This window comes from Marinobacterium sp. NO-S09, assembly GCF_059179545.1.
Map to the genome: position 1 here is coordinate 3,570,523 of NZ_CP168954.1, position 115,343 is coordinate 3,685,865.

The window sequence follows — 115,343 nt, forward strand, 5'->3', positions numbered from 1 at the left end:
AGCACCAGCAGCGCAATACCGGCACCCAGCAGACCCTGTTGCGCCAACACTTCGGCGATATCGGACATGCCGGTTGCGGCGGAGCCAACAGCACCGAAGATGAACATCAGGCTGTTACCGAAGGTGAAGCCGATAATGGTGGCCCAGATGCCGACTTTGCGGGTACGGGCATAGCGCACGAAATCGGGTGTCAGGGTGGCGCCGCTGATGAATGACCCCACCGCCAGCGAGATGCCCATGGCGAAGGTTAGCGTTTCGGTCGGCGTCAGTGACAACAGGGTATCCATACCGCCTTCGGTATCCGAGATCGCGGTGTATACGGACATGCAGCCCAGCACCAGTATGGCCGGTACGGCGATGGCACTGAGCCATTCAATCGCCTTGAAGCCGATCACCACGGTGTAGGTCATCAGAATACCGCCACCTATGATCAGCGGCAGGTTGGGCACATCGAGGAATTTGTTAATCGGGTAGGCGAACATGGCCACGCCCACACCAAACCAGCCGATCTGAGTGATCGCCAGCATGGTCGAAGGCAGTTTGGAGCCGAGGCGGCCGAAGGCGTAACGGGCCAGGATGTGTGTCGACAGGTTGGTTTTGGCTGCCGCGTAACCCAAAAGCGCACCGTACACGCCCAGAATCAGGTTACCGCCCAAGATGATGATGAACAGGTCTGGCCACAGCTTGAAGCCCTGACCCAGAGTGCCACCCGTCCACATGCTGGCGGCGAAGAAGGTAAAGCCGAGCATCACCGCCGACATGGAGAACAGGCCGCGACGTGCGTTTTCAGGGACCGGCGCCAGCGCATAGTCGTCATGGGCGGCGGCGAAGTCTTGTCCGTGTTGTTGTTCAGACATTGTCTTATTCCTTTCTTATTGGAAGGCGAGGTGACTCAAAAGAGGCCTTTCGAGAAGCTGACAGGCTCCTCCCCCGCTCCCAGAGACACGAAGTATTCCTGCTCGGGTGTGCGAGCAATCACTTCGCCACGGCGCACCACATACAAGCGGCTGGGCTTGAGCTGAAGTGCTTCAATAGGGCTTTTCGCCTGCAGAATAACGAAGTCGGCATTGCAGCCCGGCGCCAGTCCATAGCCTTCCAGGCCCAGAATTCTGGCCGGGTTTTCGGTGACGGCTGCGAAAGCCTGGCGCATCTGCTCAAGCCCGGTCATCTGCCCCACATGCAGGCCCATGGAAGCCACTTCCAACATGTCGTGACTGCCCAGGCTGTACCAGGGATCCATCACGCAGTCATGGCCAAAAGCCACATTGATACCGGCTTTCATCAACTCTGGCACGCGGGTCATGCCGCGGCGTTTGGGGTAGGTATCGTGGCGCCCCTGCAGGGTGATATTGATCAGCGGGTTGGCGATCACATGCACATCGGCCTCCCGGATCAGCGGAATCAGCTTGCTGACGTAGTAGTTATCCATGGAGTGCATGGAGGTGAGGTGCGAGCCGGTGACACGGCCCTGCATTCCCAAACGCTGAGTCTCATAGGCAAGAGATTCGATATGGCGGGAATGAGGATCGTCGCTCTCGTCGCAGTGCATATCCACCCTCAGGCCGCGTTGCTCTGCCAGCTCGCAGAGTGCGCGTGTCGCTTCTGCACCTTCGCCCATGGTGCGTTCGAAATGGGGAATACCCCCCACCAGATCGACCCCCATATCCAATGCACGAACCAGGTTTTCATGAGCACGTGAATAACGCAGATATCCATCCTGCGGGAAAGCGACCAACTGAAGATCCAGGTAGGGCTTCATCTCCTCGCGAACTTCCAGCAGTGCCTGCACCGCCAGCAGACTGTCGTCACTGATATCCACATGGCTGCGAATCGCCAGCACCCCGCGCGAGATCGACAGACGGCACATCTCCAGCGCCCGCTGCTTGATCGAGTCAACGGTCAGGCTCGGTTTCAACTCCCCCCAAACCTGAATCCCTTCCAGCAAGGTGCCGCTCTCATTGAGGCGCGGCTGGCCCAGGCTGAGCGCAGCATCCATATGAAAGTGGCTATCTACAAAGGGTGGCGAGGCCAGGTAACCACGGCCATCAATTTCCGTATGGGCCTCGGCCTGAATGGCAGGGTCGACCTGCACAATTTTTCCATTTTGAACCGCAATATCCATTCCGCTGCGCCCATCGGGCAGCACGACATTGCGTACCAGCATATCGAGCATGATTGGCTCCTGATTGTCGAACTCATCGGTCAGGCAGCCGAAAACCGTTTAGCCGCAAGCATTCAGCACAGTCATACCGTGCGAAGGAAAAGGCCAGGGCTTTCAGATGCCATATTTAACGAACGGAGAAACCAGGCGGCAGGATGGGAACAAAGGCGAAGACTTTGGTTTGCTTAAGGTTATACAGATAGATGGAAGGTAGAACGGGCGGGGTATTCGTGCGGCAGAAAGGATGACTGAACCAGGCCGTGAGCGCCGCAACAAGCAATAGGCCGCGTTTCAATTGGCGCAACAGGGACAATATCAACAAGGGCCGCCCGACGGGGGCAGCTGGCAGCGTTATAACTGTTGAACGGCTGGTATAGCGTCGAATCATCAGCGTCTGCTCGGTTTTAATGGACGGCATATCGGCAGTTTGTTTAATGAACACCTGTACACCGAGGAGTGCAGCTTTGCCAACACGGACGTTATTTTAACGGCAAAGAGCCTTGGACATCAAAAAACTACCATTAGGTAAAAATTTAGTCGTGATATACCTGTTGGTCAAACCCTAAAAAGGGGTAGATCTCATATAACCCAAAAGGGTTAATAGATTTATTAAGTGAGCAAAGGGTGTGAAAGGGAAAAAGGCACCCTCTGCCCCACCAGAGCCCTATACTGAAAGAGCTCTGCAAATAGATCGCTTAAATCAGAAGTGCCATTTCAGCAGCAATGAAGGGCTGCGCTCATCCACCTTCGTACCAAACTTGTTGGTCCAGTGCGCATATTCAATACCCACATAGAAAGGTGATGTGGTGCCGATCAATTTACCCGCATTCCATTTCAGCTGAGAGGTGAAATTGATCTCTTCATTATTGGTATCCGAAGACGCAGACCAATCCACAAAACCGTCATACAGGAACTCGGCATTGCCCAGTTTGAAGGGCGCACCCCAGGTCAGTGTAACCATGGTATCGTCGTCCCAGTTCTCGTTCTTTACGCGATACAGGTTAGCGTTGGCGTACTGAAAGCCCGGTATATCAAGGGCCACACCGATACCGGCCATGACGTTATCGAAGCCGTCGCCGCCTTCCCAGGTACCGGCGATCAGCACATCCTTCACCGGTCCGAATGACAAGTCCTTGCCGGTCAGGTGACGCAGGCTCAGGCGCGGCGAGAATTCAAAGTAAAGCGAATCGGTATCGTTTTCGCCCATTTCGCGGTCGATAAAGAAGAAGGTATCACCCCAGTCATGACCACTGGCGTGCTCAAAGGTAAAATACTGGCGATCTTCATCGCCCAACTCATAATCAGTACCATTAAGGTAACTGATACTGAAATCGCTCCACTGCTGTTGGGCATGTACGCCCGTAGAAGCGAGGGTAATACCCAGAACACAGGCGAGATTGGTTGTTTTTAATTTCATTTATGGCCTCGGATTAAAACGTCATATTGTTGTATTACATCTCCATTAAAATAATTGTTTACCATTCGGTCAATTAAACCTTGTAGCCATAATGCGACCCTATAAAACCATCAGGTATGTATTTAATTAACCATGAGATTTCGTGCAACATTTCAGTGCATAAAAATGCATCTTCAATCAATATTGCGCATAAAAAAGCCCGCCATAAAGGCGGGCAATGATCTTCCAGGCATTCTACAGAGAACGAAAAACGTGTTACTTCATGGATTCAGGCATATAAGGGCGTTCTTTGGGATTCAAGAGCATCCAGACGCAAACTCATTTCAGCGGACAGGTATTTCTCCGGCAGGTTCTGGTACTGAGGATAAATGGCCAAACGTTCCTGCAACCGATAGCCGCACGCCGAAGTCTTGAACTCCAGCGACTGTATTTTCGGCCAGGCGCGTTCCGGGTTGATATGGTCAATGGTCAGAGGTGATACACCTCCCCAGTCATTGATGCCGGAGAAGATGTAGTCCTTATAGTGCTCTTGCAGATTCGGCGGCGCCTGCAGGCTGATGGTCGGGTCCAGAATCAGCCGGGCAACGGCCAGGGTCAGCAGCATGTCTTCCAGCTCCGGCTCGGGGGCATCCGCCATGGCGGTGCCGGGCTTGGCGCGGAAGTTCTGCACAATCACTTCCTGAATATGGCCATAGCGCTGGTGCATTTCATTAATGGCAATCAGACTGTCGACCCGCTCCTGCCAGGTTTCGCCGATGCCGATCAGAATGCCGGTGGTAAAAGGCACATTGTATTTGCCTGCCAGTTCAAGGGTGCGCAATCGTTGCACCGGCACCTTGTCCGGACAGGCGTAGTGGGCCTGGCCCTTTTCCATCAGGCGGCGGCTGACATTTTCCAACATCATGCCCATGCTGGCCGATACCGGGCGCAGTTTGAGCACATCCTCTTCCGATAGAGTACCCGCATTCACATGCGGCAGCATGGACGTGTTATCGATCACCAGCTGGCACATGGCGCGGAGATAATCGACCATGGTGTCGTAGCCCAGCTCCGCAAGGCGGGCACGGGCCTCGGGGTATTTCTTTTCAGGTTTTTCCCCCAGGCTGAACAGGACTTCCTTGCACCCCAGACGTTCACCCTCTTTCACCACCGCCATCACCTCTTCCGGCGACATGATATGGGCATCCGGTGAACCCGGCGGTTTTACGAAGGTGCAGTAGCCGCAGGTATCGCGACACATATTGGTGAGCGGAACAAACACTTTGCGGGAATAGGTGACCACGTCTCCCCAGTGGAGATCGCGTAATGCCGAAGCCTGATGGCGCAATGCCAGTATTTCATCACTATCGGCGGTGGCTAATTGATAAGCCTGCTCAGCGGACATCATAATTTAATCTCCCGGGAATCCTGACCGGGGCCTAATTCCACACCATGATGAGATGGCAATCACGGCCTGAAACGCAGTATTGAACTGCTGGATTCCTGTTTATTGTTGTTATGACTGAAGTGCCTGAATGGGTGTCACTTCAGCGAGCTGAATATCAATATAGATTTGTTTTACCACATGGTCAAATTAATATTTTCAGTCTGCATCTATATAAATCAAACAGTTACACCATTGATCAATTGAGTCCGCTTTTTTAATTCCAGTTTTTGCAGAATATCGGACACATGCCGCTTTACGGTGGACTCCTGAATGCCCATCTCGGCGGCTATTTCCTTGTTCATCAGTCCAGCCTTGAGATAGCTGAGAACGACCTTCTGCCTGGCGGTCAGGGATTCGAGACGGTTGTGGAGGGTTTCCCGTTGTGCCGGCACAGAGGGATACACGGTTGCCGTACCTGAACAGGCTGAACTCAGTGACAGGCTGTCCAGCAGGCTCTCGGCATAGGCTTCCTGCTCCAGCACATCAAGAATGCGCTGCTCAATCAGGCCCATGGGTTCCTGACAACTGATCGCCGCCTTGATATCGAAGCATTTTATTTTTGCATCCAGCGCCGGGCTCAACTCATCGCAGATCAGGATGATGCTGGTTCTGGTTTTATACAGGTAGGCGGTCAGGTTGGGGCTTTGGCCGACGGCCAGCAAATTGGCGTGCACAATGATCAGGTCAAAACCGTTGTGACTCTGTGCACTGCTGGCAAAGTCGTCATCGTCCGCTGCCTCAATGAATATCAGCGCATTGTCACGACTGCCCAGCACACGCTTAAGCCCTTCTCGGGCCAGGGCGTTCGGATCAGCCAGCATTATTTTCTTGAAACGCATCTGATCTCTCCTGCGGTCATGAGGAGCCAGCTCCCCTCGGGCGTGGGGGAGCTGGAACTGGCGGCATCACCAGAGGGAGCCACAGGGCGTGGCTCAGGACGGTGAGCGCCGTGAACTTAACTCGGGAAGGAGAAACTCACACCCTCACGCACACCACTGGACGGCCAGCGCTGGGTGATGGTTTTGCGCTTGGTGTAGAAGCGCACGGCGTCCGGGCCATAGGCGTGCAGGTCACCGAACAGGGAACGTTTCCAGCCACCAAAGCTGTGGTAGGACACCGGCACTGGCAGGGGTACGTTGATGCCGACCATGCCGACCTGGATGTGATCGGAGAAATATCGTGCTGCTTCGCCATCACGGGTGAAGATACAGGTACCGTTGCCATATTCATGGTCGTTGATCAGCTGCATCGCCTCTTCCATGGAATCAACGCGCATCACCTGCAGTACCGGGCCAAAAATTTCTTCCTGATAGCTCTGCATCTGTGGTTTGACGTTATCGATCAGAGTCGCACCCACGAAGAAGCCGTCTTCAAAACCAGCCACCTGAGGATTGCGACCATCGACGACGACAGTGGCGCCATCGGCTTCGGCACTGCTGATATAGCCGTTCACCTTGTCCTGATGGGCACGGGTAATGACCGGGCCAAAGTCGTTTTCACTGTTGCTGAAGGCACCGACTTTCAACGGGGCCATCGCCTCGGTCAGCTTGCCTACCAGCGCTTCAGCGGCTTCATCACCCACGGCAACCGCCACGGACAGCGCCATGCAACGCTCACCGGAAGAACCGAAGGCCGCCCCCAGCAGCTGGTTCACGGCGTTATCCATATCCGCATCCGGCATCACGATGGCGTGGTTCTTGGCACCACCCAGCGCCTGGCAGCGCTTGCCGTTGGCATTGGCGACGCCATAGATGTATTCGGCAATCGGTGTAGAGCCCACAAAGCTGACCGCTTTCACTCGCTCATCGGTCAACAAGGTATCCACTGCCTGCTTGTCGCCGTTGACCACGTTCAGCACACCCGCCGGCAGACCGGCTTCGTGCAGCAGCTCGGCAATGAACATGGCAGAGGTGGGGTCACGCTCGGACGGCTTGAGTACAAAGGTGTTACCGCAGGCGATCGCCATCGGGTACATCCACAGCGGCACCATGGCCGGGAAGTTGAACGGAGTAATACCGGCCACAACGCCCAGCGGCTGGAACTCGCTCCAGGAGTCGATACCCGGACCCACATTGCGGCTGTGCTCGCCTTTCAGCAGTTCCGGCGCGCCACAGGCGTATTCCACATTTTCGATACCGCGGGTCAGTTCGCCCAGCGCATCGTGATGAATCTTGCCGTGCTCTTCACCAATGAGTTCACAGATGCGATCGGCATTGTCATGCAGCAGCTGCTTGAAGCGGTACATGACCTGGGCACGCTTGGCCGGGGGCGTGTTACGCCAGGTCGGGAATGCTGCCTGAGCTGAGGCAATGGCTTCTTCCACGGTGGCGACGCTGGCCAGCGCGACCTGTTTTTCGGCAGCACCGGTGGACGGGTTGAACACATCCTGAGTGCGCTCAGCGTCGGTGCGCATGGCACCGTTAATCAGATGACCGATCGTTTTCATACTTACCTCTAATTCTTATTAAGCAATGCAAATGGGAAATCTGTGTGCGGTCAGTCCAGTTCCAGGATCGACTCGCCAATGGCATTCACGACATTGTCGATCTCTTCACGCTCGACAATGAACGGCAGACCGAGCTGGATGGTGTCGCCGCCGTAACGAACGTAGAACCCTTTCTCCCAGCACTTCATGGCGATCTGATACGGGCGTAGCGCAGGCTCACCCGGAGCGGATTCAATGGTGAGGCCACCGGCCAGGCCATAGTTGCGGATGTCGCTGATGTAGCGCGTACCCTTCAGACCGTGGAAGGCCTCTTCGAAGATTGTGCTCATCTCGCGAACACGCGGGATCAGCTTGTCGTTTTCCAGTACATCCAGCGATGCCAGCGATGCGGCACAGGCCACCGGGTGACCGGAATAGGTGTAGCCGTGCGGAATTTCCATCATGTACTCGGGGCCACCGTTGTCCATGAAGGTCTGGTAGATCTCGTTCTTCACAATCACCGCGCCCATGGGCACTGCACCGTTGGTGAGCTGCTTGGCCACGTTGATCATGTCCGGCACCACGCCGAATTCTTCCGCGCCGGTCCAGGAACCCATGCGGCCAAAGCCGGTGATCACTTCATCAAAGATCAACAGAATGTTGTGCTGGGTACAGATCTCTCGCAGGCGCTTGAGATACCCCTTGGGCGGCGGAATCACACCGGCGGAACCGGCCATGGGCTCAACGATGACGGCAGCGATATTGGACGCATCGTGCAGGGCAATCAGTTCCAGCAGTTCGTCGGCCTTCTCCACGCCATTTTCCGGCATGCCCTGGCTGAACGCATTCTCTTTCAGCAGTGTGTGTGGCAAATGATCCGCATCCACACCCTGACCATAGAGTGCACGGTTGGCACCGATGCCGCCCAGGCTGAAGCCACCAAAGTTGACCCCGTGATAGCCCTTGCTGCGGCCGATCAATTTGGTTTTGGTAGGCATCCCCTTCTTGCGCCAATAGGCACGGGCGATCTTCAGAGAAGTATCAGCACTCTCGGAGCCGGACCCGGTAAAGAACACATGGTCCAGGCCATCCGGCGTCACCGAGGTAATGCGGTTGGCCAGTTCGAAGGCTTTGGGATGGCCATACTGGAACGCCGGGGCGTAATCCAGCTGACGCAGTTGCTGCGCCACCGCCTCGGCAATTTCGGGACGGCAATGACCGGCGCCACAGGTCCAGAGACCGGACAGACCATCAAACACCTTGCGGCCAGTACTGTCGGTCAGGTAGCTGCCCTGAGCTTCGACAAACATCCGCGGGTCGTCCTTGAACTGGCGATTGGCGGTGTAGGGCATCCAGTAAGCTTCCAGCTGGTCCCGGCTGAGACCAGCTGATTTACGCGCATCCAGATCAAACATATTCATTCCCTCATCAGGCTATGCAGAAAAGGCTTGTAGCACTCTTCACATCCAGACAAGCCTTCTGGACACCCATAATCCAGCCCTCACAAGGGTGAATAAATTCCAAAGATCTTACTTTCAGTCAACCAAATACTTACCAAAAGGTAAAAACAAGTTTATGGTTTACCCCACACATGGCCCCGATCAACTTGAGAGGTGTATATGTCAAAAACAAAAATAATGGGAAACATTGCGGGTGCCGATATCCGCATGTTGCGGATCTTTAAAGCGGTGGTGACCTGTGGCGGGTTTTCTGCGGCGGAGTCGGAATTGAATATCAGCCGGGCGGCGATCAGTATCGCCATATCGGATCTGGAACAGCGCTTATCCCTCAAACTCTGCAGCCGGGGCCGCAGCGGTTTTTCACTGACCGAAGAAGGTGAGCAGGTGTATATGGCGACCTTGCAGTTGCTGTCGTCACATCAGGAGTTTCAACGTCAGATCAACAGTATTCACGCCGAGCTCAAGGGCGATCTGGATATCGGTATTACCGACTGCCTGGTCACCCTGCCGAGAATGTTTATCACCGATTCACTGAAGGTTTTGAAATCACGCGGGCCGGAGATCAATATCAACATCGAGATGATACCGGCCATCGATGTCATCAAGGCAGTCCTCGATGGCCGAATACAAACCGGCGTTGCACCGGTCCTCACCAAGAACCCCAACCTCAACTACATCCATCTCTACGACGAACAATCCAATCTCTACTGCAGCCATGAACACCCCTTCTTCGACTACCCGGACCAGGATCTGACACCCGAGCAGGTGCACCGCTGCGACATGGTATTCCCCTCCTACCAGCAGTCCCCCGAGGTGCGCAGCCACTTTCAGCCGTTCAACAAAAGCGCTCAGGCATCGGACCGTGAGGGAATCGCTTTTCTGATTCTGACCGGCTGTTACATCGGCTACTTGCCCACCCACTTCGCGCAGAAATGGGTCGACCAGGGGATGATGCGCGCACTGCTTCCGAAGGAATTTAATTTTGTCACGCCCTACGCCGCCGTCACCCGCAAGGATCTGGCGCCAAACCTGATACTGACCAACTTTCTCGATGCCCTGCAGTCACAAATGGCGCCCACATGAACACTTGCCAACGCATGCGGGAAAACCCCTAAAAAATCAAAGTAAATCTTTTTATTTCAATTATTTAAATAAAGATAAGGGGCTGAATTCAGGCTATAAAATATTTTTTACCAATTGGGAAAGAAAACTTGCCAACATAAAAATCAGGGTTTATGTTGACCGCACGGTAAAACTTTCATAAACCATTAACGGCACTCTTCACGACACGAAAGGCTCCACCCGGAACCTTGTAAAAATAAGAATAAGAGGACGTAAAATGAAGAACGAAAACCCCGAGGTTTCATCTGCAGTCAGAGTAGGTGAATTCTACGAACTCAATACCGGTAGTGATGTTGCCAGCAGTAATCACTACAACGATGATATTGCCCCCACCAGTGTAAAAGAGCGCACCTGGAGTGTCTGGAACGTCGCCGCCCTTTGGGTCGGTATGGCGATCTGTGTGCCAACTTATACTCTGGGGGGCGTGCTCACGGCCTATTTTGGTTTATCCGTAACCGAAGCCCTGCTTGCCATCCTCGTTGCCAATATCATCGTCCTGATTCCCCTTACCCTGAACGCCTTTCCCGGCACCAAATTCGGTATCCCCTTCCCGGTTTTATTGCGTTCATCGTTCGGCATGCTCGGCTCGAATATTCCCTGCATGATCCGTGCGCTGGTGGCCTGTGGCTGGTTCGGCATTCAAACCATGTTTGGTGGCCTGGCAATTCACATCCTCCTGTCCAATCTGGTACCAGGCTGGGAATCACTGGGCGGAACCGGTGAAGTGATCGGCTTTTTTGCCTTCCTGGTATTGAACCTCTACATCGTGATCAAGGGCGCCGAGTCCATCAAGATCATGGAAACCCTTGCAGCGCCGCTGCTGCTGGCGGTGGGTATCGGTCTGATGATGTGGGCCAGCCCGAAGATCTCCTACGAAGCACTGCTGGCTGCCCCGGCCAGCCGCCCTGAAGGTGCTTCCTTCTGGGGATATTTCTTTGCCGGTGTCACCGCCATGGTGGGCTTCTGGGCCACACTGTCGTTGAACATTCCCGACTTCAGCCGGTATGTGCGTTCACAGAAGGACCAGATTGCCGGCCAGATCATCGGCCTGCCGCTGACCATGTTCTTCTTTGCGGCCCTGGGTGTGGTACTGACTGCGGCCTCCACCACACTGGTGGGTGAAACCATCTCTGATCCGGTCTCCCTGATCGGCAAGATCGACAGCCCCTTCTGGGTCGTGATCGCGATGATCCTGATTATTATCGCCACACTCTCCACCAACACCGCTGCCAACATCGTCTCCCCCACCAACGATTTCCAGAACCTGGCACCGAAAAAAATCAATCAGACCCGCGGCGTACTGCTGACCGGCCTGATCGGCATTCTGCTGATGGGGTGGGAGTTGCTGAAGAAACTGGGTGTGATTGAGTCCGATGTCAGTGTTGAGGCCATGTACAGCGGCTGGCTGCTGGGCTACTCGTCTCTGCTTGGCCCTATCGCGGGGATCATGATCGTGGATTACTTCCTGATCAAGCGCCAGCGACTGAGCCTGCCGGACCTCTACCTGACCGAGGGCGCCTATCGCGGCTTTAACATGAATGGCCTGATCGCCTTCGCGCTGCCCGTCGCTTTCACCCTGTATTCGCTGCTGACCGGCCAGCTGAACTGGTTCTATCAGTACGGCTGGTTCACCGGTTCCATCAGCGGTGGCCTGATCTACTGGTTGATCGCCCGCAGCAGTACCGTACCGGTCACTCAGCTGGTACCGCAGAACGATTGATCCCGGTGGCCCCGCGCCATGCGGGGCTGCCCTTTGATGTTCGCAAAATTCGTTCACGCAGAGTCCGCTCTGCACCCAATGACTTGATTGAGGAGTCGTGCCTATGTCTATTGTTATCCGTAACGGCACTATCGTGAATGCTGACCAGACGTTCAGTGCTGATGTCTATTGTGAAGAAGGCAAGATCCTGGCCATCGGCAACGATCTTGATGTGCCCTCCAGCGCGAAGGAGATTGATGCATCAGGCCAGTATGTCATGCCCGGCGGCATCGACCCTCACACCCACATGCAGCTGCCCTTCATGGGCACTGTTGCCAGCGATGATTTCTTTACCGGTACGGCCGCAGGCCTGGCCGGTGGTAACACTTCCATTATCGACTTTGTGATTCCGGCCCCCCAGGAACCGCTGATGGACGCCTATCACAAGTGGCGCGACTGGGCTGGCAAGGCCGCCGCAGATTACAGCTTCCATGTGGCCATCACCTGGTGGGACGAATCCGTCCATGCCGACATGGAAACCCTGGTGAAACACCACGGTGTGAATAGTTTCAAACACTTCATGGCCTACAAGAACGCCATCATGGCCGATGATGAAACCCTGGTAAAAAGCTTCCGCCGCTGCATGGAGCTGGGTGCCATTCCCACCGTGCATGCCGAGAATGGTGAGCTGGTATTCCAGCTGCAGCAGGAGATGCTGAACAAGGGCATTACCGGCCCGGAAGCACATCCGCTGTCACGTCCTCCTGTGGTGGAAGGCGAAGCGGCCAACCGCGCCATCCAGATTGCCCAGGTGATGGATGTACCGATCTACCTGGTGCATGTTTCCTGCAAGGAATCTCTGGATGCCATCACCCGCGCCCGTAATGAAGGTCAGCGCGTGTATGGCGAATGTCTGGCCGGTCACCTGGTGATCGACGAAAGCGTCTACCGTAACGAAGACTTCGAGTTTGCCGCTGCGCACGTGATGAGCCCACCGTTCCGTTCCAAAGAACACCAGTCGGCGCTGTGGAAAGGCCTTCAGGGTGGCAACCTGCACACCACCGCCACCGACCACTGCGCCTTCTGCGCCGAGCAGAAAGCGGCCGGCAAGGATGACTTCACCAAGATTCCCAACGGCACCGCCGGGGTGGAAGACCGCATGGCCGTCATGTGGGACTCGGGGGTCAACACCGGCAAGCTGACCATGAACGAGTTTGTTGCCGTCACCTCCACCAACACGGCCAAGATCTTCAATATCTACCCGCAGAAAGGATCGGTTTCCATCGGTGCCGATGCGGATCTGGTGGTCTGGGATCCGGAAGGCACACGCACTATTTCCGCCAAGACCCACCACCAGAACGTGGACTTCAACATTTTTGAAGGCCGCACGGTGAAAGGCATTCCGTCCCACACCATCAGCCGCGGCAAGGTTGTCTGGGCCGACGGACAGCTCAATGTTGAACCCGGTGCCGGTCGCTACATCAACCGCCCGGCGTTCAACCCGGTGTTCGATGCACTGAACAAACAGGCTGAACTGAATGCCCCCAAACCGGTGAAACGCAATTAAAATCCCTCTCCAGCGTTTAATTCACAAAGGGGCCTGAGGCCCCTTTCTTGTTTGAGGCCCCTTTTCATGTACATGATCGGTGTATTCATTGTTTTTCTGGCCGGTGCCATGCTGCCCTTGCAGGCCGGTATCAATTCCCACCTTGCCCGTTTCAGCGGCAGTGCACTCTGGGCCTCGGCCATCTCGTTTGTCATCGGCTGCCTGGTACTGATCGCCTTAAACCTGTCCATGCGCACCGCGCTTCCCAATGTCATGCAACTCAAGGAAGCGCCGCTCTGGGCTTGGGTGGGCGGTTTTCTGGGAGCCTTCTTCGTCACTTCCATGGCCGTATTCGCGCCCAAACTTGGCGCCTCCACCCTGATTGCCCTGGTCATTGCCGGGCAGCTGATTACTGCCGTGGTGCTGGATCACTTTGGTCTGGCCGGGTATGAAGCTTCGGAAACCAGCCTGACACGCATCGCCGGGCTTGGCCTGGTGGCCGTGGGCGCATTTCTGACGCACCGGTTTTAAGCTCTCGATTTAAGGGAAAGGCGCTGCCTGCCGCCTTTCCCGTGCACCAGCAGAGTACATCCTGCCCCAACAATGCTCACACTTTAGCCAACACCTCTGTCATATTTTTCCACTCTACCCGCTCAAGTACTCTGACTTGCCATAAAAATCAGCAAGTTACGGATATTTAAAATTATTTTTCCAAAAGGTAAAAATATGGCATATCCCCTGCAATAGAAGGTGTATCTGTTTTCTACTGCATCAGAGGATGGCATATGGAACACCAACAAAAAGAAGCATCATCCATGGTAAAGGTGGGCGAGTTTTATGAACTCAACGCCGGTACCGACCTCGAGAACAGCCTGCACTACAACGACGACATTGCTCCCACTCAGGTGAAGGAACGCACCTGGAGCCTGTGGAATGTGGCCGCCCTTTGGGTGGGAATGGCGATCTGTGTGCCGTCTTACACGCTGGGCGGTGTTTTGACCGCATACTTCGGTTTATCCGTACCTGAAGCCCTGTTCGCCATTTTGCTGGCCAACATTATTGTGCTGGTACCGCTCACATTGAACGCCTTCCCAGGTACCAAATTCGGTATCCCCTTTCCCGTGGTACTGCGCTCCTCGTTTGGCATGCTGGGGTCCAATATCCCCTGCCTGATTCGTGCCCTGGTCGCGTGCGGCTGGTTTGGTATCCAGACCCTGTTTGGCGGCCTGGCCATTCATGTGGTGCTTTCCAACCTGATCCCCGGATGGGAGTCACTGGGCGGAACCGGTGAGGTGATCGGATTCTTTGCCTTTCTGGTACTGAACCTGTACATCGTCATCAAGGGTGCCGAATCGATCAAACTGATGGAAACGCTGGCCGCACCGCTGCTGCTGGCAGTGGGTATCGGCCTGATGATGTGGGCCAGCCCCCAGGTGTCGTATGAAGCGCTGCTTTCAACACCTGCCAACCGCCCGGAAGACGCATCCTTCTGGGGCTATTTCTTTGCCGGTGTCACCGCCATGGTCGGTTTCTGGGCTACGCTGTCACTGAATATTCCCGACTTCAGTCGCTATGTGCGCTCACAGAAAGACCAGATCATCGGCCAGACCCTGGGCCTGCCGCTGACCATGTTCTTCTTCGCCGCGCTGGGCGTCGTAATGACCGCCGCCTCCCCGGCACTGGTGGGCGAAACCATTTCCGACCCAGTGACCCTGATCAGCAAGATCGACAGCCCGGTCTGGGTGGTGATCGCCATGATCGTGATTATCATCGCAACCCTCTCCACCAACACCGCAGCCAACATTGTGTCGCCGACCAATGATTTCCAGAATATCGCACCGAAGAAGATCAACCAGACCCGTGGCGTCCTGCTGACCGGTCTGATCGGTATTCTGCTGATGAGCTGGGAATTGCTGAAGAAACTGGGCTGGATCGAATCGGATGTAAGCGTGGAGGCGATGTACAGCGGCTGGCTGCTGGGCTATTCATCCCTGCTCGGCCCCATTGCCGGCATCATGATTGTGGATTACTTCGTGGTACGCCGTCAGAACTACGAGCTGGCCGAGTTGTATAAAACCCACGGTGCCTACAGCGGCTTTAACCGCCACGGCCTGACCGCCTTCTTTGTACCTGTGGCGCTGACCCTGTTCACGCTGATCACCGGCGAGCTGGGCTGGTTCTATCAGTATGGCTGGTTTACCGGCTCCTTCCTCGGTGGCCTGGTGTACTGGCTGAGCACCCGCACCGTGCCGTTCTCGGTGGCGATCAATCAGCAGGCGGTAGAGACCAAGTAACCCATAATTCCTTCAGAAATGCTCGCCGCTAATCACTTAGCGGCGAGCATTTTCCTTTCTGCCATCAAGCTGCTTCATGCAACGCAGCCGTCAGATCCATAATCGCCTGTTTGCCATCACCGAACAGCATCACGGCGTTATCCCGTGCAAACAGAGGGTTGGGCAATCCGGCAAAGCCGGGGCTGAGACTACGTTTGACCACCACCACATTGCGCGCCTGGTCCACATTCAGAATCGGCATACCGTAGATGGGGCTGCCCTTGTCTTCACGGGCCATGGGGTTGGTAACATCGTTGGCGCCTATCACAATGGCCACATCGGTTTTGCTGAAGTTGGGGTTGGACTGCTCCATGGTTTTCATGGCGTCGTACTCCACTTCCGCCTCGGCCAGCAGCACGTTCATATGCCCCGGCATACGCCCGGCAACCGGATGAATGGCAAACTCGACGGTGGTACCTCGGCTTTGTAGCGTATCGGCCAACTCCCGCACCGCATGCTGCGCCTGGGCCATGGCCATACCGAATCCGGGCACGATCACCACACGCTCGGCACCGTCCAGCAACATGCTGACTTCGTCCGGTGAGGATGAAGTGACCTTGCCCTCATACACTTCGTCGGCATCCACGCTGTTGCCATCGGCTTCAGCCATTTTGCCGAACAGCACATTGGCCAGCGACCGGTTCATGGCAACGCACATGATCTGGGTAAGGATGATGCCCGACGCCCCCACCAGCGCACCGGAGACGATCAGTACAGTGTTACCCATGATGAAGCCTGCGGCGGCGGCCGCAATACCGGAATAGGAGTTCAGCAGTGCAATCACCACCGGCATATCCGCCCCGCCAATTGGCATCACCAGAGTCACTCCAAGAACCAATGCAACGGCTACCAGCACCGCAAAGCCACCCGCTCCTGCCTGACCGGTCACCAGCATCCAGGCCGTTGCCAGTGCCACCAGCAACAACCCCAGGTTGATGAACTTCATGCCGCTGAAGCCAATGGGCTGACCGGGCAGAATTTCCTGCAGCTTGGCAAAAGCCACGGCGCTGCCGGAGAAAGTTACCGTGCCGATCAATACCGCCAGCATGGCCGCGCCATTCGCCAGCATCAGCGTTGGCCCCGAAAGGTCGCCGCCCAGCGCCAGCACACTGAAGTAGCTGGCCGCCGCTACACCCAGAGATGCGCCACCGCCCAAGCCATTCAGAATCGCGACCATCTGCGGCATGGCCGTCATCTGCACCCGTTTGGCCATCACCGCGCCGATCAGCGCCCCCAGCGCCAGTCCCGCCGCGACCAGGGTGTAGTTAATCACCTGACGGTCCAGCAGGGTGACGACGATAGCCACCAGCATGCCCAGTGCCGCCAGACGGTTGCCTCTCAACGCCGTTTTGGGGCGAGTCAGACCCTTGATGCCCAGCACAAACAGCAGTGCGGCCAACAGATAGAACAGGTTAATCACCATCGCATTCATCTTCAGCCCCTCCGCTTGAACATGCCCAGCATGCGCTGAGTCACCATAAAGCCACCCACCACATTGATGGTGGCGAAGACAATGGCGATAAAGCCCAGCGCCTGCACCAGCACACCGGACTCACTGCCTGAGCCTGCGGCCAGAATGGCGCCCACAATGGTGATTCCCGAGATGGCGTTACTGCCCGACATCAGCGGGGTGTGAAGTGTGGGCGGTACCTTGGTGATCAGCTCCACACCAAGAAACACCGCCAGCGCGAACAGCGACAGCAGGATAATGAACGTTTCCATCAGGCCACCTCCTCCATCGCCGGCTCTTCACACAGCGGCGCCAGTCCGGCCAGGTTGCGAATGCGCTCATGAATAATTTCACCGCCCTGGGTGACCACCGCCTGCTGGATGATTTCGTCATCAAAATCCAGCGTGTAACCACCGTCGTCATCCAGAATCAGGTTAAGGAAGTTTTCCAGATTGTTGCCAAACATCTGACTGGCATGGTGGGCCAGACTGGAGGCGATATTGTCCGGTCCGATGATGGTGATGCCGTTCTCGGTGACCACCTCACCGTGCCGGGTCAGCTCACAGTTACCGCCGCGTTCGGAAGCCAGGTCCACAATGATGGCGCCGGGCTTCATCGCCTGCACCATTTCGGCGGTAATCAACACCGGGGAGCGTGCACCCGGCACCGCGGCCGTGGTGATGACGATATCCTGCTCGGCCAGTACCTGGGTCATCTGCTCCCGCTGGCGACGCAGGAAGTCGTCGCTTTGTTCCTGCGCATACCCCCCCTGCCCTTCGGTGGCTTCAGCCTCCAGATCCAGCTCGACAGGTTTGGCGCCCACCGACAGGATCTGCTCCCGTGCAGCCGGGCGCACATCGTAGGCTTCCACCACCGCGCCCAGACGTTTGGCGGTAGCCGCCGCCTGTAGACCGGCAACACCCGCGCCCATGATGAAGACCCGTGCCGGGCTGAGGTTGCCGGCGGCGGTCATCATCATCGGATAGATACGTTGGGAAGACGTGGCGGCCATCAGCACCGCCTTGTAGCCGGCCAGAGTCGCCATTGAGGAGAGCACATCCATGCTCTGGGCGCGGCTGATACGCGGGATCAACTCCATCGCCACAGCATTGACGCCCTTATCGGCCAGGGCAAAGAACTTGCCGGCATCGGTTAGCGGGTCCAGCATACCGATCAGCAACTGACCGGCGCGCAGTTCAGAGGCACAGCCCGAAACGCCCTGACCGCCGAGGTTTACGCTCAGCACAATGTCGGCCTCTGCATAAATCGCGGCGGCATTTGATACCACCTCGGCACCGGCATCACGATAGGCCTGATCATCAAAACCGGCCACACGCCCGGCCCCTGATTCAATCAGGAATCTGAGGCCTTTGCCGCTCAAGCGCTGGATATTGTCCGGTATCAGCGCAACACGAGACTCATTAAGTGCTACTTCCTTGGGAATACCAATCTTCATGATAACTCTCCACGAGCCGCCCCTTTTTTCAGACAACAGAACGCCGTGCACGTGAGATACGCGCAAAAACAGGCCTGTCGGAAGAAGTTCGTCGGAAGCGGGCTCGGTTTTTCTTAGATTTATAATTAGAGCCGTTGGGTGGAAACCATAAACAGACCCGGGATGCGTGGGCCCGCCTATGGTTTCCGGGGTGAAATCAGCCGTTCGCCTGGTTCAGCACCGCCTGGAAGAGGACATTGCAGCCGGCATGCAGGTCAGCTGGATCCGCATTCTCTTCTTCGTTGTGACTGATACCGTTCTCACAGGGCACAAATACCATGCCTGTGGGCGCGACGCGGGAGATGTAGCAGGCATCGTGACCGGCACCGCTGACGATATCACGATGGCTGTAGCCGGCATCTTTTGCCGCCTGACGTACAGACTCGACGCAGCCCTTGTCGAACGGCACGGGCGGGGAGTACCAGATCTCTTCAAACTTCATTTCCAGATGCAGTTCATCGGCGATGCGGGCGCTGATTTCGCGCAGCTGCTGATCCATCTTGGAAAGGATTTCATCATTGGGGTGGCGGAAATCGACGGTGAAGAAGACCTCACCCGGAATGACGTTACGGGAGTTGGGGAACACCTGCAGCAGACCAACGGTGGCACAGGCATTGGGCTGATTGGTCAGGCCGATCTGATTCACTTCATCAATGATCTGGGCCGCGCCTACCAGGGCGTCCTTACGGCGCAGCATCGGCGTCGGACCGGCGTGCGCTTCCTGACCGGTCAGCGTAACTTCATACCAGCGCTGCCCCTGAGCATCGGTTACCACGCCAATGGTGGTGTCCTCTTCCTCAAGAATAGGGCCCTGCTCGATATGAGCTTCAAAGAAGGCTTTGACCGGGCTGCCCACTTCGTGCTCACCGGCATAACCGATGCGATCCAGCTCTTCACCCATGGTTTTACCGTCCAGATCGGCGCGGCTGAGGCCATATTCCAGATCGAACACACCGGCAAATACGCCGGATGCCACCATCGCCGGAGCAAAGCGCGAGCCTTCTTCGTTGGTCCAGATGGACGCTTCAACCGGATGCTCGGTTTCGATGTTGTTGTCATTCAGGGTACGGATCACTTCCAGACCGGCCAGTACACCGTAAACACCATCAAACTTGCCACCGGTGGGCTGGGTATCGATATGGCTGCCCATGACAACCGGCGGCAGGTCATTGTTGCGACCGGGACGACGGGCGAAAACATTACCCATCTTGTCGATGCGAATGCGGCATCCAGCCTCTTCACACCACTTGATAAACAGGTCGCGGGCTTGCTTATCCAGGTCGGTCAGAGCCAGACGGCAGCAGCCACCTTTTTCGGTGCCGCCGATCTCGCCCATCTCCATCAAACTGTCCCAGAGTCGCTGCTGGTTGGTTTTAATATCTTTCATCGCCTACTAGCTCCTGCTTTGAATCTTTCGCTACAGCGTTTAAAACCAGCACTGCCTTTTAATGACAGGCAGTGCTGCAAGCGGTCTTACTTCTTATTGAAGTGAGGAATGATGTGCTTGCCGTATTTCTCGACAATGCTTTCCTCGTCGCCGCTATCCAGATAGATGTTGAACTGTGTGGTACCGGCTTCTTCCAGATGGCGGAGCTTGGCAATGTGCTCGTCGATGCCACCCAGTACACAGAAGTCTTCCACGATGTCTTCCGTGATGAAGTCCAGATAGGGGTTATCGCTCTGGCCATGCTTGGAATAGTCGTAGCCCTTACGGTTTTCGATGTAGGAGGTCAGACTTTCCGGCACCAGACCACTGTGTGCACCGTATTTCTCGACGATATCCGCCACGTGGTTACCCACCATGGCCGGGAACCAGCGGGTCGCTTCGATGCAGCGCTCGCGGGTACCGAAGTACGCCGGAGCAGACGCGATCACCTGGTAGTTGCTCATGTCGCGGCCCGCTTCCTTACCGGCGGCCAGTGCCTGATCGGTGAACCACTTCACCAGTGCCGGAGAGGCGATCTGCAGGATGACGCCGTCACCGTATTCACCGGCGGTCGCCAGCGCTTTGGGGCCGTAGGCGCCGATGTAGACCGGCAGCTCATAGCCTTCCGCCCAGGGGAATTTAACCGGGGCCGGGCACTCGCCGTACTGCACTTCATCACCGCGCACCATGCCTTTTACGGCCTGAGTGAACTCGGCCACACGCGCCAGGTTGGCCGGTTTTTTGCCCAATACACGAACACCACTGTCACCACGGCCAAGGCCTACGTGGAAACGGCCACCGCTCTGCAGCGCCAGGCTGCCGAACAGGCTTGCCGCCTGGGACCAGTCACGTGCATTCGGGTGGGTTACACAGGGACCGAAGCTGATCTTGGAAGTGTGTTCCATGCACATGGCGATGGCCGGATAGCACTCACGCCAAAGCACATGCGAATCGTAGAACCAGCAGTGGGTAAAACCGGCTTCTTCAGCCTGTTTGGCCAGGTTACGCGCGCGTTCAGGGCTGATGAAGCCTTTGAAAGTAATACCGAAGTCCATAATTATTCTCCTAATTGTTCAGTATTGCGTCTTTGACGTCAGTTAGTGGTCCGGTGCCCAGATCTTGATACCGGCATGGGTAAAGGGCACTTTCTTGGAAATGTTCAGACGGATCAGAATCGGTGTGATCGCTTCAATGCAGCGTGCGTTGACGACAGGGCCTGCGTTGTAGGCTTTCACATCCAGCATGGCGATCAGGTCGATCACCTTCTCTTTGGCTTCCAGGCTGTTGCCGCACACCAGAATGTCGCAGTTGATGGCGTGGCCCAGGTTGTTCAGCGTGGCAGCGGAGACGTTATGCAGCGCGCCGACCACCGGAATGTCATCACCCAGCAGGGCCTGAGCCGCTTCGGTGGCTGAGCCTTCAGCCGGCATGGCAACGGCTTTTGGATCGCCGTCGGCCAAAGGCACCACGATATCGACCAGAATCTTGCCCGCCAGCGGCTCGCGAATGGCTTCCAGCGTGGCGTTATGGGCCGAGAAGGGCACCGCCAGAATGACGATCTCATCGGCAGCGGCAGTCGCTTCAACGTTACCGGCCCCGGTGATCTGGCCTTCTACCGAACCCTGTTTGGCGTTCAGTTCGTCCGCGATCTCGGCGGCGCGAGCGCCATCACGCGAACCCAGTACGACATCAATGCCCGCGGCCGCAAAACGCAGTGCCAGCCCTTTACCCTGAGGACCGGTGCCCCCCAAAATTGCTATCTTCATCGAAATAGATCCTCTTGTTGTGGTCGGACAAGATCGCGCGCCGAGCTTTCGCTCTTCTGCCAATCAATGCCTTTGAAAATCAGAACCGGCTTCTTGCCCTCTTTGCTCATCAGCAGCCCGGAAGCCGCCGCTATCTCGTCGGCCAGCGCGGGCACCGTGACCGAGAGCACTCGGCCGTAGGCATCCCGTTCGCCTGCCATATCAATCTTGCTGGGGACGTTGGCCAGGCCGACTGCCACATTGACCAGCCCCATGCGCCAGGGGCGCCCGAAGGTATCGGTGATGATCACACCCAGCTGCTTGCCACTGCCCTGCTCCAGCGCCTGACAGATATTGCGGGCACTCTGATCCGGGTCTTTCGGCAGCAGGATCACCTTGCCGGCCGCATCCACATTGGATTCATCCACCGCCGCGTTGGCACAGATAAAGCCCAAACGGTGCTCGGCGATGATGGTGCCCTCGGTCTGCTCCGGGCGTTTGGAGGTGCGCACCAGTCGGTTGGATTCGGACAGCACCACCTCAACCTTGCGCGGATCCTTGGCCAGCTCATCCGCCAGTCGCAACGCTTCCGGCGAAGGCTCAACGCTGTCCAAATCGACAATCTGCCCTTCAGCCTTGGAAACCACCTTGTGGGCAATCACCAGAATGTCGCCGTCATCCAGCGACTGACGGTTGCTATCCAGAGCCGCCAGAATGATCTCCGGCAGGTTATCGCCCGGCTGGATATCGGGGATGCCATCAACGGTTTGCATCACCACATCGGTACTGCTTCGGCTAGTGTTTTGCGTATCCATGACCTTCCCCTACGCCGTTTTCGGCACACTGCCGGCAGCCACCCGAAACAGGTCACTGGGCAGGTCGATATCGAATGACAATTTCTCCAGGTACAGCCGCTTCGCCTGCAGTCCCAACTGCAGCGCCGATAACAGGTGTGCGCGACAGGACTGGGGGCCATAGCTGAACGGCATGGCATCGGGCGGAGTGGTCAACAGCGCATTGGTGCCGCCGTCATAGGAGGGGCACACCACCACCGAGCCGCGCTGACGAGGCTGGTCCAGCAGCGTGGCCAGCTCACCCTGATCCAGGGTTTCGATGTCACCGGGCACCACCAGCTGGGATTCAACACCGCGCGAACGGTTGTAGCGGGCAGCGGCTTCAACTGCCGCGTTCAAACCGGCGTCGGCCTGTTGCAGTACTTCTGCCCCTTCCGCTTCTGCCAGCTGCCGGATCTCTTCGGATGCGGTCACTACCAGCAGGTTGTGCTCGGGAAAGCGGCTGCGAAAGAAGCAGAGATTGCGTTCAAACAGGGCCAGCGCCAGCGCCTTGCGCTCACCTTGAGTCAGCACTTCAGACAGACGGCCCTTGGCCTGGTCTGGACACTTCATGGGAATGACGATTGAGAGCTTCATGCGTGTCTCCTAGCCTGCCTGCTGCAACTCGGGCGTCTGCCGAGCGGTGCATGATTGATAGGCGTGCACGATGCTTTCAGCCAGGCGCACCTTGTTGGCCCGGTTGAACATCAGGGTATCCGTGACCAGAACGTGCTCAATCCGCTGCTCAACCGCACCCAAATAAGCCCGATCCTGCTGATCGATCACCAGCGCATCGACCACTCCGGTGTAGAAATCGGCAACGCCCTGAACATCAGCCCGGTAACCGGCGGCCAGCATCATCTTGTCCGCAGGCCCTTTCACCGTCTGGCCCGCCACCAGCGGAGACACCGCCACCTTGAAGGCCGATGACAGCTCCAGCGCTTCACGGATGCCGGGCACCGACAGGATGGGGTTGATGCTGACAATGGGGTTACTCGGCGCAATGACGATCATGTCGGCCTGAGCGATGGCGTGAAGTGCTTCCGGTGTTGCCTCCGCCTGATCGATGCCGACCACACGGCACTCCAGCACGTCCGGCTGGCAGCCCCATTTAACGAAGAAGTCCTGAAACGCCACCCAGCCGTTTTCGGTTTTCACCTGGTTCTGAATCACATCATCGGTGGGCAAAATGATCGGCACATCCAGGCCAAACGACTCCGCTATGCGGCTCGCAATTTCGGTGGGGCGCACGCCCTGATGGCGCAGCTGGGTACGCAGAATGTGAGTAGCGAAATCCTTGTCCCCCAGATACATCCAGGTATCGGCGCCCAGCGCTTTAAGCTGGTCCAGTACCCGATTGCTTTCATCCACCAGACCCCAGCCCTTGTTGCGGTCGATATTGTCGGTGAGGGTGTAGGTGAGGGTATCGATATCCGGTGAGACCCAAAGCCCGTGGAAGTCTTGATCATCGGCTACGTTGCCGATCAGGCTCAGATTGTCGGCAAAGCGGCTGTGGGCAAAGCCTTCCGCCATTTTTGCGCCGCCGACACCACCACAGAGCATGACGATATTGGGGGAGGAATGGGTATTCATCAGATCACTCCCCGGCTGGTCGCGATCAACTGAACACCCTGCGACGCCGCCAGCATCTCTGAACTGGAAACCTCAGGGGTGTACTCATAGCTTTGCAAAACGCTGTACAGGGTGTTGCGTCGCACGGGGTCACGCCCTGCTTCGCCGATCATGCGCACCATATCCTCGGGCACGATCTCCTGGCCGTTCTTGCCACCGGCGGCACGAGAGATGCTTTCATTCATAAGCGTACCGCCCAGGTCATTGGCCCCGGACTTCAGCATCTGCTGAGCATATTCAGGCCCCAGCTTGACCCAGGACGCCTGGATATTGTCCACCCAGCCGTTGAGCATCAGGCGTGATACCGCGTGCATGCGGATATTTTCTTCCGGTGTCGGCCCCGGTCGCACATCACCGTTTTTGACGTAAAGCGGTGATTCATAATGCACAAAACCCAGAGGCACAAACTCGGTAAAACCACCGGTCTGCTTTTGAATCTCGCGGATTTTGCCAATATGTGCGGCCCAGTGTTCGGGGCTATCAATATGGCCGTACATGATGGTGGCGGTGGTGGGCAAACCCAGTTGGTGCGCAGTGGTAATAATCTCAACCCACTGCTCGGTGGTGAGTTTATCCCGGGTAAGCTGTTGGCGGATTTCAACATCCAGAATTTCAGCCGCCGTGCCGGGCATGGATCCCAAACCATGGTCAATCAGGTCCTGAATAAACTCGGCCACGCTGACTTTGCTTTTTAATGCGCCAAACCAGATTTCGAACGGCGAAAAGGCATGAATATGCATCGCCGGAACCTGTTTCTTAATGGCCTTGAGAATATCGCGGTAGAAACTGCCATCAATATCGGGGTGCAGGCCGCCCTGAATACACACTTCGGTGGCACCACGGTCCCAGGCTTCCTGAGCGCGTCCGGCAATCTCATCCAGGCTCAGCAGCTCAGCGCCCCGCTCCTCTTTGCGCTTGGCAAAGCCGCAGAACTTGCAGCCCATGTAGCAAACGTTGGTGTAGTTGATATTGCGGGTGATAACGAAGCTGGCCTCGTTGCCAACAGCCTGCTTGCGCACGTAGTCAGCCGTGGCCACCAGGGCATCCAGCTCGGCGCCTTCCGCCTGAAACAGCTTCACGGCATCCGCTTCGGAGAGTTCGATTCCGGCCAGAACCGAGGTCAGGATATGGCGCACCGATGAACTGATCCCAGCGAACATTCTGAGCAGTTTGTGGTGTTCAGTTTTATCGGTTCTCAGACTTAAAACACTGGGAGCATTCATGATTCTTTCCTTAACGCATTTAGATGAAACCTAAGAAAAGACGTAGCCATTCTGATTAACAGAACATAAACGCCTGGGCCGGTCCTAAAACTGCTGCACAGGAATAAACATGAATAAGGCGAATAGAAAGGAAGTCAGCGACGCTTAATTCTGGCGCAGGGGTACATTGCCCATGCATATCAAAATCAGGCGCATCTTGTGATGAAGCGGAATACTCCAATCCTTCATCACACCCTATCTCCGTCTTTATTCTTATTTTCGGCTTCAGGTTTTCGCTACAAACTTTTTACCAAACGGTAAAGTTATACTAGATCAAATTTTGCCACGTGGTCAAGAAATTAAACACAAAAAAAATCCGTGCTTTCAAAAGAATGTAACTTAATGATTTTTAAGTGATTTACTCAAAATTCAGCTGACTGATGCAGGCTTACGCAGAGAAAAAAATCGGACCGATACACCAAAGAGATGGCACCGAAGAGAGAGATATCGAAGATCAGATAAACGTGTTCCGTCGAACGACAGGCAAAAAAAAACCGGTGTCGCCCAGGGAGCTGGCACCGGTTCTCTGCAGTCGGGCGGGCTTACTTCATGCCCAGGCCCTTGATGATTACATGAGTAAGGAAGTCGATTGCGTTCTGGAAGTCTTCATCATCCAGCGAATCCTTACCCAAGGACAGGCTCACCTGTGCCGAGAAGTCAGCATAGGTCTGAGTGGCTGACCAGATCAGGAAGAACAGGTGATAGGGATCAACCGCATCGATACGCCCCTCTTCTATCCAGCTGCGTACCAGTTTCACGTCTTCTTCCAGTACCGGCAGCAGATGGTTCTGCAGGTACTCTTTAAGGTAAGGCGCGCCATTGATGATCTCGATGGCAAACACCTTGGACGCATCAGGATTGGTGCGCGACATCTCCACTTTGCCCTGAATATAGTTGCGCACCATGTCGGCCGGTTCCTTGCCCTGCTGTTCCAGCAGCTGCATTTTGTCGACCCACAGGCTCAGGATATTGGACAGTACGCGCTTATAAAGCACTTCTTTCGAAGGAAAGTAATACAGCAGGTTCTGCTTCGACATGCCGGCTTTATCGGCAATGGCTTCAATCGACGTGCCGTTGTAGCCATTCATGGCAAACAGCCCTTCGGCGGCACTCAGTACAGTAGCTTCATGCGCTTCCCGAATACGGGAGCGACGGCGGGGTTTCTGTTCAACAGTTTCTTCCGCTGAAATCGGCATTCTTTACATCCAAATAGATAGGTGACTCTGGGTGTATCTTACCAGATGGTAACTATTGAGTTGTCATATCCGGCGAAACGCCCGTGAACATACCCAAACTCTAGTCCAATTGCATGACAACTACATCACGCCTTACGTAGGGGCATGCGTAACGGAGCACTCTTTACCAAGGACTGTTTGAACTGGAAACATAACCAATTTGGGATTTTACTTAGGTCGGGTGGCCAGCGTAGCAATCGCTGGCTATAGTGTTGTGGATGGAAGACAGGGAGCGCCGTGCGGGCAAGTTGCACAGCATGGTGACAGTCGGCACTTAAGGAAGGACAACCAGGGATGATGACACCTCTTCACAATCACGCTTTACCTCTGATGATCTCACTACTGCCATTTCTGGCTGTACCCGCTGAGTGTGTTCTTCAGATGCAAAAGTACCCTTCAGGCTGATTTGAAGAAAATATTATATTATTTATCAAAAATAATATGCTCAATCGCCAGAATTAAAAGGTATACCCGCTAAAAATTGTTATGAGGTAGTAGGCCTCATAAATGAACTGTTATGCAATTGATTGAAAGGTGCCTTTTGCAGAGGTCACATCGATATGAGTAAAGACACTTCATTACATGATATTGAAGTTCAAAACATAGGAGAGCCTATAAGGATTACTGATGTCGAACCTCTTGGCGGCGTTTCCGCAGAACCCGGTAAGGACGGGCAGAAGATAAAGATTTGGACTAAATTGGCTTTAACCTCCGATGAGCAGCTTTTTCACCGAATTGCGGACAGTTTTGTTAATGCCATTACTCATTTGGCTAGGCAAGCAGGTACTTCAGTTAATCTACGCCGCGCAGATACAGTTCTGTTGGTGCTTAAACCAAAAGGGCTCGCGGAGCTTTGGGTAGATACCGCAGCGATTAGCATGCAGTGCGCTGTAAAGCGATCTATAAAAGCGGGTACGGTGATATTCGAACGTGATATTGCTGATATTACTGGAATGTCATTTCCATGTGTGGATATCGGGAAAGAAGACCAGCTTGTATGTTTATTTAGGCAAGATTGGCGCTTTGCCTTGGCCTTTGATATGAACCCCGATGGAGAGATTGACCTCAAAGGGTTTGAAAGAACACTTGGCAGTTTATATCGCCAGATGAAATATCGGCATCTTTACGATGGCCTCGGAGATTCAACTGTTTTCGATCGCTTAATTAAAGCAGGGTGGTTCCCGTTTGTAGAAATAATTAATTCAGATTTTAAAGATATTTTGCTTAATTGCGAGGCGGACTTTGATCTAACCGAGGTTGAAGAGAAAGTTCTTTCTAAGTTTGATCCTTCTCGAACTGAAAAAATTCTTGAACGCTGGATGGCTAAATCACATTTCAGCGACAAAGAAGGGTTGTTGAAATCCGCAATAAATGCATTTAACAACAAAGACCCCTTTTCCGTGATTAAGATTTTACTCACTGAAATAGAGGGGGTGTTAAATGGGGCGCATCGGGCAGCTTATGAGGGACAGGGAGCTAAACTCAATAAGCTGTTGGCTTTTGCAGAATTATCTGCTGAACGCAAAGCAGGGGCAAGCAATACACTTTTGTTTCCTAAAGAGTTTGGGCGCTACTTGAAAGAATATACGTTCGGCAATTTTGATCCTAGTAGTGATTCAGGGAGCGCAGGCTCACGCCATGCGGTCGGTCATGGTGCCGCTTCTCAGGAAAGCTACACAATGACTCGGGCTTTACAAGCAATACTCACTTTAGACCAGCTCGCTTTTTATACGTGATAGCTTTAGTAGTAATCAATAGTGGTTTTGAGGCAATAGTATGCATAACCAGTGGGTCAAGCTGACCGGTACTACGCTGCGCTCCGCACCGGCAGCTTACCCAAGGCGTTATGTGACTTTAGAACAGGGCTTCCACAAGCCAGATATGAACTCAATATATGTCTAGCTTTTAGCAGAAAGGAAAATCGGTTAGGAATATGGATGAATTATCAGCATTAGCAAAAGATATGCTTCAACGAGAAGAAGTTCTGTTGCTCTCGACCTCTGAAGTAATAGGTTCTTTCGATGTCTCTGATTCTGAGTCAAGCACCATTAGAGAAATAAAGGTTTTCATAAATAACTACAGTTATAATCGTTGTCATGAAATGACTTACTGGATTTCAGAGCAACTTCCAGACCTTAAAGTTGCGGTATTTCATGGTAGTGAAAGCAGAAGACCTGCTCATTCGGCTATTGCACTCCCTTCAGGCCTTCTGTTTGATGCGCAAGGATTCCGTGCGGTACAAACAGTATTTGATGAATACAATCAGCTCACTCAAGAACATAGACATGAAACTATCGATCCAGCTAGTTTTTTGACTCGTGGGCAACTTTTTGACGTTATGATTGATGTGACAGAATCTTTCAGTACTCGAGCGGATGTGGAGGCGAGCTTTATTCGTCGAAAAGGAGACATTTTCACGAAAATAAACTCGCTCTTTGAATTGATAGACTCGCATTTAGGAAAGGTATAAAAAATTTAGAATCATTGGCCAAGTCTTTAAAATTAAATAACAAGTCCAGGCACGGCGACGCCTTTTCCATTGCGCCTTCGGCTCCATTCCAAGGGCACGCATGGTGCAAGCGTTAGAACACAAGCAAACTGTAATATATCGGGATAATTATGGGCAGAAAACCTAGATGGACAAGCGACGTAGGTGATAAGGGCGTAAAAAATTACAAGTTATCTTCTTGGAAATATTTTTCTGATTTCGTTAACCAAGAAATGCTCGAATATACTGGTTACGTTTATCGTGGGCATGGTTGTAGTAAGTGGAAGTTAGAGCCGACTATAGACCGTATGATCTCTGATCCAAATTCGTATAAGCGAGAGGCTCACTTAAATCAATTTATGTTCGCGACGAGAGGTCGTAGAGGACCGTCACCTAGCTCTATGGAAAATGAAAATGATTGGTGGGCTCTAGGTCAACATCATGGTTTAGCTACGCCATTATTAGATTGGACAGAGTCTCCATTCGTAGCATTGTATTTTGCTGCGTTGGGGGCGTTAAAAGAAAAGTCCAAAACAATGTCTGTATTTGCTCTTTCATTAAGCTCAGTTGAAGACAGAAACAACATAATCGTAGAATCCGACGAAGTTGAATTAGTGAACAATCAAAAGCCAACTGTTAAGGTAGTTAGGCCATTAAGTGATGAAAATGCTCGTCTAGTTAGCCAGCGAGGGCTTTTTACAAGAGGCCCCAACAATATAGACATGGAAAATTGGATGAAAAAATTTGCAACTTCTGATTCAAAATACTATATGGAACTTATAAGAGTTGACATTCCTTCTGTGCAACTAACTTCTTGTATGCAGTATTTAAATAGGATGAATATCAACCACTCAACTTTGTTTCCTGATTTAAGTGGAGCATCAGAATACTGTAATGCACATTTAGAAATAGTGAACTACTGAGATAGTAGTTCTAACAAGTGACTGTGGTGTCCAGCATAAATAATCAGGCTGTTTTATGACGCCAAAGCTCTTCGTTTTTGAGCATGGTATTTAGCACTACAATGAGCTTGCGCATGCAGGCGATGATCGCCACTTTGGGCAGCTTACCCTCAGACTTCAGGTGTTCATAAAAGCGCTTGAAGACGGGGTTACATTGGATGGATGACAGCATCGCCATGAACATGACCGTGCGGATACGGTGACGGCCTCCGCGAATACGCCGTTTGCCATTCCAGGTGCCGCTTTCTCGGTTCATGGGTGCGACACCGACGAGTGCGGCGATCTCTTTACGGTTGAGCTTACCGAGCTCCGGAAGCTCGCTGAGCAAGGTGTACGCGAGGACTTTACCGACACCAGGCACGCTGGTCAGGATCTCGGTTTTGGTACGCCAATGCTTGACCTGCATAACGGCTTCATCGATCTGTTTGGTGATAGTCTTTATCTGAGTTTCAAGTGAGCGTAGCAATGTTTTGATAGAGCGGTGCAGGGCTTTGGGCAAGATCTGGAGGCGGTTTTTCTCCATGGTCTGCATTTCAAGCAGCTGGCTACGCCGAATGAGTAAGTCCTTGATCAGGCGGGATTGTTTGTCGGGTATAGGTTTAATATCAGGCTGTATGGTTGCGGCAAAACGGGCGATGACACTGGCATCAATCTTATCCGTTTTAGCCAGTACGCCGATGGCCTGGGCGTAGCGCCTGATGCTGACAGGATTGACCACGACAATGGGCAGGTTTGCCTGGTCACAAGCAAACACGAATGCATGTTCATGGCGGCCCGTGGCTTCCGTGACAATGCGTGTGACATTTTGGGATTTAAGGATCTGAACGATCTTACGGATAGACGTTTCTTCGTTCGGGATTTGGAAATGGAGGTCCAGCGGATGCAGGACGATATCGAGTGTGGATTTACCGACGTCAACGCCGACGTTGATTTCAATTTGGCTTTCTGTGTGTATGGTCATAAGCTAACTCTGCCTTGCTATGCGGGCTCGGGGCCCCGATGACTGTTCGAGTTATCGCTAACGAGTCATGCAGCGCTACCCACTTGTTATCGGTCTCTCGCAAGAGGAGCCGTCGCTCAATCGAGCTGCTGCATGAAGGCCCTCAATGGCCGTTGAGGGTGGGTCCCAATTTACCCGGAAAACACACGGAATTATCCATACAAGGTGCTCAAGGTCGTTCGTTTCACTCACTGGGACCTTCGCAGCTACGCTGATTCGGCCCCTTAGCACGGCGTTAAGGTATCATATGAACCAAAGTACGTTTAACAAAGCAACAATAGGGATTGCGCTTCTTTCACTTACAATAAGTGCTATGGCATTTTATTTTTCTTGGTCTCAGCACAATGCGGACTATGAAAAAACCGCACTCATTCGGCCAGGTATGCTGCCTTTGAACAATATCAAAGAGGGTAAGGCAGAATTCAATCTAGAGGTTCTAAACACGAGTAAAACCAACTTGCAATATTATATGCGAGTAGACACAAACATGGGGTTTTTAGAAGGAAAAAATGGAAAGCCTCAGCACCTTCCATTTTCTTATGAATCACAAACAGTTAGCTTGAGCAAGTCCGAAGCAGGAAGCAATATGTACAAGCACGCAATAACTCTAAATGCTCAGCATGGTGCGGTTAATACATCCTCTCTTGCCTACATATCTCCTGCAGAGTATTACTTATACATTCGAGTTGTTGATGCTAGTAATGGGAGAACATTGCACAGCAGCAAGTGTTTTTATAGTTTCCATGTGGAAGCAAAAATGTTCGTACTTGATCAACCAGTAATAGATACTTCGGGCGAATCAGAGCTACGCCAAAAGGAGTGCCGAGCTTAATGCTAACAAATCAATTAACTACGCGCCTACGTGTGAATACTAAACACGTTGTTCACGCAGCTTCGGTATTCGAGACACCGGCGGTAGATTTCCGATACTGCCATGAGGGCGCTGTTTATTGTAGTGATTGATCCAATCTGTCAGCGCCCAAATCCTTGATATGTCATTTGCGTAGGGCACCGCATATGCCCACTCCCTGATCATTGTCTGTATAAAACGCTCCGCCTTGCCGTTCGTTCTGGGCGTGTATGGGCGCGTGTACACATGCTTGATCCCTTCCCGTTGTAAAACTGCATTGAACCGACGTGAGCGATAGGCTGGACCGTTATCGGTCATCAGACGTTTTACCTCCACACCTATTCCGCGGTAGGCCGCCAGAGCGTTTTCCAAAAAGCGCGTTGTGGTGCCTTGCTGCTCATCTGGTAGCACCCGAGCAAACGCCCAGCGGCTGTGATCATCAATGCAGATATGGACGCATTCATAACCCGCACCTCGCGTGTTCTGGCGACGGTTGTTTGTTACACGGTGGCCGGGCCTGTCGAAGCGAGGCAGCTTCTTGATATCCATGTGCAGCATGTCACCCGGCGCGGGGTGCTCGTAGCGCTGCACAGGTTGCACCGGCTCCAGGTGTGAGGCGCGATTGAGCTTCAGTCGACGCAGTACAGCTGTCACGGTGGAATAAGCCAGACTTAGTGCCTGTGCGATCTGCTTGGCTATCCACTTGAGCGTCAGGCGCATCTTCTGAATCAACTCAATCCACTGTTTCGGCATCTGCCTCGGTGAGGCATGGGGACGGCTGGATGCTGACTCAAGACCAGCCTCACCAGCCTCTCGATAACGAGCAAGCCACTTGTAGACGGTGTGCGTGCTGATACCAAAAGTGCTGGCAATGTCTCGCACCGGCTGCTGTTTACGGAGGGCTCGATCAACGATCAGGGCTCGAATATGAGGCGTAGTTCGGGCATTCTTGTGAGGGTTGTTCATGTCGGTTGTTCTGTGCTGTTTGTTTGGCGATAACCAGCATCTCGAACTTAACCGGCGTGAACAACCTCCTTAGCACCCACACCTACGGCGCCGGACAGCTTACACTACGCTTTGCTTCGTTCCGGCTGCCGGTTATTGAGGCGTTAGCAACCCAAAGGAAGAGTAATGAACGAGCAGGATAGCGATACGGTCCCAGCAGATACCTCTAATTCAGGAGGTCGTTTTTCTGTAGGAAACTGGGTAGGAATATTATCAGGTATTTCTAGCTTGATAGTGGCTCTTTATGGAGTCTTTTTTTGGTTTGATCAAAAGATATCACAGTTGTAGAAGAAGAAATTGTTCCGTATCAACAGCTTTTAAATGGTATGGCGCTGTCAAATGACGAAGAGTACAGCGCTGCCATAAAGGTTCTCAGGCCAGCATATAAGAAATTTAAGGAGGACAATGTTGAGGCAGAAAAACTAGTAGCCCTTATTGATTCCTATTTGATGTCAATTGTGAATGCTGGCGAGCCGCTAGAATTCTCACAAGACTTTGAGATGATTTTGCCAGTAATCGAAAGCGATCTACCTCGATTTGGTTGGCGTATGCATCAAGTAGGCTGGTTCTATTTTCGTACAGGCGAAATTGATCTTGCAATGAAATATTTCATTAAAGCTAAAAATGGATTTGAAGGACCCGGTGATTACCAAGTTACAGCTGATACATTTTGGGCTCTTTCGTTAGTATATATGGCAAAAGGTGATAGTAAAAAGGCTGTTGAAAATTTGAGACTAGCTGAAGAGCGAAACTACAGATACTACAATCCAGAAATTTTTGCAGCTGATCAACTTGCTTATAAAAATGACCCTTGGTTTAGTAGATTAGGGCGGCAATATAAACCTTTTTGGCCCACTATTGAGCTCGTAATCACCACGTACTCAGGTGCTAACAAAGCGTTATGTGCTTTTTAGTAAGACTAATAAAATGGAGGTGTCAGTGATACCTAAATCAGCAAAAATTAGAGTCGCACGTCCCACAGATAATTTAACAAAAATAACGGAAATGTACTTAAACGGTCTAGGGTTTAAGTTACTGGGCTCTTTTAAAGATCATAATGGCTTTGATGGTTCTATCATTGGTCATGAGGCTCATAATTATCACCTTGAATTCACCCATCATATAGGTATGGCTGTGGGGCAAGCTCCTACTCAAGATAACCTGCTTATTTTCTATTTACCTGAACATGATGTTTGGTCTCAATGTTGCCAAAAAATGGAGAAAGCGGGGTTTATTATCGTACCTTCCTATAACAACTATTGGGATGTTGTAGGTAAAACGTTCGAGGATATTGATGGGTATCGTGTGGTTCTTCAAAATAGAGAGTGGGTGTCGTAAGTACGCACACAGGAAACAACTTAAAGGGACAAGGACCCGCTCAAAGGATCAAACATGAATAACCCGGGAAAACTGTTCTTCTTCTGTGGAAAGATGGGGGCAGGCAAGTCGACAAAATCCAGAGAGGTGGCTGCCGAGCACAATGCTGTCTTGCTATCAGAAGACGAATGGCTAGCGGAACACTTTCCTTACCAAATTCAGTCATTTGATGACTACATTAAGTACTCGAATCGCATAAAACCCTTTGTCAGAAAGCACGTTCAAAGTCTTCTGTGTGTCGGGGTCAATGTGGTGATGGACTTCCCTGCAAACATGGTGAAGCAAAGGTTGTGGTTTGCATCTCTTTGCAGCGAGATAAGCTGTGAACACGCGCTTTTGTACCTCGATGTAAGCAACGATCAGTGCCTGTCTCAAATCGCCAAGCGCCGTGTTGAGCAGCCTGAAAGGGCACACTTTGATACTGAATCGGTGTTTCATCATGTTACCCGGTACTTTGAAGCACCCAGTGCTGCTGAAGGATTGAATGTAGTGCGTGTGGAAGGAAGTTCATAATAAGCACCGGCACAAAGTAGGTCGACTCCTGACCTTCAAGACCCAATGAGTATGCTGTTGGCCCAATCCTTGCTCATTCACTGATCAATCCAAAACGAAAGGGAGTCCGTGATGGCCATTCAATTCGGTAATGCCCAGAGTTACCTCGGTATTTTCAGAAAAACCACAGCTGCGGTGGAAGCCAGCGACGTAAAGACAGCGGCAAATGCCCTCCCCTCCAGCCAGGCCGGTACGGAAAATGCTGACCGCTCCACCCGTATTTCTGCACTGGGGCAAAGTGTCTCGGCGGCGGATGATGTCTACCCTATGGATACAGGCAAGGGTGAGGAAAACCTGAGCCTAAGTACCTATTTCAGTGGCGGCTATTCCTCGCCTACTCTGTCGCTGGACAGACTTCTGATGCCGAGCGAAAAGAACGTACGGGCACTGCAGGATCATATCTCCAAGGTATTTCCCGACTTCCTCGCCGAGCACTATATTCCCGAGGCGCCGGACAGTATCCGCTATGATTCCAGCGGCAATATGGTACTACCGGCAGATTATCCCTATGCCGATCAGTTGAAAGCTGCGCTGGAGGAGAATCCGGCCATGGCACGTGAGTTGAGTACCGCCAATGCCCTGTCTTCACATCTGGCTGCGCTGAAGGAGCTGGAGCCTTTCCATGAAGAGTATGCCCAGGCACAGAACCAGACCGAAATAGACGCTGTTATCGACAAATACAGCCACCTGTTGAATGACAACCGCAGCTACCCGGAAATCGCGCTAATGTTCTCGGATGATGGCACGCTGCGAATCAGTGCCGATGGCACAGCTCTGGTATGAGCACAAGGCGGGCGTTCTGTACAACCCGTGAAGACGTCTATACTCACCCTATCACCTGAATCAGGCACGGGAGCGGCACTATGTCCGATGTGTCCATAAGCGCCAAGGCGGCGTATTTTGCCAAGGTGCGGCATCACAACTATCTGGCCAGCCTGCGTCTTGAGGGCTTCCCGCTTGGCGAGGAGCTGGCGGCCTGCGAAGATCTATCACGCTCACGTGTGATCGCCCGCTATGCACAAAAGGCACCTGACACGGCTGAGACTCATGCAGGTGACCCTTACTGCTACCCGGATTCACACCTGCTGATCAACCGTCTCAATATCGACAACGCCGACACACTGGAGGCCGCCGAGCAGGCGCTGACAAGCCTGGCTGCAGACCGCATCGAGTTCTGTCCGCCGCCCTATGATCTGGCCTTCATGTGCCAGTTGCACCGGCAGCTGTTCGCCGACCTGTTCACCTGGGCGGGAAAACTGCGCACGACCGATATTGCCAAGGGCAACACCCTGTTTTGTACCGTGCCGCGCATCCATCCGGAGGGAGACCGTTTTTGCTCGGCACTGGCCGATAAACACTGGCTGACAGAACACTCGCGGGATCAGTTGATTGAGGCTCTGGCTGAAGCCTGTGGCGATCTGAACATGGTGCACCCGTTTCGGGAGGGGAATGGCCGCACGCTGAGGCTCTGGTGCGACTTTGTCATCATTAACGCCGGCTTTGAGGTGGACTGGGAGCCGGTGGACCGCGAGGTATGGATGCAGGCCAGTATCGATGCCGCGCTGTGCGAGTTTGAGACCATGCAGGCGGTGTTCAACACCTGCATAGGCTCCCGTTTATCGTCCAACTGACCTTCATTCCAAGGCCTGTTACTACGACTCAGTTGCTTCCGGCCAGTTTCTGTCGATAGTACTCCGCCATTTTGGCATTACCCTGACGCTCGTAAATCGACACCAGCGTCGACAGCAGGCTGGTATCCGCCGGATAGCGCTCCAGCCCCTTCTCCAGCACTTCAATGGCTTGAGGTGCCTGACCGTTGGAGTTCAGGGCCACCGCGTATACGTACAGATAACGTGCTGATGATCCCTCGGCTTCGGCCGCCATCCTCAAGTACTTCAGTGCCTCCGGCATGTTCTTTTCACGCACATAGGACAGACCCATGGCATGGTGAATCACTGCCGGCTGGGGCGCTTTGGCCAGGCCTTCCTGCAGTACTTCTCGCACGGCAGATTCATCCCCTTGCTGGCGGTTCAACTCGGAGAGGTTAATAAATGCCGGAGTAAAATAGGGCGACATTTCGATGGCACGGCGGTAATAACGCTCGGCTGCATCACGCATACCCTGCTGCTGATAGAAGTTGGCCAGGTTGGTCAGGGACTCAGGGCGGTCCGCATTGAACTGGTTGGAGTGTACAAACACATCCAGCCCTTCTTCATACTTCTCTTTAACGCGTGCCGGCAAACGCTCCATCGACAATCCCACCATGGATTGGGCTGCCAGCCCACGTGTCACGCGACTGTCGTCATACAACAGCGGCACCGTAAACACCTGACGGTACTGCGCCGGGATCTCCTCTGCGGCGGATGCCAGCGCCAGACCCATCAGTGGCTCATCACTTTGCGCCACCATTTGCAGCAACTGTGCCGACTCCTGTGACAGGTACTGCGGCATCAGTGTGACGGCAGTAGCACGTACAATTTCAGGCTGGGTTTTATCCATAATCAAGCGCGACAGCAGCGGCTCTCCCTGAGGAATGCCACTCTGCCCGGCCGCCAATGCCCAGGCGTAGTGATCGTTTTCCGGCTTGCCAAAATGTTGTTCCAGCTTATCCGCGGCCCAGTTCGCATCCTGATCGTCGTGACAGGCGGTGCAGATGTTGGGCACGCTAAGGCTGGCAGAAAGGTCCGGCCTGGGCACACGGAAACTGTGATCATTACGCGCATCCACGCCCATGAAATTTTTCTCGGGCATGTGACAGCTGACACAACTGGCGCCTTCAGACTCCGGCTCATGCATGTGATGCGATTTCTGTGCAAACTTGGCCGGAGAATGGCACTGCGCACACACTTGATCGCCGTCCGCTTTCAGCTCCAGGCTGTGCGGGTTATGACAATCGGAGCAGGTCACACCGGCCTGATACATTTTGCTCTGTAGGAAAGAGCCGTAGACATACACCTCGCCATCAACCTGGCCATCTACATGGTACAGCGGCTCTCTGAGCAAACTCAGGTGGAAGTTGTCGCCAAAGGGCTGCCCCGGTTTGGCATTGGGGTGTGCAGTGGATCGGCGTGAGTGACAGGCGGCACAGGTTTCCAGCTCTTTTTGTGTGGTGCGCGGCTCGCTCCGCTTGGCGATGCCCGTTTCCAGGTTCATGCTCCAGGCAACGCCTTTGCGCTCATCAAAGGCCAGACTAAACCCCTTGTGTTCGCCCCAGTGGTAGGAAGCTGCTGTGCCTTTTGCTTCGGCCTCAGCCCAGCGGACATGTTCTGAAGCAGGACCATGGCAGGCTTCGCAGCTGACATCGATTTCACTCCAGGTGGTGTCGTAGCTGTCGGTATTGGAGTTGTAGTTTTTCTGCAGATTGGTGGAGTGACAATCGGCGCACATGAAGTTCCAGTTGTGGTTCAGACCGGTCCAGTGCAGCTCGTCGTCATGGCGAATCGGCTCATCCGGATAGAGGTGATACCAGCGTTGGCCCCCTTCTTCCTTGCTGCGCGTATCCCACACAATATTGAGTGCCTGCAAGCGGCCACCGGGAAATTTGATCAGGTACTGCTGCAGCGGATAGACGCCAAAGGCATAAGCAATGGGATACTCCGTCAGCTGGCCATCAGGCCCATCGGTTTTGACAAAGAACCTGTCATCCATGCGGTAAAACTCGGACTCAACACCGAAATAGTCAAAGCGGGCATTGTTGAAATCGCCCAATACGGTTTCAGGCGTGGCGTCCTGCATGGCCAGGTCATGATGTGACCCTTGCCAATCCCGGTATTCACTCTGGTGGCATTGCACGCACTCTTGGCCGCCGACATATTTGGCCTGATCAGGTTCATTCTCTTGTGCATATCCCGATGCGGTAAACAGGAATAGCAGGGTCGACAGAAGTATTTTTATTATTGCTCTAGTGTTCATCAACGGTCTTATCAGTGCGCCACACTGGGCATAGTGTTTTTATAATGTGAAACGGGCCTGACCCCGAAAGGCCAAGCCCGTTTATATACCCTCAATATAAATTATCGACTCATCGCTTGCGAGCTGATCCGTTTGCTTAGGTTTTCACCCGAATCAACAAAAAGCTGCCAAACGGGTGTTACGCCCCTGCCTTGATAGCGCGTTTTGCCGTTATCAGTTTCATCAGCTTGTTGCCGAACAGGGAAAGTGCCAGCAAGCAAAGAATCAAAATGGTGACAGGACGGTCCAGCACATAGCTCAGCTCACCACCACTGATCTGGTAAGTATGCAGCAATGAACTTTCAGCCATGCTGCCCAGCAGGATGCCGATCACCGCAGCCGGTACTGAATAGTTGTAGCGACGGAACAGCCAGCCAATGACGGCAAAGACCAGCACTGTCATCGGCCCTGCGATATTGCCGGTCAGACCAAAGGAGCCGAAGACTGCCAGCGCCAGTACCGACGGAATCAGGTAACGCATGGGCACCTTCACCACGTTGGCCAGCATGGGCAGGAACATCAGCGCCAGCGCCATCAGCAGAATCACCTGACCGAAATTGGCGAAGATAATGGCGTATACCACATCGGTTTCTTCACGAATAAACTGGGGGCCACCGGTGATGTTATGCATGGCAAAGGCTGCCAGCATGACTGCTGTAGCACCGCCACCGGGAATACCCAGCGCCAGCAGAGTGGCCATGGAACCAGCCTCTGATGTGCTGTTGGCCGATTCAGATGCCACTACACCCTTGGGGTTACCCTCACCGAAACTTTCAGGGTTGGCGTCACGGCGTTTGGTTTCAATGTAAGACAGCAGGTTGGAAACAGACGACCCAACCCCCGGTACGGCACCCACAAAGACACCAATAACACTGCCTCGCAGCAGAACAGTCGGGTAGCGGAACGCCTGGAAGAAGCCTTTCACGATCAGGCGTATGTTCACTTTACGGGCAGCTTCGTTTTCCACCAGATACGGCGTGTTCACCAGGCGCAGCAACTCGGAGGCGGCAAACATGCCCATCATGGCCGGAATGACCGGCACACCGTCGAGCAGGTATTCATTGCCCAGAGTGCCACGCAGCATGCCGGCTTCACTGAAGCCGATGGTGCCCACCAGCAAACCGACCATACCGGCGATCAGGCCCTTGACCATATGGGTGCCGCTGAGGCTGGCAATCAGTGTCATGCCCCAGAGAATCACGGCAAACATCTCGGCCGGGCCAAGTTTCAATACCAGCCCGGAAATCGGCTGGATCAGCGCAAAAAGGATCAGGTATCCCAGCAACACACCAAAGCTTGAGGAGCCTAACGCCAGCCCCAACGCCTGGTTGTGTTCACCCTTGCGCGCCATGGGGTAGCCATCAAAGGCGGTCGCAATCGCCGAAGAGGTACCGGGAATGTTCATCAGGATAGCGGGTACACCACTACCGAAAGAGCCGCCGGTAAAGATGGCGGTCAGAAACAGCATCGCCTGCATGAAGTCCATATACAGGGTCATGGGCAGGAAGATCGCCATGGCCATGGAGATCTGCAAGCCGGGTACGGCACCGAAAATCAGGCCGATCAGGATACCGGGTACCACCACCAGCCAGGGGGTGGCACTGGAGAAGAGCAGACTGAGAGCATCAGCCGCTGCGGCAAAATCGATCATCATCTGTCTCCTGAATCAGTAATCGGTTGGCAACAGGGCCATCGGCATGGGGTACGGCAACATGTTGGCGAAGAACAGCGCCACCAGAAAACCGAAACAGAGGCTGTAGCCCAGCACCCACACCCAACGGCGTTCGCCCTGCAGCAACAGGAAACCGGCCACAAAGAGCACCGTGCCCAGATCAAACCCCAGCCATTCCAGGGCCAGCACGTAGGCAGCAAAAAGCCCCATCACCGGCAAGATGCTGGCAACAGGTTCGCGATTCCGATGATCGTCGGTTACGCCCTTTTTCAGCTGCGTGAACAGATCCAGCAAGCAGAGCAGCAGGACGATAGCCGCGATAGGGACAATCAGGATCAGGTTTTCGGCACTGGCCGAGGCTTTCCAGGCATCCAGCAGATACCAAATGGTAAAACCCGCCAACCCCGCCAGAACACCAAGGTCGGCGAGCATTTTTCTGTGCAGTGTCATAGTGAAGGTCTCGTTTCAGCAGAGCATCTACTCTGAGAGGTCAACTCGAAGCTCAGATCCGTCTGAAGCGTGATCAGAGCAACTGAAGCCCCGCGTTTCCTAGTGCGCGCAGAGACACGGGGCGCCCGGCCAGTCCGGGCTACTTCAGTTGTAGAGGTTCAACCAAGCTTGAGGGCTCAAGCTCAGTCGTTCAGCAAGTGGGCGTACTTCTTGAAGGTCTCGTAGTTCTGCTTCATCAGCGCGTCAGCCTTTTCCGGGCCAACCCAAACACCACCAATATCGCTCTTGTTGAGGAAGCTCTGAACTTCCTTGCTGGCCAGAGTGTTCTGGATAGCCGTGCTAAGCTTCTGGTAGCGCTCCGGGTGCTTCTGTTTGAACTCGGTGCTGACCGCAAAGCCACGCATGGAGCCCGGCAGTACAGCCACTTCGGTGTTCATCGGCTTGAGCGCTTCATTGATGGTCGGCGCATCCCACTTGTTGCTGCGCTCTTCACTGACGATGGCCAACGGACGCAGGAACTCGCGAATACCTTCACTGCCCTGGGCACTGATGGAGATCAGGTCAACCTGACCACCGGCCACGGCAGAACGGGCCTTGCCACCGCTGTTGTAGGTCACCAGCGCCAGGTTCTCCTGCGGAATGTTGTTCACATCCAGCAGCAGGCGCAGCATCAGGTGGCCAGCAGAGCCCTGTACTACAGAAGCACGAACCTTGTTCGGTTCATTGCGGATGGTTTCGAGCACTTCCTGCAGGCTCTGGTAGGGTGACTCCTTGTTCACCGCAATCAGATCCATGTCGAACCACTGGAAGTTCAGGTAGCTGAAGTCTTCAATGGTATAGCTGGCGTTGCCTTTCAGGATGGTATTGCTGAGGTACGGCGCAAAGGTCGATGCGAACACGGTGTAACCATCACCCGGACGGTTCAGCACATAGTTGGCCGCAATCTGGGTACCGGCGCCCTTCTTGTTGATGACCTTGATCGGCTCACCCAGCTCGTCCGCCAGGAAGCTGGACATGGCACGAGTCATACGATCAGCGCTGCCACCCACACCAAAACCGACTACGAAGTTGACCGGCTTATTGGGGTAATCGCTGGCATAGGCAGTGGTGGAAGTCATCACGGCGGTGGAAGCCGTTGCAATCGTCGCGGAAGCGAGTAGCGTATTGGCCGCCAGCAGTTTGCGCAGCTTTTTCATCAGCATGAGGAGATCCTCTTCTTATAGTTTTAGATTAGCGTTAGTGCATTATTCGAACAGGCAATCTAACGCCCCAAACTGTCATGAAGCTTGCACACGCCAACTTGGTTAATGCAGGAGACCCGAATGCGGATTCTAATCATCGAAGACAACCCGACGCTGGCCGGTGGCCTTAAGCAGGTGCTGGTTCAAGCCGGTTTTGCCGTCGATACACTGGCCGATGGTGCTCAGGGCCAGGCACTGCTGCGCCAACAACTCTATGACCTTCTACTGCTGGACCTGGGCCTGCCCGGTGTAGACGGTCGCAGTATTCTCAAGCAATTGCGCCAGCAGGGCCAGGACCTGCCAGTACTGATCATCTCGGCACGCGACCAGCTGGACCAGCGCATCGAAGGACTGGACCTGGGCGCCGATGACTACCTGTGCAAACCCTTCGAGCTGGAAGAAGTACTGGCACGGGTACGCGCCCTGCTCCGACGCAGTCAGCAACAGGCCAACAACCTGATCCGCCATGGCACCCTTGAGCTGGATACCCGCGCCCAGGCCCTGAGCCTGGATGGCGTGCCCGTGGACCTGCACCGCCGCGAGCTGGCGGTGCTGGAATATCTGCTCGCCAACACCGGCCGGGTGGTCAGCAAGGAGCAGATCGCCGAACGTATCAGCTCCTTCGATGATGATGTCAGCTCAACCGCAATCGAGACCTATGTTTCGCGCCTGCGCAAGAAGCTGAAAGGCGCGCTGACGCTGAAGACCATTCGCGGACTGGGTTACCTGCTGGAGGCGGACGGGTCGGATGCTGGCCGTTAATTTCAATTCGATCCGCGTCCGGCTGATATTGGGCCTGGCGCTGCCGATGATTGCGATTGGCCTGGGCGCCCTGCTGCTGACCTCCTCTCTGTTATCGGTACAGGCCAACAAGGTGTTTGATCGCATGCTGCTGGGCGCGGCACACAGCATCGAGCAACGGCTGGAGATCCGTGACGGTCAGGCGATGCTGGATATGCCCTACTTCACCCTTGATACCATGGAGTCGGCCTCCTCCGAGAAGATTTTCTACCGGGTTGAGCGGGTAGATGGCGAACTGTTGGCCGGGTTCAATGGCTTGCCAATGCCTGACACCCGCGATAAAAGCCCGCAGTATTACAACACCCTGTTTGCCGGCAATGACCTGCGTGCCGTGTTCATTCAGATCCCCGGCACCAGCCCCAGCTCAAGCGTGTATATTCTGGTGGCGGAGAGCCTGCACGGGCGTGACCAGTTCACCTTCGATATCCTCAATGTGCTCACCATCATGGCGCTGCTGACCATGATACTCACCATGATTACCGCCATGCTGGCCGTGCGCCGAGGCCTGTTACCGCTGAAACACCTGAGTGAATCAATCAAACACAGCGCCGAGCAGGAACTGAAGCCGCTGCACAGCCAGGTACCGCCGGAGGTCCAGCCACTGGTCGACAGCATCAACTACCTGATTCAACGGGTACGTGACAACATCGAGCATATTCAATACTTCAACGCCGATGTATCGCATCAACTGCGCACCCCGCTAGCCGAGATCAAGACCCTGTCGGAACTGGCCCAGAAAGAGTTGGTGTCCGGTGCCGCCGCCCCAGACTCACGCGCCCCGTCTCAGCTGGCACGGTTTGAGCAGATCGAACAGATCACTGATTTTCTCAGCCGCACCACTCAGCAACTGCTTTCCTATGCAAAAACGCGGCAGAGCCTGATGGATCAGCAGATGCTGCAACCGCTGGAGCTGGGTGCATTCTGCCGCGAGCTGGTCATGCAGCAGGCCCCGCGTATCTATCAGCGCGGTGGCGAGATCGAGTTTATCTGTGACCAGGATTCACCGGTTTGGGTACTGGCTGACAAGCTGATGCTGACCGGAGCCCTGACCAATCTGATCGACAATGCCCTGATCTATGGCCTTAAAGACGGCATGCCGAGTCTGATTACCGTGATTGTCAGACGCGACAGTCAGGAGGGTTGGCTCTGCGTGCAGGATGAAGGGCCGGGCATTGAAGACAGTCAACTGGCCTCGGTGACCGACCGCTTCGTACGGCTGGACCAGCAAACACCGGGCACCGGGCTTGGGCTGGCGATTGTGCGTCAGGTCTGTGATATCCATCAGGCGCGGTTACAGCTTCGCAACCGGGAAGCCGGCGGGCTGGAAGTGTGTATTCGCCTGCCACTGGAAACCGATACTGCAGATGAGACACCCGCAGAGTAACAACTGTTATTCCACCTTCGCCACAGCCTTGGCAGGCGCATGCTGCGCAAAGAACTGCAGCATATCCTCAAACACGGGGCGTCGATCACGCAGCATCCAGGTCAGGCTGGCCAGTATGCCAACGTGATCAAGCTCCGGATAAATTTGTGTGTTCACCTGCCCCGAACGCGCCCTGATTCGCTCGCTGAGCAAGTCGATGTTGCGCCGCCACACCAGTGTATCTTTCCCTCCCCAAAGCAACAGCATGGGCGGCTCGTCACCGTCAATATGGGTAGTGGTCTGCATCTGTGGATAACGCTCGGGCGGGCCGAAGATGTCGATCAAATCATCCTCATCCGGAACAAAATCATAGGGACCGGCCAGACCGGCAAAGGCGCGAACAATCCCGATTGATTTGCCTTGCGCCTGGAGGTAACGCTCATCAGCAGCCAGCAGGGAAGCAATGTGGGCACCGGAAGAGTGGCCCGCTATAAAGAGCTGCTCGGGGTCACCGCCAAAACGATGAATATGCTCATGCACCCAGGCAACCGCCCGTGCACCATCGTGTACAAACGCGGGAAAGCGAACCTGTGGATACTTGCGATAGTCGGCAATTACGGTGACATAACCCCGGTCCGCAAATGCCTTGCCCACGAAGGGATACATGGACTTGTCGCCATCGGTCCAGCGGCCGCCATGGAAAAACACCAGCACCGGGGCCGCAGAACCAACGCCGGTCGGTCGGTAAATATCCAGCCGGTGCAGCTGTTCAGGCCCATAAGCCTGATCCTTCACCACATCAGGGCCAGCGACCCTGGCCGGCAGGTTGGCCAGCCCCAACCCCAACTGGGTACACCCGGTAAGCAGAATAGCCCCCAGAGAAAAGAAAACCGCTTTCATGTTCATCCCTGCACTACAGAATTGATATATGCCTCTACTCTATATACAGACATTTGGTTTTGTCGCGGCTTAGTTAAAAGTGTAGTGGCCAACCGACATCAGACCCTATATCGTCATCGCTATGGTGGACGAGACAGGGCGAGAAATGCCACCTGTAAAGCTGAAACCCCATCCATTAGAGAGTGCAGCACTGAATGTTTGGCAAGAAAGATGATTGGCAGAGCAAATACAAGGCACTGGTGCGTGAAACCGAGCAGTACGAAACACAGGCCACCACCGCCGTTGCCCAATTACGCAGCCTCGCCATGCAGCTGGATCTGGCCACTCACGGCCAGTCACCGGAACTGGATGCTCTTCTCAACAAACTGAAGGCCGAGCTTGATGCAGGCCGCCTTGAGCCCGTTCAGGGCCTGCTGCGCAAAACCGAGAAGCAGGTCCGCAAGCTGGAAGGGCCCCGTGCAAAACTGGTCGAATCCCTGCTGAAGCAATTAAAGGAGTGGTCCGGCCTGCTGCTGTTACAGGACAGCGAGAGCTCGCATAGCGACGCTTTAAACAACATCAGACAAAAACTCGAATCGGAAGAAGCCGACCTTCACCAGCTGCCCAACATCGTCTCGAGCTTACTGGGTGTACAAAAAAAGCTGAGCCCTGCAGCCGTGACAAAAGACAGCGCTGAGGACCTCTCCCAATTAAGTGATGTGATCAGCGCACGCCTGGCAACACGCATGCTGGAACTGCTCCAGCAGCTGAATGTGCCCCCCCAACATGCTGAGCGCGCACATGGTCTGATCAAACGTCTTGAAAAAGCGCCTGACGCCGAGACACTGGAATACTGCCTGAAAGACATGTCGGATCTGGTACGCAGCAGTGGCGGCAATCTGGAAGCCGATATCCAGACCTACCTGCTGAACCTGAACGACCAGCTGGCGTATCTGCGCAGCTTCGTGGATAGCACCGATACGCTGGAGATGAAACAGCGAAAGCGCAACAACCTGCTTGATCAAACTGTCCGCCAGGATGTCAGCAATATTCACAATACGGTGCAGAATATCCATGATATCAACGAGCTGAAGCAATCTGTCAGTACCCAGTTGGCTGATATCATTCGTGCCATGAACCAGCACAAGGCCAGCGAAGACGAACATGTCAAAGCGTTGAAGGAAGAGAAAAGTGCGCTTCTGTCACGGCTAACGGAAATGGAACAAAGAGCAGACTCGTTCCGCCAGCGTGCCGAAGACGCCCATATGAAATCCAGAACCGACCCGCTGACCGGCCTTCCCAACCGACTCGCCTATGATCAGAAATTTGCCGAAGAGATAGAACGTTTCCAGCGCTACGGCACAGCATTCTCCCTTTGTGTGGGGGACCTTGATCACTTCAAGACCATCAACGATCAATACGGGCACCTGGCCGGAGACAAGGTATTGCGCCTGACAGCCAAGGTACTGCTGAATAACCTTCGAACTGTGGATTTTGTCGCCCGATTCGGCGGTGAAGAATTTGTCATCCTGCTACCCTCCACCACTGGCGACAATACGCAGCAGGCTGCCGAAAAAATCCGTCAGGCCATAGAACAGAGCCCATTCAACTTCCAGGGCCAACCGGTCAGTGTCACCATTTCCCTTGGCGCAGCCGAGATACGGGAGGGGGATACCGCCGAAACCCTGTTTCACCGGGCCGATGAAGCGGTATACGACGCCAAGCGTGCTGGTCGCAACTGTGTTCGCTTTGGTAGTTAATGCTTACACACTTGCAGACCAGCTATATCACCGGCATGAACCGACTTACGCGAGCATGAACTCCGCAAAGAAAGCACTCAGCTCATCATGCGCTGTCAGCGGCAGAATGTTGGCGATGTGCTGATCCGGACGTACCACGACCATACAGCCCTGTTCACGGTCGATACCACGCATGTCAAAAATATCCTCAGCCTCATCGGCTGCGAACACCTTTTCGTAATCGCGCAGGCCTAGCTTACCCTTCACCGGCCAGAGGTAATCCGGCATCTCTTCGATCGCCAGCCCTTGCTGCTGGAATACCGTGTACACATCGATCACCGAGTCTATATCGGCACCTGCAGGCGTATACCTCTTCACAGGCGACTGATCGGCCTGCTCCAGAAACTCGACCAGCTTGCGTACATCGGAGTTGCCATCCAGCGGGCTCTGCTTGTTGCCGAACACGAAGATGCGCCAGCGGCCATCGGCTTTAACCAGGTGGCCCAGATGCACCGGACAACCATCGGCCAGACGCACGGCTTCAGCCGAGTGAAAACGCTGACCGATAGGATAGCCGGTCGCCAGACTCTGGTTTTCCTGGCCGGTAGCGATGTAGGACGCATCGTAGCCAATGGACGTACCGGCGATGAAACCGTTCTGGCGGGCGATGAATTTCTCGATATCCGCGGTGGTGGTTTTCGGTTTACTGTCATCCTTGTTGGCGGTGGGCTTGGTCGCCACCAGCGCCGACATCTGACGGTCAGCATCAATCAACATCTGTGCCACCTTCCGACGCTCGGTAGCATAGGTCTGGAGCAGTTTAGGGTCGCTTTTGCCCTGTAGCACCGCGGCCAGTTTCCAGCCCAGGTTAAAGGTATCCGGCAATGAGGTGTTCAGGCCCCAGCCACCTTTGGGACTGTGGGTATGACAGGCATCACCGGCAACAAAGGCACGCGGGATCAGTCCATCCGGATTGTCCACCGGGGTATCATCAAAACGCTCGGCTACACGCTGGCCCACTTCATAAATTGACCACCAGGCCACTTCCTTCACATCAACCTTGTAGGGATGCATGATCGTCTGCGCCTTGGCGATAATATCGTCTGCGGTCAGGTCAAGAGTGGAGGCACGCTGGTCCTTGTCGAGCAGATCCAGCTCCACGTACATACGCGCCAGATAACCGCCTTCACGCGGAATCAGCATGACCGCACCGTTTTCACTGGACTGGATAAAGCTCTTTACACGCACATCGGGGTAATCAGTGACCAGCAGCACATCCATCACGCCCCAGGCCTTGTTGGCGGAGTCGCCTTCCAGCGCAATATTCAGGTTCCGGCGAACGGCACTGCGGGCACCGTCACAGCCCACGACATATCGGGCCTTGATGGTTTCCACCCTGGCTGACTGCTCATCATTGCGTTCAAAGGTCGCGGTAATCGGATAAGCACTCAGGTCCTGTGTCAGGCTCGGGTCAACGTCCAGCTCCAACAGGCGACGGCCGTAATGAGGCACCAGGTGCGTCACGGACTTTTCCATGCCATCCAGCAGAATTTCATGCAGACGGGCCTGGTTTACAACACCGTGCACAAACTCGGACAGGCCCAAGCGTGCATCCGGCACCTTGTGCGTACGCTTGATATTGGCCGGGTTCTCGGTATCCGGCTCCCAGAAGGCATTCTGACGCAGCTGGTAGCACTCTTTCGCCAGCATCTCGCTGCTGTTGAACGCTTCCATGATTTCCATAGTGCGGCAGGAAATACCATCGGCCTGACCAAACAGCATGGGCCCCGGTTTCTGTTCAACGATGCAGGTTTTGATATCGGCAAACTCCGACAACTGCCGTGCCATCGCCAGCCCTGCAGGGCCACAACCTACAATCAGCACATCTACCTCTTTGGGCAGGTCCTGCATGGGGGGAGTCGCGTAAGGCTCACGGGCCGCATCAGGAATTTCATAGTTACCAGGTTTGAAGCCATTCAGGTGATACTGCATCGCCCTATCCTCTTATCGTTATTGGCGGCCTACTCTCATGTGGAAAGTACGCCTCTGATCTCTGTTGATGCGCCAAGACTAAGTGAATACAGAAAAACAGTTGTCACCCGAAAATGGGGACAAAGTTCCAAAACCCTGATTGAAGGCATCAGCCAAGGGCACTGTGCCTTTGCCGCCCGCACGCGTATCATTTTCCAATACTCAGGCCCCAACAACATCTCTTCACATACTCGGGGCTTCATCCACAAGGAGTTAATATGACACTTCCGGCCATGATCGAATTCCCGGCACAGGGCACCACCGAGTACCTGTTTATCTTTGCCCACGGCGTTGGCAGCAATAAGGAAGACCTGGCCCCGCTGGGCGAAGCCTTTAACCAGGCCATTCCGGGTGCCTGCTGCCTGGTAGTCGACGGTTTTGATCCCTTCGACGGCCCCTTCGGCGGACGCCAGTGGTTTTCGCTGCAGAACATCACTGAAGAAAGCCGCCCCCAGCGTGTTGCTGAAGCTCTACCCCGCTTTATCGAGATGGTTGAAGCGCTGCAGGTACGCGAAGGCGTATCACCTGAGCACACCATACTGGTCGGTTTCTCACAGGGCACCATCATGTCGCTGGAAGCAATCAAGGCACAGGACGGCCTGGCCGGGCTGGTACTGGGCTTCTCGGGCCGCTATGCCGAACTGCCGGAACAGGCGCCAACCAAAACCAGCATCCACCTGCTGCATGGTGAAGACGACGATGTGATTCTGATCGACCACGCACGTGCCGCCTATGAGCGACTGACCAGCCTGGGCGCCAAGGTTACGCTGGATACAGAACCGGGTGTTGCGCATCAGATCACCCAGTATCTGCTGCAGTGCTCAGCCAACCGTGCGGCTGAGAGTTTGGGGCTTGTTTGAGGTTTAAGATTTGAAGGTTGAGGTTGATGAACCTGCAACAACTGACATCACACCTGGAGGGAGCGATATGAACGCTCCCTCACTCAATGGTGCTGAGCATTCAGTCATTCCTGCATCCAAAGCCCGGCAGCTGCGCTGGCTGCTGGTGCTTGCGTCTTTGCTATTTGTCGTGGGCATCAGCTTGCCCATGATCACACTCAGCAAGTTCTGGATTATTCAGAATTCGATGTCGGTCCTCACAGGTGTACTGGAGCTGTTTCGCAATGGCCAGCTAGTGCTGGGCGCTGTCGTTGCAGGCTTCAGTATCCTGCTGCCGATTCTGAAAATCGGCGTGCTGTTCAAACTTTGCTCTCCCGGCCTGACCGACAGCCCCATAATCCAGCGCTACCTTCACCTGATGCACAGCTATGGCCGCTGGGCCATGCTGGATGTTCTGGTGGTGGCTGTTCTGATCGTCACCGTCAAACTCGGCGCCATCGCCAGTATCGAAGTGCACTCAGGGCTCTATGCCTTCGGCGCGTCAGTGCTGATGATCATGCTCATTACCAGCCGGGTGGTACGCTTGACCCGTTCAGATTGAGCAGGCCAGGGCGCGCCGTTTGGCTTTAACTATCGCACTTAATAAACGACATTGAACGTGCCCAAGCGTCATCAGCATCAAAATTCTGCATCAGCGGTTCACCGGTTACGCCCATCCCGTGGGCGATCATATAACCGGGAAAGTAGGACGGCGGCTGAGCCGATACGAGAAAGGAGCAAAGTTCTCCTTTGCGGGTCGGGTTCTTATCCAGGGCTTCAATACTGGAAAACACAGCATGCTTTTCCGTTTCCGGTAAAGATCCAAACTCTTTTCCAAAGAGTGCAGTCAACGCACCATGCGATGTGTTATCCACAACGCGTTGGGTATCAAAATGTGCATAGGCACTGGCCACCATAATGAGTTCAGCAGCCTGGTTATAGTTGGACTGGTCAGCGCACTCTCTGGCGCCTGCTGCTATATCCGCTGCCGAGCTTTTGGGCCCAACGGTGGTAGCACTGACGCAAGCAAGCGGGTTGGTGGCGGCAAGGTTTCCTGCTTGCTCATAATTGGTGACCTGGTTGCTGTGTGCAGAACCCGCAACCGCAGAGAGAGATAAGACCAGTAAGCGCTTTTTCATTGTGTATCGTCCTTGATCGTCCAAAGTGGGGGACTTTTAATCGGTGGATAGCCTTAAACCCCGAATAAGCAGGCTCGGCTTATGTAGCAAGAAGAGAACAACATGACATCACAGCTATTCTCTTCCATTGAAAATGAGCATGCATAGTATTGCAGAGCCGCGCGCACTGTTATCACGTGGCCGTTTAAAGCGCATGGATACTGGACTAAACACCTTGTTTTTTCCAGTGCTATCAAGGAATTTTCCATACGAAAACGCCCTCGGCTCAACGAGCAGGGGGCGTTGGTAAATTCTCTGAAGGCATCCCTTCTAAACCTTGAGCACACTACGGGCCATGTTGCGGCCAGAATAAGACAACCGGGTCAGCTCACTGGGAATCTCTACACGCAGCTCCGGCGAAGGCATACCGATCAGCTCTCCCTGGGAGAAGCTGATACCCAATCGCAGCACTTCCATCTGCACGGCGGGTGAATGCACATATTCGGCCACGGTTTCGATTTTCATGCTGCGAGCCAACCCGACGATACCACGGGCGACGCGGCGTGAGTTGGGATCCTTGTCCAGGTTTCGGATCAGGCTGCCATCAATCTTGATGAAATCCACCTGCAGCTGCAGCAGATGCTCAAAGTTGGAGTAACCGGTGCCGAAGTCATCAATGGCAATACGGCAGCCACGCTGTTTTACTTCCTGAACAAAGGCTCGCACCTTTTCGTAATTTTCGATATTGGCGGTCTCCAGCAATTCGAAAATCACCTGCCGCCCCACACCTGTTTCATCCAGGCGCTGCAGAATGAAGGCTTTCAGCTCATCCTGCAGCAGGTCCGAATAGGACAGGTTAATGGAGAACTGGGTGCCGGTATCAGCAAAGCGGGTAAAACACTTTTCCACCATCACACGGGTTATGTGTCCCTCCAGACGCAGCTTGCCGGCCACGCCCAGAAAGTTGCCCGGCCCGATCACTTCGCCATCATTATGATCCAGCATGCGAACCAGGCACTCGTATTTGTCGATTCGTCCCGTGGTGTTATTCAGGATAGGCTGATACCAGGCCACCAGGCCTTCTGCATCCAGTGCATCCCGAAGTTTGCCGGCCCATTTCTGGTTATGCTCGAACTCCTGTTCCAGGGACTCAGAGCCATCGTAGACACGGCAGTGCAGACCACGTTTGCGTGCTTCGCGCAGTGCTTCGCGCGCATGGATATACAGGCTGTGTTCCTGAGGCGTCTCTAACCAGGGTACGACTGCGCCGATCGTAGCGCTCAAGCCAATTTCGTGATTTTGCCACACCACCGGACTGCGCCGTACACATGCCAGCATCTCTTCCAGCTGCTGTTCAACAATGACCGGACGACGCCTGGGCAGTGATACAGCAAATTCATCCCCTCCCACTCGATACAGACGTGCGCGGCTATGATCCGTGCCGGACAGGAAAGATTCCAGCCGCAGCGCCACCTCCTTCAAGATCAGGTCGCCACAACCATCACCAAACAGACTGTTAACCTCACGAAAGCGATCCAGGTTCAGTAGCACCAGGGTGACAGAGCTGTTTTTTTCCAGATCACGCATCAACTGCAGACGGTTAGGCAAACCGGTCAACTTGTCGGTGCAGGAGGCACGCAGGTTATGCAATGCCGGCACCAATCGCCAAAGACCCAGCAGAGTTAGCAAGCCAATTACAGCCCCCAGATACATCAGATAGTTCAAGTGTTCGGAGGCCAGTGCATCAAGCGGGGCCTCGACATCTGCCAGAGGCACAGCAACCGAGAAGCGTAAGCCGTTCGCCGTTGGCGCATAGTAGAGTTCAGCCGGTGGCTCGGTACCTTCAAGTGTCTGGTGCTCAAAACCGGTCAGAAAAATCGTCATGGGTGTCAGGGCTGCCGCCTTGCCCATGAGCAGTTCCGCCTTGTCACTTTCAGGGTAGGCCGGAGAAAAACGCTGTCCCAGACTGTCGGTTAGCCAATACAGCGTCCCGGGTGTCGATTCGACCCCCTGTGCCAGCGCCAGCGCCGCACTGGCTTCCCAATCCAGGGTTACCAGACCACTCAACTGGCCATTCTCTGAAACCAGTGGCTGTACCAGTGTCATTACGCGGGTCTGCGTCTCTGGGTGACGGTGCACAGGGCTCCACCAGACACTGCCGGACCTGGCTTGCTCCGAAAACGATTCTGGCAAATGCTGCAGCCAAACCGGTGTGTAAGCCGACCTACGGGAACGAGTCTGATTGCCGTCCTTGAACAGCGCCAATTGCGCCTGCTGGACCGGCCAGCCGGAAAAGTAGGCGGCACCCACCAGGTCCTGGCTGCCCTGTAAAAGCTGCGTCAATCCTGTCTCGGCACTGCTTGAAGAAGGCCGGGAAGTGCTGAAAAGACTGTTAGCCTGCTGCTCCAACTGCATGACACGTTCATTAATACGCTCAAGTGCGGTATCAAAACGATAAAGACGTTGCTCATCCAGCTGACTTGAAAGCGCTGACTGTGTGCTGCGAACAGAAACTTGGGTGTAGGTCCAGAATGCCAGCCAGGAGAATAATGCCAGCAACACGATACTGGTTAAAACCGTTCTCTTGGAACTGGTGTCCAAATATCTCGTATGTTTCATACGAACAGGCCTCCTGCCTGAAGGGCGGTCGCCCTGGGGGAATCAGTAATACAGGTGTTTAATTATGCCTAACATGCAGATTCTGCTGTTGATCCTTGTCAGCTGTAACACCAGTTGGCCAACTTTATGCAATTCATCTCATACATTCCACCGTAGCTGCAACTTTTGAGCCTCATCCTTTAGCACAGCAGTAAGTGACGCTTTCCAATTGGCCGCAAAAGAGCGGGAATGATACATTCGCACTGCAGCATCGGCCGTGCCCTTGCACCAGACCGATCCCTTTTGCCTCGCCTGCTCTGGCAGCAGGCCAATTCAGAGGACGACCGGCATTGGACGCTATTCACCCTGTTGCGGAACTGGTGGGTATCATCTTTACCCTGCTTCTGGTCGCATTAAGCGTCTACCAGCTGTCGCGCTACACCGGTTTGCCCTTTACTGTTCTGCTGGTACTGACCGGCATCGGTATCAGTCTGGCAAGCGGCCCCTTTCCGGTACTGGAGAAAGTGGAAGACGCGCTGCACATTTCACCTGACCTCATCCTGTTCGTTTTCCTTCCGGCACTGATATTCGAGTCAAGCTACAACCTGGATGCACGCCAGTTGCGTCGTAATTCGGTGCAGGTATTGGCGCTGGCCATTCCCGGGCTGCTGCTATCCACTGGCCTCATCGGTGTCATCGTCTGGCAGGCGCTGGATATCGAGCTGGTCGCCGCCCTGCTGATCGGTGCCATTCTCAGCGCCACCGACCCTGTTGCCGTCATTGCCCTGTTCCGTCAAATTGGCGCTCCGGGCCGGCTATCGACCCTGATTGAAGGGGAAAGCCTGTTTAATGATGCAACGGCGCTGGTGCTCTCCAAGATCCTGCTGGCCGTGCTGGCCACCGGTGTTTTTTCCAGCCAGACCCTTGGCAGCAGCATCATCGATTTCTTCGTTCTCTTTGCCGGTGGATTACTCTTCGGCGTGGTTGTGGGGTACCTCAGCGGTGAGCTGATCGGCTGGCTGGACTCTGAGCCCATTGTCGAGATCGGTCTGACTATCGTGCTGGCCTACCTGGCGTTCCTGACCGCCGAAGAGGTCCTTCATGTCAGCGGCATTATGGCCACCCTCGGCGCCGGGCTAACCCTGGGTACCTGGGGGCGCTTACGCATTGCCAGCCCGGCACGGGATTATCTGGAACAGTTCTGGGAAGTGCTTGCCTTTGCCGCCAATGCAATGCTGTTCCTGCTGCTGGGCATGCAGGTCAATTTGCCCGAGTTGGCTTCATCCTGGGACCTGCTGCTGTGGGTGATCCTGGCCATGCTGGTATCGCGCGCCCTGGTGATATTCGGGCTACTGCCCCTGTTTGACCGGCTGCCTGGCGTCGAGCCAGTGGGGCGCGGCTATCGCTTTATCATGTTCTGGGGCGGCCTGCGCGGTGCCATCGCGCTGGCTATCGTCCTCAGCTTGCCAGACTACCCGTTCAAGGATCTGTTCATCGCGCTGGTCACCGGGGCTGTACTCTTCACCCTGCTGGTGCAGGGCCTGACCATCAAACCGGCCATGCGTGTGCTGAAACTCGACCAGCCGCCCCTGGCGGACCAGCTGGCATTGCTGGAGCGTGACCTGGTTGCCCATCAACGTGCGCTCCAACGCCTGCCAACACTGCAAAAAGGTGGCCTCTTCTCCAGCCGTGTCGCACACCGTATCAGCCTGCGTAGTCATCAGGCCATTCGTCAAACGCAGGCGAAAATCAGCGAGCTGAGACACCAGCAGCTCTCTCGGGAACAGGAGTTCAACCTGTTTTTCCTGCGTGCACTGGCTGAAGAAAAGGCCTTTTACAACGATATGTTCGACAACGGACACCTTAGCGAGAGCACCACGCGTCGCCTGCTGAGCATTCTGGACCAACAAACGGACAGCCTGCGCTATGATCACTCCCTGCACCGAGTAAACAGCCACCGCAACTATGAATTCATAGAACACTGGCTATTCAGGCTGGTAGGCGATAACTGGCTATTGCACCGGTTTGTCGAGCGGGTGCGGATTGAACACATCGGGCATTATTACGAGCTGGCCTGGGGACACTTTCAGGGCAGTAATCAGGTTATACATTCAATCGAACGGCTGGCAGAGCTGGAATCCACACCTGCAGACATTGTTCAACAGGTGCTGGACCAATACCGGCACTGGAACCGGCTTTCGATGGAAAAGCTGCACCGTCTCAATCACGACTTCCCCGAATTCGCGCTGCTGACACAGGAGCGGCTGGGACTGCGTACCGTGCTGCTGGCTGAGCTGGAAACCACCCGTGAGCAACAGCGCCTGGGCACCCTGCCCAAAGGAGTGGCCGAAGCACTCGAAATTCGGATTAACCGCCGTTTGAAGGCCCTGAGAGGCCAACCCATTCAAACCTTCCATGACGACCCGGTGAAACTGCTGGCACGGGTACCGCTTTTTGCCCAACTGCCTTCGCGTTTATTGCGCCTGATTGCTCAGCAGTGTGAAGCTATCACGCTGGAAAAACATGAGCAGTTAATCCACGAAGGGCACCTGAACAAGCACCTGTACATTGTCAGCCGCGGCAGCATCCGCTTGCAACAACACAGCGATGGTGAGGAGCAACGCCTCAGTACCTTGATTGCCGGCGACTCCTTTGGCGAATCCGCCCTGATGGGCGAGGGTCTTCCGGATATTTCCGTGGTCGCACAAACCCCGACCCGGTTATATGCGCTGAGCCGCTCACACCTGAAGCAGCTGATGGATGAGCATGCAGAGTTAAAACAACAGCTTACAGACAGCGAGGCCTTGCAAAAACAGCTACATGACCACTCGGAACGGCACTGAAGCCGCCGTATACTTGTAGCTGTTCTGAGGAGTGATTGCCAAACATTCAATCACTCACTGGGCAAGTTATCCACAGTGCGCAACGGACATCTGACATCATGATTCCCAACCAGCTCAACACCTTCATTGCAGTTGTAAAAAACGGCAACTTTTCAGCGGCCGCTCGCAAGCTTGGCGTCTCTTCAGCCGCCGTCAGCAAGTCCGTTGCTCAGCTGGAGAAGTCGCTGGAGGCACGTTTGTTCCACCGCACGACCCATTCCCTGACCCTGACAGAGGATGGTCAGGAGCTGTACAAACGAACGGGTCACCTGATAGAACAATTGGAAGACCAGATTCGCCTGAGCACAGACAAGCAAAAGGCCCCGCACGGTCGCCTGAAGGTCAACCTGCCAGACAGCTTCGGGCGCATGGTGATCTTGCCCCAGATCCCGGCCTTTCTGGAGAAATACCCGGATATCGAGCTGGACCTGAGGTTTGATGACCGGGTTCGTGACCTGGTCAAGGAAGGCGTCGATGTCGGCATCGGCATTATGCCAAATCAGGAAAGCCTGCTGATTGCCCGCGAGTTTTACAAACTGCAGCCGGTACTGGTTGCCAGTTGTGAATACATTGAAAAGCATGGTGAACCTCAACAGCCTTCAGACCTCCATCAACACAATTGCATCGCCTACCGATCATCCACAACCGGCCGCAAAAAAACGTGGAATTTCAGGGAAAACGGACAAATCGTTCAGTTCGAGCCCAAAGGCAACCTGGTGGTGAACAACCTCTCAGCGGCCATGAAGGCGGTTCAGATGGGAGTCGGAATCTCCACTGTGGGTATTGAGCATGCCAATTCCTGCATTGAAAAAGGTTTTTTTCGCCGAGTAATGCGTGACTATGAAACCGACCCTATACAAGTAATGATTTACTACTCGTCTCGGAGTTATTTGCCCGCTAAAACCCGGGTATTTATTGATCACATGATGCAGCACGCAAACAATAATCATGAAATAGGGCTTGATGAAATCATTTACGAACTATAAATATATTAATTATGAATAAGATATACCCTGATGAAATTTCATTTTATCACGCCACCAGGGTATCCACTTACAGATTCATGCCAGAGCTAAGCTCATCCTGAGACTTCGTACAGATCTGTACAAAAAACATCTATAAATCCGTCAGTTACGCAAGCCTTTAGAGTACAAGCTGGAAAAGTTCCCTGGATTTGTTTCAACTTTTGGTTAAAGCCATTTCAAGCATGCACCACCTACAGCTCCAAGCCAGACCATTGATAGAATCCTCGCCACTATTTAGAGAATAGTTCTACTTCACTAAATGGCCTCACAATAAAAACTATTGCCATTGCTATTAATTCTGAAATGTTACGAGGCTATATATTATGTTTAAAAGCAACTCAAACGGTCTGAAAGGTAAAGTTCTGGCTTTCACTATTGCTACGGCTTCCCTGTCCAGCGCCCAGGCATTTGGTTCATCCATCGAGTCACCTGAATACGGCAACTCTGCCTGGAACTGGTGGGAAAACTCTGTTTCCACCGTAGTTGAATCCGATAATGATATTACTCAGGCAGAAGCACAGACTGCCCACCCGGAAACTCGCTCTTCCGAGTTTGGACATGTTGCCTGGAATACCTGGAACACCTGGACTTCCGGTGACTCATCCGACAATGTTAACGCCAAGAGTGACAACGGTTTCAAAGAACCAAGCCCCGAGTTTGGTCACGTTGCACCGGCTGGCTGGGAAAACAGCTAAGCTCAGCAAAACCTGAACTGTTAGTCTGTCAAAGGCCTCACGCCAGGGGCCTTTGACCCTTTTCCATCCTTTATTTGCTCAGTTTTACCTGTCCATCAGCTTTCGAGTCCAAATTTTCCCTGAGCCCGGATACGCATCATAACAACTGCTGTCGCTCACTTTACTGCCCGCCATACTTCCTTAATAGCCACTGCCAACACCTTCCCACTTCTATTGGTACATATTTTGCATTACACTCTCGTGCGATTTCGACACTTACCCGTGTTTGCAGATCGTATAAGCGGGATCCACAAGATCCTGCATTACTTCATGGCTTCAATTAGATCCGCCACAAGCGGAGGGAGTCGTCATCATGACGTATACACACCGTTGGCTATCCATTCTGGAAGGCTGCCTTCTGGTTGCTCTGGGCATTCATTTGCTAGACGCCTCTGATCTCTTGATCAGCGGTACTGCCGGCCTGGGTTTGTTGCTCCAGCAACTGACCGGACTGAGCTTTGCACAGCTGTTTTTCCTGCTTAACCTGCCCTTCTATATCCTGTCGCTGCGCTGTATGGGCTGGCATTTTACCCTGCGTACCTTTGTTGCAGTCTCAACGCTGACTCTGTTGTCAGAGCTGATGCAGCGCTGGTTTGACTTCAGCATCAGCGAACCGCTTCTGGCCGCCGTTATCGGTGGCATGCTGATCGGCTTTGGCCTGATTATCCTGTTTCGCCACCAGGCGTCACTGGGCGGCCTCAATATTCTATCGATCTATCTTGAACGGCGCTTCGGCATCCACGCCAGTAAAACGACACTGGCCGCCGATATCCTGATTGTGCTGGCCGCGTTTTGGCTGTTCGAGCCACTGCAGGTCGTCCTCTCACTGGCTGCGTTTCTGTCCATGGCCTCCGTGGTCGGACGTTACCACCGCCCCCCCTCCTGGGCTCAGGTCCATTCTTCATAATATTGTTCGTCAGAGCAGGGACGCTCTGACCATGCAGTACCGCCCTCACATAGGGCATTAACACCCTTTTTGCACCGCAATACAGCAAACCCTCAGCATTGACTGTGTTCCACATAGTTATGTTTCTTCACCAAGTTTGGTAAATTTCCAAGAGGAACTCAGGCTCTGATCCACTGTTTGAGCTAATAACTGCAATTGGCTGTGCTTCCCACCAAGGGGCGCTTGCCTGGCTGAGCCGACATATGCACCAACCGATCACCGCGTACCGCGCCAGTCTGCTGGACAGTCAGGGAGACCCCGCCGAAGTTGGGCTGGAACACAGCTGCCGCTATTTTGAAGATGGTCTGTTAGTGGTAGAGAATGGTCACATTCTCGCCATTGGCCCGGCCAGCGAGCTATTACCGACACTGACAGCTGACATTCCTGTGCACCACTTCAAGGATGCACTGATTACACCCGGGTTTATCGATACCCATATCCATTACCCGCAAACCGGGATCCTGGGCGCCTACGGCAACCAGCTTTTGGACTGGCTGGAAAACCATACTTTCCCGGCCGAGCAAGCCTTTGCCAGCCGCGAGCATGCTGATCAGGTTGCTGATGTATTCCTCCGCGAGCTGCTGCGTAATGGCACCACCACCGCGATGGTGTTCGGCACCGTTCATCCTGAATCGGTCAATGCCTTTTTCAACAAGGCAGAAGCGCTCAACCTGCGCATGATTGCCGGCAAGGTACTGATGGACCGCAATGCCCCCGCCACGCTCACCGACACACCGGAACAGGGATATCAGGACAGCAAGGCATTGATTGAGCGCTGGCACGGCAAGGGACGACTTCATTATGCCGTCACGCCGCGCTTTGCCCCCGCATGCAGCAGTGAGCAACTGGCCATGGCGGGACAATTACTGCGTGAGTTTGAAGGACTGTACCTGCAAACACACCTGGCGGAAAACACCCGCGAGATCGAATGGGTTAAAACCCTGTTTCCCGATCAGAACGGCTATCTGGATGTGTATGATCACCATGGACTGCTGGGCAAGCGCTCGGTGTTTGCCCACGGCCTCCACTTGTGTGACAACGAATGGAAGCGCCTGGCCGGGACGCAGTCGGCCATCGCATTCTGCCCCACATCGAACCTGTTTCTGGGCAGCGGATTGTTCAACCTGTCACAGGCAGAACAGCATCAGGTGTGCGTCGGCATGGGCACGGATGTCGGCGCAGGCACCAGCTTTTCCATGCTGCAAACACTGAATGAAGCCTACAAGGTGATGCAGCTTCAGGGCCAGCCGCTGCACCCGTTCAAATCCTTCTATCTCGCAACTCTGGGAGGTGCGCGTGCTCTGGAACTGGACCAGCAGATCGGTACGCTGGAACCAGGCAGTGAAGCAGACTTTGTGGTGCTGGATTACGCAGCAACCCCGCTGCTGGCGTATCGCATGCAACAGGCGCAGAGTCTGGAGGAGCGCCTGTTCGTGCTGATGACGCTGGGGGATGATCGTGCAGTGAAGGCAACCTTTGTGATGGGGGAAAGGGCTCATAGCCGAAACTAACTAAACCAAGTAAGCCCTGGAGAACGTCTCGCGGCTCCTGTTTATTTCTGGCCCAGAAGGAACAGAAGCATATCGGTATTTAACGCCCTGGATGCTGGCACTCACTGAACCTCAGCACCCAGGGGTGAGCCACTATTCAATGGGCGTTTTCGCTCTCCAGACTGCGCAGCCGGTTCAAGCAGATAATGCCCAGAATTGGCCCCGGCAGAAGCAGCCAGGACAGCCAATGCACGGGGATCACATCAATCATGGCACTCAGCAGCGCCACCGAAATCACGGAGAGCGTGAAGCCCAGGCAGTTCATCAGCGTCAAAGCGCTGCCCATCACCTCCAGCGGTGCAGTCTGCGCCGACAGACTGGACAGTTGGGGTGAGTCCGCCGATACGCTCACACCCCATACAAACCAGAACAGCATCACCAGCCAGAAGGGCAACTGGAATGCCAACGGCGACAGCAGGCAACAGAGCCCGGACAGAATCAACATGGTTTTCGCCACCGGCCCACTGCCGGTACGAAGCGAAATATTACCGCCCGCAATACAGCCTAGGCAGCCCGAGCCCAGAATCAGGAAACTGAGCAGGCCGATATTCAAATCCGCCTGTTGCTGCTGACTCCAGGCCTGCAACCAGATCGGCGCAAACGCCCAGACCGCATACAGCTCCCACATGTGACCAAAATAGCCACCGGCCGCCAAACGCCAGGGCCGGTGACGCAATGCCAGCACCAACGCATGCCAACGCAGGGGCGTACCACGATAAAGCGCCGGGCCGTCCGGAACCCCCAGCAGAATCAGCACGCCGGCAATCACGGAGGCGCCGCCAGCCGCCAGGATGACCAGCTGCCAGTTATTACCCAGCATGCCGGAAATCAGATGCGGTGCCGCACTGCCCAACACAAGCGCCCCGACCAGATAGCCAAGTGCACGCCCCAGTCCCTGTGGAAACCAGCTCGCCGCCAGCTTCATACCCACCGGGTAGATGCCGGCCAGTAGTACGCCACTGAAGAAACGCAGGGTCAGCAAGGTATCCAGACTATCAGCAAAGAGGACAAGGGCACCGCTCAACAGCGCACTGCCCCAGGCGCAGAGTACAAACAGAAGACGTGGCGATATCCGATCTGCCAAAGCAATCAAGGCAAACACCAGACATCCCAGAATAAATCCGATCTGCACCGAATTGGTCAGACTGGCCACCGCCGAAACCGGCAAGCCCCAGTCCGCCTGCAGCGCCGGCATGATCGCATTGCCGGCGAGCCAGTTCACCGTACCCAGAAACTGGGCAATCACCAGCAGGGGCAATATGTGCCACGGCCTGACCTGCTGCGCTTCTGCTGAGCACATTTTTATTGTTCCTTATATGGCAGGGGAAGTGCCCATCATGCTTCAGGAACAACGGGACTGCCATAGCAAGATGGTATTCCTTCCAAAGGGCAGCATCTCACTCGGACGGGTGCGCGGCAGTGACAGACAGCTACGGGCCTGTCACTCGATATTAAACGCCTGGATCATGCGGTCCCGCTCAGCCAGAGCCTGTTCAGATCGTTCAGGCGAAGCGGCTGCACAGCCGTTAATCAGACACTCGGCCAGCAGAATAAAACTGGTGAGCGAGTTGGAAATAAAGCTGCTCTCATGGGGTGCAAACAGGGCGACATTGGACAGTTCAACCAGCGGCGAGTCCAGCCCGTCGGTGATGGCAAGCACAGGCATGCCCTTCTCCCGCGCGACCTGTGCCACCTCGATAACGCCCTTGGAGTAAGGCGCACAGCTGGTCACAATGAGCAGATCCTGAGGGTCCAGTGATGCGATTGCTTCAGCCACCCCCAGATCATTGCTGCCCAGCAGATGCACATCCGACCGGATCATGCGCAGCCCATAGACAAGAAAGCTGGCCATGGCATGGAACTGGCGAATGCCATACACAGACACACGTTGAGTCTCATTGATCAGCGCAACCGCCTTGTCAAAACTGGCGCCGTCGAAATGCTGCATCAAATAGCCGATGTTGTCCTGATTGTCTCGACACAGTTGATGCGCCAACTGGTGGCTGGGCAACTCACTGTCGAGCGCGGTACGGGCATGGTCGGAGTAAAACGGGGCTGGAGTTGAGCCGCTCAGCAGTACCTGTTGCAAGGCACCAAAGTTGGGATAGCCCAGGCTGCGCGCCAGGCGGCTGATGGTGGAGGAGTTGACCTTCAGCTTGGCCGATAAAGACGTAATGGAAAGCAGGGCCGGATCGCGATCCATCTCCAGGATTTCCTGCATCGCCTTGCGCGCCTTGGGTCCCAGGCGAACCTGACTTCGTCCATGCGCAATCTCGAGCATCAGATCGCGCAGTTCTTGCATATTGGTGGGTGCTTCAGGTGTTGTCATCAGGAATGGCCGGGCACTATGCCTTTGAATACAGGTGGATCAGACAGATCAGAGCCGTAAATTGTCCAGCTTATCGTCTCCTTTGCAATTGTTATCACTGCCGTGGACAGGGTGTTTTCCCGATCAGGGTCATCCGGACATTCACGGTGTATGGGCAGCCCCTCACCGGAAGTGTCCCCCAATATATCCAGCGGGCTCTTCGTCCCTTGGCTCAACAGCTGTTCGCCCCTGACTTGTCGATCGCGGGAAGATTCGGTAATTGCCTGCGCCTGGATACCCGACTGCAGATGCAGGGCATGGTTGGCATGCACAGCCGCTGCCTTAATGTCCCGAATCGAGTGCTGCCCATTGCCAAACTCGATGCTGATCAGCCGCGGGTCACCCGCCTGGGCCAGCGTAAAGTGGAAACCGCCACAGCCCGAGTGCTGCTGAATCAAGGCCAGAGCTTCATCCAGCGTCTGAGCTTTCATCAACGCCCGCCCCAACACCATGCGTGGCAGTGTTGGCGCACATCCCTGCAGCCGCAGGTTATTCACCGCCTGTACCAGACCCGTTTCCGTGACGGCATAGGTGTGGCCTGGAATAGAACCCGGATAGCAAAACGAGGCAAAGCCTGGCCCCTCATTCGGAGTAACCTGTGCAATGAAGCAATGGCCCTTGAAGAACGGCAAACCGTCTTCGTTATGGGCAATCCTGTGCCTTCCCTCCTCAGCCAGCTGCACGGTCGTACACCCATCCGGCACCGACGCCAGCAGATCGCCTCGGCAGTTCCAGGCAAAGACCTGCTGCATCGGAAGCTCAAGCCCATATGCCAGACCTTCCAACTCCTGCCAGATATCCGGAAACTCAGTACGGACTGAGTGCTCCAACACCGCAAGGCGCGGCTGGTGAACATCGGAATTCACCTCTTCCCAGAGCGAGTCCCGCACCAGGAACGCCTGCACGGCATCACGCCCCAGGCGCCCCAGCTGACGCCCCATCGCTTCGGGGCTGCCAGATATTCTGTGCCAGCCGAGCTCATCATTGATCTGTTCAGACATGTTGCAGAAAATCCTTCAGACGGTCATTGGGAGGGTTATCGATGAGGGCTCGAGGTTCACCATCGACGGCAATCTTTCCGTGCTCCATAAAGATCAGCCGTGTCCCCACCTGCTTGGCAAACCCGATCTCATGCGTCACAACAATCATGGTCATCCCCTCCTCGGCCAACTGGCGCATCACGTTCAGCACCTCCTGCTTGAGCTCCGGGTCCAGCGCTGAAGTGGCTTCATCAAACAGCATTACCTTGGGCTTGATCGCCAATGCTCGGGCGATGGCAACACGCTGCTGCTGACCACCTGACAGCTCGGAAGGAAAATGCTTCGCCTTGTCCTCAAGCCCGACTTTTTTCAGCAGTTCCATCGCAACCCTGTCGGCTTCCTGACGATCCGCACCTCTGACTTTTTTCGGACCAAAGGCCACATTTTCCAGTGCGGTAAGCTGGGGGAAGAGGTTGAACTGCTGGAACACCATGCCCGCTTCCTGGCGGATCTCGCGCAGCTGTTTGGCACCGGAGGTGACACTGATGCCATCCACTACCAGGTCGCCGTCGGTGATCTGCTCCAGCCCATTGATACACCGCAGCAGCGTCGATTTGCCGGACCCCGATGGGCCGATCAGCACAACCACCTCCCCGGCATCGATACTCAAATCAACCTGGTCCAGAACTTTCAGCACACCGAAATGCTTTGAGGTCTTGTTGAACGTGATAATGCTCATAGAATCCTCATCCTCTTCTCGATAATGCGCAGCAGTAGGGTCAATGTTCCGGTCATCAGCAGGTAGATCACGGCAACGGCGGTCCAGATTTCCACCGCGCGAAAATTGGATGCCATGATCTCCTGGCCTGTTCGTGCCAGTTCACCCACACCGATCACTATGAACAGCGACGTATCCTTAAGACTGACTATGAACTGGTTACCCAAGGGGGGAATCAGGCGGCGAAATGCCAGCGGACCGGTAATGTAGAGCAGCACTTTCCAGTAGGGCAGCCCCATGGCCAGACCCGCTTCCGTCAGTCCTTTGGAGATCGACAGCAGTGCGCCTCGCACAATTTCAGCAATGTAGGCACCGGCATTCACAATGATGGCCAGTATGGCCGCTGACAGCGGGTCGATTCTGATATCGGCCAGAACCGGCAGGGCAAAGTAGAGAAACATCACCTGCACCACAATGGGCGTACCGCGAATCACCTCGATATAGACGAAGGCAACGGCATTCAGAAAGCGGCCGCCGTAGGCACGCATCAGGCCGGCCACCACGCCCAGAAACATGCCACCGATAAGGCCAACCACCGTGATATACAGCGTGGTTTTAGCGCCGGCAGCAAGCTCTGGCAAAAACGAAAAAATTACGGACCAATCTATTTCCACACTCATCACCTCTACAACAGGGATAGCAGGATGGGACTAGGCCCATCCATGTTTCAGGCCATCAATCAGCTGGACGGCTTGCCAAACCACTTGCTGTAGATTGCGTCATAGCGCCCATCGGCACGCATGTTCGCCAGGGCAGCATTGACCTTTTCCACCAGGTCGCTGCCTTTGGGGAAAGCAATGCCATACTGGTGGGCCATCATCTGAGTGCCAACCGCTTTTACCTGGCCGTTACCCGCCTTGGCGATGTAATAGAGCACATTGGGTGTATCGTGCATGGCGGCATCGGCGCGCCCTGTGCGCAGCTCCAGGTAGGCATTATCGATGTTGGGGAATTTACGCAGATCGGTGTCGGTGAAGTTTTCCTCGGCATAGTCTGACGCCGACGTGCCGGTTTTCACGGCCAGCGTTTTGCCAGCCAGATCCTCGGCACCTTTAATCGCACTATCGACCGGGACCATCAGCAGAAAACCGCTGTCGTAGTAACCGTCCGAGAAGTCGATAACTTTTTCACGCTCCGGCTTGATGGTGATCCCTGCCAGAGCAACATCGACCTGCCCGGTCTGCAAGGCGGGAATAATGCCGGCAAAGTCCATGGGCTGAAGCTTGTATTCGAGGCCAAGCTCGGTCGCGATGGCACTCCACATGTCGATATCAAAGCCGACATACTTGTCCCCTTCCTTGAATTCAAAGGGCACGAAGGCGGTATCCGTTGCGACAACCAGTTCATCAGCGGCCACTGCGGTTGCAGTCATGGAAAGGCCGAGTACAGCACTTGCGGCTAGCTTGAGCAGTGTTTTCATCTTCAGTTACCTTTTTTGTTTTGAACGTGAGTGTTCAGATTTTCATCAATGCGCACCCCGGTAGTGCAAATATAGTTGCTATAGCACAAAGATAAAGCAAAAATATTTGCATACTAACGGTACAGGCTGTTTGCTTGAGACTTTTTTACAACAACATCCCAAGCAGCATAAACCATGCCACTGTGCGTGAGGGGCAATGAGATGAGTAACTAATGACCCAGCCGCAAGGCCGGTCCACCCCCTCGGGACAACCGGCCAGGAACCTTCTTAGTGCGCCTGTAAGAGTCCAAGTAGCGCCTGCGCAGACACTTCGGATGACGCAGGGTTCTGACCTGTTACCAACACACCATCAGTCACCGCATGTGCCTGCCAATCCTCGGCACGCTCGTAATGACCACCGTGGCCTTTGAGCATGTCCTCTACCAAAAATGGCACTATATCAGTCAACTGCACGGCCGCTTCCTCCGAGTTACTGAAACCGGTCACCGCTTTCCCCTTTACCAGCGGCTGCCCCTGTTCATTGCGGGCGTGGCGCAACACCGCAGGCGCATGGCATACAGCCCCCACCGGTTTGCCGGCGGCATGGAACTGCTCAATCAAAGCGATGGAGTGGCTGTCCTCAGCCAAATCCCATAGAGGACCGTGGCCGCCGGGGTAGAAAATTGCATCAAACTCATCTGCCTTGACCTGAGCCAGCGGCAGCGTGTTGGCCAGTGCCTGTTGCGCCGCATCGTCTTTATTGAAACGCTCGGTAGCCGCCGTCTGCGCATCCGGCGCACTGCTGTTCGGATCTACCGGGGGCTGCCCACCCTTTGGCGATGCCAGCGTAAGATCCGCCCCAGCATCCAGGAAGGTATAATAAGGCGCTGCAAATTCCTCCAGCCAAAAACCGGTTTTGTGGCCGGTGTCGCCCATTTGGTCGTGCGATGTCAGCACCATCAGAATTTTCATTGCAAAGTATCTCCTCTTTGAAAACAGGTTTGGCTGCAAGCATGGCACAGGAATCCATAGCTTGCCTCAGGCCTGTCGTTTGCGTCAGTACCGGTTTACGTTGCTGTAGCTCAGGGCGTTCATCTACCCATCAAGATATCTGGCCAGAAACAGCAAAAGCGCCTGTGCGCATATCCTGGCCTTGCGTTATGAAATACCGCATGCTCACACTGACGCCAGGTTCAACTGGATCCAGAGGATCTGCTTTGCACGTATTAATAGAGGTTGAATTTTCCCAGACCTATAGCACTGTAAAACATCTGACGCTTACCATGCTGCACACAAGCCGCTCCACCTCAGCCCACCCAGCACTCAGGCAGGCGTTACTGGATACCGTATTTTTTGATTTTCCGGTGCAACGTCGACCGGCTCATACCCAGTGCCGTTGCGGCACGTGAAACGACCCAGCGGTTTTCTTCCAGAGCAGACAGAATCCGATTACGCTCTTGGTCATTTTCCATGCCAGCCACGACAGGTTGAGGCATCCGGGGATGAAAGACAGGTTCATGTGATGATTGTGAGCAAGCTGTTTTGGCTTCCCACTGCATCAATTCTTCAGGCAAATCTTCAATCCGAATGACGTTGCTGTCGCACATACAAAGCGCGAACTCCAAAACACTTTTCAGTTGCCGTATGTTACCCGGCCAGGTGTATTGGGCCAGCACATCAAATGCCTGGGCATCCAGTTCAATAGCCTTATCACTCAACTCTGCAACCAGCTGACGAATCAGCGCCGTTTTATCCGCACGTTGCCGAAGTCCGGGCAGCTCCAGAGCCACACCGCTAATGCGGTAGAACAGGTCTTCCCGGAACTGTCCTTCCTGAACCAGCTGTCTCAAATCACGGTGGGTGGCACTGATAACATGGAGATCAAGCGGCACCGACTGTACCTCACCAAGCGGCGTAATTTCACCTTCCGCCAGGACGCGCAGTAGCCGCGCTTGAAGTGCCAGAGGCATATCACCGATTTCATCCAGAAAAAGGGTTCCGCCGCTACTGGCCTGAACCTTACCGACTTTCCCGCTCTTCAGTGCACCCGTAAACGTACCGGCGCTGTAGCCAAAGAGTTCACTTTCAATCAGCGATTCCGGAATTGCGGCACAATTCAGCGTCACAAACGGCTTGTCTCGGCGGTTACTGCTTTCATGCAGTGCCTTGGCCCATACTTCTTTGCCTGTGCCTGTTTCACCGTGCAGAAGAATGTTGATATTCCGGTTAATGACGCGCCTGGATATGTGGGCGTTGCGCATCAGGCGCTGGTCACTGCCCGCAAGACGATCGAGCAAAGACTTACTTTCATGCTCAGCTTCAGGCGTGCGCACAGGCACTGATGAGTCCTGCGTTTTGACCACCTGCGGCGCTGTCGGCACCAGCCAGAGTGGCGCCATTGACCCACCGGCCCATTCCAGTTCATTGGGCTTAAGCAAAGCCCTGTCCAGGGCGATGCCTGCAAGCGAATACAGGTTCTGCCCCACAAGCAACGCACGCTCAGCCGCTCCGAGCAGCATCAGAGCCTGCGTCGTTGCGCCAATCAAACTACCGCTATCGTTACAGGCAAGAAGCGCCGTGCAATGTTCGCTGGATACCTGTGAGTGGTTTGCCACAGCAAAGACATGTACAGCACGAAAGCTGTACCTGAACATCGCTGCTTCTATCTGATCGGCGGAATCACAGACCAGGTTTTGTGCCAGGCCAACCAGCGTCCGGTTCTCCTGGGCGAAAGTGGAAATATCCAATGCGCCGATCATATCGCCATGGGGCGAGATCAGTGGCGCGGTTGAACAGCTGAAATTCCTCAGCTCGCGACCAAAATGCTCAGCAGCGTGAACGGTCAGGGCTTCACCTGTTGCCAGGCAGGTCCCGACGCCATTGGTCCCGACCAGATTCTCGGTCCACACAGTACCAACACTCAGCTCTTTCTCTGCCAACTCACGCCCCTGCTGGGGGTCAATATACTGACGCAGCACGACACCCTGGCTGTTTGTAACCAGTACACAATAGCCGTTACCACCACCAAAGCGACTCAGACGCTGAAATACCGGTTCGGCTGCATGTAGCAGACTATCCAGCTCATGCCGGTGCTGCTTCACTTCGGCATCAGTCAAGCGAGGAGGCAGCAGGTCCCGTCCAGGCTCAAGACGATACTGGTCAATGCACCGCGCCCATGAACCTCTAATGGCTGGCGGTGAGGCACTCCCCACTCCCTGATGATGCATTAATTGCGAATGGCTGCTGTTGTCTGTACCCATGATGGCCTTTGGGGACTTGCCCCTGATCTTGTTATTTCCCTCCATCATAGAGTGCTATTTCAGCGAGTGTCTACCCGCCGTCATATCTGTGTCATCAAGCACGACACTTTCGCTCAATCTGTCGCAGGCACCTGCGACACTCTGTAGCAAACAATGCGCTACAAGACAAAAACTCCTTATTTTTCAGCGCTTTAAAAACTGGCACGTGACTTGTATTACCTGACAGCAGAAAAGACAGAGGGCTGCCCCTGTCAGTATCAGGCCGAAACAACAGAAGAATAAGGAGAGGTTTCGATGAAGCCGAGCCGAGAACAGAAAGTCTGGATGTATGAGCACATGCTAACCAGTCGCTACTTTGAAGAGTGCATCGAGAAAATATACATGGAAGGCAAGTCACCCGCCTTCAATATGGCCAAAGGCCCCATTCCGGGCGAAATGCACCTGTCCAATGGCCAGGAGCCCTGCGCTGTAGGCGTCTGTGCCCACCTGAAGCCTGAGGACATCGTCACATCCACCCACCGTCCACACCATGTGGCAATCGCCAAAGGGGTGGACCTTGATCGAATGACCGCTGAGATCTTTGGCAAAAAAAGCGGGCTCAGTGGTGGCCGTGGCGGGCACATGCACATCTTCGACCCTACCGTGAACTTTTCCTGTTCCGGCATTATTGCTCAGGGTATGGGGCCAGCCGTAGGGGCTGCCTTGTCACGAAAACTGCAGGGGCTTGAAGGCGTTGCCGTCGCGTATATCGGTGAGGGGGCAGCCAACCAGGGCGCGTTTCATGAAACCCTGAACCTGGCAGCGGTGTGGAAGCTTCCGGTTATTTTTATCATTGAAGACAACGCCTGGGGGATTTCAGTCTCCAAGCAAACCTCAACGGCCATCGAGCGTAATGACCGCCGCGCCGCCGCCTACAACATGCCCGGTCACTACATTCCCGGTAATAACCCACTGAGCATCTTCGAGGTCGCTGGCGAAGCTATCAACCGTGCCCGCCTTGGCGAAGGCCCCTCCCTTATTGAGATTGAAACCGCACGTCTTGCCGGTCATTTCATGGGCGATGCCGAAGGCTACCGACCAGAAGGCGAGAAGGAAGCCCTGTTTCAGCGCGACCCGATCCCCGCCATGAAGCAACACCTTGAAGAAGTTGAAAGCTGGTCTGATGCCGAAGAAGCAGCCCTGCAATCCAGCACGCAAGCAAGAGTCGATGCCGCCATTCGCTTCGCCCGAGAAAGTGCCTACCCGGCACCGGAAGAGGCGATGGAAAAAGTATTCGTCTGACTGTTAAGACCGGCAAGAGGATAACAATAATGAGCCAATCCGAAAGTATGCAAGCCGCCGTCTGGCATGGTCGCCGTGACATCCGTCTGGAACAGGTTCCCCGCCCGGATGCCCCTGCACCTGACTGGGTGCAAATCAAGGTTCACTGGTGCGGTATCTGTGGATCAGATTTGCACGAATATCTGGCAGGCCCAGTATTCATTCCCGTTGATCAACCTCACCCGTTAACCGGTATTCAGGGCCAATGCATTCTGGGACACGAGTTCAGCGGCGAAATCGTTGCCCTGGGCGAAGGGGTCGAAGGCTTTTCCGTTGGAGACAGCGTCGCAGCCGATGCCTGCCAGCATTGTGGCAAATGTCCCTCCTGCAAGCGCGGCCAATACAACCTGTGTGAGCAATTGGCATTTACAGGGCTGATGAACAACGGCGCCTTTGCCGAGTTCGTCAACGTGCCTGCCAACCTGCTCTACCGCCTGCCTTCCGACTTCCCCACTGAGGCCGGCGCCTTGATCGAACCTCTTGCGGTCGGCATGCATGCCGTGAAGCAGGCGGGATCTCTGCTGGGGCAAACGGTTGTGGTGGTCGGCGCGGGAACAATCGGCCTGTGCACCATCATGTGTGCCAAGGCAGCAGGTGCGGCGGATGTCATCGCACTGGAAGTGTCCAGCGCACGCAAATCCAAGGCACTTGAGGTGGGCGCCAGCAAGGTTATCGATCCTCGCGCCTCCGATGCCTTGCAAGAGCTACAGGCATACACCGGGCAGTTGGGGGCCGATGTCGTCTTCGAATGCATTGGTCACAAAGACACCGTACAGCAATCCATCGACCTGCTTCGCAAAGGCGGAAAAGCGGTGCTTGTCGGCGTCTTCGAAGAGCCCAGCTCGTTCAATTTCTTTGACCTGGTCGCAACGGAAAAACAGGTCGTGGGCTCTCTGGCCTACAACGGAGAGTTTGCCGACGTGATCGCCATGATCAGTGATGGTCGCTTGAATGTGGAGCCACTTATCAGCGGGCGTATCCATATCAACGACATCCTTGCGCAGGGGTTTGACGAACTGGTCAACAACAAGGACCAGAACGTGAAGATCATTGTCACGCCCGTCGCACCTCACTGATTCATCTACCTACTCAGACATTCATTTTTCAGGGAGCAACTCCATGACCGTTGCCACTATAAAAAAAGAGCGAAAACTGACCATCGCTCGTGCCATGGCTGAAGCCATTGCCCAGGAAATGCGTACCGATGAACGTGTTTTTGTGATGGGTGAGGACGTTGGCCCTCTCGGCGGGGTGTTCGGCAATACACGCGGCCTGTTTGACGAGTTTGGCGCCGAGCGCGTTCGTGATACCCCCATATCTGAAACCGCCTTTATGGGCGCTGCCGTCGGCGCTGCATCTGACGGTATGCGCCCGGTCGTCGAGCTGATGTTCGTCGACTTTTTCGGCGTTTGCTTTGATGCCATCTATAACCTGATGGCAAAAAACACCTATTTCGCAGGCGGGGAAGTGCAGGTCCCCGTGGTGTTAATGACTTCAACCGGTGGCGGCTACTCTGACGCAGGCCAACACTCACAGTGCTTGCATGGCACCTTTGCTCATCTACCGGGGATGAAGGTTGTAGCCCCTTCCAATGCCTATGACGCCAAGGGACTGATGACGGCCGCCATTCGGGACAACAACCCGGTTATTTTCATGTTCCACAAGGCCCTGCAGGGCATGGGTTGGCTGGGAACGGAAAAAGACGCCATCGTGCATGTTCCGGAAGAAAGCTACGAAGTTCCCATCGGCAAGGCGGCTGTGGTGAGAGAAGGCAGCGACCTGACCATTGTGGGACTGACCTCGGGCGTACATCACGGTCTCAAAGCTGCGCGTGAACTGGAGAAACAGGGCGTCAGTGCTGAAGTCATTGATCTGCGATCACTGGTTCCACTGGATCGCGAAACCGTCATTGAGTCGGTGCGAAAAACCGGTCGCTTGATCGTCGTCGACGAGGACTACCAGAGCTACGGTGTCACCGGTGAGATCATCTGCTCGGTGGTCGAGCGCAATATCCCGCTCAAGGCAGCCCCGCAGCGCGTTGCGTTTCCCGATATTCCCATCCCCTTTACCCCGCCAATGGAGCAATGGGCGCTGCCCAACGCCGACAAGATCATTGCCGCATTCAATCAAATGGAGAACCCGTCATGAGCACAGAAGTACGTGTACCCGAGGATCTTTGGGAAGAAGACAGTGAAGCCGTCATCACCAGCTGGCTGGTTAGCGAAGGCGCGAATGTGGAAGACGGTGAAATGATTGCCGAACTGATGGTGCAAAAAATCCAGCATGAACTCCACGCTCCCGCTTCAGGTGCGCTGACCATCCTCAAGGATGTGGATGATGTCGTCAGCAAAGGGGACCTGGTTGCGACCATCGGGTAGGAGAGCAACACCATGAATATGATGACCGTAGACAAGCACACCGGGATCACAACTATCCCCATGCGGGGCATGCGCGGCATGATTGCCGACAATATGCGCCGCAGCCTTGATGAAGCAGCACAGCTGACACATCACGCTGACTGCGATGTCACCGAACTGCTGGCCACCAAAGCAAGGCTGGCCAGTCAGGACATCAAGGTGTCTGTGGAAGACCTGATCGCGCAGGCCGTTATCACAACCCTGGAATCCCACCCGGCCCTTAATGGCCGGGTTGAAGACAAGGAAATCCACTTGTACGACCAGGCTCACCTGAGCCTGGCAATGGCCCTCCCCGACAATCTTCTGGTCGCGCCAGCCATTTTCAATGCAGGCGAAATGAGCTTGCTGGAACGCAGCACAGCACGCAAGGAGCTTGCGCAGAGGGCTCGCAGCGGCAAGTTGAGCGTGAATGAAATGACAGGTGGAACCTTCACGCTCAGTAACCTGGGACTGTCACGGGTAAGACACTTTACCCCCATTATCAACCGCCCTCAGATAGCCATTCTGGGAATTGGCGAAACAGGGTTGCGCCCCTGGGTGATGCCTGATGGCAGTATCCAGGCCCGTAAGATTATGGGCCTGTCACTGACCTTCGACCACCGCGCCGTTGATGGTGCTCCGGCCGCAAACTTTCTCAGTGCCCTGTGCACCTTGATCGAACAGGGGTGACAACATGAACACCACCTCTTTGGCCCTGGACAGTGGACAGTCGAACGTTCTGACACCGGCACAAGGCCTGGCTCGGGAGATGTCATTACTGTCAGCGGTTACCAGTGGGGAGCGCCAGGAAGGCTTTCTGGCCTGGCGCTGCCAGCAGGCACTGATCGTACCTCGACGCCTGGCACACAAGGCGGAGTTCCACCTGGCCGCAAACCGGATGAAAGTTGAAGGCTGGCCTGTTCACATTCGCAGTACCGGGGGGGATCTCACCCCTCAGGCACCCGGTCTTATTAACATCGCCATTGCCTACCGCTGCAAACGTGAACCCGGTGCTATCGAAACCAGCTACCGTGCTCTGTGCGACCCTCTGATCGAGTACCTGAACCAGCAGGGTATCCAGGCAAGCTGTGGAGCCGTTACCGGCGCCTTCTGCGATGGTGACTACAACATCACCGTCTCAGGCAGAAAGCTTGCGGGAACAGCACAGCGCTGGCGGCGTATCACGGGTTTAAAACAGGGTGACTTCGCGGTTCTAGCACATGCCGTGGTGCTATGCGATGAACCCATGCAGCGCTTATGGAACGCCGGCAATCGCTTTTATCAATATTGTGGCATGGAGCCCTACATCCGCCCTGAGTGCCACATTTCAATGGCCGAGTTACTGCCCGGGGAACACGCAGCTGAACGACGTTTTGCGGAGATCGAAAACGCCTACTCAACCTGCTTCTCCCGTTTTGACTGACCCCTTAGCCCATATCCTGTTAAACAAAAATAAGAAAACGGAGTGTATATGTTCAAAAAAGAACCCGCGCTTGCGCAGCCGCGCCTGAGTCGGCGCCGCTTTCTCTCATTTTCCGGTACCGCCATGGTGGGACTGGGTGCCATCAGCGCCGGCCTGCTCCCGGCCGCAAGCTGGGCAGCGTCACTGGTTGGTGAGCATGCCAGCCAAACCCTGCTGCGGATGGCCCGTGACATTTATCCCCATGACAGTCTGGATGACAAATACTACGCACAGGTCCTGCAGCCTTTGGCTCGGTCTGCCCGAAACGATGAGCAGTTAAAAGCCATGCTCAGCGAAGGCGTTGATGAACTTGACCGCCGCGCACGAGCAATGAAATCAAGACCTTATATAGAGCTAACAGAAGAAGCTGATCGGGTCGAAATTCTGCGTGCGATTGAAGATGGCCCATTCTTTCAACGCCTGAAGGGTGACCTGATGATGGGCCTGTATAACAACCCCGAGCTCTGGCCGACATTTGGCTACGGTGGCTCAGCCTGGGAAAAAGGCGGCTACTTGTACCGTGGCTACAACCAAATCGATTGGCTGTAAGGGGAGATGATAATGAGCACTCAATTTGATCTGAATGATGACAGCCTGGTGGTGATCGTAGGTTCTGGCGCCGGTGGCGGCACCCTTGCAAATGAACTGGCCCAGAAAGGCATTCGCAGCGTCGTGTTGGAAGCGGGAAAACGCTTCAAGATGGACGATATAGAAAACGACGAATGGAACATGTTCCACAAGATCTCCTGGCTGGACAAGCGGCATGTGGAAGGCCCATCACGACTGGCGCGGGACTTCCCCAACCTGCCCGCATGGATTGTTAAAGGTGTCGGCGGTGCCACCATGCACTGGGCCGGCGTTGCCATGCGGTTGCAGGAGCACGAATTCCGTATGCAGTCTGAAAACGGCACCCTTGCAGGGGCCAATGTCCTCGACTGGCCGGTTACGTTGCAGGAAATGGAACCCTATTACGAACGCGCCGAAAAGAAGATGGGGGTATGCGGTACCAAGGCAACCGGTATGCCCTTCCACGGCCAGAGTAGCCACTACAAGGTTATCGCTGAAGGCGCGCGCCGAATCAATGCCAAGTGTGAACAGGCCACATTGGCCATCAACACGGAAACACGAGATGGACGTCCTTCATGCCAGGTAAATGGTTTCTGTATGCAGGGCTGTCGCATCGGCGCCAAGTGGTCAACCATGTATACGGAGATTCCCAAGGCGGAATCCACCGGCCTGGTAGAAGTCAGACCGCAATCAATGGCACTTCGTATTGAGCATGATAAGCACGGCAAGGTTACCGGCGTGCTCTATGCGGATGCACAGGGCAATCAGCAGTTTCAAAAGGCTCGCGCGGTAGCCGTGGCAGCCAACTCCATTGAGTCACCGCGACTCTTGCTCAACTCTGCGTCCTCCATGTTCCCGGACGGATTGGCAAACGGCTCCGGCCAGGTCGGTCAGAACTACATGACCCACACCACCGCCGGTGTCTATGGGGAGTTCGAAAAGCCTGTTCACATGTACAAGAGCACGGTAGTCCCCGGTATTGTGCATGAATGGAAAGATAACGATCCCTCGCGCGGGCATTACGCAGGCTATGAGCTGGAGATTCTGCACCTGGGGCTGCCGTTCATGTCGGCGTTTTTAAACCCGGGTGTATCAGGATGGGGCCGCGAAGTCGCCGACTCCTTAGCCAACTACGACAAGATGGCAGGTTTCTGGGTGTGCGGTGAGGACATGCCGGTCGAATCCAACAACATCACCCTGCACCCAACGGAAAAAGACCAATATGGCCTTCCTGTACCCGTTGTGTACAAGGCTGACCACATCAACGACACGCGAATGCGTAATCATGCCATCGCCAAGGCAACAGAGCTGCTTGAAGCGGTCGGCGCAAACAAGGTCAATGTGCTCCCGCCCTACCCCGCCAGCCACAACATGGGCACCAATCGCATGAGTGCCAAAGCCAAAGATGGTGTGGTAAACCGCTGGGGACAATCACATGAAATTCCCAACCTGTTTGTGTCCGATGGCAGTCAGTTCACAACCAGCTCAACCGAAAACCCGACCCTGACGATTGTAGCCCTGGCCATTCGCCAGGCCGAATACATCGAGCAGCAAATGCAGCAAAACGCTATCTGATAGCGGTACAACTCCAGCCCCTCTCTTCCTGGGCCTGAGCCCTTTGGCGTCCAATAACTGGACGCCTTTTTTGTTTTGTCTGCACAGATGTTCACACGCCGACTCGACAGCCGAATGTAAACCAGTACCGAGAAGAAGCCACTTTCTTGCCAACCCATCCACAGAACCGGATACTTCAGGTTTTGTAAATTGGCGCACGAGGAATTGGCGTTGACACAGATTACCGATAATACAGTAGTGCAGTTCTTCTACACGCTGACCGATGCAGACGATACCCAGGTCGAAACCAATCACGGTGCCGATCCTATCGCTTATCTTCACGGCCACGACGGCATGATCCCGGCCATCGCTGAAGCGCTGGAAGGCAAAACAGCCGGCGACACCCTGCACCTCACCCTCACGCCTGAACAGGCATATGGCGAGCGTCAGGAAGGTCAGGAACAACGCGTGCCCATCAAACACCTGCAAGGCCTGCCCAAAGGTGTGCGCAAATGGCAGCCCGGCATGGTAGCCGTAGTGCAGACGGATCAGGGGATGCGTCAGGTCACTGTCATCAAGCCCGGTCTGAAAATGGTGCTGGTGGATACCAACCACCCGCTGGCCGGCAAAACGCTGACCTACGATATCGAAGTTGCCGATGTACGTGAGGCAACCGATGAAGAGATCGCCCACGGCCACGCCCATGGCGTTGGCGGCCACCAGCACTGATGCTGAGCCGATCTCAACCGAAAACAGCGTCTTACACCTATGCTTAAACTGATATCCCAACTGTTACGGAGAAAACCTATGGCACGCGCAAGCGCACGTCACATCCTGGTCGCGACTGAAGCTGAATGTCAGTCCCTGAAAGATCAAATCGCCGAAGGCGCCGATTTTGCTGCACTGGCCAAGGCCCACTCACAGTGCCCGTCAGGCCAGCAGGGCGGCGAGCTGGGCAGCTTCGGCCCCGGCCAGATGGTACCGGCATTCGACAAGGTCGTGTTCAGCGCCCCGATCAACGAAGTACAGGGCCCGGTCCAGACCCAGTTTGGTTACCACCTGCTGGAAGTAACCAGCCGCGACGACTGATCGCCTGAGGCATATTGCCTGCTAACGGCCCTGGTTCAGCTTTCCTGAACCGGGGCCGTCTTCTTTGTGCCCGACCGAGGGCCGCAAACAGAAACGACAAAACTCACAGGAACAACCATGGCTGAATTTGAGCAACTGGTGATTGAAGACCTCATTGAGGGGACAGGGACCGAAGTCAAAAAAGGTGGCGCTCTGGTGACCGCTCACTATCGCGGCTTTCTGGAAGATGGCAGCGAGTTCGATTCCTCTTACGACAAAGGTCAGCCGTTCCAGGTCGTACTCAGCCGAAAGAAAGTCATTGCCGCCTGGGTTGAAGGCTTAAAAGGCATGAAAGTTGGCGGAAAGCGCAAGCTGCTGGTGCCCGCAGAGATGGGTTACGGCGAACGTGGTTTCGGCGACAAGATCCCGCCCAATGCAAATCTTGTTTTCGAGATTGAGCTGCTGGAAGCGTTGAATCGGGAGTGAACCAGGCTTGCATGCAGGTTTAGGCGAGCGTCTGTATAGCCAAAACCTGCAACAATGTGCTGGCCGGTAAGGCATTAGTTTCGCCCGGCTTGTCACCTGCAGTACAGGGCCTGCTTTGATAGTCCTGCCGATCTCCAACATTACATTTATAGACTTGTGCAGCAACTTGCTCAGCACTGAAAATAAAAAAACTGCTGAAACAGTCGTTACGAGGGGGCGCATTTGATCTCTCCATTGATGCCTTGAGATGGTGTACTTCCTGCGCGTTGCGCTCACCTCACGCAATGGTAGCAAATTGAGACACTAATTCATTGGAATCAATACCTAGAATCCATATGAAAACAGCGTGGAACAGGCTTTGACTGATCAGTAATTTCGCTTGGAAAAGCTTGAACGCCTGACTGATTGAGCGAAGCTGTATTGCCGGCTTGAGTAACCAGAATATTGGGTATATGAAGCCATCAACGAATGGCTTTTAAATGGTCGGGACGGCAGGATTTGAACCTGCGACCCCCTGCACCCCATGCAGGTGCGCTACCAGACTGCGCTACGCCCCGACTAGGCGGAAACTGAATGATCAGTTCCGAAGAGGCTGCAAATACTACCCCAAGCTTTTGATAAATGGAAGCTTTTAAAAAGCAGTTTTTTCTTAATCTCCCTTAAGACTTATTTAAGTTTACAACTCCACACTGGGTAGCCATGAAGAGGAGCTACCCTATGAGCATTAACCCTCCACTGGCTCGACAGCCTGCCAGCCTGAGTCTGCATACGCAGCTCGCCCCCCAGCGCAGGCGTGTCGAGCAGTTTATTCATGGTCGTTTCGCACAGGTACATGGTGCCGATGTGCATGATTTCCTGCCCACGCTGGTCAGTTCGAGTAACACTGAAGGCGAACTGACGGCAGCGGCTGGATTCAAGCTGGCCAGTGAAGGCCATCTGTTTCTGGAAGCTTATCTGGATCAGCCGGTTGAAAGCTGTCTGGCTGCATTGGGGCACATTCAGCCTGAGCGAGAAAAGATTGTGGAGGTCGGTAACCTTGCCACTGCCAGTCCCGGCCGAACCCGTCAGCTGATTATCGCGCTCGCCGCCTGGTTTGATCGGCGCCAGCTTGAGTGGGCGGTGTTAACCCTGACACCCACACTTATAAACAGCTTTCGACGTCTGGGCCTTGAGGTTTATGTGTTGGCACCGGCACTGCTGGAACGCCTTTCCGACGGTTTGAGCGACTGGGGCCAGTATTACGCGCTACAGCCTCAGGTGGTCGCCGTGTCCGTGCCCGAAAGCGCCCGTTTACTGCGCCAAACGTCAGTTGCAGCAGTTGCCCTGCCTGCAACTCAGTCTGCCCTGCACCCCGGAGTCGCATCACATGGATAACCGTCTGTTCTCGCAACTGGCCCAATGGGCTCAGGTGCAGCCGGAAAGCCCGGCGCTGCAGGATGAGCAGGGCTCGGTTTGCTGGGGCGAGCTTCTAACGGAGGTCGACCAGCTGGCCACACGCCTGCAGCATGAGGCCGGTGATCGGATTGCGCTGTTGGCGGATAATAGCCGCCACTGGGTACTGGCGGATCTTGCCGCCATGAAAACCGGCCGTGTGCTGGTGCCGGTTCCCCTGTTTTTCAGTGACGAACAACGTGCCAACCTCTTTGCGCGAGCCGGCATCGATACCCTGATCACCCTGCACCGGGGTGAACTGCGCATCCAGCAATTCGATACTCAGGCGACCGTTTTACACCCCGGCACGGCCAAGATCACCTTTACCTCCGGTACCACCGGTGCGCCCAAAGGCGTTTGCCTGAGCATTGAGCAACAACTGCAGGTCGCGCAGAGCCTGGCCGGTGCGCTGGGCGAGTTGAATATTCAGCGCCATCTCTGCCTGCTGCCGCTGGCGACACTGCTGGAAAACGTTGCCGGCGTGTATGCCGCCCTGCTGATGGGTGCCTGTATCCAGCTGCCCTCACTGAGCAGCCTGGGCTGGCAGGGCTCCAGTGATCTCGACATCTACCGGCTGATTGCAGCACTTGATCATTATCGCCCCGACTCGCTGATCACCCTGCCACAGGTGCTCTCCGGCCTCACCGCAGCTTCCGAGCAGGGCCAGTCCATCCCACCGCTCAAATTCATGGCAGTGGGCGGTGCCCGCGTGGGCTCATCATTGATGTACCGTGCCCATGCTCAAAAACTGGCAGCCTATGAAGGCTATGGCCTGTCCGAATGCGCGTCCGTAGTAAGCCTGAACACCCCACGCCACAATCGCATCGGCAGTGCCGGCCGAGCATTGCCACACAACCGGCTGCAGGTGAATGACGCCGGTGAGCTGTTCATCGAAGGCAACCTGATGCTGGGCTATCTGGGCGAACCTGCGCATGCTGGCCCCTATGCCACCGGAGACCTGGTCCGCATCGACGGTCAGGGTTACCTGCATGTGGATGGGCGCCGCCGCAACATAATTATCAACAGCTATGGCCGCAACCTCAGCCCCGAATGGGTGGAGTCCGGCCTGCTGGCGATACCCGGTGTTGAAGAAGCCGTGCTCTTTGGCGACGACCGTCCCCACAACGCTGCCCTGATCTATGCCCCGAGGCAGGCTGATGCCGAGCTGCAGCAGCAGATCGACCGTCTCAACGCTGAGCTGCCCGACTATGCCCGCGTTGGCCGCTGGGCCCGTATAGCCGAGCCACTGCGCCACACCGATCAGCTCTATACCCGCAACGGCCGCCCCCGCCGTAGTGCTATTGCCGAACATTTCGCTGACACGCTTGACGCACTCTACGCCTCTGAATTTTGCTAAGGAATAATCGCATGTCTTTCTACCAACGCCTGCAACTGGAAACCTCTGACGCCCGAGAATATCTGCTGACCTCGCCCATCCTGGTGAACTGTCAGCGGGGCGAGATCAGCCTCAACCAGTACACCGCCTTTCTGACTCAGGCCTACCACCATGTGAAACACACTCTGCCCCTGTTGATGGCCTGTGGCAGCCGCTTGCCGGAACGATACGAATGGCTGCGCGAAGCTGTCGCAGAGTATATCGAGGAAGAGACCGGCCATCAGGAGTGGATTCTGAACGATTTGGCCGCCTGTGATGTAAATAAAGAGTCTGTGCGCCAGGGTCAGCCCGCCATCGAAACAGAACTGATGGTGGCCTACGCCTATGACCTGATCAACCGTATCAACCCGATCGGCTTTTTCGGCATGGTTCAGGTACTGGAAGGCACCAGCGTCAACCTGGCCACCCCTCTGGCTCAAATCATCCAGGATCAGCTGGGGCTGCCGGATACCGCGTTCAGCTATCTGCGCTCACACGGCTCACTGGATCAGGATCACATCAAGTTCTTTGAAGGCCTGATGGATCGGATCGAAGACCCGGACGAGCAGGCACTGATCATCCACAGCGCACGCGTGTTCTACCGCCTTTACGCCGATATTTTCCGCAGCCTGCCTGCTGCCTGAGAGGATGCCATGCAATTTGATCGTCGCCATATACTCATTACCGGTGCCAGTGGCGGTATAGGTGCCGCCCTGGCGCGCCAACTCGCCGGGGAGCGAGCACAATTGCTGCTGCACGGCCGCAATGCCGAAGCCTTGAAGGCCCTCGCCGATCAATGCCATGAACTGGGCTCCCCCCGTGCATTGATCTGCAGTGCCGACCTGAGCACGCCGCAAGGCCGCCAGCAGCTTGTCAGCTGTATCGAACAGGAATTACCGCAGCTTGATACGCTGGTCAATAACGCCGGCATCAGCTGCTTTCAGCTGTTTGACCAACAAACCCCTGAAGCGATTGAGCAACTGATCAATACCAATATCAGTGCGCCGATTCTGCTCACCCGCGCGCTGATTCAGCCACTGCTGCAGACACAGGGCGAAGCCCCCGTGATCCTCAATATCGGCTCGGCGTTTGGTGCCATCGGGTTTCCCGGCTACAGCACCTACTGCGCCAGTAAAGGTGCCCTGCGCCTGTTCAGTGAAGCACTGGCACGCGAATACACTGATACCCGCCTGCGTGTGCAATACCTGGCCCCTCGCGCCACCCGCACAGCCATCAATTCCGAACAGGCCAATGCCATGACGGCGGCCACCGGCGGCCACATCGACAGCCCTGAGGTTGTCGCCCGTGCCGCAGTAAAACTGATGCGCTCGGGCCGTGCCCAGGCCGCAATCGGCTGGCCGGAAAAACTGCTGGTACGCCTGAACGGCCTCAGGCCGGAATTGATCAGTCAGGTACTGAGCAAGCAGCTCGGCAAAATCAAGGGATTTGCCAATCAACCTCATACCGGAGCCTGAACATGACAACTTTCATTCATAAGACGTCACACCTGCTGACAACCGGCCTGCTGACCCTGAGCCTGGGTTGTGCCACTATGGTGCAAGCCGCAAGTCCTGAACAGCTATTGCCGTTTCAACAGCGTTGGGCACAGATCCAGTATGACCTGAGCGAAGAGGACACCCAGGTAAAGGCCTTCGAGACTCTGGCTGAGGACATTGAACACATGCGTAACGCACACCCGAAAGACCCGGAGCTGATGATCTGGCAGGGTATTACACTGAGTTCGGAGGCCGGTGCCAAAGGGGGATTGGGAGCGTTAAAACTGGCCAAGCAGGCCCGCTCACTGTTCGAACAGGCCATCGAGCAAAGCCCCGAGGCCCTGCAGGGCTCGGCCCTGACCAGCCTGGCTACCCTGTACCATCAGGTACCCGGCTGGCCCATCGGCTTTGGCGATGATGACAAGGCGGCAACACTGTTCCAACAGGCACTGCAGATTAACCCGGATGGATTGGACAGTAATTATTTTTACGCTGTCTATCTGGCGGATCAGGGCGACAAACAGATGGCTCGAACACACTTGCTGCAGGCCCTGAAAGCACCGCCGCGTCACGGGCGTGAACGAGCTGACAGCGGACGTCGCAGTGAAGTCCAGGTCCTGCTGCAACAACTGAATTAGGAAGTTCTCGATGCGCATACTGGTCGTTGAAGATGATCACCTGCTGGGCGATGGCATTACCCGTGCTCTGACCCGAGCCGGTGAAGCCGCCGACTGGCTCACGAACGCAGAAGATGCCTTGCACAGCCTGCAGGTTGAACATTTCGACTGCCTGATACTGGATCTGGGGCTACCCGGGATGGACGGTCTTTCGTTGCTGCGCAAACTGCGCAAGGCCGGCAACGCGTTACCGGTGCTGATTCTGACAGCCCGCGATGCCATCGAGGATCGGATTGCCGGTCTCGATGCCGGTGCCGATGACTATCTGCTCAAACCCTTCGACCTGGCCGAGCTGCGTGCACGCTTGAGAGCCATCACCCGCCGCTCCAAAGGCTACACGGATACCCTGCTGCAGCTGGGCGACTTGGAAATCGATACCCAGGCACAGTCGGCCCGCTACAAGGGTGAAACCGTGGTGCTGTCACGCCGCGAGTTTGGTCTGCTGCTGACGCTGGCCGAAAATGCCGGCAAGGTACTCAGCCGTTCCCGGCTGGAGGAGTCCTTGTACGGCTGGGGCAATGAAGTGGAAAGCAACTCCCTGGAGGTGCACATTCACCACCTGCGCAAGAAACTGGACAGCTCCGTGGTGCGGACCGTACGCGGTGTCGGCTACATGATGGACAAACCTGCCGCATGACTTCCATCCGTCGCGCCCTCAGTATCAGCCTGATCAGCATCGGCCTCTGTGCCGGCCTGGTCAGCGCCTCGTTGTCCTTTTATGCCGCTACCGATGAAGCCGAAGAACTGTTTGATGCGCAGATGGCGCAGATGGCGCGCCTGATGGCCCAGCTTGCTCCCGGCACCGCCTTTGACTCCCCTCGTCCGGCCAGTGCCGGCGAGGGGGAATGGGAACCGGCACACCCCTACGAAAAACAACTGTCCTATCGGGTACTCAGTTCAGCGGGCAGCACCCTGATTCTATCCCCCAGTTTTCCGGAAGGTGTCAGCAGCTCGGCTCGCCCCGGCTATCGGGATCTGGAACTGGACAGCACCCGCTGGCGCCTGTTTACCCTGGCCACACCCGACAGCCGCTATTACATCCAGGTGATTCAGGATGACCACATCCGCCGGGAGCTGGCGATCAAGATCGCCCTGACCAACACCCTGCCTATCCTCATCTTCCTGCCGTTGTTGGGTTTCACCATCTGGTGGCTGATCGGCCGCAACCTGCGCCCGTTGCTGAGTATTGGTGAGCAGGTATCCACGCGCAGCTCGGATAATCTGGACCCCTTGCAACTGGAGCAGATACCGGATGAGGTGGATGCACTGGTATCTGCCCTGAACGAATTGCTGCAGCGTCTGCAGGCCAGCTTTCAGCGTGAGCGCCGTTTCACCGCCGATGCTGCGCATGAACTGCGCACCCCACTGGCCGCCCTGCAGGTTCATTGTGAGAACCTGTTTCAACAATTACAGGACCCTGTTGCCCGCAGTGACTGTGATCAGATCAAGGATGGTCTGGACTGCATGAACCGTATGGTGGAGCAGCTATTGCAGCTAAGCCGCCTCGACCCTCAGGAGCACTTGCCGGATATCGACCGCGTCAATCTCAGTGATCTGTGCCGCGACATGATCGGCGACCAGATCGGGTTTGCCATCGAGCGCGACATCGACCTGGGCCTGGATGCCCCCGATACGGACCTTCATATCCCCGGCAATGCCTTTTACCTGGGCCTGATGCTGCGCAATCTGATCGACAACGCTCTGCGCTACACCCCACAAGGCGGCGAAGTTACGCTGGCACTCAATACCCAGGGCGAGAAGGTGCAATTGCTGCTGTCTGATTCAGGCCCTGGCCTGGATGAGGATGCCAAGTCACGCGTGTTCGAGCGCTTTTATCGCCAAAGCCAGAAGGCCAGTGGCAGTGGTCTGGGGCTGTCTATCGTCAAACTGATCGCTGATCTGCACGGTGCAGAGGTCAGTCTTAAAGACAGGCCGTCAGGACAACAGGGCCTGGTGGTACAAGTGGAGTTCAGCAAGGCGTCGGATTGACGTTTGGTGGGGATTTATACAGCTCAGGGCTCTTTATTAAAGCTCAGAGCTCTCTATTCAAGCTCAGGGCTTCTATTCAAGCTCAAGGCTCTCTATTTATGCTCAGGGCTGTTTCAGCATTGAGCGGATCTCTTCCAGCTCGCTGATGGTCTGGCGCAGCAGTTGGCGATAACGGGCAGCATCATCCCCGGCGGTTTCACCGGAAAGCCACTGGCGGGCACCGGCAATGGTATAGCCCTGCTCATGCAACAGACTGCGAATCTGACGCAGCAGCAGCAGGTCCTTGTGTTGATAGTAACGGCGGTTATTTCGCTTGACCGGCTTGATCTGGTCAAACTCCTGCTCCCAGTACCTGAGTACATGGGGCTTGAGTTGGCACAGCTCTGCGGCCTCGCCGATGGTGAAATAGCGCTTGGAGGGAAGCGGCTCCAGTTCAGACGCCGTCTGGCTGGTTTCCGGCATGAATCTCCACACGCTCCTTCAGTTTCTGACCGGGTCGGAAGGTGACTACACGGCGGGCGGAAATGGGGACCTCCTCCCCGGTTTTCGGGTTTCGACCCGGGCGCTCACGTTTGTCGCGCAGATCGAAATTACCGAAACCGGAGAGTTTCACTTGCTCGTTGTGTGCCAGGCTGGCCCGGATCTCTTCAAAGAAGGAATCCACCATCTCTTTGGCTTCACGTTTGTTCAGGCCCAGCTCTTCATAGAGTCGCTCGGCCATGTCCGCTTTGGTCAACGAGCTCATGTCGGTCACCCCATCCTGTGATTACTCTCGTAACGTTGCACCACAACGCTCGCGGAGCGCTGATACAACGGCACTCACGGCACTGTTGATCTCTTCTTCATTAAGAGTGCGCGATGGGTGCTGCCAGGTCAAGCCCAGAGCCAGACTTTTTCGTCCCGGTTCAATACCTTGGCCCTGGTACACATCAAACAGAGTGACCTGTTTGAGGAACTCGCCCGCCTCAGCTTCGACCACCTGACGGATGGCATCAAAGCCGGTTTCCTGATCAGCTACAACGGCCAGGTCACGGCGAGACTCAGGGAACTTGGACAGCGAACTGAAGCGCGGCAGCTTGCCACCGGTGACCGCTTCCAAGCTCACTTCAAACAGGTATACCGGGCCGTTCAGGTCCAGCTGCTTGACCAGTGAGGGGTGCAGCGCGCCAATGTAACCCACGGTTTCGCCATTGCACTCGATACGCGCAGTCTGACCCGGGTGCAGCGCCACATGACGATCCGCCACGAAGCTGAACTGGTTACCACAGCCAGCCAGTGCCAGCAGGGACTCCAGGTCGCCCTTGGCGTCGAAGAAGTCCAGAGATTCCTTGCCCGCTGTCCAGCCTTCGGCATCACGGTTACCCGCCAGAATACCGGCAACAACGTTTTCCTGTACCAGCTCTTCGCCCTTGGGCTGGAAGCGCTGACCCGTTTCAAACAGGCGCACACGGCTCTGCTGACGGTGCTGGTTGTACTGCAGCGCTTTCGCCAGACCCGGCCACAGAGTCGTGCGCATCACCGCCATTTCGGCAGAGATCGGGTTGGCCAGTGCGATAGCCTCGTGCTGGTCGTCAAATGACTTCTGCAGCTCGGCTTCGATGAAGCTGTAAGTGATCGCTTCCTGATAGCCACGCGCTACCAGGTGACGGCGCAGTGACTGCAGGGTCAGGCGCGCTTCAGCGATCGGCGGGATCGGCAGCTTGGCGGTCGGCGTGTGTACCGGCAGGTTGTTGTAGCCGTAAACACGGGCGATCTCTTCGATCAGGTCCACTTCGATGCTGATATCGAAACGGTAGCCCGGTACGGTCACGTTCCAGCCACCTTCAACGCTTTCCAGCTGCATGCCCAGACGGGTCAGAATCTCTTCGATTTCAGCCGCCGGAATCTCCAGCGCCAGCAGTGCGGTCACCTTGTCATGACGCAACTGAACCTGCTGTACAGCCGGCAGTTCCGCTTCATTTACGGCTTCAATCACCGGACCCGGCTCGCCGCCGACGATATCCAGCAGCAGTGCAGTGGCACGCTCGATCGCCTTGCGCTGTAGCTGCCAGTCAACACCACGCTCAAAGCGGTGTGAAGAGTCAGTGTGCAGGCCGTAGTTACGGGCACGACCGGCAATTGCCAGCGGGTTGAAGAAGGCGCTTTCCAGCAGGATATCGCGTGTTGCATCGGTCACGGAGGTCGGTTCGCCGCCCATGATACCGGCCATGGCAACCGGACCCTTGGCATCAGCGATAACCAGAGTATCGGCATTCAATTCGACTTCCTGGCCATCCAGCAGTACCAGCTTTTCGCCCTGCTCGGCCTTGCGCACACGGATGCCGCTGTCGAGCTTGTTCAGGTCGAAGGCATGCATCGGCTGACCCAGCTCCAGCAGCACGTAGTTGGTAACGTCGACTACCGGGTCGATGCTGCGCACGCCGGAACGACGCAGTTTTTCCTGCATCCACAGCGGTGTGCTGACACCCGGGTTGATGTTGCGGATGACACGGCCCAGGTAGCGCGGGCAGCTATTGGCATCCACCAGCTCGACGTCGAAACGGTCATCGATTACCGGTGCAACGGCCGGAGCTTCCACCTCGGTCACGGCGGCCTTGTTCAGCACGCCCACTTCACGGGCCATGCCGGCAATGCTGAGGCAGTCACCACGGTTCGGCGTCAGATCAACATCGATAATCTGGTCGTTCAGGTTGAGATATTCACGGATATCCTGGCCCACCGGCGCATCAGCCGCCAGCTCCATGATACCGCCGTGATCCTCGGACAGGCCCAGCTCGTCTTCGGCGCAGAGCATGCCGAATGACTCGACCTGACGCAGTTTGGCTTTCTTGATTTTGAAGTTGCCCGGCAGAACGGCACCGACACGGGCAAAGGCGGTCTTGAGACCGGCACGCGCGTTGGGCGCACCACAGACCACCTGAACGGTCTGCTCGCCATCGCTGACTTCACACACCTGAAGCTTGTCGGCATTGGGGTGCTGTTCGGCGGTCAGGATCTCGCCCACGACCACACCGGTAAAGTCACCGGCAACACCTTCGACTTCATCCACTTCAAGGCCGGACAGACTCAGCTGATCCGCCAGTTCCTGAGTTCCGATCTGCGGCTGAACCAGCTCGCGCAACCACTGTTCACTGAATTTCATGCTGCTTTCCTGAAAAATCTGTTTGTGTGCGTTGTCGTCTTACTTGAACTGGCCGAGGAAGCGCAGATCGTTTTCGAAGAACAGACGCAGATCGTCCACGCCATAGCGGAGCATCGCCAGACGCTCAACGCCCATGCCGAACGCAAAACCGGTGTATTCTTCCGGATCGATACCGGAGTACTCGAAGACTTTCGGGTGCACCATGCCACAGCCCAGCACCTCCAGCCATTTGCCATCGCCACGGTCGATATCGACCTCGATGGAGGGCTCGGTGAACGGGAAGTAGGACGGGCGGAAACGGACCTTCACGTCTTCCTCGAAGAATTCACGCAGGAACTGCTCCAGCGTGCCCTTGAGGTCGGCAAAGGTGATGTTGCGATCAACCAGCAGACCTTCTACCTGATGGAACATCGGTGAGTGGGTCTGGTCGTAGTCGCAGCGATAAACACGACCCGGACAGATGATACGGATCGGCGGTTCTTGAGACTCCATGGTACGCACCTGTACCGGTGAGGTGTGGGTACGCAACAGGCGGTGGGCATCAAAATAGAAGGTATCATGCATCGCCCGCGCCGGATGGTGAGCCGGAATGTTCAGCGCTTCGAAGTTATGATAATCGTCTTCAATCTCGGGACCTTCGGCAACGCTGTACCCGATGCTGCCAAAAAAGGCTTCGATACGTTCCAGGGTCCGCGTGACAGGATGCAGGCCACCAACAGGCTGGCCGCGGCCGGGCAGGCTGACATCGACGGTTTCCGCCGCCAGCTTGGCTTCCAGTGCAGCACTTTCCAGGGCATCACGGCGGGCGTTGATGTCCGCCTGCAATTTTGCCTTGGCTTCGTTGATGAGTGCACCGGCTGCGGGACGTTCCTCGGCAGACAGTTTACCCAGACCTTTCAGCAGCGAGGTCAGCTCGCCCTTTTTACCCAGATACTGCACTCGGATCTCGTCCAGCGCAGCCAATGTATCGCTTTCAGCAACCGCCTGTTTGCCTTGTGCCAACAGGGTCTCAAGATTTTCCATTTCCGGCTCCAAACAAAAACAGGGGAAGAGTTTGCACCCTTCCCCTGTTTGATTCGATCATATGTGGACGACAAGGCCCGTACTGGAGTACTTCATCGATGTCGTCCATCCCTACCAATCGGTGGGGTTATGCCAGTGCAGCTTTAGCCTTTTCGACAACCGCGGCAAAAGCAGCCTGCTCGTATACAGCCAGGTCAGCCAGAACCTTACGGTCGATTTCGATCTCGGCTTTCTTCAGGCCGGCGATAAAGCGGCTGTAGGACAGACCGTTGATACGTGCAGCAGCGTTGATACGTGCAATCCACAGAGCGCGGAACTGACGCTTACGCTGACGACGGTCGCGGTATGCATACTGACCGGCTTTGATGACAGCCTGTTTGGCAACTCGGAATACACGGCTGCGAGCACCGTAGTAACCTTTGGCCTGTTTCAGAACTTTCTTGTGACGGGCGCGAGCCTGTACACCACGTTTTACGCGAGGCATAGCAAATCCTTCCTAATAAAAACTAATAATGACCGAAAAAAACTTACAAGTACGGCAGCATGCGCTTGACCAGAGCCTGGTCGGCAGCATGAACCTGCAGCATCGGGCGCAGCTGACGCTTACGCTTAGTGGTTTTCTTGGTCAGAATATGGCTTTTGAAGGCCTGCTTGTGCTTTACGCCGTTAGCGGTTTTCTTGAAACGCTTTGCCGCGCCACGGACTGTTTTGATCTTAGGCATTAACTTTCTCCACGCATTCGTTTATAGGTCTGCCACTACAACAAACAATAAAACCCGACACCTGTTCCCGCAGGAATAAGCGTCGGGCTGCTATCGTCGGGTGGCTATTTCTTTTTGGGAGACAACACCATGACCATTTGACGACCTTCCATTTTCGGACGCTGTTCTACAGTACTGATTTCAACAAGATCCTGTTCGATCCGCTGCATCAGCTGCATGCCCAGCTCCTGGTGAGCCATCTCACGACCACGGAAGCGCAAGGTAACCTTGCCCTTATCCCCGGCTTCAAGGAAACGTATCAGGTTGCGCAGTTTTACCTGATAATCCCCTTCTTCCGTACCCGGACGGAATTTCACTTCTTTGACCTGCATCTGAGACTGCTTCTTCTTAGCCTCATTTGCTTTCTTCTTCAGCTCGTACTGATGCTTACCATAGTCCATGATCTTGCAGACAATGGGATCAGAATCCGAGATCTGAACCAGGTCAAGTTCAGCTTCCTGAGCATGCTCAAGAGCTTCTGAAATCGGAACAACACCGATCTGATTGCCATCTGCGCCGATCAGACGGCATTCAGTAGCACGAATATTTTCATTGATCGGCGGTAGTGGCGCACGGCCACCACGTCTGTTATCACGCCTGATAGCTATATCTCCTGACGGTTTTTATTCCTGGCGGCCTTTGCGCGTCACATCTTGAACCAGAAGGTCCACCAGCGCGTCGACCGACATGGTGCCCAGGTCTTCACCGGAGCGCGTACGCACTGCAACGGTTCCAGACTCAACTTCTTTGTCACCTACAACCAGCAGGTAAGGCACCTTCTGTAAAGTACGCTCGCGAATTTTAAAGCCGATCTTCTCGTTTCTCAAGTCCGCAGTGGCACGAAGACCCGATTTTTCAAGTTTTTCTGCCAGATCGCGGCAATATTCTGCCTGATTGTCGGTGATATTCATCACCACCGCCTGCAGCGGCGACAGCCAGACCGGCAGTGCACCGGCATAGTGCTCAATCAGAATACCGATGAAACGCTCGAAGGAGCCCAGAATCGCACGGTGCAGCATGACCGGTGTTTCACGATCACCATGTTCGTTGATGAACTGAGCGCCCAGACGCCCCGGCATGGAGAAGTCTACCTGAATGGTACCGCACTGCCAGACACGGCCAAGGCAGTCACGCAGGGAGAATTCGATTTTCGGTCCGTAGAAGGCACCTTCACCCGGCAGTTCTTCCCAGTCCAGACCAGCGGTATCCAGGGCATCGGCCAGGGCTTTTTCGGCCTTGTCCCAGCTCTCGTCGGAGCCCACACGCTCTTCCGGACGGGTCGAGAGCTTGTAGATAATGTCGGAGAAGCCGAAGTCGGCATAGACTTCGTGCAGGAACTCAATGAACGAGGCGACTTCAGACTGGATGGAGTTTTCGGCACAGAAGATGTGTGCATCATCCTGAACGAAGCCACGTACACGCATGATGCCGTGCAGAGAACCGGACGGCTCGTTACGGTGGCAGGAACCGAACTCGGCCAGACGCAACGGCAGGTCACGGTAAGAGCGCAGCCCCTGGTTGAACACCTGTACGTGGCACGGGCAGTTCATCGGCTTGATAGCAAAGTCACGGCTCTCGGAGTGCGTGGTGAACATCTGCTCCTGGAACTTGCCCCAGTGACCGGATTTTTCCCACAGGGTACGTTCCACCACCTGCGGTGTCTTGATCTCCTGGTAGCCATGCTGACGCTGCTTGGTACGCATGTACTGTTCGATCTGCTGGTACAGGGTCCAGCCGTTCGGGTGCCAGAACACCATGCCCGGCGCTTCTTCCTGCATATGGAACAGGTTCAGCTGCTTGCCCAGTTTACGGTGGTCGCGCTTCTCGGCTTCTTCCAGACGATGCAGGTAGGCCTTAAGGGCTTTTTTATCTCCCCAGGCAGTACCGTAGATACGCTGCAGCATCTCGTTCTTGGCATCACCGCGCCAGTAGGCACCGGCAACCTTCATTACCTTGAAGGCCTTGATGTGGCCGGTAGACGGCACGTGCGGGCCACGGCAGAGATCGATGAAATCACCCTGCTTGTAGAACGACAGCGGCTCTTCACCCGGGATGGAGTCGATGATTTCGACCTTATACTTCTCGCCCATCTCTTCAAACAACTTGATCGCGTCAGGGCGCTCCATAACGGAACGGGACACGGGCAGGTTCTCTTTGGAGAGCTGGTTCATGCGCGCTTCGATCTTCTCCAGATCTTCCGGCGTGAACGGACGCTCGTAAGCAAAGTCGTAGTAGAAACCATCATCGATGACCGGACCAATGGTCACCTGGGCACCGGGGAACAGGTCCTGTACCGCCATCGCCATCAGGTGGGCACAGGAGTGACGGATCACTTCCAGCCCCTCTTCGTCACGCGCAGTAACGATAGCGAGGTTAACGTCTTCTTCAATCAGGTAGCTGGTATCCACCAGTTCACCGTTGACCTTGCCGGCAACGGCCGCCTTGGCCAGGCCAGTACCGATATCGGCAGCCACATCGTGAACAGTGACGGATTCATTAAAGGTGCGAGTGCTCGCATCCGGAAGCGTAATGACAGGCATAGTGCTGTTCCCTGGTTAAGGATAAGCCCATACGAGAGGCGATATCCCGAGTGATACAGAAAAATGAAATCAGGGTTTGTAGCGACGACAGGTACGAGGTGCCGGCCAACCCAATCCGCCATTATAACGACCACACCCGCAAAGCGCGATGGACGTCATACAAAATTCATTGACACTGCTTCAACAAATCGCGGGTATAGAGGATGTGGGCGCGGGCTGATTCACGGGCCAGGTTGGCATCACGGGCTTGAAGGGCGCGATGAATGGCGCTGTGCTGGCGGGCGATACCATCGGGGTAGCGGCCAAAACGGCTCAGGGTACGTGACAGCACGCTGTAGATGGCATTGAAATAGCGGTTGTAAAACAGCTGGCTGAAGGAACACACCAGCAGATGATGACTGGCTTGTGCGATCAACATATGAAACTGCAGATCGGCCTTGGCCTTCTCCAGCGTACTGGCATCACGCCCACTGCTCGAACGGCCTCGCCGGCACATCTGCTCATACTCCTGCGCCAGTAATGCCAGTTCTTCATCACTGGCACGCTGGGCGGCAAACCAGGCCGCTTCGCCTTCCAGTACCGCTCGCGCCTCAAGCACCTGCAGCTGGAACTCAATGTCCTCGCCCCTTCCCTGTAACGGCAGTTCCAGATGTTGCTCCAGCAGGTTGACGCAGCGACTGCGTCCGCCCTGCTGAGTATCGATCACCCCGGTAGCACGCAAGCCGGCCAGAGCTTCGCGCACCGCACCACGGGAAACCGCATACTCCTGCATCAGGCTGCGTTCGGACGGCAGTGCCTGACCCGGCACCCAGTCTCCGTCCAGTAGCTGGCGTTCCAGTTCGTATTGAAGATTCACGGCCACTGCCTCTTGGTAAGACCAGTTGTCAGTATAGCATTCACGCCCTATCACTCTTGACCTATCTTGAGGCCATACCTGTTGTTTAGAAGAACACAATAACTAGAGGCTGCCGACTCATGTCCGACACCCACACTCCGCCAATCAAGGTGGGCCTGTTCGTCACTTGCCTGGCTGACATGTTCCGCCCGGAAGTGGCTTTCGCCACGGTCAAACTGCTGGAGCAGGCCGGTTTTCTGGTCGATGTGCCCAAGGCGCAAACCTGCTGCGGCCAGCCGGCGTTCAACTCCGGTGATAATGAAAGTACCCGCAAGATCGCGCGCCAGACCATTGAAGCCTTTGACGGCTATCGCTATGTGATCGGCCCGTCCGGCTCATGCATCGGCATGCTGCATCATTACCCGGAGCTATTCGCGGATGATGATCCCTGGAAAGCCCGTGCCGAAGACCTCAAGGCCCGCGCCTTCGAGATCACCTCCTTTCTGGTGGATGAAGTGGATTTCAGCGGCATCCAGAGCGACTTCAAGGGCAAGATCACCTACCACGACTCCTGTTCCGGCCTGCGCGAGCTGGGTATCAAGCAGCAGCCCCGCCAGTTGCTGGGTGAAATCGATGGCGTCGAGCTGAATGAAATGCAGGAAGCGGAAACCTGCTGCGGCTTTGGCGGCACCTTCTGCGTCAAGTATCCGGACATTTCCAACCGTATGGTCAGCAACAAGACCGGCTTCGCTGCCGACAGCGGTGCCGATACTCTGGTTGGGGGCGACCTGGGCTGCCTGCTCAATATGGCCGGCAAGCTCAAGCGTGAAGGCCGCGAGATGGAAGTACGCCATGTGGTGGAGCTGCTGGCCGGCATGACCGACCAGGCCGCCATTGGCGACGCCGATTACGACCTTGGCCAGGAACTATAAAACGGAGCACGACGATGGACATTAAAAGCCCTGAATTCAAACAAAGTGCCCGTATCGCCCTGCAGGACGCCAATCTGCAGAAAGCACTGGGTAACCTGAAAGCCGGCTTTCCCGGCAAACGTGCCGCTGCCGTCGCACGCATGCCCGAATTTGAAGAGCTGCGCGATCAGGCCCGCGACCTGAAGAACCATATTCTTGAACACCTGGACCTTTACCTGGAAGAGTTTGAGGCACGGGTGGTGGAAAACGGCGGCCAGGTCCACTGGTGTCGCACCTCCGAGGATGCGCGCCAAACCATTCTGCAGATCTGTCGTGAGCAAAATGCCAAGACCGTCACCAAGGGCAAGTCCATGGTGACCGAGGAGATCAACCTCAACGAATTCCTGGAAGAGAACGATATCCGCCCGGTGGAAACCGATCTGGGCGAATACATTCTGCAGCTGCGCGGCGATCACCCCAGCCATATCATCGCACCGGCGATTCACCTCAACCTGGAAGATGTGTCCGAAGCCTTTCACGAGCATCACAAGCGCCCCAAATCGGATGATCCGGCGGAGCTAATGGCAGAAGCCCGTGAAATGTTGCGCAAGCAGTTTGTTGCTGCCGATGTGGGCATTACCGGCGCCAACTTCCTGGTGGCGGAAACCGGCTCCACGCTGATCGTCACCAACGAAGGCAACGGCGACCTGACCCAGACACTGCCCAAGACGCATATCGTAGTCTCTTCCATCGAGAAGGTCGTCCCGACACTGGAGGACATGAACCTCTTCCTGCGCCTGCTGGCCCGCTCGGCCACCGGTCAGGAATATTCGGTGTACAACACCCTGTCCTCCGGCAACCGCCGCCCGGACGATCAGGACGGCCCGGAGAACTTCCACGTGGTGCTGGTGGATAACGGCCGCAGTGACATGGTGGGCACTCAGTTCCAGGACATGCTGCGCTGTATCCGCTGCTCGGCCTGCATGAACCATTGCCCGGTGTACGGCTCTGTCGGTGGCCACAGCTACGGCTGGGTTTACCCTGGCCCCATGGGCTCGGTGCTGACCCCGCAGATGATCGGTATCGAAAAAGCCGGCCTCTTGCCCAACGCCTCGACGTTCTGCGGCAAATGTGAAGAGGTGTGCCCGGTACGCATCCCGCTGCCCAAACTGATGCGTCACTGGCGTGAAAAGGAATTCGAAAAACACCTGAGCCCGAAAGCAGTTCGCTGGGGATTGGGCAGCTGGACCTTCCTCGCCACGCGTCCGCGCCTGTACCGCCTGTTCTCGGCCAGCGCGTCCAAAGTCATGCGCATGCTGGGCAGTGGCAAGGGCAAGATCACCAAACTGCCACTGGCATCGGGCTGGACCGATCACCGCGACATGCCGACACCCACCGGCAAAACCTTCATGCAGCAGTGGGATGAGCGTCAGAAACAGGGGGAACAGCCATGAGCCGCGCCGAGATTTTCGCCAATATTCGCCGCGGCTTGCGTCGCACCGAAGCCACTGAAGCGCAAAAAGAGGCGGTACGCCAACGCCTGCAGCAGCATCCGCGCAACCGGATCCCGGCCCGCAGCCTGCATGACCACGACGCCCAGATCGAGCTGTTCATTCGCATGGCGCAGGAAGCCGCTGCCGAGATAATCGAGCTGGAAAGTCTTGAGCAAGTACCCACAGCTGCCGCCAATGCGCTGGAAGCCAAGGGTCAGAATGAACTGGTGCTGGCCAGCGACGACAGCCTGACCAGTCTGGGCTGGGCCGACGTACACGAGCGCATCGAATGCCATCAGCGCGTCGGTCAGGTCGGCGACCAGGCCAGCCTGACCCTCGCTTTCGCCGGCATCGCCGAGACCGGCACGCTGATGCTCTACTCGCGCCCGGACAGCCCGACCACGCTCAACTTCCTGCCGGACACCCATCTGGTGGTTCTGAGCAAACAGGATATTGTCGGCCCCTACGAGGATGCCTGGGATCGTCTGCGTGAAGCTTCACCTGGACGCCTGCCACGCACGGTGAATATGATCACCGGCCCCTCGCGCAGTGCCGATATCGAACAGAAACTGCAGATGGGCGCCCACGGCCCACGTCAGCTTGTGATCTTCCTGATCCCCTGATCGCTCAAGGGGCTGAAAAGCAGCAGGCTTTTCTGCCCCTCCCTTCCCTCATCACACCAGAATGCCAGTCAAGGCGATTGCCATCGTGAAAAAGCCACCGAGTTGTTGTTATGATATAACATAGATAAAGATTAACGGATTTTCGTATGAACACTGCACAACCTCTCACGCCCCACCCCATGCGTGAAGCGCTTTTCGGTGAGACACCCGAGGCGCTGACTCACATCTATGAGGAGCGATGCAATCTGGCCGTATGGCAGCGATCACTCAGCTCGGAAATAGAACAGTATCTGGATCAGACGATCACGGCTGATCGGCGCATCAATCTAAAAACCCTGTTTACCTGCCAGGCGGATATGGCCGCGGAGATTCGTGACACCCTGGAAAAGACATTTCCTCAGGCCAATGGGCGTCAGGCGCTGATCGAGGATATGGTGCAGCTGATAAAGATGTACGAGTGCCTGTTCGAACCAAAGATGATCGGCATCCGTCTCGCCACCCTGCAACAGGCCATGTGTCCCCGCTTTCATGTGGACTACCTGCCGGCTCGCCTGGTAACAACCTATGTGGGCAGCGGCAGCCAATGGCTGGAAGAACCCGCTGCCGGAGTGCCGCGCATTCCAGAGCAGGCACCCGAGCACTATCAGCAGCTCAGCCGGGGTGATGTGGCACTGCTAAAGGGCGATGGCTGGTATAACAATGAAGGGCTGGGGATTGTGCACCGCTCACCACCCGTGGAAACGGGCAGCAACCGGCTGTTCATGTCGCTGGACTGGGCAGACTGATAACAAAAAGCCTGCCCGGTGCAGGCAGGCCTTTTGCGACCAGGAACCCTAGCGCTGGAAGGGGTAAACCGACCCCAAATGCAGGATGCGACTCAATTCATCCAGTGCGGTAAAGGATTCGTCCATCAACTCGGGATCAGCCAGATCCGCTGGCAGCAGACGATCACGGTAGTGGCGTTCAACCCAATCGACCAGACGCGGGTAGAGTGTCTCGCTCATGCGTGTGGACTGATTGAACGCGGCTTGTTCAGCCTCATTCAGCACCACGCGCAAGCGCAGACAGGCCGGACCACCGCCGTTGTGCATGCTCTGGCGCAGATCGAACACCTGCACGGCATCGATAATCGGTGAAGCGGCTTCAAGCGCCTGCAGATACTGCCACACGGGCGCCACCTGCTCGCACTCACCCGGCACCACCAACAGGGTACGACCATCCGGCAGTCGCAACAGCTGACTGTTGAACAGATAACTGCGCACGGCATCGCTCAGCGCCACCTCGCTTTCTGCAACCTGAATCAGCTTTAACCCGCCATCGAGACAGGTATTCAGATCTTCCACTACCTGTGACTGGTTGTAGAAAGCACGTTCGTGGCAGAACAGCGTATCCAGGTTACCCACCGCAATCACGTCATTGTGAAACACACCCTGATCAATCGCCTCGGGGTGCTGCTGAGCAAACACAACACGATTCAGGTCCAGCCGATGCTGACGCGCAACCGCTTTTGAGGCCTCCAGCGTCTGTCGACCCGGATAACGGCTGGGTTCGGGACCGGGGCCACCGCTGCCATAGGCAAAGAAGGCTACGCCCGGCTCACCATAACTGTGTCCCAGACGGGTATGGTTGGCGGCGCCCTCATCCCCCAATGCCGCTACCGTAGGCAGCGACGGGTGATGCACAAAGTAGCGGCTGTCATTGAACGTGGCCTGCAGAATCCGGGCGGTATGCTCGGTCTCCAGTGAACGATGCAACTGACTGGCCAGGTTGGCCGGGGTGAAGTGGATCCGCTGATCACTGGCATCGGCGCTGGGCGTGACCGTGGCTGCGTTGGCAACCCACATGCTGGAGGCGGAACAGCAGGCCGCCAGCAGGCGCGGGGACGCCTTGGCAGCCGCCGCCAGCACCTCGGCATCACTGCCGGAAAAGCCCAAACGGCGCAGGCTTTTCAGGTCCGGCCGCGCCAGCGGTGCGAGCACACCCTGAACCATGCCCAGATCGTGCAGAGCCTTCATTTTGGCCAGCCCCTGCAGCGCGGCTTCGCGAGGATTGGAGGCCTGTGCCTGGTGACTTTGCGAGGCAAGATTGCCCACTGCCAGGCCCGCATAGTTGTGGGTCGGACCGACCAGACCATCAAAGTTCGCTTCAGTTGCCTGCATCAGAACCTCCTGGGTTAGTAATTAAAGTTTCAGACCCGGCGACAGGGTCTGCGGTAGCGCCAGCTGATCCGCTTCGATGCCCGCCACCGGGTAAGAGCAGTAGTCCGCCGCGTAGTAGGCGCTGGCACGGTGATTACCACTGGCACCAATACCCCCGAAAGGCGCTGCGCTGGAGGCACCGGTCAGCTGCTTGTTCCAGTTTACGATACCGGCACGAATACGGGCATAGAACTGGTCAAACAATGCTTCGGAGTCACTGAACAGACCCGCCGACAGACCGTAGCGCGTATTGTTGGCCTCGGTGATGGCGGCATCAAAGTCGGCCACGCGAATCACCTGCAGCAGCGGACCAAAGATCTCTTCATCTTCACGCTCAGCAATGGCCGTTACATCGATCAGTCCCGGCGAGATCAATCCCGTGCCTGGCTTCAGCTTTTCGCTGCGCACCAGAGAGTTGGCACCCTGCGCCAGCAAAGCATCCTGCGCCGTCATCACACCATCGGCTGCGCCTTCGGAAATCAGGCTGCCCATGAAAGGTGCCGGCTCGGCAAAGGCATCGCCCACCTGGATGTTGCGAACCGCTTCGGCCAAAGTTTCAAGGAAACGATCGCCCCAGTCACCGGTCGGTACAATCAAACGGCGTGCACAGGTGCAACGCTGGCCCGCGGTGATGAAGGATGACTGCAGGGTTTCATGCACCGCCGCGGCCATGTCGGCCACTTCGTGTACGATCAGCGGGTTGTTGCCGCCCATCTCCAGCGCCAGAATCTTGCCCGGATGACCGGCGAATTGCTGATGCAGGATGTGGCCGGTGTTGGAGCTGCCGGTGAAGAAAAGACCGTCGATATCCGCATGGGAAGCCAGCGCGATACCGGTGTCCTTTTCACCCTGTACCAGGTTGAGTACGCCCGCCGGCAGGCCGGCTTCCAGCCACAGCTTGACCATCTCGCCGGCAACCGCCGGAGTCAGTTCGCTGGGCTTGAGCACCACAGTGTTACCGGCAATCAGGGCCGGCACGATATGACCGTTGGGCAGGTGGCCCGGGAAATTGTACGGGCCAAACACGGCTACTACGCCGTGAGGCTTGTGACGCAATACCGCTTTGGCGCCAGCCATATCGCTTTCACGTTCACCGGTACGCTCGTTGTAGGCTTTGACCGAAATCTCGACCTTGCCCACCATGGCGCCCACTTCAGTACGCGCTTCCCACAAGGGCTTGCCGGTTTCTGTGGCAATGGCCACCGCCAGCGCTTCCTTGTTCTCGCCCAGCAGTTCGGCAAAGCGGCGGGCAATGGCCACGCGCGCTTCAACCCCGGCCAGTGCCCAGTCGGTTGCTGCGGCACGAGCAGCTGCTACGGCAGCATTCACCTGCTCGGTATCAGCGCCCTGCCCCTGCCAGAAAATCTCGCCGGTGGCCGGATTCAACGAAGTGAACGCCGGTCCCTGTCCGTCCAGCCAGTCGCCATTGATCATTACGGATGCGGTCATGTCAGATTCTCCTGCCAGATGAGAGAGGCACCACACGTACAGTGCTGCCTTCGGAAATTTTAAGTGCATCGGCCACATCCTGCGGCAGACCCACAACGTGCTTGCCAACCCCGTTCAGCGGCGTCATGCAGCAGCGGAAATCGTCAAAGCTGGTGGTGCTCACCAGATAGAGCTCACCTTCCGGCTGGTCCTCGGTGATATGCACACGCGAGTAGCAGCTTTCATTGATGGCACGAATATCGTCCATGCGTGCCACCAGCGTCGGGCCACCATCGAAAATATCGACGTACCCGGTAAAGCGCAGGCCTTCGGCTTCCAGCAGCTTGCGCGCCGGGGTCGTGGCCGGATGCGTCTTGCCGATCGCTGCCTGGGCATCTTCCGGCAGCAGGTTGATGTAGATCGGGTTCTTCGGCATCAACTCAGCGATGAACACCTTGTCCATGGAAGACAGCTGGTCCGCTTCACCGAAATCCAGCGAGAAGAAGTGGCGGCCCACACCTTCCCAGAACGGCGGTATCCCGTTGTCATCAGAATAGCCGCGCATTTCGGCCAGCATGTTCTCGTTGAAGCGCTTGGGAAACTCGGCCATGAACATGAAACGGGACTTGGACAGCAGAGAACCGTTTTTGCTGTGGCGCGCTTCCGGTGCCAGAAACAGGGTACAGAGTTCAGAATAGCCGGTATGGTCATTACTCAGTGTCAGAGTATGAATCAGATTGCGCACACCCAGTTCACGGGATGCGTGCAACAAGGTGCCCATGTGATAGTTGTACCAGGGCTCACTCAGGCCAACCGCGGATTCGATACCGCTGATACCGACCACTTCACCGGTGCTGGTATCTTCCATCACGAACAGATACAGGGCCTCTTCCGGAATGTTGTTGTCATTCCAGGCCGCCAGGGCGGTTTCCAGCTTACGCGCCACCTGCTCGTCGTTGTCCTGCAGAGAGGTGAATCCCTGACCGGTTTTGCGGGCCAGTTCCCGCAGTGCTTCATGGTCGGCGGCCGTAATCGGGCGAACTACCATCATGATCGATACCCCAGTTGTAATCGTCACTAAGTCCCCCAGTGCCAATCAGGCACCGGGTAAAACATTGAAAAGTTGAAATTGAATTGCAGTCGGGTCGGAGATCCGCGCTAGAGCCAGGCCAGCTGTATGCTGTCTCCGCTGCTGATATTGAGCGCTTCAGCCTGTGCCGGCGTCAGCTCCGGATGTTCCGGATCGACCTCTGCCAGCAGGCAACGGAAATTCTGCAGTTGTCCGCTTGCCACCAGCGCCAGCGCCTTGTCGGCTTCTTCATCATCAGCGCTCACGCCGATGCTGAGCGTTTGGCTTTCGACCAGGGTACGCAGACGATCAGTCTGGGCTTCCAGCGTGGGGCCGCCGTCAAAGATGTCGACGTAGCCACGGTAGTCAAAGCCTTCCGATTCCAGCAGCGCTTTGACGCGCGCCGCATCGGAACGCGGCTGCCCCAGCGCTTCGCGCGCGGCGTCACTGAGCAGCGGCAGGTAGACCGGGTGGTGCGGCAGCAGTTCGGCAATAAAGCCCTTGGAGTCGATGCCGGTGAGGTAGTTGGCCTTGGCAAAGTCCATGCTGAAGAAATGGCGTCCCAGACTTTCCCAGAACGGCGACTGGCCATTTTCGTCCTGCACCCCCTGAAGCTCAGCGATGATGCGGCTGTCAAAACGCGCCCGGTGAGCCGCGATGAACAGAAGGCGAGCACGAGATAGCAGGTGCAGGTTACTGCGCTGACGGTGCTCGGCATCCAGGAACAGGGTGTACAGGCGTGAGGCGCCGGTAAAATCCTGGCACAGGTTCAGCGCCGGAATACGGTTGTGGATCTGCAGCTCGCTGGACGCATGAATAACTTCGTTGATGCGGTAGCTGTAGAACGGTGATTCGATGCCCACCGCCGCTTCAATACCGGAGATACCGACAATCTCGCCGCTGATGCTGTCTTCCAGCACGAAGTGATAGCTTTCCTGCTCTGGGCGCTCAACCGCCTTGCGCAATGACTGCAGGGTACGGTCGATCAACTCACTGAGGTGATCCCGATTGGCCGGCAGGGTTGTCAGGCTGCCGCCGGACACCACAGCCAGCCGCTCCAGGCCCTGCAAATCTTTGAATTCGACCGGACGCAGTACCAGCATCAGCGCTCTCCAAGCCAGCTTCTGTCTGAGCTGGTCGCCAGTTTCATCAGGATAAGGGCACTCAGCTTGGCCCTTTCGGTCAGGCTGCTGACGTGCATGTATTCATCAGACGAGTGAATCTTGCCACCGCGCACACCCAGCGTATCGATGTTGGGAATACCCGCAGCGGCCAGGTTGTTACCATCACAGCAGCCACCTGTGGGCAGCCAGGAAATACTCATGCCCAGTTCGGCACCGCAGTCACGGGCCAGTTCGAACAATTTCTGGTTGGCACCGCTGAGTTTTTTCGGCTTGCGACCAAAGCCACCGTGCAGTTCGATACTGATGCCGTCACGGGCATTGATGTCGGCCAGTAAACGGTCCAGGTGCTGCTGGCACCAGGCTTCGTCATCCACCTGTTCCAGGCGGATATTGAAACGGGATATGCACAGGTCAGGCACGATGTTGACGGCACCGCCGCCTTCAATGAAACCAGGGTTGATGGTGACGCCCTGGCGCTGACCATTGAGATCGTCCAGCGCCGCGATGAAGTCGGCCATGGCACGAATGGCATTGCGGCCCAGGTGATGCTCGCGACCGGCATGAGCCGCCTTGCCACGGACCACGACGCTGAAATTGCCGCTGCCCTTGCGTTCACCGGCCAGGTTGCCATCCGGGAAGCTGGGTTCGTAAATCATGCCCAGGTCCACCTCTTTGGCGGCCTCGGCAATCAGAGCCGCCGAAGATGGAGAGCCGATCTCTTCATCGGGGTTAAACAGGATCTGCCAGCCGATCTGGTCCGCCCAGGGGCTGCGCTCCAGCGCCATCAAGGCATTGATCATGACCAGCAGACCACCCTTGAGGTCGGCAACACCCGGGCCGTTCACGGTGTCATCATCCAGCCACTGGATCTGCTGGAAGGGGTGATCAACCGCAAATACGGTATCCATGTGGCCGCAGAGGAAAATCTGCAGCGGTGCTTCAGGGCGCTTGCGGATACGGACGGCATTTCCCAGCGGGAACTGGTCCAGTTCGCCCTGAGAGTTGAGGTGTTGATAGGGGGCGACCGGCAGAATTTCGGTCTCGCCACCAAGGGGCTGGCACAGGCGGACAAGCGCTTCACCCACTCGGTTGACGCCAGTGTGGTTCAGCGTACCGGAATTGATCTCGGCCAGCGCCAGGGTATCGTCGAGCATCTGTTGATGCTGTTCGTCCAGCCATGCCAGCCAGGGGGTAAAGTCGTGAGTCATGCTTGCCTCCTGATAGTGGATATCTGGGGATTATGTCGCGTCAGCGCAAGCAGGTCTGTTGAAAATGCGACCCCTTTTTTAGCTTAAGGGGCCGCACACACCGGAAAACCGGTTGAAAAACAGCCTTATCAGCCGGCGTCAGCCGCGCTCAGCAGCTGCGCAATAGCCTGCTCCAGCTTGGCCATGCCTTCACGGATATCTTCATCCGGAATGATCAGGGACGGTGCAAAACGCAGTACGTTCGGACCCGCCATCAGAATCATCAGCCCCTGCTCACGAGCTGCCGCCAGGAACTGGCCCGCCTTGCCCTGCCATTCATCAACCAGTTCGGCACCGATCAACAGGCCCTTTCCACGCACTTCCTTGAAGATGTGGTGCCTGGCATTGATCGCTTCCAGCTCGGCGTTGAACAGTGCGTTTTTCTGTACCACACCCTCCAGCACTTCCGGACGATTGATCTGACGCAGTACTTCACCGGCAACGGCGCACGCCAGCGGGTTGCCGCCGTAAGTAGTGCCGTGGGTGCCAACGTTGAAGCTTGGTGCCACCTTGTCAGTGGTCAGCATGGCACCGACCGGGAAGCCGCCGCCCAGGCCTTTGGCCGAGGTCAGGATGTCCGGTGTTACATCGGTATCCATATACGCGTACAGGCTGCCGGTGCGGCCCATACCGGTCTGAACTTCATCAAAGATCAGCAGCGCATTGAACTGGTCGCACAATTCACGCACGCCACGCACGAATTCAGGGTCGGCCGGAATGATGCCGCCTTCGCCCTGCACCGGTTCCATAACAATGGCACAGGTGTTGTCGGATACCAGCTCTTTCAGCGCCTCCAGATCGTTGAACGGCGCGTGGTGAATACCACCCGGTACCGGCTTGAAGCCCTGACAGTACTTGGGCTGGCCACCAACAGTGACGGTGAACAGAGTACGGCCGTGGAAGGACTGCACGAAGGAGATGATTTCGTTCTTCTCTTCACTGAAGTGATCGCTGGCATACTTGCGCGCCAGTTTGAACGCCGCTTCGTTGGCTTCAGCGCCGGAGTTACAGAAGAACACCTTGTCGGCGAAGGTTTCACGTGTCAGATCCTGCGCCAGTGCCAGCGCGGGTTCGTTGGTGTAGACGTTGCTCAGGTGCCAGACCTTATCCGCCTGCTCCTTGAGCACCTTGACCAGCGCCGGATGGCAGTGGCCCAGACTGGTTACCGCGATACCGCTGGTCAGGTCGATGTATTCGTTGTCGTCCTGATCCCAGACACGACTGCCTTCACCGCGGACCGGCACCATCTGCTGGGGGTTGTAGTTGGGTACCATAACCTCATCGAAAAGCGCACGGGTAACCTGTGTAGTGCTCATGTTGCTGCCTTACCTCTTGTAATCGCTCGAACCGGTCAAGCGAACTGGCTCTAACTCTCCGAGCCTGGCCTGAGACACTCGTGCCTGGCCTTGTCGGAATCCGATAACCATTATCAGGAAAAGCAGCGCCAGTGAACAGCCGGCAAATTTATATAGCGCGACCTTTAGTTGAGCTATAGTGACATTAGCGCAAGCGGGACTGAACAAAGTCCGGCAAAGCGATTATCCTTCGCCACCATCATGTCCCACTAAAGCCGATTTCACGATCAACCGAGCGATAAGCGTTTTGTCCGAGCCACAGACCAGCACTCCCGTTCGCATCGGGTTTTTGCTAATGCCCAACTTTTCCTTGATTGCGTTTTCATCCGCAATCGAGCCCCTGCGCATGGCCAACTGGGTGTCCGGACAAACCCACTACGAAACCTTTCTGATCAGTCAGGATGGCGCCGCCGTCCCCAGCAGTGCCGGTGTGCTCACCCAGGTGGAATACAGCACTGAGCAGATACCCTCACTGGATACGCTGTTTGTCTGTGGCGCCAGCCCCATCGCCCGCACCGGCAACGACGAGATCATTGCCTGGCTACGACGCCTGCGCGGTGGTCGCATGGCACTGGGCGGCATAGGAACAGGCTCCTACCTGCTGGCCTGTGCCGGACTGCTCAACGATTGCCGCGCCACCATCCACTGGTGGGACTTGGACAGTCTGCGCGAGGAATTTCCACATACACGGATGACCAACAACCTGTTTGAGCTGGATAACAAGCGCTATACCTGCAGTGGCGGCACCGCCGCCATGGACATGATGCTGTCGCTGATCGGTCAGTATCACGGTATGGAATTTGCAGCCTCCATCTCCGAACAGTTTGTACATGAGCGTATTCGCTCCAGCGAAGACCCCCAGCGCGTGCCACTGCGCACCCGACTGGGCATCAGCCAGCCCAAGCTGGTAGAAGCGGTCCAGCTGATTGAAGCCAATATCGAAGAGCCCTTGAGTACAGACGACCTGGCGCATCACGTGGGGATCTCGCGTCGCCACCTGGAACGGCTGTTCAAGCGCCACCTCAATACCATGCCCTCCAAGTATTACCTGGAGACCCGTCTGGAAAAGGCCCGTCAGCTGCTGCGCCGCAGTGACAAACCGATTTTGCAGGTTGGGCTCGATTGCGGCTTCACCAGTGCATCCTATTTTAGCACCGCCTACCGCAACCACTTTGGCCTGACCCCACGGGAAGAGCGCAAGCGGCTGGCCGAGCAGAAACAGCCGCTGCCCGCCGGCAGCGGCCTGAGCCACTCAATCCTCATGCCGACCGGTGACAGTACCGACGGACAGCACTAAGCTCGGACGCGGGCCACATAGGGCGATGTCATCGCCTGCAACAACACCGGATAATTAACCCTGAACGCGATGACATCGCCGATTTTGACCGCACGCGAGCCCACATCCAGAATCATGTGATCACTGCTGCCTCCCAGCACACGAATACCTTCATCCACCGGCACCAGTTCATCGATAGGTACATCCTGTTTGCCAATCGCCAAAATGGCACGGGTATGTTCGCCCACATCCTCGAATTCAGGCGTATTGCCAAAGGCATCCATACCGCGCTCGCCATCCGGAACCGAGCTTTTCACTTGCACTTCAATGACTTCCGCCTCCAGCGTAAAGATATCGCCATGCAAACCCTCGATCAGCTTGCCTTTGGCCGTCTCACGCCCCAGCAGCAGGGACTCACCCAAGCGCAGATGACTGATCCCCTGCGGCATTTCATCTCTGAGTAACAGCGGCAGTGAACTGGAATTACCACCGGACACCACCTCCACATCATGGCCCAACTCACGGGCGATGCTGTGTTTGACAGCGAGCAGTTGTTCCATCTTTTCCCGTGTGGGCAAGATACCGCCGTAGCAGGTCAGGTTGGTGCCGATCCCGCACCAGTCGATGCTGTCCTGCTGCAGAATAAAGCGGCCCAGTGCTAGCACCTGATCCGGCAACAGCCCTTCACGCAGGTCACCCAATTCCACCATCAGAATAATGCGATGACGCACGCCGGTCGCTCGAGCAGCCTTTGCCAGAGCGGCAATAGTGATCTGCTCGGATACCAGACTGGTATCGGCATAGCGAACCACATCGTCCACCTCATGCAGCCCCGGGAGTCGCAACAGCAAGGTTCTACCCTCGGGAGCAAGTGATTTGATCCGCTTCAGGTTATCCAGGCGGGAGTCAGCAATTTCACTCACACCCTCTTCAAGCAGTGTCTGCACGATTTCCTCATGCGCACACACAGCCTTGCTGACAGCGGTCCAGTTGATCGGAAACGCAGCGGCGGCAAACAGGCGGTTCATAAACCGTATGTTGTCTCGGAGCTTCTCCTCGCTCCAAAGCAATCGGGGGTATTTGGCCACAATCCAATTCCAGAAAAGGTTAAAAACAGGGAAAAAAAAGCCCGCTCCCGGTGCAAGCCAGGTGCGGGCTTAAGGCTTCAGCACGAAATCAGAATGGAGACTGGGGCTTGAGCTCCTGGTCTTCGTCAACTTGGAAGGCTTCTGCTTCCTCACCAGGCTTCAGCTTTACAATCGAGAAACCGGTGATGGCATAGATGATCGAGATAATCGGCACCACGAAGTTCAGGATCGCATAAGGCGCATATTCAAGTGCCCCCACACCCAGCGTGGCCAGAATGAAGACACCACAGGTGTTCCAGGGGATGAATACGGAGGTCAGAGTACCGCCGTCTTCCAGCGCCCGGGACAGGTTCTTGGAGTGCAGACCACGCTCGTGGTAGACCTTGGAGAACATGCGCGCCGGCACCACCACAGAGATGTACTGCTCGGAGCAGGTTGCATTGGTCAGGAAGCAGGAACCGATGGTTGTTGGTACCAGCGCACGGGCGGACTTGGTCAGACCTTTCATCTTGTCGACGATCGCCTGCAGCATGCCTGTGTTTTCCAGCACACCACCGAAGGTCATCGCCACGATGGTCATGGAAACCGTGTACATCATGGAGTCGATACCGCCACGATTGAACAGGGAGTCGATCACTTCGTTACCGGACTCGATCACGTAGCCGTTCTGCAGCGCACTCATGGCCGTTGCCACATCGTCGCCCTGCACAAAGATCTGACACAGGAAGCCCAGAACCACACCCACAACCAGCGCAGGCAGAGCCGGGACTTTCTTGGCTACCAGCGCAATTACAGTCAACGGCACCAGCAGCAGCCAGGGCGAAATGAAGAAGCTTTCATTCAACACGGTCAGCGTCGTATTGATACGCGCCAACTCGGCATCACCGGATACAAAACCGGTGCTGATGTACCAGTACACGGCCAGCGCAATCAGCAGGCCAGGAATAGTGGTAAACAGCATGTGCTTGATGTGGACAAAGAGGTCGGTACCGGTCAGGCCTGAGGCCAGGTTGGTGGTATCGGACAGCGGCGACATCTTGTCACCAAAGTAGGCACCGGTGATAACCGCACCGGCTACCATGGGCGCAGGAATGCCCATGCTGATGCCTATGCCCATGCCGGCAATACCGATGGTACCCATGGTCGACCAGGAGCTGCCGATGGCGATGGAGACCACGGCACACATCAGCGAGATGGACACCAGGAAGAATTCCGGGCTCATCAACTGAAGGCCGTAGTAGATCATGGTGGCCACGACGCCACCGCCCATCCAGGAGCCGATCGCAAGCCCCACCAGAATGATGATGACTACGGCGGGCAATGCCAGACGTATACCCTTATAGATACTTTCTTCTATGTCGCTCCAGCTGAATCCCTGCTTGGCGGCCACCAGGGCGGCGACTATTGTGCCGAGTGCCAAGGGAATATGGGGTGCCCCTTCCAGCACAACGATGGTGATCAGCATCGCGATTACCATCAGAACAATCGGCGTCATTGCCAACAAAAATGGCATAGGTCGGTTGTTTTTGATCATGGGTGTTCAACCTGTTTATTGTGATAATTTCCTGAAAATTCGCATATACCAGTGCATTACAGAAGCTTGACAGGCGCAGCTTGTCGCAACTGCGAAAAAGCAGGTCGCATACGAGAAACCAAAACGGCGGCGAATTCTATATCGGCGCCGTTTGCTTGCCTACCAGTCGGTAAAGAAAAGTCGGAAACAGAACAATATAAGCGGCTGAACAGTCGCTTCAGGTAAACAGGAAGCCGATACCTCAACTCGGTTCGAACCGATCCCCATATCAGGGTGTTGTTTTCAAAACATTACGTCGTATTTAGACAATAATTTCAGCTTCGCCTCCCCTAGAGTAAAGCTTCGCCCAGAATCGTTCGGGGCTTTCTATAGCGTTGCATAACGGGAGTCGCGCAAAACAATGAACGCCGGTCTGAAAACAGGAACACATCAGGCACTGTCTCCGCTGGCCGAACACCTCAACAGCACTTTCCCTGCTGCTGAAGCCGAATCAATCCAGCAATTCGCCCAGTATTTTTTCCAGGTTTCCACCTCGGAGGAGCTGGACCAGCAAAGCCCTGAACAATTGCTCGGGCCACTGCTGTCGAGCTGGGAGTTTGTGCAACATTATGACCGCAGCGCTCCCAAGGTTCGCCTGTTCAATCCGGACCTTGAACAACATGGCTGGCACAGCAGCCACACCATCATCCAGCTGTTGTTTCCCGACATGCCCTTCCTGGTGGACTCGGTGCGTATGGCGCTGAACCATGAACAGATCGGTATTCATGACATTTTCAACACGGTGATCCCCAGTTGCCGCCAGGGTGACCAGCTGGAACAGTTGGCAGCCGACGGCGACGACGAGTCTTTCATCTATCTGGAAGTTGATCGCCAGACCGATCCCGAGCGCCTGCGCCAGCTGCGCTTGCGCCTCAGTGAACTGCACACGCTGGTTGCCGCTGCAGTCAATGATTATGACGCCATGCGCCAGCGTGCCTCGGAATTAGCTGAGCAGCTGCGCCAGCGCGATGATGATAATGCCCGCGAAGCCGCCGATTATCTGGACTGGCTACAGGCCGACAACTTCACCTTTATTGCCTGTGACCAGCTGAACTTCAGCCAGGAGAACGGCCAGCTTATTGCCCAGCGTGAAGCCGGTCAGGAACTCGGCACCCTGCGTCTGGAAACGGAAGAGGAGCGCAACCGCCGCTTCAACCTCCTGAGCGAAGATGAGTGTCGTGCCATGCAGGACGATGCTCCGCTGCAACTGGCCCGTTACAGCCGCCGTTCACGTATTCATCGCCCGGCTTATCTGGATCTGGTGGTGATCAAGCGCTATGACGCTCAGGGACAGGTCTGCGGTGAATACCGCTTCTATGGCCTCTATACCCTGCCGGTCTACAGCGAGCGCCTTGAACGCATCCCGCTGCTGCGCCGCAAGCTGTCCCGCCTGCTGGCCAGCAGCGGATTCAATCCACAGGGCCACAGCGGCAAAACGCTGGTGCAAATTCTGCACGAGCTGCCCCGTGACGAGGTCATGCTGGCGTCCGATGACGAGCTGATGCAACTGGCCCGAGGCGTGTTTGATCTGCAGGAACGTCGCTGCACTCGACTGCTGATGCGTCGCGACCCCTGCGGCAAGTTCGCCAGTTTCCTCTACTTCGTACCCCGCGACAGCTTCAACACCGAGCTGCGTCAGCAGGTTCAGGGCATGCTCGCAAACGCCCTCAACACCCGGGAAATCGACTTCACCACCTATTACAGTGAATCCATTCTGGCACGGGTTCATTTTGTTGCTCGCATTCAGCCGGAAGCGCTGAACGCGCTGGATTTTGCTGCCATTGAACGTGATGTGGTTGCCGTCTCCCGCTCCTGGAGTGATGACCTGCACCAGGCACTGATCGACGAGTACGGTGAAGCCCGCGGCAACAGCCTGTCCAACCGCTTCCGCTCGGCCTGTCCGCCGGCCTACCGCCAGCACTTCAGCCCGGCCAAGGCCGTGTTTGATCTGGGCCACCTGGAAAGCCTGAACAGCGAGCGGACCATTGGCATGAGCTTCTATCGCCAACTGGAACAGAGCCGCGATGAACTGCGCTTCAAACTGTTCCAGCGCGATACGCCGCTGGTACTGTCCGATGCCATCCCCGTGCTGGAAAACCTGGGCATGCGCGTACTCGGTGAACACCCCTACCGCCTGGATGCCGCCGATGGCAGCGCCTACTGGATCCATGACTTCACCCTGAGCTGCCCGCAGGCCGACAGCATCGACCTGAACGAAGTTCGCGATATCTTCCAGGATGCCTTTGCCGCCATCTGGGCCGGCAAGGCCGAAAATGACGCCTTCAACCAGCTGGTGATCAGTGCCGGCTTGAGCTGGCGCGAAGTGGCCATGCTGCGTGCCTATGCCCGCTATAACCAGCAGACCCGCTTCGGTTTCAGCCAGAGCTACATGGCCACCACGCTGGTACGCCATGCTCACCTTGCGCGTCTGCTGGTCGCCTTCTTCCGTGCCCGTTTCGAGCCCGGTCGCCAGGGCAGCGAACGCTCCAACGCCGTGAGCGAACGTGTGCAGCAGAGCATTCTGGATGCGCTGGAACAGATCGAGAACCTCAGTGATGACCAGATTCTGCGTCGTTTCCTGGAGCTGATGCAGGCGACCCTCAGAACCAACTACTTCCAGCTGGGTGAAGGCTGTCAGCCGCGGGACTATATAGCGTTCAAGCTAAGCCCCGCTGCCATCGCCAACATGCCCAAACCGCGCCCGGCGTTTGAAGTCTTCGTCTACTCGCCGCGTGTGGAAGGGGTTCACCTGCGCGGCGGCAAGGTTGCCCGTGGCGGCCTGCGCTGGTCAGACCGACTGGAAGACTACCGCACCGAAGTACTTGGCCTGGTCAAGGCACAACAGGTGAAGAACGCCGTCATCGTGCCTCTGGGTGCCAAGGGCGGTTTTGTTGCCAAGCAGCTGCCGATCAATGGCAGCCGCGAAGCGATCCAGGCCGAAGGTGTGGCCTGCTACAAGATATTCATCAGTGCGCTGCTGGATATCACCGATAACCTGGAAGCCGGTGCGCTGGTACCGCCTGCCGATGTGGTGCGTCACGATGACGACGATCCCTACCTGGTAGTCGCGGCCGACAAGGGTACGGCGACCTTCTCCGATATTGCCAACGGCATCGCGGCCGAGCGCAACTTCTGGCTCGGCGACGCCTTTGCCTCCGGCGGTTCCCAGGGTTACGACCACAAGGGCATGGGCATTACCGCCCGCGGCGCCTGGGAGTCGGTCAAGCTGCACTTCAGCGAGCAGGGTCTGGATACCCAGAGCGAAGACTTTACCGTCATCGGTATCGGTGACATGGCCGGCGATGTGTTCGGTAACGGTATGCTGCTGTCGGAGCACATTCGTCTGGTTGCTGCGTTTAACCATATGCATATCTTCCTGGACCCGAACCCGGATGCCGCCAGCAGCTATGCCGAACGTCAGCGCCTGTTCAACCTGCCCCGCTCCAGCTGGGAAGACTACAACAAGGATCTGATTTCCAACGGCGGCGGCGTTTTCTCCCGATCGGCCAAATGGATTCCGATCAGCCCCGAACTGCGTGAACGCCTGCAGATTGATGCCGAGCGCCTGTCTCCCAACGAGCTGATCCGTGCCCTGCTCAAGGCACCGGTGGACCTGATCTGGAATGGCGGTATCGGCACCTACATCAAGGCCAGCCATGAGAGCCATGCCGATGCGGGCGACAAGGCCAGTGATCCCCTGCGTGTGGATGGTCAGGAACTGCGTTGCCGCGTCTTCGGCGAAGGCGGCAACCTGGGTGCCACTCAGCTGGGCCGAATCGAGTTCTGCCGTCAGGGTGGCCGCGCCAATACCGACTTTATCGATAACGCCGGCGGTGTGGATTGCTCCGACCACGAGGTCAATATCAAGATCCTGCTCAACGAAGTGGTTGCCGAGGGTGATCTGACCCTGAAGCAGCGTAACCAGTTGCTCAAGGAGATGACCGACGAGGTTGCCGAGCTGGTGCTACAGAACAACCGTGATCAGGCGCTGGCGATCAGCCATGCCGAGCATCACTGCCGCCAGGCCCCGGATGCCTATATCCGTCTTATCCATACACTGGAGCAGAGTGGGCGCCTGGATCGTGCGCTGGAATTCCTGCCGGACGATGCCGAGCTGGATGCCCGCAAGGCTCAGGGTGAGCTGCTGACCCGACCGGAGCTGTCGGTGCTGATCTCCTATAGCAAGTCACGCCTGAAGGAAGCCCTGATTGAGTCGTCATTGATCGACGATGAGCATATCCGCGCAACTTTGCTGACCGCCTTCCCGCCCAAGCTGCGTGCTGCCTACCCCGAGGCACTGCATCAGCATCGCCTGCGCCGCGAAATTCTGGCCACCCAGCTGGCAAACGCCCTGGTCAACCAGATGGGCATCACCTTTGTTGACGAGCTGCAGCAAAGCACCGGTGCCGATGCGGCCGACATCGTGCGTGCCTGGATCTCTGCCCGCGACAGCCTCAGTGTATCCAGCCTGTGGCAGCAGATTGGGGAACTGGGCAGCCGGGTAGCGCCGGAGCTGCAGCAACAAATGCGTGCCAATACCGTACAACTGATGCGCCGCGCCACGCGCTGGTTCCTGCGTCAAAACACGGCAGGCCGCAGTACCGCCGAGCTGGTACAGGACTATGGTGCCGGCATGAACGCACTGCTGGCCCTGTTGCCACAGCTGCGTGACCAGCTGCCGGGCCTGGAAGGCTGTGACACCCTGGCCGCACTGCAAGCGGCCGGCATCAAACCCCAGACGGCTATCGAGCTGGCGGCGATCGAATTGCGCGACCAGCTGCTGGGAATCGCGGTTGTGGCCAACCAGAGCCAGCAGAGCCTTGGGCGCACGGCTCAGCTCTATTTTGACCTGATTCACCGCCTGGAGCTGCCGGCGTTTGCCGCAGCCTTGGGAGCCTACACGGCCGAAACGCATTGGCAGGCACTGGCAGTTGAGGGTCTGGAAGACCTGCTTGCCAGCAGCCCGCTGGCGATCTGCCAGCAACTGTTGAGCAACAGTGACAACACGGAAAGCCCGGTTCTGGATAGCTGGCAAACACGCAACGCCGTTCTGCTGGAGCGCTGGCAGCAACTGTGCAAGGAAGCCCGTGGACTGGAAGGCGATATTGCGCTGTTCAGCGTCGCGGCCACTGAGCTGAAGGCACTGTCCAGCAGTAGCTGAACTTGAAACACACTCGGGTCGCAGCAGAGTCTGTTGCGACCCTCACTTATTAAAGACGAACCTGATTTATTTCGAGACCCTGTTATGACCGTTTACAACAACCATGTTCATGCCGATCATCTGCTCACCCTGAAACAGGTCAGCGCATCCAGCTGGTGGGTATTGCGTACCGACCTGCCCAAGCATGGCCACCGCAGCACGACACCGCGAGTTGTGTTCTTTGGCACCACCGAAGCCCAGGCTCGGGAATGGCTGGAGTCCCGCGAAGAGCCTTTCTTTCTGCAACAGTGAGTCTGCAGCAGTAACCCGGATTATCAACAAGGCTGAGCCGGCTTAAGGGTTCAGCCTTCCGGTACTCTGAGGGTCAGCTGGCCATCACGCTGCATCAATTCCAGATGCTGCATGAAGCTCATGCCCAGCAGCACGGTATCATCCGGCATAAAGGGGTTGATGCTCGCCTGTACATTGCGCAACTCGATCCCGCCCAGACGGACACTGTCGAGTTGGGTCGCGTATACGCTGATGACACCGTTGGCGGTCATGGTTTTCTGCTCGCGTCCGCGCTGCAGTCCCAGGTCGCTGGCCAGCGATTCAGGCACGCTGACGCGGGTAGCACCGGTATCGAGCAGAAAGGTAACGGTCTGGCCATTGATCTGCCCGGGCGCCACATAGTGCCCACTGCGGTTGCGATCCAGCACCACTTCCCCACCCAGGGTCGCCGCCATGTTGAGATCACGGTTGGGGTTACGGCGATCGGCTATATAGTCGCTAAAAAATACCGCCAGCAGTGCCAGCAGCACGATCCAGGTCATGTAGTGCATGCCTTTGGCGAGGCTGCGGCGATTCTGATCGGGGTCCTGATATTCAGCCATAGTGGTTTCCTGCGCTCTTTATCCCTGAGACCACCCAAAGGGTGGTTTTGCTCCCTGAGGTTGGATGACGATCAAAACAGATCGATCTGTGGCGCCACCAGTTTGGCAAAGGATTCGCCGAGAAACGGCAGAATACTATCCGCTACCGGCAGCAATTGCTTATCCACATAATGCTGATAATCGATGGGCGAGCGCAACAGCTCTTCGGGCTCCGGGCCGTTGACCGTCATCAGGTAGGCCACGCTGTCCCCCACGGCAA

General features: G+C 55.7%; 105 protein-coding genes, 1 tRNA gene and 1 pseudogene (2 of these 107 only partly in view). 50 read left to right on the forward strand and 57 right to left on the reverse strand.

Going from position 1 to position 115,343, the window contains the following annotated elements; translation table 11 throughout:
• The 8 genes from codB to aptA form a co-directional block, all read right to left on the reverse strand.
• Positions 1-857 carry the 5' portion of a cytosine permease gene (gene codB / locus O3C79_RS16460; RefSeq protein WP_494383977.1) on the reverse strand. 445 nt of this gene lie to the left of the window's left edge, so 857 of the gene's 1,302 nt are visible here — the first part of the coding sequence; its start codon is at positions 855-857; its stop codon lies off the left edge, out of view.
• A gap of 35 nt (positions 858-892) precedes the next feature.
• Positions 893-2,173 carry an amidohydrolase family protein gene (locus O3C79_RS16465; RefSeq protein ID WP_494383978.1) on the reverse strand — a complete coding sequence of 427 codons (1,281 nt, stop codon included), beginning with the start codon at positions 2,171-2,173 and terminating at the stop codon, positions 893-895.
• A 115-nt stretch (positions 2,174-2,288) separates the two neighbouring features.
• Complete coding sequence (locus tag O3C79_RS16470; RefSeq protein ID WP_494383979.1) at positions 2,289-2,603, reverse strand: hypothetical protein; 315 nt, start codon at positions 2,601-2,603, stop codon at positions 2,289-2,291.
• Positions 2,604-2,861: 258 nt separating this feature from the next.
• Positions 2,862-3,578, reverse strand: a complete 717-nt coding sequence (locus tag O3C79_RS16475; RefSeq protein ID WP_494383980.1) for an outer membrane protein OmpK — start codon at positions 3,576-3,578, stop codon at positions 2,862-2,864.
• 268 nt (positions 3,579-3,846) lie between these two features.
• Complete coding sequence (cofG, locus tag O3C79_RS16480) at positions 3,847-4,965, reverse strand: 7,8-didemethyl-8-hydroxy-5-deazariboflavin synthase CofG (protein ID WP_494383981.1); 1,119 nt, start codon at positions 4,963-4,965, stop codon at positions 3,847-3,849.
• A 215-nt stretch (positions 4,966-5,180) separates the two neighbouring features.
• Positions 5,181-5,843 (reverse strand): helix-turn-helix domain-containing protein, encoded by a 663-nt coding sequence (locus O3C79_RS16485; RefSeq protein ID WP_494383982.1) that lies wholly within the window; start codon positions 5,841-5,843, stop codon positions 5,181-5,183.
• 116 nt (positions 5,844-5,959) lie between these two features.
• Entirely contained in the window at positions 5,960-7,450 is a 1,491-nt protein-coding gene (locus O3C79_RS16490) for a CoA-acylating methylmalonate-semialdehyde dehydrogenase (RefSeq protein ID WP_494383983.1), read from the reverse strand.
• 50 nt (positions 7,451-7,500) lie between these two features.
• Positions 7,501-8,844, reverse strand: coding sequence for an omega-aminotransferase AptA (gene aptA / locus O3C79_RS16495; RefSeq protein ID WP_494383984.1), 1,344 nt, complete (start codon positions 8,842-8,844; stop codon positions 7,501-7,503).
• Between the two features lie 204 nt (positions 8,845-9,048).
• Between aptA and O3C79_RS16500 the strand changes: the two genes are divergently transcribed.
• The 5 genes from O3C79_RS16500 to O3C79_RS16520 all read left to right on the forward strand — a co-directional run bounded on the left by O3C79_RS16500 (position 9,049) and on the right by O3C79_RS16520 (position 15,550).
• Positions 9,049-9,972 carry a LysR family transcriptional regulator gene (locus O3C79_RS16500; RefSeq protein WP_494383985.1) on the forward strand — a complete coding sequence of 308 codons (924 nt, stop codon included), beginning with the start codon at positions 9,049-9,051 and terminating at the stop codon, positions 9,970-9,972.
• 256 nt (positions 9,973-10,228) lie between these two features.
• Complete coding sequence (locus tag O3C79_RS16505) at positions 10,229-11,731, forward strand: NCS1 family nucleobase:cation symporter-1 (RefSeq protein WP_494383986.1); 1,503 nt, start codon at positions 10,229-10,231, stop codon at positions 11,729-11,731.
• Positions 11,732-11,834: 103 nt separating this feature from the next.
• Positions 11,835-13,277, forward strand: coding sequence for a dihydropyrimidinase (hydA, locus tag O3C79_RS16510; RefSeq protein WP_494383987.1), 1,443 nt, complete (start codon positions 11,835-11,837; stop codon positions 13,275-13,277).
• Positions 13,278-13,343: 66 nt separating this feature from the next.
• Complete coding sequence (locus O3C79_RS16515) at positions 13,344-13,787, forward strand: DMT family transporter (protein WP_494383988.1); 444 nt, start codon at positions 13,344-13,346, stop codon at positions 13,785-13,787.
• A 254-nt stretch (positions 13,788-14,041) separates the two neighbouring features.
• Positions 14,042-15,550: an NCS1 family nucleobase:cation symporter-1 gene (locus O3C79_RS16520; RefSeq protein ID WP_494383989.1), complete on the forward strand. Its 1,509-nt coding sequence runs from the start codon at positions 14,042-14,044 to the stop codon at positions 15,548-15,550.
• Positions 15,551-15,614: 64 nt separating this feature from the next.
• On the opposite strand, the gene O3C79_RS16525 is transcribed toward O3C79_RS16520, so the two are convergent.
• The 11 genes from O3C79_RS16525 to O3C79_RS16575 all read right to left on the reverse strand — a co-directional run bounded on the left by O3C79_RS16525 (position 15,615) and on the right by O3C79_RS16575 (position 26,628).
• Positions 15,615-17,021 (reverse strand): NAD(P)(+) transhydrogenase (Re/Si-specific) subunit beta, encoded by a 1,407-nt coding sequence (locus O3C79_RS16525; RefSeq protein ID WP_494383990.1) that lies wholly within the window; start codon positions 17,019-17,021, stop codon positions 15,615-15,617.
• A 2-nt stretch (positions 17,022-17,023) separates the two neighbouring features.
• Positions 17,024-17,311, reverse strand: coding sequence for an NAD(P) transhydrogenase subunit alpha part 2 (locus tag O3C79_RS16530; RefSeq protein ID WP_076460659.1), 288 nt, complete (start codon positions 17,309-17,311; stop codon positions 17,024-17,026).
• Positions 17,311-18,495, reverse strand: coding sequence for a Re/Si-specific NAD(P)(+) transhydrogenase subunit alpha (locus O3C79_RS16535; RefSeq protein ID WP_494383991.1), 1,185 nt, complete (start codon positions 18,493-18,495; stop codon positions 17,311-17,313). Before O3C79_RS16535 ends, O3C79_RS16530 begins: the two co-directional genes overlap by 1 nt.
• 196 nt (positions 18,496-18,691) lie before the next feature.
• Positions 18,692-19,921, reverse strand: a complete 1,230-nt coding sequence (locus O3C79_RS16540) for a Zn-dependent hydrolase (RefSeq protein ID WP_494383992.1) — start codon at positions 19,919-19,921, stop codon at positions 18,692-18,694.
• A gap of 86 nt (positions 19,922-20,007) precedes the next feature.
• Entirely contained in the window at positions 20,008-21,015 is a 1,008-nt protein-coding gene (locus O3C79_RS16545; RefSeq protein ID WP_010322127.1) for a TIGR03842 family LLM class F420-dependent oxidoreductase, read from the reverse strand.
• Between the two features lie 42 nt (positions 21,016-21,057).
• Positions 21,058-21,726, reverse strand: a complete 669-nt coding sequence (npdG, locus tag O3C79_RS16550; RefSeq protein WP_494383993.1) for an NADPH-dependent F420 reductase — start codon at positions 21,724-21,726, stop codon at positions 21,058-21,060.
• Positions 21,723-22,520, reverse strand: coding sequence for a coenzyme F420-0:L-glutamate ligase (gene cofE, locus O3C79_RS16555; RefSeq protein WP_494383994.1), 798 nt, complete (start codon positions 22,518-22,520; stop codon positions 21,723-21,725). Before cofE ends, npdG begins: the two co-directional genes overlap by 4 nt.
• A gap of 9 nt (positions 22,521-22,529) precedes the next feature.
• Complete coding sequence (cofC, locus tag O3C79_RS16560; RefSeq protein WP_494383995.1) at positions 22,530-23,135, reverse strand: 2-phospho-L-lactate guanylyltransferase; 606 nt, start codon at positions 23,133-23,135, stop codon at positions 22,530-22,532.
• A gap of 9 nt (positions 23,136-23,144) precedes the next feature.
• Complete coding sequence (gene cofD, locus O3C79_RS16565) at positions 23,145-24,131, reverse strand: 2-phospho-L-lactate transferase (protein WP_494383996.1); 987 nt, start codon at positions 24,129-24,131, stop codon at positions 23,145-23,147.
• Positions 24,131-25,393 (reverse strand): 5-amino-6-(D-ribitylamino)uracil--L-tyrosine 4-hydroxyphenyl transferase CofH, encoded by a 1,263-nt coding sequence (gene cofH, locus O3C79_RS16570; RefSeq protein WP_494383997.1) that lies wholly within the window; start codon positions 25,391-25,393, stop codon positions 24,131-24,133. The genes cofD and cofH overlap by 1 nt, the downstream gene beginning before the upstream one ends.
• Positions 25,394-25,974: 581 nt before the next feature.
• A complete protein-coding gene (locus O3C79_RS16575; protein ID WP_494383998.1) occupies positions 25,975-26,628 on the reverse strand; it encodes a TetR family transcriptional regulator C-terminal domain-containing protein in 654 nt (217 codons plus the stop codon).
• Between the two features lie 599 nt (positions 26,629-27,227).
• Here O3C79_RS16575 and O3C79_RS16580 point away from each other — a divergent pair.
• The 3 genes from O3C79_RS16580 (at position 27,228) to O3C79_RS16590 (ending at position 30,078) form a co-directional block, all read left to right on the forward strand.
• A complete protein-coding gene (locus O3C79_RS16580) occupies positions 27,228-28,403 on the forward strand; it encodes a hypothetical protein (RefSeq protein ID WP_494383999.1) in 1,176 nt (391 codons plus the stop codon).
• Between the two features lie 197 nt (positions 28,404-28,600).
• Positions 28,601-29,137 (forward strand): hypothetical protein, encoded by a 537-nt coding sequence (locus tag O3C79_RS16585; protein ID WP_494384000.1) that lies wholly within the window; start codon positions 28,601-28,603, stop codon positions 29,135-29,137.
• A gap of 149 nt (positions 29,138-29,286) precedes the next feature.
• Positions 29,287-30,078, forward strand: a complete 792-nt coding sequence (locus O3C79_RS16590) for an FRG domain-containing protein (RefSeq protein WP_494384001.1) — start codon at positions 29,287-29,289, stop codon at positions 30,076-30,078.
• A 43-nt stretch (positions 30,079-30,121) separates the two neighbouring features.
• Here O3C79_RS16590 and O3C79_RS16595 read toward each other — a convergent pair whose 3' ends face one another.
• Positions 30,122-31,078 (reverse strand): IS110 family RNA-guided transposase, encoded by a 957-nt coding sequence (locus O3C79_RS16595; protein ID WP_494384002.1) that lies wholly within the window; start codon positions 31,076-31,078, stop codon positions 30,122-30,124.
• 286 nt (positions 31,079-31,364) lie between these two features.
• Between O3C79_RS16595 and O3C79_RS16600 the strand changes: the two genes are divergently transcribed.
• Positions 31,365-31,949, forward strand: coding sequence for a hypothetical protein (locus tag O3C79_RS16600; protein ID WP_494384003.1), 585 nt, complete (start codon positions 31,365-31,367; stop codon positions 31,947-31,949).
• Between the two features lie 26 nt (positions 31,950-31,975).
• On the opposite strand, the pseudogene O3C79_RS16605 reads toward O3C79_RS16600, so the two are convergent.
• Positions 31,976-32,933, reverse strand: a pseudogene (locus tag O3C79_RS16605) (IS481 family transposase).
• A 165-nt stretch (positions 32,934-33,098) separates the two neighbouring features.
• Here O3C79_RS16605 and O3C79_RS16610 point away from each other — a divergent pair.
• The 6 genes from O3C79_RS16610 to O3C79_RS16635 all read left to right on the forward strand — a co-directional run bounded on the left by O3C79_RS16610 (position 33,099) and on the right by O3C79_RS16635 (position 36,532).
• Positions 33,099-33,260 (forward strand): hypothetical protein, encoded by a 162-nt coding sequence (locus tag O3C79_RS16610; RefSeq protein WP_494384004.1) that lies wholly within the window; start codon positions 33,099-33,101, stop codon positions 33,258-33,260.
• 38 nt (positions 33,261-33,298) lie between these two features.
• A complete protein-coding gene (locus O3C79_RS16615; protein ID WP_494384005.1) occupies positions 33,299-33,886 on the forward strand; it encodes a hypothetical protein in 588 nt (195 codons plus the stop codon).
• 25 nt (positions 33,887-33,911) lie between these two features.
• On the forward strand, positions 33,912-34,310 hold the full coding sequence (locus O3C79_RS16620; protein WP_494384006.1) for a VOC family protein: 399 nt from the start codon (positions 33,912-33,914) through the stop codon (positions 34,308-34,310).
• 54 nt (positions 34,311-34,364) lie between these two features.
• Positions 34,365-34,862, forward strand: coding sequence for a P-loop nucleotide/nucleoside kinase family protein (locus O3C79_RS16625; protein WP_494384007.1), 498 nt, complete (start codon positions 34,365-34,367; stop codon positions 34,860-34,862).
• Between the two features lie 111 nt (positions 34,863-34,973).
• A complete protein-coding gene (locus O3C79_RS16630; RefSeq protein WP_494384008.1) occupies positions 34,974-35,684 on the forward strand; it encodes a hypothetical protein in 711 nt (236 codons plus the stop codon).
• Positions 35,685-35,764: 80 nt separating this feature from the next.
• On the forward strand, positions 35,765-36,532 hold the full coding sequence (locus O3C79_RS16635) for a YhfG family protein (protein WP_494384009.1): 768 nt from the start codon (positions 35,765-35,767) through the stop codon (positions 36,530-36,532).
• A 28-nt stretch (positions 36,533-36,560) separates the two neighbouring features.
• Here the strand turns inward: O3C79_RS16635 and O3C79_RS16640 are convergent, their stop codons facing one another.
• The 4 genes from O3C79_RS16640 to O3C79_RS16655 all read right to left on the reverse strand — a co-directional run bounded on the left by O3C79_RS16640 (position 36,561) and on the right by O3C79_RS16655 (position 42,176).
• The gene (locus tag O3C79_RS16640) at positions 36,561-38,813 is read right to left on the reverse strand and encodes a multiheme c-type cytochrome (RefSeq protein WP_494384010.1); all 2,253 of its coding nucleotides are present in this window, start codon (positions 38,811-38,813) and stop codon (positions 36,561-36,563) included.
• Between the two features lie 178 nt (positions 38,814-38,991).
• Positions 38,992-40,503, reverse strand: coding sequence for a tripartite tricarboxylate transporter permease (locus O3C79_RS16645; protein WP_494385804.1), 1,512 nt, complete (start codon positions 40,501-40,503; stop codon positions 38,992-38,994).
• Positions 40,504-40,518: 15 nt separating this feature from the next.
• The gene (locus tag O3C79_RS16650; protein WP_494384011.1) at positions 40,519-40,974 is read right to left on the reverse strand and encodes a tripartite tricarboxylate transporter TctB family protein; all 456 of its coding nucleotides are present in this window, start codon (positions 40,972-40,974) and stop codon (positions 40,519-40,521) included.
• 182 nt (positions 40,975-41,156) lie between these two features.
• A complete protein-coding gene (locus O3C79_RS16655) occupies positions 41,157-42,176 on the reverse strand; it encodes a Bug family tripartite tricarboxylate transporter substrate binding protein (protein WP_076460698.1) in 1,020 nt (339 codons plus the stop codon).
• A 120-nt stretch (positions 42,177-42,296) separates the two neighbouring features.
• On the opposite strand from O3C79_RS16655, the gene O3C79_RS16660 reads away from it, so the two are divergent.
• Complete coding sequence (locus O3C79_RS16660) at positions 42,297-42,977, forward strand: response regulator (protein ID WP_494384012.1); 681 nt, start codon at positions 42,297-42,299, stop codon at positions 42,975-42,977.
• Positions 42,964-44,400, forward strand: coding sequence for a sensor histidine kinase (locus O3C79_RS16665; RefSeq protein ID WP_494384013.1), 1,437 nt, complete (start codon positions 42,964-42,966; stop codon positions 44,398-44,400). Before O3C79_RS16660 ends, O3C79_RS16665 begins: the two co-directional genes overlap by 14 nt.
• 6 nt (positions 44,401-44,406) lie before the next feature.
• Here O3C79_RS16665 and O3C79_RS16670 read toward each other — a convergent pair whose 3' ends face one another.
• Positions 44,407-45,279: an alpha/beta hydrolase gene (locus O3C79_RS16670; protein WP_494384014.1), complete on the reverse strand. Its 873-nt coding sequence runs from the start codon at positions 45,277-45,279 to the stop codon at positions 44,407-44,409.
• Positions 45,280-45,473: 194 nt separating this feature from the next.
• Here O3C79_RS16670 and O3C79_RS16675 point away from each other — a divergent pair, with 194 nt between their 5' ends.
• Entirely contained in the window at positions 45,474-47,018 is a 1,545-nt protein-coding gene (locus tag O3C79_RS16675) for a GGDEF domain-containing protein (protein WP_494384015.1), read from the forward strand.
• Between the two features lie 45 nt (positions 47,019-47,063).
• Here O3C79_RS16675 and O3C79_RS16680 read toward each other — a convergent pair whose 3' ends face one another.
• On the reverse strand, positions 47,064-48,989 hold the full coding sequence (locus tag O3C79_RS16680) for an FAD-dependent monooxygenase (protein WP_494384016.1): 1,926 nt from the start codon (positions 48,987-48,989) through the stop codon (positions 47,064-47,066).
• A 257-nt stretch (positions 48,990-49,246) separates the two neighbouring features.
• Here O3C79_RS16680 and ypfH point away from each other — a divergent pair, with 257 nt between their 5' ends.
• Together ypfH and O3C79_RS16690 are read left to right on the forward strand one after the other, a co-directional pair.
• On the forward strand, positions 49,247-49,888 hold the full coding sequence (ypfH, locus tag O3C79_RS16685) for an esterase (RefSeq protein WP_010322100.1): 642 nt from the start codon (positions 49,247-49,249) through the stop codon (positions 49,886-49,888).
• 67 nt (positions 49,889-49,955) lie between these two features.
• Positions 49,956-50,468, forward strand: a complete 513-nt coding sequence (locus tag O3C79_RS16690; protein WP_494384017.1) for a paraquat-inducible protein A — start codon at positions 49,956-49,958, stop codon at positions 50,466-50,468.
• A 25-nt stretch (positions 50,469-50,493) separates the two neighbouring features.
• Here O3C79_RS16690 and O3C79_RS16695 read toward each other — a convergent pair whose 3' ends face one another.
• Together O3C79_RS16695 and O3C79_RS16700 are read right to left on the reverse strand one after the other, a co-directional pair.
• Complete coding sequence (locus tag O3C79_RS16695; RefSeq protein WP_494384018.1) at positions 50,494-51,045, reverse strand: hypothetical protein; 552 nt, start codon at positions 51,043-51,045, stop codon at positions 50,494-50,496.
• A 309-nt stretch (positions 51,046-51,354) separates the two neighbouring features.
• Positions 51,355-53,643, reverse strand: a complete 2,289-nt coding sequence (locus O3C79_RS16700; protein WP_494384019.1) for an EAL domain-containing protein — start codon at positions 53,641-53,643, stop codon at positions 51,355-51,357.
• A 329-nt stretch (positions 53,644-53,972) separates the two neighbouring features.
• Here O3C79_RS16700 and O3C79_RS16705 point away from each other — a divergent pair, with 329 nt between their 5' ends.
• From O3C79_RS16705 to guaD, 5 genes are all read left to right on the forward strand, one after another.
• Positions 53,973-56,465 (forward strand): cation:proton antiporter, encoded by a 2,493-nt coding sequence (locus O3C79_RS16705; protein ID WP_494384020.1) that lies wholly within the window; start codon positions 53,973-53,975, stop codon positions 56,463-56,465.
• A gap of 98 nt (positions 56,466-56,563) precedes the next feature.
• Positions 56,564-57,490: a LysR family transcriptional regulator gene (locus tag O3C79_RS16710; RefSeq protein WP_494384021.1), complete on the forward strand. Its 927-nt coding sequence runs from the start codon at positions 56,564-56,566 to the stop codon at positions 57,488-57,490.
• 362 nt (positions 57,491-57,852) lie between these two features.
• The gene (locus O3C79_RS16715) at positions 57,853-58,224 is read left to right on the forward strand and encodes a hypothetical protein (protein WP_494384022.1); all 372 of its coding nucleotides are present in this window, start codon (positions 57,853-57,855) and stop codon (positions 58,222-58,224) included.
• A gap of 352 nt (positions 58,225-58,576) precedes the next feature.
• Complete coding sequence (locus tag O3C79_RS16720) at positions 58,577-59,170, forward strand: YitT family protein (RefSeq protein WP_010322092.1); 594 nt, start codon at positions 58,577-58,579, stop codon at positions 59,168-59,170.
• Positions 59,171-59,412: 242 nt separating this feature from the next.
• On the forward strand, positions 59,413-60,720 hold the full coding sequence (gene guaD / locus O3C79_RS16725) for a guanine deaminase (RefSeq protein WP_494384023.1): 1,308 nt from the start codon (positions 59,413-59,415) through the stop codon (positions 60,718-60,720).
• 136 nt (positions 60,721-60,856) lie between these two features.
• Here guaD and O3C79_RS16730 read toward each other — a convergent pair whose 3' ends face one another.
• From O3C79_RS16730 to O3C79_RS16765, 8 genes are all read right to left on the reverse strand, one after another.
• Positions 60,857-62,059: an MFS transporter gene (locus O3C79_RS16730; RefSeq protein ID WP_494384024.1), complete on the reverse strand. Its 1,203-nt coding sequence runs from the start codon at positions 62,057-62,059 to the stop codon at positions 60,857-60,859.
• 141 nt (positions 62,060-62,200) lie between these two features.
• Positions 62,201-63,088 (reverse strand): MurR/RpiR family transcriptional regulator, encoded by an 888-nt coding sequence (locus O3C79_RS16735; RefSeq protein WP_494384025.1) that lies wholly within the window; start codon positions 63,086-63,088, stop codon positions 62,201-62,203.
• Positions 63,088-64,128, reverse strand: a complete 1,041-nt coding sequence (locus O3C79_RS16740; RefSeq protein ID WP_494384026.1) for a C45 family autoproteolytic acyltransferase/hydrolase — start codon at positions 64,126-64,128, stop codon at positions 63,088-63,090. Before O3C79_RS16740 ends, O3C79_RS16735 begins: the two co-directional genes overlap by 1 nt.
• Positions 64,121-64,846 carry a glutamine ABC transporter ATP-binding protein GlnQ gene (gene glnQ / locus O3C79_RS16745; RefSeq protein WP_494384027.1) on the reverse strand — a complete coding sequence of 242 codons (726 nt, stop codon included), beginning with the start codon at positions 64,844-64,846 and terminating at the stop codon, positions 64,121-64,123. Before glnQ ends, O3C79_RS16740 begins: the two co-directional genes overlap by 8 nt.
• A complete protein-coding gene (gene glnP / locus O3C79_RS16750) occupies positions 64,843-65,499 on the reverse strand; it encodes a glutamine ABC transporter permease GlnP (RefSeq protein ID WP_010322086.1) in 657 nt (218 codons plus the stop codon). Before glnP ends, glnQ begins: the two co-directional genes overlap by 4 nt.
• A 65-nt stretch (positions 65,500-65,564) precedes the next feature.
• Positions 65,565-66,305, reverse strand: coding sequence for a glutamine ABC transporter substrate-binding protein GlnH (gene glnH, locus O3C79_RS16755; RefSeq protein WP_494384028.1), 741 nt, complete (start codon positions 66,303-66,305; stop codon positions 65,565-65,567).
• A gap of 267 nt (positions 66,306-66,572) precedes the next feature.
• Positions 66,573-67,256, reverse strand: a complete 684-nt coding sequence (locus O3C79_RS16760) for a type 1 glutamine amidotransferase domain-containing protein (RefSeq protein ID WP_494384029.1) — start codon at positions 67,254-67,256, stop codon at positions 66,573-66,575.
• A gap of 362 nt (positions 67,257-67,618) precedes the next feature.
• On the reverse strand, positions 67,619-69,400 hold the full coding sequence (locus O3C79_RS16765) for a sigma-54-dependent Fis family transcriptional regulator (RefSeq protein ID WP_494384030.1): 1,782 nt from the start codon (positions 69,398-69,400) through the stop codon (positions 67,619-67,621).
• Positions 69,401-69,838: 438 nt separating this feature from the next.
• Here O3C79_RS16765 and O3C79_RS16770 point away from each other — a divergent pair, with 438 nt between their 5' ends.
• From O3C79_RS16770 to O3C79_RS16820, 11 genes are all read left to right on the forward strand, one after another.
• The gene (locus O3C79_RS16770) at positions 69,839-70,825 is read left to right on the forward strand and encodes a thiamine pyrophosphate-dependent dehydrogenase E1 component subunit alpha (RefSeq protein WP_494384031.1); all 987 of its coding nucleotides are present in this window, start codon (positions 69,839-69,841) and stop codon (positions 70,823-70,825) included.
• Between the two features lie 29 nt (positions 70,826-70,854).
• Positions 70,855-71,940: a 2,3-butanediol dehydrogenase gene (locus O3C79_RS16775; protein ID WP_494384032.1), complete on the forward strand. Its 1,086-nt coding sequence runs from the start codon at positions 70,855-70,857 to the stop codon at positions 71,938-71,940.
• A gap of 43 nt (positions 71,941-71,983) precedes the next feature.
• Positions 71,984-73,012 carry an alpha-ketoacid dehydrogenase subunit beta gene (locus tag O3C79_RS16780; RefSeq protein WP_076460779.1) on the forward strand — a complete coding sequence of 343 codons (1,029 nt, stop codon included), beginning with the start codon at positions 71,984-71,986 and terminating at the stop codon, positions 73,010-73,012.
• A complete protein-coding gene (locus O3C79_RS16785) occupies positions 73,009-73,242 on the forward strand; it encodes a biotin/lipoyl-containing protein (RefSeq protein ID WP_494384033.1) in 234 nt (77 codons plus the stop codon). The genes O3C79_RS16780 and O3C79_RS16785 overlap by 4 nt, the downstream gene beginning before the upstream one ends.
• A gap of 12 nt (positions 73,243-73,254) precedes the next feature.
• A complete protein-coding gene (locus tag O3C79_RS16790) occupies positions 73,255-73,950 on the forward strand; it encodes a dihydrolipoamide acetyltransferase family protein (protein WP_494384034.1) in 696 nt (231 codons plus the stop codon).
• 4 nt (positions 73,951-73,954) lie between these two features.
• Complete coding sequence (locus tag O3C79_RS16795) at positions 73,955-74,683, forward strand: lipoate--protein ligase family protein (protein WP_494384035.1); 729 nt, start codon at positions 73,955-73,957, stop codon at positions 74,681-74,683.
• Positions 74,684-74,731: 48 nt separating this feature from the next.
• Entirely contained in the window at positions 74,732-75,271 is a 540-nt protein-coding gene (locus tag O3C79_RS16800; RefSeq protein WP_494384036.1) for a twin-arginine translocation signal domain-containing protein, read from the forward strand.
• Positions 75,272-75,283: 12 nt separating this feature from the next.
• Complete coding sequence (locus O3C79_RS16805) at positions 75,284-76,864, forward strand: GMC family oxidoreductase (protein ID WP_010322069.1); 1,581 nt, start codon at positions 75,284-75,286, stop codon at positions 76,862-76,864.
• 210 nt (positions 76,865-77,074) lie between these two features.
• On the forward strand, positions 77,075-77,572 hold the full coding sequence (locus O3C79_RS16810; RefSeq protein ID WP_202798472.1) for an FKBP-type peptidyl-prolyl cis-trans isomerase: 498 nt from the start codon (positions 77,075-77,077) through the stop codon (positions 77,570-77,572).
• 78 nt (positions 77,573-77,650) lie between these two features.
• Entirely contained in the window at positions 77,651-77,932 is a 282-nt protein-coding gene (locus O3C79_RS16815; RefSeq protein WP_494384037.1) for a peptidylprolyl isomerase, read from the forward strand.
• 117 nt (positions 77,933-78,049) lie between these two features.
• Entirely contained in the window at positions 78,050-78,397 is a 348-nt protein-coding gene (locus O3C79_RS16820; RefSeq protein WP_494384038.1) for an FKBP-type peptidyl-prolyl cis-trans isomerase, read from the forward strand.
• Between the two features lie 480 nt (positions 78,398-78,877).
• Here the strand turns inward: O3C79_RS16820 and O3C79_RS16825 are convergent.
• Positions 78,878-78,954, reverse strand: a tRNA-Pro gene (locus O3C79_RS16825).
• 160 nt (positions 78,955-79,114) lie between these two features.
• On the opposite strand from O3C79_RS16825, the gene O3C79_RS16830 reads away from it, so the two are divergent.
• The 7 genes from O3C79_RS16830 to O3C79_RS16860 are packed head-to-tail and all read left to right on the forward strand — an operon-like array spanning position 79,115 to position 85,365.
• Positions 79,115-79,771, forward strand: a complete 657-nt coding sequence (locus O3C79_RS16830) for a thermostable hemolysin (protein WP_494384039.1) — start codon at positions 79,115-79,117, stop codon at positions 79,769-79,771.
• On the forward strand, positions 79,764-81,185 hold the full coding sequence (locus tag O3C79_RS16835) for an AMP-binding protein (RefSeq protein ID WP_494384040.1): 1,422 nt from the start codon (positions 79,764-79,766) through the stop codon (positions 81,183-81,185). Before O3C79_RS16830 ends, O3C79_RS16835 begins: the two co-directional genes overlap by 8 nt.
• Positions 81,186-81,196: 11 nt before the next feature.
• Positions 81,197-81,847 (forward strand): iron-containing redox enzyme family protein, encoded by a 651-nt coding sequence (locus O3C79_RS16840; RefSeq protein WP_494384041.1) that lies wholly within the window; start codon positions 81,197-81,199, stop codon positions 81,845-81,847.
• Positions 81,848-81,856: 9 nt separating this feature from the next.
• Positions 81,857-82,678 (forward strand): SDR family oxidoreductase, encoded by an 822-nt coding sequence (locus O3C79_RS16845; protein WP_494384042.1) that lies wholly within the window; start codon positions 81,857-81,859, stop codon positions 82,676-82,678.
• 2 nt (positions 82,679-82,680) lie between these two features.
• Complete coding sequence (locus O3C79_RS16850) at positions 82,681-83,337, forward strand: hypothetical protein (protein ID WP_494384043.1); 657 nt, start codon at positions 82,681-82,683, stop codon at positions 83,335-83,337.
• Positions 83,338-83,347: 10 nt separating this feature from the next.
• Positions 83,348-84,013 carry a response regulator gene (locus O3C79_RS16855; protein WP_494384044.1) on the forward strand — a complete coding sequence of 222 codons (666 nt, stop codon included), beginning with the start codon at positions 83,348-83,350 and terminating at the stop codon, positions 84,011-84,013.
• On the forward strand, positions 84,010-85,365 hold the full coding sequence (locus O3C79_RS16860) for an ATP-binding protein (RefSeq protein ID WP_494384045.1): 1,356 nt from the start codon (positions 84,010-84,012) through the stop codon (positions 85,363-85,365). The genes O3C79_RS16855 and O3C79_RS16860 overlap by 4 nt, the downstream gene beginning before the upstream one ends.
• A gap of 102 nt (positions 85,366-85,467) precedes the next feature.
• Here O3C79_RS16860 and O3C79_RS16865 read toward each other — a convergent pair whose 3' ends face one another.
• From O3C79_RS16865 to O3C79_RS16905, 9 genes are all read right to left on the reverse strand, one after another.
• Positions 85,468-85,827, reverse strand: coding sequence for a MerR family transcriptional regulator (locus O3C79_RS16865; RefSeq protein WP_010324612.1), 360 nt, complete (start codon positions 85,825-85,827; stop codon positions 85,468-85,470).
• Positions 85,799-86,110 carry an integration host factor subunit alpha gene (ihfA, locus tag O3C79_RS16870; RefSeq protein ID WP_010324611.1) on the reverse strand — a complete coding sequence of 104 codons (312 nt, stop codon included), beginning with the start codon at positions 86,108-86,110 and terminating at the stop codon, positions 85,799-85,801. Before ihfA ends, O3C79_RS16865 begins: the two co-directional genes overlap by 29 nt.
• A 21-nt stretch (positions 86,111-86,131) precedes the next feature.
• Positions 86,132-88,507, reverse strand: coding sequence for a phenylalanine--tRNA ligase subunit beta (pheT, locus tag O3C79_RS16875; RefSeq protein ID WP_494384046.1), 2,376 nt, complete (start codon positions 88,505-88,507; stop codon positions 86,132-86,134).
• Positions 88,508-88,546: 39 nt separating this feature from the next.
• Entirely contained in the window at positions 88,547-89,530 is a 984-nt protein-coding gene (gene pheS / locus O3C79_RS16880) for a phenylalanine--tRNA ligase subunit alpha (protein ID WP_076460958.1), read from the reverse strand.
• Positions 89,531-89,657: 127 nt separating this feature from the next.
• Complete coding sequence (rplT, locus tag O3C79_RS16885) at positions 89,658-90,014, reverse strand: 50S ribosomal protein L20 (RefSeq protein ID WP_010324608.1); 357 nt, start codon at positions 90,012-90,014, stop codon at positions 89,658-89,660.
• A 43-nt stretch (positions 90,015-90,057) separates the two neighbouring features.
• Entirely contained in the window at positions 90,058-90,252 is a 195-nt protein-coding gene (rpmI, locus tag O3C79_RS16890) for a 50S ribosomal protein L35 (RefSeq protein ID WP_010324607.1), read from the reverse strand.
• A 104-nt stretch (positions 90,253-90,356) separates the two neighbouring features.
• The gene (gene infC / locus O3C79_RS16895; protein ID WP_139327118.1) at positions 90,357-90,899 is read right to left on the reverse strand and encodes a translation initiation factor IF-3; all 543 of its coding nucleotides are present in this window, start codon (positions 90,897-90,899) and stop codon (positions 90,357-90,359) included.
• Positions 90,900-90,914: 15 nt separating this feature from the next.
• On the reverse strand, positions 90,915-92,831 hold the full coding sequence (gene thrS, locus O3C79_RS16900; protein ID WP_494384047.1) for a threonine--tRNA ligase: 1,917 nt from the start codon (positions 92,829-92,831) through the stop codon (positions 90,915-90,917).
• Positions 92,832-92,997: 166 nt separating this feature from the next.
• The gene (locus tag O3C79_RS16905) at positions 92,998-93,687 is read right to left on the reverse strand and encodes a FadR/GntR family transcriptional regulator (RefSeq protein WP_494384048.1); all 690 of its coding nucleotides are present in this window, start codon (positions 93,685-93,687) and stop codon (positions 92,998-93,000) included.
• A gap of 119 nt (positions 93,688-93,806) precedes the next feature.
• On the opposite strand from O3C79_RS16905, the gene O3C79_RS16910 reads away from it, so the two are divergent.
• The 4 genes from O3C79_RS16910 (at position 93,807) to O3C79_RS16925 (ending at position 97,478) form a co-directional block, all read left to right on the forward strand.
• Entirely contained in the window at positions 93,807-94,598 is a 792-nt protein-coding gene (locus O3C79_RS16910) for a (Fe-S)-binding protein (protein ID WP_494384049.1), read from the forward strand.
• A 14-nt stretch (positions 94,599-94,612) separates the two neighbouring features.
• A complete protein-coding gene (locus O3C79_RS16915; RefSeq protein ID WP_494384050.1) occupies positions 94,613-96,031 on the forward strand; it encodes a LutB/LldF family L-lactate oxidation iron-sulfur protein in 1,419 nt (472 codons plus the stop codon).
• On the forward strand, positions 96,028-96,693 hold the full coding sequence (locus tag O3C79_RS16920) for a LutC/YkgG family protein (RefSeq protein WP_494384051.1): 666 nt from the start codon (positions 96,028-96,030) through the stop codon (positions 96,691-96,693). The genes O3C79_RS16915 and O3C79_RS16920 overlap by 4 nt, the downstream gene beginning before the upstream one ends.
• Positions 96,694-96,839: 146 nt before the next feature.
• On the forward strand, positions 96,840-97,478 hold the full coding sequence (locus O3C79_RS16925; RefSeq protein ID WP_494384052.1) for a DUF1826 domain-containing protein: 639 nt from the start codon (positions 96,840-96,842) through the stop codon (positions 97,476-97,478).
• A gap of 48 nt (positions 97,479-97,526) precedes the next feature.
• Here O3C79_RS16925 and astB read toward each other — a convergent pair whose 3' ends face one another.
• The 6 genes from astB to O3C79_RS16955 form a co-directional block, all read right to left on the reverse strand.
• The gene (gene astB / locus O3C79_RS16930) at positions 97,527-98,852 is read right to left on the reverse strand and encodes an N-succinylarginine dihydrolase (protein ID WP_494384053.1); all 1,326 of its coding nucleotides are present in this window, start codon (positions 98,850-98,852) and stop codon (positions 97,527-97,529) included.
• A gap of 21 nt (positions 98,853-98,873) precedes the next feature.
• Positions 98,874-100,340 carry a succinylglutamate-semialdehyde dehydrogenase gene (gene astD / locus O3C79_RS16935; protein WP_494384054.1) on the reverse strand — a complete coding sequence of 489 codons (1,467 nt, stop codon included), beginning with the start codon at positions 100,338-100,340 and terminating at the stop codon, positions 98,874-98,876.
• A 1-nt stretch (position 100,341) separates the two neighbouring features.
• Positions 100,342-101,370: an arginine N-succinyltransferase gene (gene astA, locus O3C79_RS16940; RefSeq protein WP_494384055.1), complete on the reverse strand. Its 1,029-nt coding sequence runs from the start codon at positions 101,368-101,370 to the stop codon at positions 100,342-100,344.
• A 107-nt stretch (positions 101,371-101,477) separates the two neighbouring features.
• Complete coding sequence (gene astA, locus O3C79_RS16945; RefSeq protein WP_494384056.1) at positions 101,478-102,491, reverse strand: arginine N-succinyltransferase; 1,014 nt, start codon at positions 102,489-102,491, stop codon at positions 101,478-101,480.
• Positions 102,491-103,720: a hydrolase gene (locus O3C79_RS16950; RefSeq protein ID WP_076460976.1), complete on the reverse strand. Its 1,230-nt coding sequence runs from the start codon at positions 103,718-103,720 to the stop codon at positions 102,491-102,493. Before O3C79_RS16950 ends, astA (O3C79_RS16945) begins: the two co-directional genes overlap by 1 nt.
• Before the next feature lie 128 nt (positions 103,721-103,848).
• Positions 103,849-105,075, reverse strand: a complete 1,227-nt coding sequence (locus tag O3C79_RS16955) for an aspartate aminotransferase family protein (protein WP_494384057.1) — start codon at positions 105,073-105,075, stop codon at positions 103,849-103,851.
• A 286-nt stretch (positions 105,076-105,361) separates the two neighbouring features.
• Here O3C79_RS16955 and O3C79_RS16960 point away from each other — a divergent pair, with 286 nt between their 5' ends.
• Complete coding sequence (locus tag O3C79_RS16960; RefSeq protein WP_494384058.1) at positions 105,362-106,411, forward strand: GlxA family transcriptional regulator; 1,050 nt, start codon at positions 105,362-105,364, stop codon at positions 106,409-106,411.
• Here the strand turns inward: O3C79_RS16960 and O3C79_RS16965 are convergent.
• Positions 106,408-107,478, reverse strand: coding sequence for an alanine/ornithine racemase family PLP-dependent enzyme (locus O3C79_RS16965; RefSeq protein ID WP_494384059.1), 1,071 nt, complete (start codon positions 107,476-107,478; stop codon positions 106,408-106,410). The two genes, O3C79_RS16960 and O3C79_RS16965, sit on opposite strands and share 4 nt — an antisense overlap.
• Before the next feature lie 88 nt (positions 107,479-107,566).
• Positions 107,567-109,012, reverse strand: coding sequence for a Na+/H+ antiporter NhaC (nhaC, locus tag O3C79_RS16970; protein WP_494384060.1), 1,446 nt, complete (start codon positions 109,010-109,012; stop codon positions 107,567-107,569).
• A 400-nt stretch (positions 109,013-109,412) separates the two neighbouring features.
• Between nhaC and O3C79_RS16975 the strand changes: the two genes are divergently transcribed.
• Positions 109,413-114,212, forward strand: a complete 4,800-nt coding sequence (locus tag O3C79_RS16975) for an NAD-glutamate dehydrogenase (RefSeq protein WP_494384061.1) — start codon at positions 109,413-109,415, stop codon at positions 114,210-114,212.
• 84 nt (positions 114,213-114,296) lie between these two features.
• Positions 114,297-114,503, forward strand: coding sequence for a hypothetical protein (locus O3C79_RS16980; RefSeq protein WP_010324589.1), 207 nt, complete (start codon positions 114,297-114,299; stop codon positions 114,501-114,503).
• Positions 114,504-114,553: 50 nt separating this feature from the next.
• Here O3C79_RS16980 and O3C79_RS16985 read toward each other — a convergent pair whose 3' ends face one another.
• Together O3C79_RS16985 and O3C79_RS16990 are read right to left on the reverse strand one after the other, a co-directional pair.
• Complete coding sequence (locus O3C79_RS16985; RefSeq protein WP_494384062.1) at positions 114,554-115,084, reverse strand: retropepsin-like aspartic protease family protein; 531 nt, start codon at positions 115,082-115,084, stop codon at positions 114,554-114,556.
• Positions 115,085-115,155: 71 nt separating this feature from the next.
• Positions 115,156-115,343: the 3' end of a DNA polymerase II gene (locus tag O3C79_RS16990; RefSeq protein WP_494384063.1), read on the reverse strand. Its footprint extends 2,182 nt past the window's final position; 188 of the gene's 2,370 nt are visible here — the last part of the coding sequence; the start codon falls outside the window, past its right edge; it ends in the stop codon at positions 115,156-115,158.

Coding starts and splice junctions, on each gene's coding strand:
- O3C79_RS16955 (WP_494384057.1), bottom strand. CDS start 105,075: ATGAGCACTACACAGGTTACCCGTGCGCTTTTCGATGAGGTTATGGTA.
- O3C79_RS16655 (WP_076460698.1), bottom strand. CDS start 42,176: ATGCTGATGAAAAAGCTGCGCAAACTGCTGGCGGCCAATACGCTACTC.
- O3C79_RS16730 (WP_494384024.1), bottom strand. CDS start 62,059: ATGTGCTCAGCAGAAGCGCAGCAGGTCAGGCCGTGGCACATATTGCCC.
- O3C79_RS16580 (WP_494383999.1), top strand. CDS start 27,228: ATGAGTAAAGACACTTCATTACATGATATTGAAGTTCAAAACATAGGA.
- O3C79_RS16600 (WP_494384003.1), top strand. CDS start 31,365: ATGAACCAAAGTACGTTTAACAAAGCAACAATAGGGATTGCGCTTCTT.
- O3C79_RS16785 (WP_494384033.1), top strand. CDS start 73,009: ATGAGCACAGAAGTACGTGTACCCGAGGATCTTTGGGAAGAAGACAGT.
- O3C79_RS16675 (WP_494384015.1), top strand. CDS start 45,474: ATGTTTGGCAAGAAAGATGATTGGCAGAGCAAATACAAGGCACTGGTG.
- O3C79_RS16910 (WP_494384049.1), top strand. CDS start 93,807: ATGTCCGACACCCACACTCCGCCAATCAAGGTGGGCCTGTTCGTCACT.
- O3C79_RS16465 (WP_494383978.1), bottom strand. CDS start 2,173: ATGCTCGATATGCTGGTACGCAATGTCGTGCTGCCCGATGGGCGCAGC.
- O3C79_RS16850 (WP_494384043.1), top strand. CDS start 82,681: ATGACAACTTTCATTCATAAGACGTCACACCTGCTGACAACCGGCCTG.
- astA (WP_494384056.1), bottom strand. CDS start 102,491: ATGCTGGTACTGCGTCCGGTCGAATTCAAAGATTTGCAGGGCCTGGAG.
- ihfA (WP_010324611.1), bottom strand. CDS start 86,110: ATGAGCTCGTTGACCAAAGCGGACATGGCCGAGCGACTCTATGAAGAG.
- O3C79_RS16500 (WP_494383985.1), top strand. CDS start 9,049: ATGTCAAAAACAAAAATAATGGGAAACATTGCGGGTGCCGATATCCGC.
- O3C79_RS16985 (WP_494384062.1), bottom strand. CDS start 115,084: ATGGCTGAATATCAGGACCCCGATCAGAATCGCCGCAGCCTCGCCAAA.
- O3C79_RS16780 (WP_076460779.1), top strand. CDS start 71,984: ATGACCGTTGCCACTATAAAAAAAGAGCGAAAACTGACCATCGCTCGT.
- O3C79_RS16835 (WP_494384040.1), top strand. CDS start 79,764: ATGGATAACCGTCTGTTCTCGCAACTGGCCCAATGGGCTCAGGTGCAG.
- O3C79_RS16690 (WP_494384017.1), top strand. CDS start 49,956: ATGAACGCTCCCTCACTCAATGGTGCTGAGCATTCAGTCATTCCTGCA.
- ypfH (WP_010322100.1), top strand. CDS start 49,247: ATGACACTTCCGGCCATGATCGAATTCCCGGCACAGGGCACCACCGAG.
- O3C79_RS16645 (WP_494385804.1), bottom strand. CDS start 40,503: ATGATCGATTTTGCCGCAGCGGCTGATGCTCTCAGTCTGCTCTTCTCC.
- O3C79_RS16950 (WP_076460976.1), bottom strand. CDS start 103,720: ATGACTCACGACTTTACCCCCTGGCTGGCATGGCTGGACGAACAGCAT.
- O3C79_RS16535 (WP_494383991.1), bottom strand. CDS start 18,495: ATGAAGATTGGTATTCCCAAGGAAGTAGCACTTAATGAGTCTCGTGTT.
- O3C79_RS16855 (WP_494384044.1), top strand. CDS start 83,348: ATGCGCATACTGGTCGTTGAAGATGATCACCTGCTGGGCGATGGCATT.
- O3C79_RS16815 (WP_494384037.1), top strand. CDS start 77,651: ATGGCACGCGCAAGCGCACGTCACATCCTGGTCGCGACTGAAGCTGAA.
- cofE (WP_494383994.1), bottom strand. CDS start 22,520: ATGGATACGCAAAACACTAGCCGAAGCAGTACCGATGTGGTGATGCAA.
- O3C79_RS16740 (WP_494384026.1), bottom strand. CDS start 64,128: ATGTCTGAACAGATCAATGATGAGCTCGGCTGGCACAGAATATCTGGC.
- npdG (WP_494383993.1), bottom strand. CDS start 21,726: ATGAAGATAGCAATTTTGGGGGGCACCGGTCCTCAGGGTAAAGGGCTG.
- glnH (WP_494384028.1), bottom strand. CDS start 66,305: ATGAAAACACTGCTCAAGCTAGCCGCAAGTGCTGTACTCGGCCTTTCC.
- O3C79_RS16720 (WP_010322092.1), top strand. CDS start 58,577: ATGACGTATACACACCGTTGGCTATCCATTCTGGAAGGCTGCCTTCTG.
- rpmI (WP_010324607.1), bottom strand. CDS start 90,252: ATGCCTAAGATCAAAACAGTCCGTGGCGCGGCAAAGCGTTTCAAGAAA.
- O3C79_RS16700 (WP_494384019.1), bottom strand. CDS start 53,643: ATGAAACATACGAGATATTTGGACACCAGTTCCAAGAGAACGGTTTTA.
- guaD (WP_494384023.1), top strand. CDS start 59,413: ATGCACCAACCGATCACCGCGTACCGCGCCAGTCTGCTGGACAGTCAG.
- nhaC (WP_494384060.1), bottom strand. CDS start 109,012: ATGATCAAAAACAACCGACCTATGCCATTTTTGTTGGCAATGACGCCG.
- O3C79_RS16585 (WP_494384000.1), top strand. CDS start 28,601: ATGGATGAATTATCAGCATTAGCAAAAGATATGCTTCAACGAGAAGAA.
- O3C79_RS16625 (WP_494384007.1), top strand. CDS start 34,365: ATGAATAACCCGGGAAAACTGTTCTTCTTCTGTGGAAAGATGGGGGCA.
- O3C79_RS16775 (WP_494384032.1), top strand. CDS start 70,855: ATGAGCCAATCCGAAAGTATGCAAGCCGCCGTCTGGCATGGTCGCCGT.
- O3C79_RS16545 (WP_010322127.1), bottom strand. CDS start 21,015: ATGGACTTCGGTATTACTTTCAAAGGCTTCATCAGCCCTGAACGCGCG.
- cofD (WP_494383996.1), bottom strand. CDS start 24,131: ATGAATACCCATTCCTCCCCCAATATCGTCATGCTCTGTGGTGGTGTC.
- astB (WP_494384053.1), bottom strand. CDS start 98,852: ATGCAGGCAACTGAAGCGAACTTTGATGGTCTGGTCGGTCCGACCCAC.
- O3C79_RS16820 (WP_494384038.1), top strand. CDS start 78,050: ATGGCTGAATTTGAGCAACTGGTGATTGAAGACCTCATTGAGGGGACA.
- O3C79_RS16665 (WP_494384013.1), top strand. CDS start 42,964: ATGCTGGCCGTTAATTTCAATTCGATCCGCGTCCGGCTGATATTGGGC.
- O3C79_RS16530 (WP_076460659.1), bottom strand. CDS start 17,311: ATGGAAACGTTCATTATCCTGCTGTCGCTGTTCGCGCTGGCGGTGTTT.
- astA (WP_494384055.1), bottom strand. CDS start 101,370: ATGATGGTAGTTCGCCCGATTACGGCCGCCGACCATGAAGCACTGCGG.
- O3C79_RS16845 (WP_494384042.1), top strand. CDS start 81,857: ATGCAATTTGATCGTCGCCATATACTCATTACCGGTGCCAGTGGCGGT.
- O3C79_RS16920 (WP_494384051.1), top strand. CDS start 96,028: ATGAGCCGCGCCGAGATTTTCGCCAATATTCGCCGCGGCTTGCGTCGC.
- O3C79_RS16710 (WP_494384021.1), top strand. CDS start 56,564: ATGATTCCCAACCAGCTCAACACCTTCATTGCAGTTGTAAAAAACGGC.
- O3C79_RS16805 (WP_010322069.1), top strand. CDS start 75,284: ATGAGCACTCAATTTGATCTGAATGATGACAGCCTGGTGGTGATCGTA.
- O3C79_RS16715 (WP_494384022.1), top strand. CDS start 57,853: ATGTTTAAAAGCAACTCAAACGGTCTGAAAGGTAAAGTTCTGGCTTTC.
- O3C79_RS16595 (WP_494384002.1), bottom strand. CDS start 31,078: ATGACCATACACACAGAAAGCCAAATTGAAATCAACGTCGGCGTTGAC.
- O3C79_RS16590 (WP_494384001.1), top strand. CDS start 29,287: ATGGGCAGAAAACCTAGATGGACAAGCGACGTAGGTGATAAGGGCGTA.
- O3C79_RS16525 (WP_494383990.1), bottom strand. CDS start 17,021: ATGAATGCGATGGTGATTAACCTGTTCTATCTGTTGGCCGCACTGCTG.
- O3C79_RS16680 (WP_494384016.1), bottom strand. CDS start 48,989: ATGCAGTATCACCTGAATGGCTTCAAACCTGGTAACTATGAAATTCCT.
- O3C79_RS16660 (WP_494384012.1), top strand. CDS start 42,297: ATGCGGATTCTAATCATCGAAGACAACCCGACGCTGGCCGGTGGCCTT.
- O3C79_RS16695 (WP_494384018.1), bottom strand. CDS start 51,045: ATGAAAAAGCGCTTACTGGTCTTATCTCTCTCTGCGGTTGCGGGTTCT.
- rplT (WP_010324608.1), bottom strand. CDS start 90,014: ATGCCTCGCGTAAAACGTGGTGTACAGGCTCGCGCCCGTCACAAGAAA.
- O3C79_RS16975 (WP_494384061.1), top strand. CDS start 109,413: ATGAACGCCGGTCTGAAAACAGGAACACATCAGGCACTGTCTCCGCTG.
- pheS (WP_076460958.1), bottom strand. CDS start 89,530: ATGGAAAATCTTGAGACCCTGTTGGCACAAGGCAAACAGGCGGTTGCT.
- O3C79_RS16505 (WP_494383986.1), top strand. CDS start 10,229: ATGAAGAACGAAAACCCCGAGGTTTCATCTGCAGTCAGAGTAGGTGAA.
- glnQ (WP_494384027.1), bottom strand. CDS start 64,846: ATGAGCATTATCACGTTCAACAAGACCTCAAAGCATTTCGGTGTGCTG.
- O3C79_RS16760 (WP_494384029.1), bottom strand. CDS start 67,256: ATGAAAATTCTGATGGTGCTGACATCGCACGACCAAATGGGCGACACC.
- astD (WP_494384054.1), bottom strand. CDS start 100,340: ATGACCGCATCCGTAATGATCAATGGCGACTGGCTGGACGGACAGGGA.
- O3C79_RS16650 (WP_494384011.1), bottom strand. CDS start 40,974: ATGACACTGCACAGAAAAATGCTCGCCGACCTTGGTGTTCTGGCGGGG.
- O3C79_RS16830 (WP_494384039.1), top strand. CDS start 79,115: ATGAGCATTAACCCTCCACTGGCTCGACAGCCTGCCAGCCTGAGTCTG.
- thrS (WP_494384047.1), bottom strand. CDS start 92,831: ATGCCTGTCATTACGCTTCCGGATGCGAGCACTCGCACCTTTAATGAA.
- O3C79_RS16840 (WP_494384041.1), top strand. CDS start 81,197: ATGTCTTTCTACCAACGCCTGCAACTGGAAACCTCTGACGCCCGAGAA.
- O3C79_RS16790 (WP_494384034.1), top strand. CDS start 73,255: ATGAATATGATGACCGTAGACAAGCACACCGGGATCACAACTATCCCC.
- O3C79_RS16630 (WP_494384008.1), top strand. CDS start 34,974: ATGGCCATTCAATTCGGTAATGCCCAGAGTTACCTCGGTATTTTCAGA.
- O3C79_RS16640 (WP_494384010.1), bottom strand. CDS start 38,813: ATGAACACTAGAGCAATAATAAAAATACTTCTGTCGACCCTGCTATTC.
- O3C79_RS16795 (WP_494384035.1), top strand. CDS start 73,955: ATGAACACCACCTCTTTGGCCCTGGACAGTGGACAGTCGAACGTTCTG.
- cofC (WP_494383995.1), bottom strand. CDS start 23,135: ATGAAGCTCTCAATCGTCATTCCCATGAAGTGTCCAGACCAGGCCAAG.
- O3C79_RS16520 (WP_494383989.1), top strand. CDS start 14,042: ATGGAACACCAACAAAAAGAAGCATCATCCATGGTAAAGGTGGGCGAG.
- O3C79_RS16490 (WP_494383983.1), bottom strand. CDS start 7,450: ATGAAAACGATCGGTCATCTGATTAACGGTGCCATGCGCACCGACGCT.
- O3C79_RS16735 (WP_494384025.1), bottom strand. CDS start 63,088: ATGACAACACCTGAAGCACCCACCAATATGCAAGAACTGCGCGATCTG.
- O3C79_RS16635 (WP_494384009.1), top strand. CDS start 35,765: ATGTCCGATGTGTCCATAAGCGCCAAGGCGGCGTATTTTGCCAAGGTG.
- O3C79_RS16860 (WP_494384045.1), top strand. CDS start 84,010: ATGACTTCCATCCGTCGCGCCCTCAGTATCAGCCTGATCAGCATCGGC.
- O3C79_RS16915 (WP_494384050.1), top strand. CDS start 94,613: ATGGACATTAAAAGCCCTGAATTCAAACAAAGTGCCCGTATCGCCCTG.
- O3C79_RS16800 (WP_494384036.1), top strand. CDS start 74,732: ATGTTCAAAAAAGAACCCGCGCTTGCGCAGCCGCGCCTGAGTCGGCGC.
- O3C79_RS16615 (WP_494384005.1), top strand. CDS start 33,299: ATGGCGCTGTCAAATGACGAAGAGTACAGCGCTGCCATAAAGGTTCTC.
- O3C79_RS16610 (WP_494384004.1), top strand. CDS start 33,099: ATGAACGAGCAGGATAGCGATACGGTCCCAGCAGATACCTCTAATTCA.
- O3C79_RS16575 (WP_494383998.1), bottom strand. CDS start 26,628: ATGCCGATTTCAGCGGAAGAAACTGTTGAACAGAAACCCCGCCGTCGC.
- O3C79_RS16770 (WP_494384031.1), top strand. CDS start 69,839: ATGAAGCCGAGCCGAGAACAGAAAGTCTGGATGTATGAGCACATGCTA.
- O3C79_RS16515 (WP_494383988.1), top strand. CDS start 13,344: ATGTACATGATCGGTGTATTCATTGTTTTTCTGGCCGGTGCCATGCTG.
- O3C79_RS16485 (WP_494383982.1), bottom strand. CDS start 5,843: ATGCGTTTCAAGAAAATAATGCTGGCTGATCCGAACGCCCTGGCCCGA.
- cofG (WP_494383981.1), bottom strand. CDS start 4,965: ATGATGTCCGCTGAGCAGGCTTATCAATTAGCCACCGCCGATAGTGAT.
- O3C79_RS16925 (WP_494384052.1), top strand. CDS start 96,840: ATGAACACTGCACAACCTCTCACGCCCCACCCCATGCGTGAAGCGCTT.
- cofH (WP_494383997.1), bottom strand. CDS start 25,393: ATGAATGCTCCCAGTGTTTTAAGTCTGAGAACCGATAAAACTGAACAC.
- pheT (WP_494384046.1), bottom strand. CDS start 88,507: ATGAAATTCAGTGAACAGTGGTTGCGCGAGCTGGTTCAGCCGCAGATC.
- aptA (WP_494383984.1), bottom strand. CDS start 8,844: ATGTTTGATCTGGATGCGCGTAAATCAGCTGGTCTCAGCCGGGACCAG.
- O3C79_RS16980 (WP_010324589.1), top strand. CDS start 114,297: ATGACCGTTTACAACAACCATGTTCATGCCGATCATCTGCTCACCCTG.
- O3C79_RS16475 (WP_494383980.1), bottom strand. CDS start 3,578: ATGAAATTAAAAACAACCAATCTCGCCTGTGTTCTGGGTATTACCCTC.
- O3C79_RS16865 (WP_010324612.1), bottom strand. CDS start 85,827: ATGCCGGAAACCAGCCAGACGGCGTCTGAACTGGAGCCGCTTCCCTCC.
- O3C79_RS16670 (WP_494384014.1), bottom strand. CDS start 45,279: ATGAAAGCGGTTTTCTTTTCTCTGGGGGCTATTCTGCTTACCGGGTGT.
- O3C79_RS16540 (WP_494383992.1), bottom strand. CDS start 19,921: ATGAAAGATATTAAAACCAACCAGCAGCGACTCTGGGACAGTTTGATG.
- hydA (WP_494383987.1), top strand. CDS start 11,835: ATGTCTATTGTTATCCGTAACGGCACTATCGTGAATGCTGACCAGACG.